We start from the raw sequence: 114237 nt of genomic DNA, 5'->3' as shown, positions 1-114237 counted from the left end.
GATTACCAAAGACTAAGGTATCTAAAATCATCCATGTCCCATAAAGGAACGCGAGTCCAGCCACAATCAGGCCGATGTAGGTCCACATTCTGAGCGGGAAAGTGGAAAAGCTGGTAATGCCTTCCAGGGCCAGATTCCATAACTTCCAGCCATTGAATTTTGTGCTCCCCGCTACACGCTCAGCACGGGCATATTCTACAACGTCTGTTTTGCCGCCAACCCAACTGAGCACGCCCTTCATAAACAGATTACGTTCCGGCATAAGCTTGATATTTTCTACCACCTCACGAGACATCAGCCGGAAATCGCCTACGTTTTCTTCAATCTTTGGGGTGCTAATTTTATTGTGCAGCTTATAGAACCATTCAGCCGTTTTGCGTTTAAGCCGACCGTCTGTTGATCTGTCGTGACGCTTTGCAAGGACCATGTCGGCACCCGCTTGCCATTTCTCAATCAGGCGAGGGATCACCTCAATTGGATCCTGCAGATCTACGTCGATCGGGATAATAGCTTCGCCTGTTGCATGATCAAGACCAGCGAATAGGGCTGGCTCTTTGCCGAAATTGCGAGTGAATGATAAAGGATTGACGAGAGGGTCTGAAACAGCAAGGGCATTGATTATTGATTCCGTTGCGTCTTTGCTGCCGTCGTTAATAAAGACGATCTCTACCTCATGCTGCTTTAATTCCTCGAACTCCCGCACCGTTTTATAAAAAATGGGTATCGCGTCTTCTTCATTGAAGACGGGAACAACCAGAGAAATTTTCATTTCGCATCCCTAAAGACAATGAACTTTGAATACAAAAATCCGCATACCAGGCTGATAGCGGAGAACAAAATGAGAGTGACAATGGGCGGCGTAGCGCATTTATCTGCAAACCAGCCCACCGTAGCGCTTAATACTCCCATAAAGCCAATATAAAGCATATAACGCATGGTTGTAGTCGATGCGTTAAAGGTGAACCTGGCGTTAGCGAAGAAACTGAAGCTCACCGCAACGACAAAACCAGCAAAGTTAGCCAGAGCCTGGTTCGTATGGAATACATAGAGACATAAGGCAAAAATCACCCAGTGAATGAGAGTATTGATTACACCTATCGATGTATACTTAGCGAATAGCTTTAACATTATAAAAATCAGTCAATTCTGAAAGGAGTGGAAGTTTAGCACTCATCAGCCACTTGATCGACAGCAATAAGTTATCGAGCTGTACAGGCATACAGCGTTTAATAAGCGGAAAGAGTGCTAAGAATGACCGATTCAACCTGCTCCGCCTGCAGGTCAATATCGACTAATCGTTCATCTTCCCCAGTAACGACGTAGTACACCTTTCCGGCGCTTCTATCGCGCGCTGCTTCTCCGCATCGCTAAGCTGCTCCCAGGCATGGATCACCGCTTTACCCAGTGACGGTGAAAACGCGTTCTTACGCAGGGCGTAGTCTGAATTGCCGCCCTCAATCATCTGCTCCATCTCGGTCAGGCCACCCGCAGACGAGCCATTTTTCACCGTGCAAAGCACGGAGGCGTAATAAGCTTTGTCCTCGTCGCTGTAGTGGGGGACCAGCCACCAGGCCAGCAGTGCGGCAAGAGCAATAAGCAGGATAACGGTGCGGGGTTTAACTTTTTTCATCTTAATAACGGTAGCCTTAAAAAATGTGCCGACAGTATAGCGCCTTTGCTTAAACAGAAGGACTACGGTAATGCCTGCTACACTCGCATAAGGTTATCTTGTGGAGGACACATGAAATTAGGCTTCGCTTGTAAGTTTCTGGATCCGGATTTAAAGCAGCGTTTTCCCCTTAAAGCCACCACCCGTACGCGATTTTTAAGTCTGGAGAGCGAAGAGAGAACAAAGCTGATCTATACGCTGTCAGCAACCAACCTGACTAATCTCTATTTGCTTTTTCAGGAGCTGGCGCAGTTGCCCCCAGCCCTGCGAATGATGCGCATCGGCAGCGATCTATTGCCGCTCTATACCGTGCCCGAGGCCACGGCGCTGTATAACGAGTTCTTGCCGGAGCTTTATCCGCTGTTTGCTAAATGCGGTGAGTTTGCCCGCGCGAATGACATCCGTCTCTCGTTTCACCCTGGGCAGTATTCGGTTCTCGCTTCAGACAACGTGCTGGTGGTAGAGCGCGCCCTGGAGGATGTGGAGTATCACACGCTTTGCGCAACGCTAATGGGCTATGGCAAAACCTTCCAGGATTTCAAAATCAATATCCATATGAATGGTAAAGCTGGCTTTGCCGGGTTCAAAAGTGCATTCGGCAGGCTCAGCCCGGAGGCCAGACGGATGCTGACCGTCGAGAACGACGAGATCTCTTGCTCGCTGGACGACGTTCTGCAGGCGAAAGATCTCTGCCCGATCGTGGTGGATATTCATCATCACTGGGTGAAGGAGGGCGAGTTTATCCAGCCCAACGATCCGCGTATCGCGCAGGTTAAGGCCTCATGGCGGGACGTCAGGCCGGTGATACACTACTCCATCTCGCAGGAGGGAATTATCCCCGAGCAGGGCTTTCCGGATCAGAGCAGTCTTGGCGTACCAAAAACCAAGCTCAGGGCGCACTCCGACTTCTTCTTTAACCCAACGCTAAATGATTGGGCGTTGTCGTTTGTAGATTTCGACATTATGTGTGAGGTGAAAATGAAGAACCTCGCCCGCGACCGGCTCTATGAGTATGCGATGTCAGAAGAGCATTAAACTGTTACGCTGCCGCATCGTCAGAATTAAATTCAATGTGTATGCGATCGTAGGGGAGAACAATTTTCTCCCCTTCTTTATCTAATACACCACCGTTCAAGAGTGACTGCACGTCGTTGTATACGCCACGAAAATCGCGTTTAACAATGCGCGACAGCTCACGTATAGACATTGACGGAGCACTCTCCATAGCCTTGATAATCTGCCAGCGATTAGGGGCTAGCATAGTTTTGGCAAGCTGTTCGACAGTAGGGAAAACCAGTTCTGCACCAATAAAGTCACCTTCTACTGCTCGCGTTGCATTGGCGGCGGCAGCCCGAAATGCATCATTAACGGTCATCACTCTGACGGTTAATACTCTCATGGTCAGCCCTCCTTAAACTATTAATATCGTTTTGAAAACTAACAATCAAATTCTCAATGTTGGTAAAGGTTATAGGGTATTCTTGCTCGACAATATGTTTATGGTCACCTTTACCTCTTTCGTTGTCGTAGCGCATGACACAAACGCCATCAACGACATAAGCAAGACTATATTTATACAGATGGCGGCTTCCTTTGATAGCCGGATCAACCTGTAGAATGCGGATAGTGGCAAAGGCGTTATTCGCAATCTGGATCCGCGTATTCATCAACTCTATAGCGGGCATGATTTCACTCTCCTTGTGATGATGTAAATTATAACATCAACATAGTGTTGATGAAAATATTTACATCAAGATGGCGCTATCATAACCCGCTTCACTCCCCCTCCATCCCTTCGCCGCGTTCGCCTTTCTCCCAGGCCACCCGGCGGTGGAACATTCTTTTCAGGGCGCGGCCAACGGTATTAAACCAGCCGGTGGGACGCGGGTCGGCGAGCATGCTCAGAGCGCGGGCGTAGTCCAGCACCAGCCCCGGCGTCCAGGCCATCGTCTCTGCGCGCTTGCGTAGCTGAAGCGCCACCCACAGCTCCGGAGTAGACATCAGCTTGCCCATCGCCATCCAGAAGCCACGCGCCTGCCACAGCCTGCCAACGGATCCCTCCAGCGCAGCCTCCAGCCCCCGGGCTACGGTGCTGGAGCAGTTGCGGTGCGTCAGGTTGTAGGATTCATCCCGGCGATAGCTCTCCCAAAACGCTGCCAGCCGTGTCTCGCTGTAGTTGCGGATACGCACCTTGCGGGTTGATGGACACCACTGCACGGACTCCGTGGCATAGTCCGGCTGAAACTGCCCCGGCACGTCGTTCTCCGGCGTAGCGCGCAGCGTACGGGCAAAAGCATCGGGAGAGCGGTCGATCTGCACGGCAGGGTAGAGGCTGATATAGATACCACCCGGGGACTCCAGCGCGGCGTGGCCGGTAGAGATAACCCCGTTGCGATCGACAGCAGCGATATAGCGGCTGATGACCGGACGCGGAACGGCCTCACTCGCCGCAGAGCCTACCGGGGTCCAGACGTGGACCGTCAGGGCTTTTTCATCGTCATCCGGTGGTCCATTCCACTCCACAACGGCGGGAGGAGGGATATCCATCTCCTCCATAAACTCTTCGCCCTTCAGACCAGGGTTAACCGCGGCCCGCTTGACGCGATTAGCGAGAATAAACAGATTCCAACCGGCGAAGGCCAGCACCAGGCCGAGGCAGTAGGGGACGGTGCCCGCATAGTTGGAGGGCCAGGGCTGGAAGAAAAACAGAGCCAGTACAATCTCCGCTATCCCACCCCATAGCGCAGGCCGCCAGCGTTGATAGCGGACAACCACCGCAGAGGCAATCTGCAATGCGCCATCAAACAGGAAAAGCAGGCCAAAGATTATCGACAGCAGGACGTTGCCGTCATGGTTACCAGCAAGGATCAAGACCGCTGCAAGAGAGAACGCCGCGCCCTTTACGTAGCGCAGAATACGCTGCCCCCCCATGCCGCTGTGGGCTACCATCAGCGTGGCGCAGCCTTCAAACAGCAGCAGCGAAGCGAATAGCTCAATAGGGAAGAACAGTGCACCGTCCAGCGCATCGATAAACAGCACCACGCCAGCGGTGAGCGTAAGCCAGCCAAAGCGACGCAGCCCGCGCCAGTGCGAGCGTAGAAAATCTATGCCAAGCAGGATCAGGGTGAGCCGCATCATAGGTGAGGATCCGCAATAATCTCTCCCTATTTATAACCTGGCCGCTGGCCGCATGCGCAATGAATTGTCTATTTTGTAATCATCTCTGAAGGCTGCATCACGCTCCCGCCACCCGCTGCGGAAAATGCTCCAGCAGCCAGTCGATAAAGACCCGCAGCCGATGCGTAACGTGACGGCTTTGCGGATAGACCACATGAAAAGGGTAGGAGGCGGGCCGCCACTCCTTAAGGATCTCTACCAGCGTGCCGTTGCGCAGCGCCTCAGCCGTGGAGTAGCTAAAGGTTTGGATAACCCCCAGCCCCGCCAGGCCAGCAGCCAGATGCGCGTTGCTCTCGTTGACCCCGATACGGTGTTCGACCTTAATTTCCATCTTCTCTCCGTTACGTTCGAAGCGAAAAGGAAAGGCCCTGCCATTTTGTGGGGAGAGATAGCTGACCAGCCGATGACCGTTCTTTAGCTCTTCTGGATAGGCGGGCGTGCCGAAGGACTTCAGGTATGCTGGCGTCGCGCAGGTGATGAGCGTTGCCGAGCCAATGTGGCGCGCAATGAGGGATGAGCTTTCCAGCGGGCCACCGCGAATGACGCAGTCCACGTTATCGCTAATCAGATCGACAGCGCGGTCGGCTACCCCTAAATCGATGCGGATATCCGGGTAGCGCGTCATAAATTCAGGAAGGCGAGGGATGAGCACGTCGCGAGCGGTAGAGCCACCAATATCGATCCGCAGGAGTCCATGCGGCTTGCCGCGGGCCGCACTGAATGAGGTGTCGATATCCTCCAGGTCACGCAGAATGCGGGCGCTCTTTTCATAGTAGTCGCGTCCCTCTGGAGTGACCGTGACGCGCCGGGTAGTGCGCTGGAGCAGGCGCACGCCAAGGTGCGCCTCCAGCTCCTGGATCAGTTTGCTGACCGTGGCATTGGGCATCTCCAGCGAGTCCGCCGCCCGGGTAAAGTTGCCTGCCTCTACTACCCGGGCAAAGACCCGTATCGCCACCAGCTGATCCATCTATAATCCCCGTCTGTAATATTACGGCAGATTATATACGGTCCGTCGCTTCATCCTCATCTGCAATCAACACAACTTTGCCAATATGCGTTCCCTCATCCAGCAGCCGGTGAGCATTAGCCGCCTCCGCTAATGGGAAGGTTTTGTAGATCTGTGGCTTAATCTCTCCGGCCTCAATCAGCGGCCAGACGTGATCGTTAAGCGCCTCAATCAGCTCCGCCTTCGCGGCAGGCGAGCGCGAGCGCAGAGTGGAGCCAATATGCATCAGCTGCTTAGTTAGCATCGGAAACAGGTTTAACTCTTTGGCAGGACCTGCGAGCACGCTAATCTGCACGATGCGTCCGTGCATCGCCGCCGCCTCGTAGTTACGTGCGACGTAGTCACCTGCGATGATGTCGAGGATAATATCTGCACCGTGGCCGTCGGTGACCTGTTTGGTGACCTCGACAAAATCTTCCTCTTTATAGAGTACAGCAACGTCTGCGCCAAGCTTCAGGCTGGCCTGACGGTGCTCGTCGGAACCCACGGTCGTGATAATCTTAGCTGCGCCAAAGGCCTTGGCCAGCATGGTCGCAGTGGTGCCGATACCTGACGCGCCGCCGTGGATCAAAATAATGTCGCCCGCTTTGAACTGGCCGCGCTGGAACATATTGAGCCAGACCGTCATAAAGGTTTCCGGCAGCGCAGCCGCTTCAATAAAGTTCAGTCCGGGCGGCAGCGGCAGGGTGTTACTCTCATGAGCGGTGCAATACTCGGCATAGCCGCCACCGGTAATCAGGGCCGCCACGCGATCTCCCGGCACAAAACTCTGCACCTCAGCGCCAACGGCAACCACTACGCCTGATACCTCCAGGCCCGGGATATCAGATGCGCCCGGCGGCGGTGCGTACTTCCCCTTGCGCTGCAACACGTCCGGGCCGTTAACCCCAGCGGCGACGATGCGGATCAGCACCTCGTCCTTTTTTGGTTGGGGAATCGGGCGCGTCGTTGTCTGCAACACCTCCGGCCCGCCGGGCTGGGTAATGTCGATAGCAGTCATGGTGTCAGGGATAGTATGGGTTTGGTCAGACATCGTTTTCTCCTGTGGTCTTTAACCTCATTATGGTTCAAGAACCACAGGTGAGTTTGTTATCGCTTGCTCTTAATCGTAATCCACCACGACTTTGACCTTGCTCTGGACTCTGCCAGCAAACACTTTATTACCATAGCGTGCATAGCGAAGTTGTATGTCAAGTGGATAAGTTGAGTTATTTTGTAACGTGCTCCCTCTGCTTGCAAGAGCAAATTTCTCGCTGATGGGGAAGTTAATGGGCTTGCCGTTTTTTATTAGTTGGAATCCTACCTCTCCTGCGCCTCCCTGCTGCGTTTCTAAATCGTTCTTCAAAATCGTGCTTTGAGCCATATTAATGGATTCAAAGTGATAATGAATATTGCTGGTCGCGACGCCGGTAATGCTGCTGCATCGTAACTGCGGCTGTTCACCTTTCGGAGCAGCAGAGCCGTTGCTGTCTATTTCGTGGTAGCTAATATCCTGCGCTGAAATATCCTGATCTTTAAACGTGCAGGTAGTAGGGGTGAACTTCACGGAAAAAGGGATTTCATAGATATATTTATGATCTTTATTCGGGTTTTTGTTATTACATAAATTATCAATGCAAGGTGTGGGTTTAATAATTAATTTATTTGCAAGCACTACAGGCTCGCCAACATCTATAGTCGCTAAGGTGCTACCGGTATGATTAACTCTGATGCTATATTTTAATTTGTAGCTCAGTTTGTCATTCAAAGCCGAAGCAGAGTAATTGTTAACGAGGGACCATGAACCCTCTGTAAGGCTGCCTGTTGTTGTTTTTACAGCTTCTAATGATATAGCGAGAACCAAATTATGTGCATTATTTTTGATGGAGTAATAATATTCATTTTTGCCTTCTGACGTTGATAGGTTAAATTCATTGGAGATAACGTAACACATGAAATCAGGCATTCCGCTAAGATCGAGAGGGTTTACAATATCTCGATCGGCTACATCAAGATTAATGACAATAGGGGCGATTTTTTTTGTTGGTGTTGTATTGCTACCTGAAATATAGCAATACGCCTGCGCCTGAAAAACCGCAAAAACCGTAATAAGTGCCAGTAAAATACGCATAGTCATCCCTTCTAGCGGCAAGTATAAACTTTGCTTTCGTCGATTGTTTTACCGAATGTGATGGTACAGAAAAGGTTCTGCTGCTTATCCGTCGCCACATGAACAGCTTGCGGCACGCTATCGGTACGAATAAATAGCTGGCTACCCTGAGCAACCACGCCTATGTTCTGGCCCGCCTCGTCTTCTACTTCATAGCCAAAGGTCAACGGTGAACCGTCTGGGCGTCTGGCTGTGAAAAGATGCGGCTTACGACTGTCGGTATCAAATTTAGCCAGCACGACCGCGCCACGATAGGGCACAACACCTTTACGGTTGCCGTTTAACGCGACGTCGCTTTCGGTGTTGGAGGTATCCAGCAGCAGCGTATTTTCACGGTAAGGGGTTAAGCTGCTATAGATCGCTTTACCCTGCTTACTGGTGGTGTTGTAGCTGTTTCCCTGCACGCTGGCCCCTGCCAGCCCTGGCGCATCAATAATGGCAAAGGTCTCGGTAAGGGAATGGGTAAAATTAACGCCGCCGCCCCAGGCAACTACGCCGCCCTGAATGCTGCCGCTGGCCTGGTTATAGCGGTTAGACTGACTATAACTGCCGTCCAGGGTGGCAAAGGGAGCATGCCAGGCGAGGTTCGCACCCGCCGCGGTTTCATGATCTTGTCGCTGGTGGCTCAGGTTCACGCCATAGTTAAATTGATCCCTGTCGCCCGCGATGCCGTTAATATTGGTGTTATTTGACTGGTAGCCATCATTATCAAAGGTGGTGCTGTTAGAGACGTACAGGTCACGCCGTGGCGTGGTGATATCATCACCCCACGAGAAAGGAATTGAGAAGTAGATGTTAAACCGTTTATCCTCCCGATCATCCTCATCGTAGGACTGGCTGGCGGAGAGGGTATAGGTAACTCGTGACCAGTTATTCGAGTAGCTTAGCTGGACGTCGTTACGGGTTCCTCCCCGCTGCCAGTAGTCGCGCCAAAGAGCGCTGCCGGAGAGCGACCCCCAACCCGCAGGCAGCGCCTGGTTAACCGCCAGCGAGAAGCTGTTTTTACGGCCAAAATCATTTTGGTAGTAGTCAGCAATGTCATAAACGTCGTCGTCGTCGCGATGGTAGCTATTTTTATTGTTTGCCCAGACGTGATCGTTAAAGGTGCGGTAGTTCTTTGAGGAGTAGCGCCATGCCGCCATCGATAGCTGTGTCCCGGTGGGCGTCAAATATTTACTCCAGGCAATCTGGTAGCTCTGACCGTCATAGGTTGCGCCATCATCCTGGCTGCTGTGGGAGCGGGTAACGTCCAGGGAGAAAGCACCAAGGCGGGTATTCCAGCCGCTACCGAGCAGAAAGGCATTGTAATCGTTCGACAGCATCGTGCCGGTGTAGAGCGTCATTAAATTATTGACGCCATACTGCCAGCTTCCCTGCATAAAGTCCGCCTGATCGCTGGCACCTTCAATATGGCTACGTCCGGCGGCAACGTCATATTTTACTACGCCGGGCTGCAGCATTTTGGGCACGCTGGAGAAGGGCACCAGATAGTGTGTCGTGCTACCATCCGCCTCTTTCACGGTCACGTCCAGGTCGGCTCCGCCGCCCGCCAGCTGTAAATCATCAATAGCAAACGGGCCGGGGGGAACTTCGCTCTGGTAGACCACAAAGCCGTTCTGCTCGACGGTCACCAGGGCGTTACTCTGGGCTATCCCCCTTACGACCGGCGTGAAATTCTGCTTTGAGTTGGGCAGCATCTGCATATCACGCCAGAGCCTGACGCCGTTGAAACGCACCGAGTCAAACAGCTCGCCGTCGGTATACATATCCCCGGCGCGGGCAGTGCTCAGAATTTCAGGAATGCCGCGCTCCAGATAGAGGGTATTGCTCTTCCACTTGCCCTGGTCGTCGTCGCCTTTGGTGTAGTTAGCGCTGGAGTGAAGCTGGAAACCCAACAGATTAAGACCACTGTTGAAATTCACATAGCTGTTCTTGCTCGTGCCGTTCTGTTTGTAATCGCTATAGTACTGGCTGGCATAGTAGGAGGTGTAGAAGGCGTTAATCCCCCGGTCCCAGGTTTCCGGCGGCATATAGCCACGCTCGTGTGTGGTTACCCAGGCCTGGGGGACGGTGAGCCTGAGCGCAAGCTGGCTCATGTCATAGTTAACGCTACCACCCTGGACAGCATCGTTTAGCGTCAGGCACTGTTCCATCGATGCATCTTTAAATGCGTCGGTTTTAATACCTATCTGCTGTAGCTGGGAAATAGGCAAGCAGGTTTTATCCGCATCGTTCGCCACCACTATGCTATAGCGTCCACGCCACTCATCATTAAGATAAATATCCAAATCGTACGCACCGGGCAGGGGAGCATCGCCATCTAGTTGTAGGTTAGATGCCCCGGTCCCTTTTAATCCACCGTGTAAAAAATGGGTGTCAAAAGTTTCAGCCCGGGCAGAAACAATGTGCAAAAGCAAAGAGGAGACTATCCCTAAAGTAATTAGGTTAAGTTTATACATAGTTGCTTCCTTGACTATTAATTACTTTTGATGCTTTCGCGCAGATAATTTCCGTAATCGTCGATAAGCGTGACGGCGTAAGTGTTGGCAGCGGGTGCGCCGGAAAGAGTCAGGTTTGTACGCGGTGCCAGTAGCAGTGTCTCTTTATTAATTTTTGTCCCGTTGTTGATCTCCGGGATTGTTAGCCAGTTAGGCGAGCTATTTTCAATAACAATGCCGGTGCTGGCTCTCTTAATATGCAGTTGATTAAAACTCTCTTTATTAACAGCATGCAGTCCAGTCGGGCGATAGATAAGCTTTATTCTGTTCTGCAGAGCAAACCTTATTTTATTGCTTTCAGTATTATTTGCACCGTTCGGCGGAATATCCAGAACGTTAAGGTAATAGATTGACTCTCGATCCTGAGGCAGGCTTGCCTTAGTCAATTTAATTTTCAACTGCTGACCAGTATTGCCTTTTACTTTAACAACCGGCGGTGTCACCAGAAAAGGCACCTGCAGTTTTTCCGGCGGTGTTTGGGTATCGCCATCGTCAATCCAGGCCTGCACCAGCGCACTGCGATCGCCCTGGTTCATGAGCTGAACGGTAACCTCTTTCTTCGCCGCCGGATAGATAACGCGTGTGCCGTAGATGTAAACGCCGCCCCAGGCAGGCAGCGCCGCAACGGCTAACAGGGCCGCAAAAATCCTTTTCATTATCTTCTCTCCGCAAGAGAAATCCGGCAGCGGACTGCCGGAAAATAACCTTAGTCTGCGATAACCATGATGGTAACGGTAGAATCTACGTCGCCTGCTTTTACAGCTTGATCCGACAGCCTGGCGTACTGTGCAGAGATATCAAACGTATATTTACCTTCTGCATTTGGACTACTGGCGATAGCGGTATTACCGTCAGTGTTGACACGATTGTTATTAATAAAAAGGGCATAGCCAACGCCCTCTGCATCACCTGAGGTATTATTGGTGACGCTATTCTCACCGTGAATACCAAACTGCTCGCTGACAAATTTGATCTTTGGAACTGTAGTCGTGTTATCGCAGACTACTTTAAAAGGCGTGCTTGTTTTATTGGTATAACCAGTATATGCGGTACCCGGGGATAAATCTTGTAGTGAGTTTGTACCAATCTGCTGCATATCAATATGAGCCGTTTGTCCGCCGGATTCAAAATGGCAGGTTGTGCCTTTTATTACGCCGTGGATTGTTAAGGTGCCTGCGTCAACCTCCGCAGCAAAAACAGCAGGCGAAGCAAAAGACACAGCTAAAACAGCAGCAGCGATAAGTGATTTTTTCATTTCATTCCCCTGGAAATTTAATATTAAATAAAAATGGATCTCTTTTGTTGATCTTACAATTGCACACGGACCGGCGTGCAGCAATAAAAACGACGTATTTTATTGATGCAAAGCAATTTATAGCACTTATTATATTTGATGTGATTATATTATCACTTAGTCATTCATTCATTTAATAAATAACAGAAATTAACTGATGAATATATTAAACGGGCTGGCTGGCTCCAGCCCGGCAGGAAAAGATGGCGGGCTAATGCAGGGTTAATCCCAGGCCGTGATGATCACTTTTCGGCTCTCATCGCCGGGCAGGGCCACAGTTTGGGTTGAAACACCATGCTGTATAACGCGCTGGCCGTCTGACGTAACGGTAAAGCCTGACTCGACAACTCGGCCAGAGATTGAGAGCGTAGCGGTATCCGCGGCTTGTGCGGTAAGTGCACAGGTCAAAAGTGCAGAGGCAACCAGAGTAAGAGCTATTTTCATAAATGTGGAACCACATCAAAAGGAAGGGAAATTTAAGATAGGGTGATTTTTGTGCAGCGTCAACAAATAGCCATAACAGGAACACATTTATTACGGCCAGGCACTGCCTGGCCGCAGTGAGCATTAAGATTCAGGCGGCAGCCGCCCCTCTTCAATAAACTCGTCGTCAAGTTCGTCGGCGTTGCCCTGGTGATCTTTTCCCGAGAGCAGGTTCCAGCAGGCAAGGAACAGGGCGGCGATCAGCGGCCCGATCACGAAGCCGTTAATGCCGTAAATTTCCAGACCGCCGAGGGTAGAGATAAGCACCAGATAGTCGGGCATTTTGGTATCTTTACCGACCAGCACCGGGCGCAGCAGGTTATCGACCAGGCCTACTACAATGACAAAGAAACCAACAATGAAAAAGCCCTGCCACATCTGGCTGGTGGCAAAAAGGAAGATCGCCGCAGGCACCCAGATGATGGCCGAACCCACCGCCGGGATCAGCGACAGGAAGGCCATCAATGCGCCCCACAGCACGCTGCCGTCAATGCCTACAATGTAGAAGCCAATCCCGCCTAGCAGTCCCTGCAATGCGCCAATCACCACCGTGCCTTTTACGGTTGCACGGGAAACGCCGGCAAACTTAGCGAACAGGTGATGCTTGACATAGCGTGACAGAGGCAGCGACTCCAGCGCCTGATTCACAATGTACGGCCCGTCTTTCAGCAGGAAAAAGAGCAGGTAGAGCATAACGCCAAAGCTAATGGTAAAGCTGAAGGTGCTCTTACTAATTAAAAACGCGCTACCGGCCAGATACTGTCCGCTCTTCAGTGCCACCTGCGACAGCTGCTGCTGGATCTGGGTGGCATTATTCAAATCATGATCGGCCAGAAACTGCTGCGCCCAGCCAGGCAGATGCGCTACTAGATCGGCAACCACCACCGGGAACTGGGTATTGTTGTCCTGGAGCTTGCTGTAAACCGTATTCGCTTCAAAGGCCAGAGACGAGAGAATGATCGCCAGCGGCGTAAAGACGATAAGGCAGATAATCAGTACCGTCAGCAGGGAAGCGATACCGTTGCGCCCGGCGATCCTGTCCCGTAAACGGTTTTTGAGCGGATGGAATATCACTGCCAGTATCGCTGCCCATAAAATAGCCGAGTAGTAGGGCGTTAAAATGTCAAAGAACGCCAGCGTAACGACCAGCAGTATCAGGATGAAAAAGCCTTTCGTTAATCCCTTAAATCTCATATTTACCTCTCCGGTATGTGATGCACTTCTCGAAATATAGAAGGTACTCACCAGATTACCATTTTCACTGCTGGAATGAGTCCGTTACGCCCGCTGCCAACAGCCAGCGCACCTTTCTGGCAGAGGAGAGGAGAAATGTCTACGCTAAAATGACTACCTCTTTTCTGGAAGAGAGACTATGACGAACGCCATCGATTCCACCTCTTTTATACAGCTTGCCGCCAACGACTGGGTACCGAATAACCCGCAACTGCCCGTTATTCTCTACCGTCAGGTGTTTACTCCTGATAAGAGTGCGGTCAGCACGGCACAGCAACTGTTTGAAAAAAACGGCTGGCCTGCGCAGTGGGTAAATGGCGTTTATCCTTATCATCACTATCACAGCAATGCCCATGAAGTGCTGGCCTTTGCGGGTGGGGAAGCGTTGCTTATGCTCGGTGGCCCGGATGGGCAACAGGTAATGGTGCGCGCGGGGGACGTAGTGTTACTGCCTGCGGGGACGGGCCACTGCAATATTCGCAGCAGTGAAGATTTTACCGTAGTGGGAGCTTATCCGCCTGAACAGCAGTTTGATCTCTGTCGCGGGGCACCTACACGTGAGATGCTGGAGGCAATTGCCAATGCGCCTTTTCCCCACAGCGATCCGGTATTTGGAGAGGATGGGCCGCTTATTGAACGCTGGGTAAACATTTAAGCACCGCTAACATAATAGTAAATGCATATTTTACGCTTTAAAAAATGTTCTTCCGTAAGGTTATAGTTTTAGTAAATAAGGCCGCGCTAGTTGTCCTTGAGATTAATAAATAGCGCTTTACAAGTGTAAATCTGTGTAATTATCACGCGGTTAAAGTCGATATAATCTGAAAATAATGTTCTTTGCCGTCGGATACGCTATAAAAGAAAGACATATAAGTTTTCATAACAAAGCATGATAGCCAGAGGCATGTATGCAGATAATTTATTTCAAAGTGGAATGCTTATTCCCTGAGCTTTTACCAACTTCAACAGTTACTCTTAAAGAGGTAGTCTTAACAAGAGAGAGTGAAGTTATATCAACTTTTTCTAACTTAAAAATTAATAAGTTACCCTTTTACAGCTTCCATTTAGTCCCGGTTGGGTTCAGAAAAATTGAACATCATATTAAGGGCGAGCCAGGTAAGCATTTACAGTTTTCCTCGGGCTATCTGCCATCCGGGGAGTTCCAGGTTGAAACGCCCGCTGGCGAGAAAGTGCTTGGCTATGATGCGCTTACCGCGCTGTGGCGGCTGGTTGAAGAGAGCGGTGATGAGCGCTACCTCACTACCAATGAGTTTATCTCACGCGATTTTTCGATTATTCGACCGCTAAAATTAGTTTATCGCAACCGCCGGGATATTATTTGCTGAGCGAAACGCACTCTATTTTTAAAATATAATATATTTTGCCTGCGGGGTTATCCCGCGCGCAGGCTTTCAATTAATGGCGAATCGGCGGTCAGGTTAAGTGACGGACGAAATAGTGACTCATGTAAAGCAACTTGATTACGGCCACGTTTTTTCGCTGTATACAGCGCGACGTCGGCCGCACTATATAGTGCTTCAAAATCGCTGTGTCGTACGCCAAGGCTAACGCCAAAGCTGGCCGTCACATACTGCTGGGGTAAACAGTCTAACGGCGAGGCATTAAGCGACGCATGAATATAGCGTGCAATTATTATTGCCTCTTCCAGTCGGGCGTTTGGCAACAGAATAGTAAACTCTTCGCCCCCCACGCGACCAATAGATGCCTGCGAAGGTAGGGCGTGGCGTATGCGTGAGACCAGAGAGCAGATGACTTTATCACCCATCGGGTGACCGTACTCATCGTTGATGCGTTTGAAGTGATCGATGTCCAGTAGGATCAGCGCCACGTTCCCCTGGGTCAGAGAGCGGTTAATATGATTAATGATCGCGCTGCGGTTATAAACGGCAGTGAGCGGATCGTGGGTCGCTTCGTACTCAAGGCGGGCCGCCAGCTTCTGTAGCTCATCATTCATGCGCGTTAATTCGCGTTCGGCGCGATCGCTGCGTGAGATCAGACGGTAAGACTGGCGAATGAGCCGCTGGTAATGTTTCGCCACCGTCCATAGCTTTTCCCGGCACTCTTCGGCAGGGAGCCGCGCATCGGCGGCGGCTACCCGGGCGTCTTCCAGGACAGCATACTCCTCCTGAAATAGCTCGTTAATATCTAGCATGCGTTAAGGTCCGGAGTTAAAAAGACGGCAAGGGCCGGAAAATCGAGGCTGACCTCCTGGCCAAACTCTTCTGAAATATCGTCATCTGCATCGTAATACCAGTGTAGCTCGCAGGCTTTGCCCCTTTTCGCGAAGCCGTTGAGTGACTCGAAAAACTCAAAAAGCAGCTTGGTGCTGGAGCTATTGAAATAGCTCAGCGCCACATGCAGCTGCAGCGGGGCTGCACCTGCAGGCATCTCCTGTAGCCAGCTCTCTGTGGCCTGCAGCAGCGGACGGAAGAAGGCAGCAGCGTTCTCCGGGTAGGCCTCACCTTTCAGCACCAGATGATGCGCCGCAAAATCAAAGTTCACTTCCGGTGTGGCAGAGGTCGCTGCGAGCACAATCGCGGTGGGCAGTGTGGTATCAGTCATGGCAGAAGGTGGCCTTAAGGTGGAATGCGGACAGCGAGCTGGCCGCCAGAGGATGAATGCGGTACTCCAGCGGTTCGCTGGTATCTCGCGCCATAGTCAACAGCCCGATGTTGGCCCCTTTACTGGTCGCGGGCGCTTCGCTACGTAAATTCTGTTTCCAGGCCTGCTTGATCTCGTCTTGAGTCATGGTGCGCAGCACGTCGAGGTTGTTACGCAATAATGAGGATGCTTCGCAGCCCACCAGGTTAGCGGTTTCAAGATAGTAGTTATCATGATCGGTATGCAGACAGAGCGAGCCGAAGCGCAGCTCCTCTTTGTCCGTGCCGATATAGCGCTCGTCGCTGGAGTAGCGCACTATGTTCTGGCCCATCTCAATAAAAACGGAGAAGAGCCGACGGCGCAGCGGTAGGGAAGATTCATGCTTATCGAGCCATGCCCGAACCACGTCACCCATCGCTACGATATGCTGCTGCGAAAAATAGCCAGTATAAAACAGCTCTACCGCGCTCTGTCTCTGTAGCGTAATCAATGGCAGCAGCACCGCCTCTTTGACCTGCAGGTCACTTAATTTCATGTTGTTTCTCACCAGCGAAAACCAAACCACGTCATGTCATCACGGGACGCTTCCTTACCCTGCCAGGCCTGAAGGCCCTCCAGCAGCGCGCCGGAGAGGGCGCTCATCGGCAGGGTACGGTTCTGTAATAACAGGGATTGAATACGTTTTTTACCAAACATAATGCCGCGCTCGCCGCCAATCTGATCCGTCACGCCGTCCGTAACAATCATCACCTGGTCACCAGAGCGCAACGGGCGCTGATGGCGATGCCACTGCTGATCCGCGGGCGTATCGGTATAGCCAAGGCCTTTTCTGTCGGACTCCAGCATGCTTACTTCGTTATCCTCCGCGCCCAGCATAAAAGCGTGCATCCGGGCGCTGGCCCAGATAAGCCGCTCGTTAGCTTTGTCGGCATACAGGGCGATGGCATCGCAACCATCATTAGACTGGTTAAGGTCGGCGCTGGGATGGAGCTGGCTCAGGGTCTGCTTAATGTGGCGATTAACAATGGCCAGCAGACGATCCGGCTCGTGCGCCGGGGCCTGGGAGAGCGCTTTCTCCAGCGCTGAGGCGAAGATAAAGGTCATAAACGCGCCGGGAACGCCGTGGCCGGTGCAGTCAGCGATCACCGCCAGCCAGCCATGATCATCGCGTTGAAAAGCGTAGATGTCACCGCCCACGCAGTCCCGTGGCTGCCAGTAGAGACACCACTCCTTCAGACTCTCCTCAATACCCTGCCGCGAACGGCTCAGCATCGACTCCTGGATCACCCGCGCATACTCAATACTCTGCATGATCTGAAAATGCTGCTTGGCCTGTAGGTCAGAGACTGTCTTAATCAGGTCGATGCCTAACCCAATTCCCAGGTACTGCCCCTCATCGGTCAGGATAAAACCTTCGGTCACTGCCTTGTCGCCGGTTTCGATTACCCGCTCGGCGAGATACTCCAGCCCGGCGCTGGCTTCGACGATCAACGGCGTCTTATCCATAAAGGCGATGCAGCTTTTTTGATCGTAAAGTTCGTGAAAAAAGGGGCGGCTCATTTGGGAGAGAAAAATGTGACGGTTAATCATGCCGAGCGGGCGGCTGTTTTCCAGCACCGGCAGGCCGATCAGCGTCTTGTGCTCACTAAAGAGGGCCATTACCTGCTGATTGTTGGAGTCGGGAGTCACATGCGGTACAGCGATGCGTAACATGCCTGCGTTTAACTGGCGCGAGGAGAGAGGTATTTCCATAAGAACCGGCGTTTTCTCAGCAAGTAAGATTTATCCTAGGATAGGTTCGTAATATGACGCTTTTATTTCAATCACTTGCCGGAAGTAACAACGCTATTTTATCGAGCCTAAAGGCAAACTGTAGCCATATCTAACGCCTGTTTGCAGGCAAAAAAAAGCCCGCGCAGGGCGGGCAGTAAATACTGGAAGCAATGTGAGCAATGTCGTACTGAATACCTGAGATATTTACTCAACTATTCAGTGATGAGAAAGATAATCTTTATCATCTTAACTTGCAACCCTATCTTATATGGGGTCGATTAAGGGCAATTTGACTGGCCATCCACGCCATCTGAGGCGCAATGTGATCGAAGAAAACGTAGTATCCCTGGCACAGATAATTTTGCCAATGATTGCCGTCGCGCAGCAGGCGGTGCTTCGGGCAACCTCCCTGGCAGGCAAAGCGATACTGACACCGTTGACAGGTGGCAGAGCGGGGAACCTTAGTTGAACTAAAGCTCCGCTGCCGTTTGCTCTCGGCCAGCCGGGAAGGGGCGTCGCGGAGAATATTCCCCAGCCGGTGCGCCGGGGTGACAAAATGGTCGCAGCTATAGACGTCACCGTTCTGCTCTACTACCAGCGATGCGCCGCAACTGGCGCGCATCACGCACAGGCCTGGCGTTTCACCTGCCCAGGCGGCAAGGGTGTTATCAAAAAGCTGAACAAATACCCGGCCGACATCGTGACGCAGCCACTCATTAAAGATAGCTATGTTAAATTCACCCCAGGCTCTGGCGCTGACCGACCAGTTAGTTACAACATGCTGATGCTCAAGAGCAATGGTCTCGCCAAAACGCTCCGCACTCTGATCATGCGGCGAAGCAGGCTCGACCACGGGAATAAACTGCAGAAACTTGCCGCCCAGCTCGCGGGTCAAAAAATGGTAGATTGCCAGCGGATGCTCCGCCGATCGGCTATTTACCGTTGCCAGCAGATTAAACTCCACGCCGTGGCGCTTCAGGGCCTCAAGGCCATCAATGACTTTCTGAAATACGCTGTGGCCACTGCGCGTCCTGCGCCCGGCATCAAAAACAGATTGCGGGCCATCCACCGACACGCCAACCAGGAAACGGTGCTCAGCCAGAAACCCAGCCCACGTATCGTTAAGCAGTATGCCGTTAGTTTGCAGAGAGTTGGTAATGCGCTTGCCCTGAGCAAACCGCTGCTGGAGAGCGACCGCGCGGCGAAAAAAGTCCAGTCCCGCCAGGGTTGGCTCGCCCCCTTGCCAGGTAAACGCGACTTCGTTGCCCGGCGTGTCGGCAATGTAACGCCGAACGTATTCGCTCAGAACGCGATCCGTCATCTGGAACGCGGGCTGCCGCTGGTGCAGAACACCGTCGCCTTTCTCCAGGTAGAAGCAGTATTCGCACGCCAGGTTGCAGTGAAAGCTGGCGGGCTTCGCCATCAGATTGAAGCCCTCTTTCATCATTCACGGTGCCGCTGGCGGGCAAAGCTGGCCGAGAGGCGATCCAGCAGGATAGCCATCAGCACGACGACCAGGCCGCTTTGTAGCCCCAGGCCAATTTCAAGCTGCTGAATGCTACTAAGTATGTCGTTACCGAGGCCGCCTGCGCCCACCATCGAAGCGATAATTACCATCGACATCGCCATCATAATGGTCTGGTTAACGCCAGCCATAATGGACGGCTGTGCCGCTGGCAGCTGCACTTTCCACAGCAGCTGCCACGGCGTACAGCCGAAGGCGATGCCAGCTTCAATACGCGCGCTGTTCACCTGGCGAATACCGAGATCGGTCAGGCGTACTACCGGCGGCATGGAGAAGAGGATAGTGGCGAAGATGCCCGGCGGGCGTCCCAGGCCAAACAGAATGGTGGCCGGGATCAGATAGACAAACGCCGGCATGGTCTGCATAAAGTCGAGCAGGGTACGCACCACGCTGCCAACCCGCGCCCGCCTTGCGCTCCAGATCCCAAGCGGGATACCGATCAGCAGGCTGAAAAAGGTAGAGGAGAGAGTAAGGGCCAGGGTTACGGCGGCGTGATCGCTGTAGCCGCTGTAGATAATATAGAGGGTAGCGAGCAGCGCAAACAGGGCGAAGCCTTTACCAATGCGCCACGCGCTCAGCCCCACGGCCAGGATCACCAGCCCCCACGGGTTCAACGCCCCGATTAGCTGCTCAAGGCCACCGGCAAAGGCATCTACCACCCGGGCAAACGCATCGAAAAATCCGCCCGCGTGGGCTAGCAAGGTGTGTACCGCGTCGTCGATCTGGCGGCTAAAGTCTAAGGGATAGCTCATGTAATTCCTTACTGCGTCCAGACATCGGCATAGGTTTCCGCCAGCTGCCAGCGCGAAACATCCACGCCGGAGAAGAAGTGACGTACGTAGGCGGTGGCCGGGGCGTTGATAAGCGCCTCCGGCTTGCCTACCTGTACCAGCTCGCCTTTCTCCATAATCGCAATGCGTGTGCCAAGGCGCAGCGCCTCCTCCATATCGTGAGTGACAAATACGATGGTGCGTCGGGACTCTGCCTGCAACGTTAGCAGCAGCGACTGCATCTCCCGGCGAATGATTGGATCCAGCGCAGAGAAGGCTTCATCCATTAGCAGCACGGTGGGGTTAACCACTAGCGCTCGGGCGAGGCCCACGCGCTGCTGCATCCCACCGGAGAGCTGATGAGGATAGCTGTCGGCAACATCACCCAGGCCAACCTTCTCTAACATGGCGCGCGCCTGTTGATGGCGAAGCGGACGGGCAACGCCTGCTACCTCCAGACCAAACGCCACGTTGTCCAGCACGCTGCGCTCTTCAAACAGGGCGAACGACTGGAAAACCATACCGATATGCTGGCGGCGCAGGGCGATCAGCTCTGCTGGCGGCAGGGCGGCCAGCGTTTGGCCCTGAAAAATCACCTCGCCGGAGCTGGCCGGAATAAGGTGATTCAGGGTACGCAGCAGAGTCGATTTGCCCGATCCGGAGAGACCGACAATGACAAAAATCTCACCGGCAAAAATCTCTAAATTAATATTGTTCAGCGCGTTAACGCTGGCCGTTTGCTGACGGCGGGAAAAAATGCGCTTGCCGCCGCCAGGATAATAGTTCTTATTAACCGCTTTGAGCTGGAATATAGGCTGTGACATAGTTTCATCTTAATATTTATAAGCTACTACACATTAACGTAATCGCCAGAGAGGCGAAAATCTATTTTGCTTTATTGGATATACATAATAAGCATTAGCTTAGATAATTTCTGGCAAAGCTTTTTCCGTCAAATGAAAACTCCATGCCTCATCTAATAACCAGGCTTTTACTTTTTCATGCTGGGCGGTGGTGGGTTTGCCGCTAGCAGAAATAAGATAATAGCCGCGCTCGGTACGCAGCTGCGGCCCGCACTGCACCAGCTGATTGGCCGCCAGGAACGGCGCGATAAGCGGTTGCCAGCCGAGGGCAATCCCCTGGCCCTCCAGTGCCGCCTGGATCACCAGCGAATAGGCATTAAAGGTACGCGAGGCAGCATGGCTCTGGCCGTAAACATGGTGCTGGCGGAACCACTCTTCCCACGTCATCCAGCGCTGAGGGCGGGTATCCGGCAGCTTAAGTAGCGGGAATGCCAGAAGGGATTCAGGCCGTTTATCCTGCTGAAGTTGCTGCATAATTTTCTGATTGCACACCGGAAAGACCGTTTCGGGAAAGAGCCGCTGGGTCTGGGTGCCCGCCCAGTTTCCGTGACCAAAATAGATGGCCAGATCGGCATTGCTGTCGCGAAAGCTGTAGTCATTTGGCGAAGTAGCGATCTGCACCTCTACGCCGGGAATAAGCTGCTGAAGCCGCTCCATGCGCGGCAGCAGCCAGTAGCTGGCGAAGCCCATATCGGTATCGATACGCAGCACGCTGCGCTGGTGGCGGGTGCGCTCCAGCTGCTCGCTGATCTCGTTCAGGCTATTACGCACAATCAGGTAGAGACTGTTGCCCGCCTCGGTGAGCTGTACGCCCCGGTGGCGGCGCTCAAAGAGGGACGCATTGACGACGTTTTCCAGCGCCTGAATACGCTGGCTCACTGCCGGCTGGGAAAGTCCCAGCTCGTGCCCGGCCGCGGTAAAATTACCCAAACGCGCCGCCGCTTCAAATACCACTAGCGCCTGGAGAGGCGGAAGCTGTAATTTCCCTGCCATTAGTCCACCTTATGTCACGATAATGAAATAACCCCTTCACAGGGATAAATAAGCGTGAGATAAACCTAACACGTTTTTCTTTTTTATTTTATTTTTGGACGCTTCACGCTTATGAATAAACCGAATATCGTTATTCTTATGGCCGATCAGTTAACGGCCAGCGCCCTCAGAACATATGGTAATAAGGTTAGTCTGACACCGAATATCGATAAATTAGCGCGCGAAGGGGTGGTTTTCGAATCCGCCTACTGTAATAGTCCGCTTTGCGCGCCGTCGCGTGCGTCGCTAATGACCGGACAGTTTATTTCACGTAATTCGGTTTTTGATAATGCTGCCGAATTTCATGCTGATTCGCCCACTTTTTGCCACTATCTGCGCGAGCAGGGCTACCGGACCTGGCTCTCCGGCAAGATGCACTTCTGTGGCCCGGATCAGCTTCACGGTTTCGATGAGCGTCTGACCACCGATATCTACCCGGCGGATTTTGGCTGGACGCCGGACTGGCACCATCCGGAGCGCCGCCTGGACTGGTTCCACAACATGAGTTCGGTGCTGGAGGCGGGAGAGTGCGTGCGCACTAACCAGCTCGACTTTGACGACGATGCGCTCTTCCAGGCGCGCCAGCGGCTCTATGATGCAGCGCGGCGGCCCGACGAGCAGCCGTTTATGCTGCTGCTCTCCCTGACCCATCCCCACGATCCCTTTGCCATTCCGAAGCGTTATCTTGACCGTTTTAACGAGGCGGATATCGACATGCCGAAGACCCGCAGGGGGGACGTAGAGGACGACGCTCACTCCGCCCGACTGCGGGCCATGTACCAGTTGGAAGAGGGGCTGATCACCGACGAGCATATTCGCCGCGCGCGTCACGCCTACTATGGCGCGATGGCCTACGTCGATGACTGCTTTGGTGAAGTGGTGCGCACTCTGGAGGAGACCGGGCTGGCGGAGAATACCGTGGTGATGGTCATCGCCGACCACGGGGAGATGCTCGGCGAGCGCGACCTCTGGTACAAGATGACCTTCTTTGAAAACGCCGTGCGCATTCCCTTTATTGTGCACAACCCTAAACGTTTCGCGCCGCGCCGGGTAAGCCAGAGCGTCTCGCTGGTCGACGTGCTGCCTACTCTGGTGGAGCTGGCCTCCGGTGAAGATCGTAAACCGCAGGCGATTTCTCCCCTCGACGGCAGCAGCGTAGTGCCACACCTGAAAGGCGAATCGGGGCCTGACGATGCGGTGAGTGAATACCTTGCCGAAGGAGCGCTTGGCCCGATGCTGATGATCCGCCGTGGCAGCTGGAAATACATTCACTCCTTTAGCGAAGCGCCGCAGCTATTTAACCTCGCTGAGGATCCCCATGAGCGCGTCAACCTGGCGAGCCATGCGCGTTACCGGGATCAGGCTTACTCTTTTGCCAGCGAGGTGCGCTCCCGCTGGGATCTGGAGGCGCTCCATAAGCAGGTGCTGGCCAGCCAGCAGAAGCGGCTTTTCCTCACCCGTATCGCCGGGCGCGACGCTATTCCGAAGTGGGACTACCAGCCGTTCCTGGCGGCATCGGAACGCTATATCCGTAATCACCAGACGCTGGATGAACAAGAGGCCTTTGCCCGCTATCCGCGTCCTTTTCAACAACCGGCAGGAAAATAAAATGAAAATGAAGACACTCACGCAATTCGTTCTGCTGGCTGCGGCTGGCTGGCTTCCGCTGAACAGCATTGCCGCAGAAGAGGCGCGCTGTGACACCATCACCCAGTCCGATCCGGGCTGGACGGACATCGCGGCCACCAACGCACTCTCCGGCGTGGTGCTGAACGCGCTGGGCTATCAGCAGAAGGTGCAGAACCTCTCGGTAGCGCTGGCCTATCAGGGGCTGAAAACCGGTCAGGTGGATGTTTTCTTAGGCAACTGGATGCCTGCCCAGGAGCCGGTTATAAGCAAGTTTACCGCCGACGGCTCGGTCAAGGTGCTGGGGGCTAACCTGCCCGCGGCCCGTTTTACTCTCGCGGTGCCGGACTACGTGGCCGCTGCGGGCGTGAAAGACTTTGCCGACCTGCAAAAGTACGCCGACAAGTTTAATCATAAAATTTACGGCATCGCCCCCGGCGCGCCGGCCAACCAGAACCTGAAGAAGATGCTCGACAAGCACGATTTTGCCCTGCAGGACTGGAATCTGGTGGAGTCGAGCGAGAGCGGGATGCTGGCGCAGGTGACGCGGGCGGTGGAGCGGAAGGAGTGGATCGTCTTCCTCGGCTGGGAGCCGCATGCCATGAACACCCGCTTTAAGCTGGCCTACCTGAGCGGGGGCGATGCTTACTTTGGCGCTAACTACGGCAGCGCGACGGTCAACACCGTCACACGTAAGGATTTCGCCACTCAGTGCCCGAACGCTAACCGCTTCTTCAGCCAGCTGAAGTTTGACGTCCCGCTGGAGAACGCCGTTATCACCCGCGTGCTGGACGATAAGCAGAGCGCCCAGGAGGCTGCCCGCGCCGAGCTGGCTAAACGCCCGGAACTGCTGGATAGCTGGCTCGCTGGCGTCACCACCCGCACCGGGGAACCGGCGAAGCCAGCGGTGTTAAAAGCCCTGGGGCTGTAAGCGATAACGGCAGCACTAAAATCCTGTTAAAAACCACGTAACTTCTATGAGGCGAAGCTGCGTGGTTTTTTCTCAACTTTTCAAGGTAATTATTCTTGATCGCATACTCATAATGAGTATAGTTCTCATTCTCTTTAGCGTTTGGTCAGGCCGTTTTTGGCCGGCGCGCTACCTTCCTGATGAATGACTTTGAACGGTTAAGGATGCTTCTGATGAAAATGAAAACCTCTGCCCTGGCTCTCTGCGTGGCAATGGTGCTGAGCGGCTGCAATACCACCCAGTCCGCCAGCGCAAAACCGGCCGCCGAGGCGCAAAAACCGCAGGCAGCGTCCGCGCAGCAGAGCAACGTCGTGAAGCGCGATCTGGCGGAGGGTGTTTATGAGCTGGCGTTAAGCCCGGCGGGCGATGCGCTGTACGTGGCCAGCGCTGAAGGGTTCAAAGACGTGCAGGGCGGGGTGGTCTACAAGCTCGATCCTAAAACCTTAAAAACGATCGGATCGACCCATACCGATCTAAAAAACTTCGGCATGGATATCGCCCCGGACGGTAAAACTGTTTACGTCACCAACTCGCTGGACGCGGGCATTAGCGCCATCAACACCGCCGACGGCAAGGTGCTGGCGCGGGCAATCTTCCCGGAACGTAATAAAGAGGGCTTCCCGTACGGCGCACGCCAGGTGCTGCTGCATAACGGCCTGCTCTACATCGGCGCGGTAGCCGATCCGGCGCTGATCTGGGTGGTGGATGCGAAAACCATGAAGCTGAAAACGCGCATCAAAAACACCGGTAAATGGATGACCGGCCTGCACTACTCCGAGCAGACCCAGCGCATCTATGCTGCCAACGGCGGCGGTGAAATTCTGGTCATCAATCCGCGCACCAACCGTGTGGAAAAGCGCTGGAAGCCGCTGGCTGAAAAAGAGGCCCTGCTGCTTAACTTCGCAGAGGACAGCGCCACCGGCCGCCTGTTCGTGACCGATAACTCAAAGGCAAAAACCACTCTGGTGCTGGATATCCATACCGGCAAGGTGATCAAGCAGCTCGACGTCGGTGACTCCCTGTCGGTGAAGTTCAACCCGAAACGCAACGAGATCTACATCAGCCAGCGTGAGTCCGGCAAGCTGCTGAGCCTCGACGGCACCACCTACGCGGTGAAGCAGGCGTGGGATCTGCCGCCAAACCCGAACAGCCTGCTGGTCTCTGCCGACGGCCAGACCCTCTATGTCACCGTCAAGCAGGCCTTCAATAAAGATCACTCGACCAACGGTCCGGACAGCGTTGTCCGCATCGCCCTGAATCAGTAATCCAACCGGCCCGGCAACGGGCCATTTTTTTAACCACGCTCTCGTATGAGTTAATGATGCGACCTATAAAAAATAACGCTCTCACTTTGCGCAAGTCCTTGCTTGCGCTGGCTATCGGCGCGGTAGCCCATTCAGCGCAGGCTGAAGCCGCTGACACCAGCAAGACCAATCAGGAAGATACCATTATGGTGCAGGCAGCACCGGTCAGCGAGTTTACGCCCGGCGGTGATGTGCCGGTTCCTGCTTATCTGGACGGTCAGGTAGCCCACGGCGGCCGTCTGGGGATGCTCGGCGAGCAGAAGGCGATGGACGTGCCCTTTAACGTCATCGGCTATACCGCCAAAGCGGTAGAGGATCTGCAGGCCAAAACCATTGCCGACGTGGTGCGCAACGACGCAGGCGTCCAGCCGGTGCAGGGCTACGGCAACTCCGCCGAAACCTACCGCATTCGTGGCTTTAAGCTCGACGGCGACGACATGACCATGAGCGGCCTGCCGGGCGTGGTGCCGCGTCAGGTCGTAGATACCCAGATGATCGAGCGTGTCGAGATCTTCAAAGGTGCCAACGGTCTGCTGAACGGCGCGGCGGGCAGCGGCGTAGGTGGGATGATCAACCTTGAGCCTAAGCATGCGGAAGATACCCCCACGACCCGCGTAGGCGTCGACTACACCAGTCAGGCGATGGTCGGCGGATCGCTGGATCTGGGGCGTCGCTTTGGCGATAACAACCAGTTCGGCACGCGCATTAACCTGCTGCATCGCGAGGGCGAAGCCCCGCTGGATCACGATCGCCGCCGTACCACGCTGGCCTCGATCGGCCTCGACTACCGGGGCGATCGCCTGCGCACCTCGCTGGATGCGGCCTACCAGAAGAAGACCTTCCACGGCAGCGGCATGGGGGTCAATATTACTGGCGTAGATTTCATTCCCGACGTGCCGGATCCCAGCAAGAACTTCAGCCAGACGTGGAGCTACAACGACATTGACAACCAGTTTGGTGTGGCCCGCGCCGAGTATGATCTGACCGACACCTGGACCGCCTATGCCGCTGCGGGTGCGCAGCAGGCCCATGAAATTGGAACCTACAGCTCGCCGAAGCTGCTCAACGCCAACGGTGATGCGACGGCAAGCCGTCTGGATACCAACCGCTATATCGATGCTAATAGCGGCATGCTGGGCCTGCGCGGTAATCTCGATACCGGCTTTGTCTCGCATAAAATCAACGTTGGCTATTCGGCGCTGATCAAACGCGACAGAACCGCATGGCGGATGTCCTCCGCTGCTGCCAACCCGACCATCAATATCTATCATCCGAGCGATGTGGCAATGCCGCCTGTGACGAGCTTTGGCGGTAACTATGGCGATCCGCGTACCACCAGCCGGAACCGGACTCAGGGCTGGCTGCTGAGCGATACCCTGGGCGTGCTGGATGACAGCCTGCTCTTCACCGTTGGCGCGCGTAACCAGAAGGTGGTGGTGCGCAACTACAACAACGCCACGGGAGCGGAACAGAGTGACTCCCGCTATGAAGAGAGCCGCTGGATGCCAACCTACGGCGTGGTCTATAAGCCGTGGGAAGAGCTGTCGCTCTACGCCAACCATACCGAAGCCTTGCAGCCGGGCGCCGTCGCCCCGAGAAGCGCCTCTAACTTCGGTCAGAGCACCGGCATTGCCCACTCGAAGCAGAATGAGGTCGGGGTGAAGATCGACTACGGTCGCATCGGCGGTACCCTGGCGCTATTTGAGATCAAAAAACCCTCTGCCATTCAGTACGGTACGGATGGTCCCTACAAGCTTGACGGCGAGCAGCGTAACCGCGGCCTGGAGCTGAACGTCTTTGGCGAGCCGGTGCTCGGCCTGCGCCTTAACGGCAGCGCCACCTGGGTCAACGCGGAGATGACCAAAACGCAGAACGGCACTAACGACGGCAAAGATGCTATCGGTGTGCCAGGCGTCTTTATGGTGTTTGGCGCAGAGTACGACATCAAGCCGGTAGAGGGCCTGACGGCAACGGCGCGCGTGAACCACTCCGGCTCGCAGTATGCCAACGCCGCCAACACCAAAAAGCTGGATGACTACACCACGCTGGATCTGGGCGTTCGCTACCGGACCCGCCTGAATCAGGATGCCAACGAGATGGTGTGGCGCGTGGGCGTGGATAACGTGACCAACGAGAAGTACTGGTCCGGCGTCGAAGATCTGGGCACCTACATCTTCCGGGGCGATCCGCGCACGCTGAAGATCTCCATGAGCTACGACTTCTAGGTAAGGAGTCTGCATAGGCGGCGCAAATATGAAGGAATTAAGGATATTCAGGTAAGAAATAAGAAGATTGCGCCGCTGTATACAAAATAATAATAGTTATCATTATCATGCTCATTCTCAAAATATGACAAAAAAATGGAGAAGAGTGGCATGGTTGTAAGTAACCTTTTCAAAAAGCGTCCGCTGGCGCTGGTGTTATCCTCCTGTCTGAGCGTTAGCGCCTGGGCGGTAGACGATGTAGCGGTGGACGACGGTGAAGAGATGGTGGTACATGCCACCGCAGAGCAGGAGCTTAAGCAGCAACCCGGCGTGTCGATCATCACCGCCGAGGATATTAAAAAAGAGCCGCCGGTGAACGACCTGTCGGCCATCATCCGTAAAATGCCGGGCGTTAACCTGACCGGCAACAGCGCCTCCGGCAGCCGGGGCAATAATCGCCAGATCGATATTCGCGGCATGGGTCCGGAGAATACTCTGATCCTGATCGACGGCGTGCCGGTGACCTCCCGCAACGCCGTGCGCTACAGCTGGCGCGGCGAGCGCGATACCCGTGGCGACAGCAACTGGGTGCCGGCAGAGCTGGTGGAGCGCATCGAGGTGATCCGTGGGCCGGCAGCGGCGCGCTACGGCTCCGGCGCAGCGGGCGGCGTGGTGAACATCATCACCAAACGACCCACCAACGACTGGCACGGCGCGCTCTCCCTCTACACTAACCAGCCCGAGAACGACAAAGAGGGGGCGACCAAACGCGCCAACTTCGATCTCAGCGGGCCGCTGGCAGGCGATGCGCTGACCATGCGCCTCTACGGCAACCTCAATAAAACCGACGCCGATGCCCAGGATATCAATACCGCCCAGAACGGCTCCTACGCCGCCGGACGAGAAGGGGTGCGTAACAAAGATATCAACGGTCAGCTGTCATGGAAAATCACCCCCACGCAGATCCTTGATTTCGACTATGGCTACAGCCGTCAGGGTAATATCTACGCCGGTGATACCCAGTACAGCAACGGTAACCTCAGCCCCAACGGGCTGGTTAATACGCTCTACGGCGATGAAACCAACCGCATGTACCGCCAGAACTACGGCCTGACCCATAACGGCATCTGGGAGTGGGGCCAGTCGAAGGTCGGCGTCTACTACGAAAAAACCAACAACACTCGCCTGCAAGAGGGATCTACTGGCCGCGTCGAAGGGATGATCAACAGCGACACCTATGACACCAGCCGTCTTGAGACCTGGCGCAGCACCGGCGAGGTAAACATTCCCGTCACGCTGTGGGTCGATCAGACCGTGACGCTGGGGGCAGAGTGGGAGCGCGAGGCGCTGAACGATCCGGCCTCGATGTCCGCCACCGACGCGACGGGGATCGCAATCGGCAATGTTGCAGGCAACCCGGCCGATCGCGACAGTAAAAATAGCGCCGAGACCACCGCCGTCTACTTCGAGGATAATATCGAAGCCGCGCCGGGCACCTTTATCATTCCGGGGATCCGTCTCGACTACCACAATAAGTTTGGCACTAACTGGAGTCCGTCGCTGAACGTCTCTCAGGATCTGGGGGAAGACTTCAAGCTGAAGGCGGGGATCGCCCGGGCCTATAAAGCGCCGAACCTCTACCAGTCCAGCGAGGGCTATCTGCTCTCGACGCGCGGCAATGGCTGTCCGAATAACATCGCCACCGGCAGCTGTTATCTGCTGGGCAACAACGATCTCGACCCGGAGACCAGCGTTAATAAAGAGATTGGCCTTGAGTTCAGCCGCAGCGGCTACGTAGCGGGTATCACGTACTTCCGTAACGACTATAAAAACAAGATCGTTGCCGGGACGGACGTACTGGGTTACGCCTCTAACGGTTACAACATCCTGCAGTGGGAGAACGGCGGCAAGGCGGTGGTGGAAGGTCTGGAGGGCAACCTGAGCATTCCGCTGGTTGAGGATACGCTGACCTGGCGCACTAACGGCACCTACATGATCCAGTCGGAAAACAAAGACACCGGCAACCCGCTCTCGGTGATCCCGGAGTACACCGTCAATACCATGCTTGACTGGAAGATGACGGACAAGCTCTCTACCAACGTTAACTGGACGATGTATGGTCGCCAGAAGCCGCGTGAGCATGCGGAGATCCGCACTGAGACCGGCACGCTGGCCACCAATGAGGTGGGCGCGTACTCCATCGTTGGCCTGAACGCCAACTACCAGCTGACGAAAAGCCTGCTGCTCAACGGCGGGATCAATAACCTGTTCGATAAGCGTCTCTATCGTGAAAACGAAGGCGCATCGACCTATAACGAGCCGGGCCGCGCCTACTACGCTGGCGTTACCCTGTCGTTCTGATAGCGAGGGCTGGCGGCAACGCCAGCCTTTTCGTCTGCTTGCTACCGGTAACGCTAAGTGTTAAAAGATGCCCCTTTATTAAAATAGACAGGGGTAGGACGTGAAAAACGCGTCAATCGCATCTGGCCAGCAACAGGCAGATGGCGCGTCGGGGAGTGGGCCGACGCTGCAACGGGGTTTGCAAAACCGTCATATTCAACTTATCGCGCTGGGCGGTGCTATCGGTACCGGGCTGTTTCTGGGCATCGGGCCTGCGATTCAGATGGCCGGGCCAGCGGTACTGCTGGGCTACGGCATTGCCGGGATTATCGCCTTCCTGATTATGCGTCAGCTGGGCGAGATGGTGGTCGAGGAGCCGGTCTCCGGTTCGTTCTCCCACTTTGCCTGGAAATACTGGGGTCCCTTCGCGGGCTTCCTCTCCGGCTGGAACTACTGGGTGATGTTTGTGCTGGTGGGCATGGCTGAGCTGACCGCAGCGGGCATCTATATGCAGTACTGGCTGCCGGACGTACCGACGTGGGTCTGGGCCGCCGCGTTCTTTATCATCATCAACGCTGCCAATCTTGTTAACGTCCGCCTCTATGGCGAGATGGAGTTCTGGTTTGCGCTGATCAAAGTGCTGGCGATTATCGCGATGATCGGCTTTGGCCTGTGGCTGCTCTTCTCCGGCCACGGCGGCGAGCGCGCTACCTTTGATAACCTCTGGCAGCACGGCGGCTTCCTTGCTACCGGCTGGCACGGGCTGATCATGTCCCTGGCGGTGATCATGTTCTCCTTTGGCGGTCTGGAGCTGATCGGCATTACCGCCGCCGAGGCCCGCGATCCGCAGACCACCATTCCGAAAGCGGTGAATCAGGTGGTCTACCGTATCCTGATCTTCTATATCGGCTCGCTGGTGGTGCTGCTGGCGCTCTATCCATGGGTAGATGTCAAAGCCGACAGCAGCCCGTTCGTGATGATTTTCCACGAGCTGGACAGTAACATCGTCGCCTCGGCGCTGAACTTTATTATCCTGGTGGCCTCGCTCTCGGTGTTTAACAGCGGCGTCTACTCTAACAGCCGCATGCTGTTTGGCCTCTCGGTGCAGGGCAACGCCCCGGCGTTTTTAACCCGCGTTAACGCCCGCGGCGTGCCGGTGAACTCGCTGTTCCTCTCCGCAGGGATTACTTCCCTGGTGATCCTGATTAACTACCTGCTGCCGAAAGAGGCCTTTGGCCTGCTGATGGCGCTGGTGGTGGCGACGCTGCTGCTGAACTGGATCATGATCTGCCTCGCGCACCTTAAGTTCCGGGCGGCGATGCGTCGTCAGGGCCGTGAGAGCCAGTTTAAAGCGCTGCTCTATCCGGCAAGCAACTATATCTGCATCGCCTTTTTAGTGCTGATTCTCGGGCTGATGTGCACCATCGACGGCATGCGGATGTCCGCTATCCTGCTGCCGGTGTGGATCGCTTTCCTCTTCATCGCCTTCAAACTGCTGCGCCGCAAGGCACGCTAATCTTCTGCCCGGCGGCATGCTGCTTGCCGGGCTTCATCCCTCCGTCATATTTATCGTGAGCCTTCTCCCAGATCTCAGCTAACCCACAGGCAAACTATTTTGTAATCGATTACTTTTCTATTGATCGCATTTTGTAATCGATTACTTTACACGGGTGAGGCGATAAAATGGTGTCAACAACCGAAAGTAGCGGCAAAGGGCAGGTGCAGCATCGACTGCTCGTGCCAAGACTGTCCCTGATGATGTTTCTCCAGTTCTTTATCTGGGGAAGCTGGTCCGTCACGCTGGGCCTTGTTATGACCCAGCACAACATGGCTCTGCTGATTGGCGACGCCTTTTCAGCCGGGCCGATCGCCTCGATTCTCTCGCCGTTTGTGCTGGGAATGCTGGTGGATCGCTTCTTTGCCTCGCAAAAGGTGATGGCGGTGATGCACCTCGCCGGGGCAGCCATTCTCTGGTTTGTCCCCCAGGCGCTGATTGCTCAGAACGGTGCGCTGCTGATTGGCCTGCTATTTGGCTATACGCTCTGCTATATGCCAACCCTGGCGCTAACCAACAACATCGCTTTCCATAGCCTGGCGAACGTCGATAAGACCTTCCCGGTGGTACGCGTGTTTGGCACCATCGGCTGGATCGTGGCGGGGATATTTATCGGCGTGACCGGCATCGCGGCGAGCGTCAACATCTTTATGGTGGCGGCTGCCTGCTCGGTGCTGCTGGCGCTCTATAGCCTGACGCTGCCCCATACCCCTGCGCCCGCTAAAGGGCTGCCGGTGGCGGTGCGCGATCTTTTTTGCGCCGATGCCTTTGCGCTGTTGAAAACGCGCCACTTCTTTGTCTTCTCGCTCTGCGCCATGCTCATCTCCGTGCCGCTCGGGACCTACTACGCCTACACCGCCTCGTATCTGGCGGACGCCGGGGTAGGGGATGTCAGCACCGCGATGTCCTTCGGCCAGATGTCTGAGATCGTCTTTATGCTGGTGATCCCGCTGCTGTTCCGTCGCCTCGGCGTGAAGTACATGCTGCTGATCGGTATGTGTGCCTGGTTCGTGCGCTACGCCTTTTTTGCCCTCGGGGTAAGTGAAGAGACGCGCTTCCTGCTCTATCTCGGTATTTTGCTGCACGGCATCTGCTACGACTTCTTCTTTGTCGTAGGCTTTATCTATACCGACCGCGTGGCAGGAGCAAAGGTCAAAGGCCAGGCGCAAAGCATGATCGTCATGTTCACCTACGGCATCGGGATGCTGCTTGGTTCGCAAATCTCCGGCGCGCTCTATAACCGGCTGGTCGCCGGGCAGGCTGTGCCCGAGGCGTGGGTTACCTTCTGGTGGATCCCCGCCGTCGCCGCTGCCGCTATCGCGCTGGTATTCCTGTTTACATTTAAATATGACGACAACGAGCGGGCTTAATGGTGGAGGATGGTATGAAAACAGTTCAGGGACCGGGGATTTTTCTGTCGCAGTTTATCGGAGAAAAGGCACCCTTTAACACCCTGGAGGGGTTGGCGGAGTGGGCGGCGCGGCTGGGCTACAAGGCGCTGCAAATTCCCTGCAATCATCCGCATATTTTTGATCTCGAGCTGGCCGCGCTGAGCCAGACCTACTGCGATGAGATCAATGGCACGCTGGCGACGTACGGGCTGGTGATTAGCGAGCTTTCAACGCATCTTGAGGGCCAACTGGTGGCCGTGCACCCGGCTTATGACGCCGCCTTCGACAACTTTGCCCCTGAGCATCTGCGGGGTAATCCCACGGCACGCCAGGCGTGGGCGGTAGAGAAGGTGACTCAGGCGGCGGTAGCCTCACAAAAGCTGGGCCTGCGCAGCCACGCCACCTTCTCCGGGGCGCTGGCGTGGCCTTACTTCTACCCGTGGCCGCCGCACAATGCCCTGCTGCTCGACGAAGCCTTTGCCGAGCTGGCTCGTCGCTGGCGGCCTATTCTGGATCGTTTCGATCGTTACGGGGTCGATCTCTGCTTTGAGATCCATCCGGGGGAGGATCTGCATGACGGGGTGACCTTCGAGCGCTTCCTGACCGCCGTGGATAACCATCCGCGCTGCAATATTCTTTACGATCCCAGCCATCTTCTGCTCCAGCAGATAGATTACCTGGCATTTATCGATATCTATCATTCGCGGATTAAAGCCTTCCACGTTAAGGATGCAGAGTTCCGCATCAACGGGCGCAGCGGCGTCTACGGCGGCTATCAACCGTGGGTGGATCGCGCCGGGCGCTTCCGCTCGCCGGGGGATGGGCAGATAGACTTCGGGGCGATCTTTAGCAAGCTGACGCAGTACGGCTACGACGGCTGGGCGGTGCTGGAGTGGGAGTGCTGCCTAAAGCAGGGTGACGCCGGGGCGCGGGAGGGCAGCGAGTTTATTCGCCGCCACATTATCCCGGTTGCGGATCGGGCGTTTGATGATTTTGCCGCAGGCGGCGGCGATCGGGCCAGCGTGCGGGCCATGCTGGGATTAGGAGATGCATCATGATCGGCGTAGGGATTATTGGCAGCGGGTTTATTGGCCCGGCGCACATTGAAGCCCTGCGCCGTCTGGGGGACGTGCAGGTGGTAGCGCTCTGCGATCGCTCCCTGGAATCAGCGCAGCAGAAGGCCGCTGCGCTCAACGTGCCCTTTGCCTTTGGCGATATCGACGCCATGCTGGCCCACCCCGGTATTGATGTGGTGCATAACTGCACTCCTAACCACCTTCATGCTGAGATAAACCGACGCATTTTACGCGCCGGTAAGCACGTTTTCTCGGAGAAGCCGCTCTGTATGACGCCGGAGGAGGCAACGGAGCTGGTGGTGCTGGCCGAGCAGGCGGGCGTGGTGCACGGGGTCAGCTTTGTCTATCGTCAGTTTGCCATGGTCCAGCAGGTGGCGAGCCTGCAACGCCACGGCAGGCTCGGGCGGCTCTTCTCGGTCTACGGCAGCTACCTTCAGGACTGGATGCTGCTGGAGACGGACTACAACTGGCGGGTGGACGCCGCGCTGGGCGGCGCGTCGCGAGCGGTGGCCGATATCGGCTCGCACTGGTGCGATACGTTACAGTTTGTTACCGGGCAACGGATCGTGGAGGTGATGGCCGATCTGGCAATTGTCTGGCCGACCCGCAAGGCGCGGCTGGACGGCGGGGCGACCTTCAGCGCTGGCGGAGTCGAGGCGCAGTATGAGGATCGCCCGGTTACCACCGAAGACGGCGGCTCGGTGCTGGTACGCTTTGCCGACGGCAGCAAAGGCTGCTTTAGCGTCTCGCAGGTCAGCGCGGGGCGGAAAAACCGTCTCAGCTTTGAGGTGAATGGCAGCTGCTGCTCGCTGGGCTGGGATCAGGAGATCCCTCAGCAGCTGTGGATTGGGCACCGTCAGCGTCCCAACGAGATCCTTACCGACGATCCGGGTCTGATGTCGCCCGACGTTGCCAGCAGCGCGCACTTTCCCGGTGGGCATATAGAGGGCTGGCCCGACGCTTTTAAGAATATGATGGCGAACTTCTACCAGGCGGTGCGCGCTGGAACCATGCCGGAGGCCAGCGCCAGTTCGTTTGCCTCTTTTTATGACGGCGCCGACGTGATGTTCATCATTGATGCCATTATAAAAAGCCATCAGCAGCAGCGCTGGATGCCGGTGACCCGCTAAGCCGCTGCCGGTTCGCCGGGCAGCGGTTTTATGGTAGCCTGCTATAAAAAGCGTTAACCGCAGGATGTGTTGTCGTTATGTCAATTCAAAAAATCGCTCGCCTGGCCGGAGTGTCGGTAGCGACGGTCTCCCGGGTCATCAACCACAGCGGGTCCGTGAAGCCGCAAAACCGCGAGCGCGTGCTGGCGGCGATTGAAGAGAGCAACTACCAGCCGAATCTGCTGGCCCGCCAGCTCCGCACCGCCCGGAGCTATATGATCCTCGTGCTGGTGTCGAACATCGCCAACCCCTTCTGCGCCGAAGTGGTAAAAGGTATTGAGGAGGAGGCGGAGAAGAATGGCTACCGTATCCTGCTGTGCAATACCGGCTCGGATATGGCACGCTCCCGATCGGCGCTGACCCTGCTGTCGGGGAAAATCGTTGATGGCATCATCACCATGGACGCCTTCTCTAAGCTGCCGGAGCTGACGACCATGATTGGCCAGGCGCCCTGGGTACAGTGCGCCGAGTATGCCGATGAGGGGAGCGTCTCCTGCGTCGGGATTAACGATATCGACGCCTCCCAGTACGTGATCCAGCACCTGATTAACCGGGGCCGCCAGCGCATTGCGCTGATCAACCACGACCTGAGCTATAAATATGCCCGCCTGCGCGAGCGGGGCTATAAGAACGTGCTGGAGCAAAACGACCGCAGCTGGACGGCAGTCGAGTACGCCAGCGAGCTGAGCTTTAATGCGGGCAGGGCGGCGATGGAGAGCCTACTGCGCGCCGATGAGCGCCCGGATGCGGTATTTGCGGTCTCCGATACCCTGGCGGCTGGCGCACTGCTGGCAATAGCGCAGGCAGGGCTGACGATGCCAGACGACATCGCCGTGGTGGGCTTTGACGGCACGCCGCTGGCGGAGATGGTCTCGCCCCAGCTCAGCACCGTGGCGCAACCTTCCCAAGAGATTGGCCGTAAAGCCGTGGCCCTGCTGCTGAACAAAATCGACAATCCCGAGACCCCGGCAGAAAGAGTGATGATGGACTGGCGCTTTATTGAACGCGCCAGCGCCTGAGTCACGACGTCGCGATTGCCGGGCTGCGGTTCAGATGGTGGCGCATGCCAATGGCCATCGCCGCCAGCAGCAGCATCATTACCGCCTCAACGCCAAGGAAACCGATCATCGCCTGCGTATAGCTGCCGTGATGGTGACGCATCAGCACTAACAGCAGCGAGCCAAACACCGCCGGGCCAAGGCCCAGCGTCGCCTGCTGCAACGTGCTGAGCAGGGCGCTGCCCGCCCCGGCATCGTTGGCGGTGATATCACGCATTCCCACCCGGTAGAAGCAGTTGACGATCAGCGCCTGACCGTAGCCAATCAGCGCGGTTGACGGCACCAGCGTCAGGGCCGTGGTGGCCTGACCGTAGTGGTGGAAGGTCTCCATCAACAGCAGCAGCCCGCCGATCTGTACCGCCAGGCCAGAAAGCAGGATCCGCCCCATGCTGTGGCGGGCAATCAGCTTCGGCGCGTACATTGCTGAGAGGAAGTAGGCCACGCCGAGGGCAATAAAGCTGTTGCCTGACTGCCACGGGGCCATTCCCAGGCCGCACTGCATGGTCAGCGCCATGCAGAACATAAACCCGGACCATGCGCTAAAGAACAGCAGGGCGATCACCATGCCGAAGCGAACGCTGGCGAGCTGCAACAGCCGCGGCGGCAGCAGCGGATGTTCGCCGCGCCGTTGCTTGCCCAGCGCGCTGGCCCGCATCCACACCAGCAGCGGAAGCGTGGCCAGCAGCATCAGCTGCATCGACCACGGCCAGTGCAGCTCCGGTCCCAGCGCCATCGGAAACAGCAGGCAGCAGAGGATCAGGGCAAGGATAAATGTTCCCTGCCAGTCGATGGGCGAATGCGTATCGCGCCGGGTCTCCGGCACGTAGCGATAGCTGAAGGCCAGCACCAGCAGGCCAATCGGCACGTTGATGAAAAAGGCGTTACGCCAGCCCAGCCCGGCGATATCTGCCGACACCAGCCAGCCGCCGCACATCTGTCCGACAATAAATGCGATACCACCAATGCCGCCGTAGAGGCTGATAGCCCGCGCGTGAGCCGTGCCTTTCAGGGTGACGTGCAGGGTCGCGAGGATCTGCGGGACGATCAGCGCCGCCCCCGCACCCTGCAGAGTGCGAGCCACCAGCAGGGCGGTAATCGAGTTAGCCATGCCGCACAGCAGCGAGGCGAAGCTGAACACCGCCACGCCCCACATAAACAGACGGCGGCGACCATAGTTATCCCCTAGCTTGCTACCCATCGCCAGGCAGACGGCAAAGGCCACGCCATACAGGGCGACGATAAGCTCCAGCTGGGTGGCGCTGGCGTGTAGCGATGCGGTAATTGAGTCGAGGGCGACGTTAGTGATCGAGGTGTCGATCAGGGGCAGCATCTGGCCGGTCAGCAGCAGGAATAGCCCCGCGCGGCCGGGTGAAACAGGTGACGTTTTCATGGTAGCTCCATTGCGTCATTCAGCGAATGGACGTAGCATCGCTGATTGAATAAACGGGTACCAGTTCCTGATTATACTGGTACTGACACTACCATGCTGAAGAGAGGCTGGAGAGACCATGAGCCTGATGAGCCACAGCGAGCTGGACGTCGCGCAGATACGCCAGGACGATCGCCGTAAACAGCTGGGCGCTTTTCTGCGGGCGCGGCGGGAGAGCCTGGATCCGCAGCGGCTGGGACTTCCGCGCAGCGGTCGGCGGCGCACGCCGGGCCTGCGCCGGGAGGAGGTCGCGATGCTGGCTGACGTCGGCGTGACCTGGTATACCTGGCTTGAGCAGGGCAGGGAGGTCAATCCTTCAGCGGTGGTGATGCAGGCGGTGGCCGATGCGCTCCAGTGCAGCCCGCTGGAGACGCGGCATCTGTTCCTGCTGGCGGGTCTGCCGCCGGTGGAGTCGGCAAACGTCACGCCGTGCGAGGGGATCAGCCCCGGCACGCGACGGATGCTGGACAGCCTGTTGCCGCAGCCGGCCAGCATTCAGAAACCCAATTTTGATATCGTGGCGTGGAACGACGCTTTCTGTCGGCTGATGGGCGTCGATTTTGCGGCGCTGCCGGAAGACGATCGCAACTGTATCTATCTCTATCTGACCCATCCGGGCTGGCGTAGCCGACTTGCAAACCGGGACGTGCTGCCGACCTTTGTCTCCTATTTCCGTGCGGCGATGGCGGAGCACCGCGGCGAAGCGGCGTGGGAGAACAAGCTGGCACGCTTTTTTGCCGCCTCGGAGGAGTTTGAGGCGCTCTGGCACCAGCGCTACGAGGTGCGTGGGGTAGAGAATCAGATTAAAAACTTCCATCACCCGGATTTTGGCGAGTTCCAGCTCCAGCAGATGTACTGGTACTCTGCGCCGCGTAACGGTTCGCGGCTGCTGGTCTATCTGCCGGTCGATGAGGCGGGCGAGCAGGTGCTGGCAAGGCTGTAACGAGGGATTCTCCCCGGCATCTGAACGCCGGGGAGCGGGCCGGTACTGAATTAGATCTCAGTGACCACCACCTCTTCTGGCAGGCGGGATTTTGGCAGGGCCTTGTTGAAATCTTCTACGCTGTGATGGCCGACCGGGACGACCACCAGGCTGGTGAAGCCTTGCTCTTTCAGGCCAAATTCGGCATCCAGCACGTCGGCATCAAAACCTTCGATCGGTACCGCGTCGAGGCCCATTGCGCCCACGCCCAGCAGGAAGTTACCGACGTTCAGGTAGACCTGACGCGCCATCCACTCATGGTCATCCTGGCGATCCTTACGGTGCAGGTCGGCAAAGAAGGTGCGGCCCTTGTGGTTAGCCGCTTTGGCTTCCGGCGTGGCAAAGCGGCCGTCGGCATCTTCCTGATCCACCACCTTCTCCAGCCAGCCGTCGTCCATGGCGGTTTTCGCGCAGAACACCACCACGTGGGAGGCATCCAGCATTTTGCGTTCGTTGAACACGTAGCCGCCCGCTGCAGATTTCGCTACCCGCGCTTTGCCCTCGTCGGTGCTGGCAACGATAAAGTGCCACGGCTGTGAGTTGGTGCTGGACGGGCTATAGCGCAGCAGCGTTTTAATCTTCTCCGCTTCGTCGGCGGTCAGTTTTTTACTGGCGTCAAAAGCCTTGGTTGAGTAGCGCTGCAAGGCAATGGAAACGATATCCATAAATACTCCTGATGATATTTTTGGGATGAGTTGTGCTGCGCTGTAGCGTACAGATTCAGCGAAGAAAAAATAAGTGAAAAACGTGCGCTTTAGCTACCGTTGCTGTCCGCCAGGGCGCGCCACATCGCCTCGAAGCCGTGAGCTTTAAAATCGGCTGCCTTCTCGGGTTCGCGGCTGGCGAACTCAATGGTGGTTTCGGCAAGGGAGAGGAACAGCGCATCGCCAAAGGCGTGGAAGGCCTCAGTAAGAAAAATTGGCAGCACCGAGCGACGGCATAGGGTGTGGAGATCCGGGAATAGCTCATCCACATTTTGCTGGGTGGCGCAGGTAATTTTACCCGATACCGCCAGCTGACGGATTGCCCGGTGACCGATGGGGTGCAGAATGCCCCAGTCGATATAGCTATTCCAGATGTAGCGGGTCAGCGCCTTGGCTTCGCTGACGGAGCGATCGAGACCGTCGAGCATGGCATGGCAGAGATCGGTTTTTAGCGCGAGATAAACCGCATTGAGCAGATCGTCTTTGGTGGCGAAGTAGCGAAAGAGGGTGCCTTCCGCCACGCCCGCGTTACGGGCTATCAGGGCGGTGGAGGCGGTGATCCCCGACTGGGCAAATGCTTCGGTTGCCGCTTCCAGTAACGCCTGTTTTTTATCTTCACTCTTCGGACGAGCCACTACCCTTTACCTCATACGCTGTTAAACCCTGATTGAAACATGACATCTGCCGCTCCGCAACGGGTGATGTCAAAGATCGAAAATCATCTTGACGACTTTTTGACTCTTTCTATAATGAGTGCTTACTCACTCATAATCAAGTTTTAGCGCTTAAAGAGCAGAGAGGAACGACGTATGACCATTTCCGCTCAGGTTATCGATACGATTGTCGAGTGGATCGACGACAATTTGCACCAGCCGCTGCGTATTGAGGAGATTGCCCGGCACGCAGGCTACTCCAAATGGCATCTTCAGCGGCTGTTTATGCAATACAAAGGCGAGAGCCTGGGACGCTACATCCGCGAACGTAAGCTGCGGCTGGCGGCTCAGGAGCTGCGTGATACCGATCAGAAGGTATTTGATATCTGCGTTAAGTACGGCTTTGATTCTCAGCAGACCTTTACGCGCATTTTTACCCGCACGTTTAATCAGCCGCCGGGGGCATACCGGAAGGAAAACCACGGCCAGGCGCGGCATTAGGTCTCTGTTAGCCCGGCAGACCTGCGCTGCCGGGCGGTATGACATCTTACCAGGCGTAGCTGACCGTGGCGGTGGCGGTACGCCCAATGCCCCAGAAGCAGGCGCTGTCGCTGGCGCATGACGCAACGTACTTGGTATCGGCCACGTTATTGACGTTAAGCTGCACCGTAGCGCCTTTCAGGCTGCTGCTCGCCTCTCCCAGATCGTAGCTCAGCATGGCATCGTAGAGATCCACCGCCGGAACCTTAAAGGTGTTGCGTGCGTCGCCGTAGCTGGTGCCGAGATAGCGCATGCCAACGCCTGCGGTGAGGCTTTTGAGCGGGCCGGACGGCAGCGTATAGCTGGCAAAGGCCGAGGCTATATGGGTAGGGATCCGCGCCGGGGTCTTGCCCTGGGTGCCTGCCACGGTGGTGCTGGCGGTCTCCGCGTCGGTATAGGTGTAGGAGCCAATCAGGTTCAGACTATCAAACAGGGTGGAGTGGATCTCCGTTTCAATCCCCTTCGAGCGCACTTCTCCGGCGTTTTCAAACCATCCCAGCGAGCTGTTGTAGGTCGGGACGTTGCTCTGCTTGAGATCGTAGACTGCCAGCGTCATCAGGGTGCTTTCCACCGGCTGATACTTCACGCCCACTTCGGTCTGCTTGCCGGTGGTGGGCTTGAACGGGGCCAGGCCCGGTGCGCGGTTGGTTTGCAGATTCGGCTCAAACGAGGTGCTGTAGCTGATATAGGGCGAGAGGCCGAAATCAAAGGCGTAGAGCAGGCCGGTACGCCAGGTGAACTTATTATCGTTCTGCTGCACGCTGCCGTCATCGGCGGTAAAGTCGCTGGTGCGTACCTCATCCCAGTCGTAGCGGCCGGAGAGCAGCAGCTCCCAGTTGTTCCAGCTCAGCTGATCCTGCAGATAGAGACCCATCTGATCCAGATCCTGCTGCTCGTCGCTGGCGGTGCTGAAGGTGCTCTCATCGACGTTGATACCATAGACCGGATTTAGCCAGTTCAGATTGTACTGCGCACCCATGCCGCGCTTCAGACTCTGAGCGTCCCGGCTGGATTTGTAATCCAGGCCGCCAAGCAGGGTATGGTTCACCTCTGCGGTGGTGAACTGCGCCTCCAGCTGATTATCGATGCCGAACTCGTCGGTCTGGCGCTCTTCGTGCTGGGCGCGACGGGTCAGCAGCGTGCTGTTCGGTGCGCTGGAGGCATAAACGAGATAGCGGTACTTCTGCTTGATGGTGGCGTAGCGCGCATTCTGGCGGAAGGTAAAGGCGTCATCGAACTGATGCTCAAACTCATAGCCGACCATCGTCTGCTCGCGCCAGGACTGGTTATAGTTCGGATCGCTGACGTTGAAGTCCAGCGGAATGTGCTGCCCGTCGGCGCTCCGCACCGTGCCGTAGGCGGGCAGGAAGTTGCGATAGCCTGCGTCCGGATCCTTCTGGTAGCTGGTGAGCAGGGTAAAGCGCGTCTGATCGTTAGGGTACCAGGTCAGGGCCGGAGCGATGGCCACGCGCTCCTCTTTATAGTCTTTGACCTGGCTGTGCTGGGTGCGGGCGATCCCGTTCAGGCGATAGAGCAGGCGGCCATCGTCGCTCAGCTGGCCACCGAAATCGAACGCTCCCTCTGCCAGCTCATCGTTACCGGTGCGGAACTGAACGCGGTGGATCGCTTCGCTGGTGGGGCGCTTGCTGGTCATGCCGATCAGGCCGCCTGGGTTGACCTGGCCGAAGAGCACTGAGGCGGGGCCGCGTACCAGCTCCACGCGCTCCAGCAGCCAGGGATCGACGGTGCCGGTCTGCGACGAGGCGGTTGCCCCGAAGCTCAGACCGTCGAGGAATTTCGGCACGTAGCTGAAGCCACGTACAAACACCTCATCGTTACGGTTCGAGGAGCCACGGTACTCGGTAAAGACCCCGGCGGAGTAGCGCAGCGCCTGCGAGACCGAGGTGACGTCCAGAGCCTGCATCTGATCGCGGGTAATCACCGATACCGACTGCGGGGTCTTCACCAGCTCGGCTGAGGTTTTGGTTGCCGACAGCGTTTTGGTCGCCACCATCCCTTTCAGCGGCGCGGTAGGATCCTCCGCCGCGCCCGTTGTCACTACCAGCGTCTCCTCATTGGCTAGCGCAGGCGTCGCCGCCCCGGCAGCCGCCAAACTCAGTAACCACGTCTGCATTATCTTGTTGTTTTTAAGCATTATTACCAATTCCCTTGCCTGTTTGAGATCCCTGCCAGCAGAGCAGGGGGCGCTATCATCAACGCTGCGAATGATATTGCAAATTATTACCATTTGCATTAGCGTTGTTGGCAAATTCTGGTAGGGAAACGTGAACAATGAAGATGGCGGTAGGCGGTTTATTGATGGGGCTAAGCGCATTACCTGCGATGGCGGCGACCTGTAATACGCCAGCGATGCAGGGCGAGCAGCAGGGGAAATTTGATGCCAGCGGCGAGGTCTGTTTTCAACTGCCGCGGCTGGCAGAGAACTATATTGCTGCCACGCTCTATGGCGTGACCGATGCCCGCCTGCTGGATGGAAACAACCGCCGCCTGCGCACGCTGCTGGAGGATGGTCCCCCGGACGGCGAGCAGTCGCTGCTCTTTGCCCTGCCGGTGCAGCAGCCTTCGTCGCTGGTGCTGCACGGGGAAGAGGGGATGCGCTGGCGGTTTAGCTGGCAGATGCATGAGACCACGCCGCTGCGCCGCGCACAGGTGCTGGATCCGGTCAGCCCGGCACTCCAGCGGCTGGCGGCCCAGCTTGCAGCCGGAGGCTCCAGCGAGAACTTCTGGCAGGCGCGCCAGCTGGCAGGGACGCCGCTGATCGAGCCGGTGGACGCCAGCCACAAGCGCGTGACTTTTTTGTGGCGCGGCGCGCGCAGCAACGTCTTTATCCTCGGTTCACCAGGAGGCGATCACGATCCGCTCTTCCGGCTGGGCAACTCCGACGTCTGGTTCCGTAGCTATGTCGTGCCTAATGACACTGTGATGCAGTATAAGCTGGCGCCGGACGTGCCTCAGCTTGCGGGCAGCGCCGTGCCGCAGCGGCGTGCTATTCTGGTGAGCGCCCAGGCCGATCCCCTCAACCCACAGACCCTCAGCGAGCCGCACAGCGATCGCTGGAAACGCGCATCCCTGCTCGATCTTACTCCTACCCGCTACTTCAGCAACGCGGCGATGGCCCAGCCGGTGCGCCACGGCACGCTAACCCGTCACCGGCTGCACAGCGAGTTGCTAAACAACAGCCGGGAGATAACCCTCTACCGACCGCGCTCGGCCCAGCCCGCACGCTGGACGCTGATCCTGTTTGATGGCAAAACCTGGCAGGGAGATTACCATACCGCCAGCGTGCTGGACGCCCTCATCGCCCGCCATGCGCTGCCGCCTGTTAACGTGGTGTTTGTTGACAGCCTTGACGCGGCGCGGCGCGGGAAGGAGCTACCGCCTAACCCGGTTTTTGCTGACTTTATGGCTCATGAACTGCTGCCTTGGCTGCGCCAGCGCGGCGTGGCGTTGACGCGAAGCAAGACGGTGGTCGGTGGGGCAAGCTATGGTGGGCTGGCCTCCTCCTGGGTGGCGCTGCGCTATCCGCGCCTGTTTGGCAACGTGCTGAGCCTATCCGGCTCCTACTGGTGGTCGCCGAAAGGGGAAGCTCCCGGCTGGCTGACGCGCCAGTATCAGCAGTCGCCGCGCTACCCGGTGCGCTTCTGGGTAGAGGCCGGACGTTTTGAGACGCAAGGTAAAGGGGGCGGGATCTACCGCGACAGCGCGGAGTTTGCCCGGGTACTGGACGACAAGGGGTACAGCGTCAGCTTCCACCCCTGGTCAAGCGGCCATGATTATGCCGCCTGGACCGAGGCGCTGGTCTATGGCCTGCGCGACTTAACGGGAGGAGTGGTTCAGTGAGAACCAGCGCCGCCAGATAAAGCGCAGCACGTAGTACTCTATGGTCCCGAGCAGCAGGAACCAGGCGCAAAACAGCAGGGTATAGAGCTGCCCGGCGTCCACCAGATGAAAGGTAGCGATAAGCTGCTGGGTCAGCGCGCCACCCGGCGAAGGGACGGGCAGCAGCAGACAGGAGAGGAAGGCCAGCAGTAAAATACCTGCGGCCGTCATCAGGGATTCAAGCGGGTGCGTCATGGTGATGTTAATCGTCAGTTAAAACGATATTGTCAGCCATTTGCCAGACCGGCGCAACCAGACCGGCGCTATTGCGCCGCCCAGATCTCCGCGTGCTTCTGCACCAGCCCAATCAGCGAGCCGCCGTCGGCAACGAAATCGCGCATCAGCTGATCCTCACTTTTACCACGCCGTACAAACTGCGCCAGCGCTTCCAGGGCGCTGCTGCCGTTCAGCTTATCGGCGTAGGGGGCAATTTTGTCCAGCAGGCGCTGAATATCTTCACCAATGGTAACCTGCTCGCCGGTATGCACGTCAGTTAGCACGCCTGCAAAGCCGTAGCGGCAGGCCTGGAAGCGATTGAACTTATAGAGCAGATAGTCACGCTCCTGCAACTTGAACGGCCGCTCGGCCAGCAGCCAGTGAGAAATCGCCTGGATAAAGCCAGCAATGTTCACCGCATGACCGAGGGTCAGCGGAGTATCCATCACCCGCACCTCAACCGTACCAAAGTGTGGGCTGGGGCGAATATCCCAGTGTAAATCCTTGATGCTATCGATCATGCTGGTGTAGCTCAGGCGGCGGAACAGCCCCTCAAATTCCGACCAGTTGCTGACCCAGGGGGCATGGCCGTTGTCCGGAAAAGCGGAGAAGATGTTAAGCCGCGACGAGGCGAAGCGGGTATCGGTGCCCTGGATATAGGGCGAGGCTGCGCCGAGCGCAATGAAGTGGGGTACGAAGCGCGACAGGCCGTGCATCAGATAGATGGCATCATCGCCGCTCGGACAGCCCACGTGGACATGCTGGCCAAACACCGTCGCCTGCTGCACCAGATAGCCAAACATCTCCAGCGTGCGTGCGTAGCGTTCGTCATCGCACACCTCCTGACGCTGCCACGTCTGGAACGGGTGCGTGCCGCCGCCGCAAATTTGCAGATGGTGTTCGCTGGCGGCGCGCAGGATAGCCTGCTGCATGGCGGAGAACTGTCCGGCAGCCTGGTGGATATCTCCGCAGACGCCGGTGGCAATCTCCAGCATACTTTCGGTGATGTCGTGCTTCACTTCGCCACCTTTGACTTCAGCCTTGACGGCGTCAATCAGCGTGGTGGAGTCCTGGCTAAGGTCGTATCCCGGCGGGTTAACCACCTGCAGCTCCAGTTCAATACCCAGGGTGAAGGCGTCAGATCGATGAAAATCGGGTAGAGGCATAGGTAAACTCGCTGTTGTCTGTTTTTAATCAGTATAGAGCGAGTTTGGCCCTAACCGAGGCGGCAGCCGGGCAACAGGCGATAAATCAGACAATTACAGCTGCTGTAGCTGCCTCTGTAGCACCTCGACGCCCGGCGCGATGGCGTCGGGGTTGATGGCGTGGAAGCCCATGCGAAAGAAGCTGTCAGGCGGGGCGGCATCAAGGAAATGGCGTGCGCCCGGCTCAATCAGCACCCCTGCGTGGGCCGCCCGCCAGGTTAGCTGCTGGGTATTCACCGACGGCGGCGTCCGCAGCCAGAAGGCGTTAGCGTGCTCGCTTCCTGCCATTAGCGTGCACTCTGGCAGAGAGGTGCGCAGCGCGGTGGCCAGCGTCTCCCAACGACGGGCGGAGTCTTCGTGGTAGCGGCGCAGATGGGTTTCGTAGTAGCCCTGGGCGAGAAAGTGCGCCATTTGATACTGAATGTTGGCCGGTGGATGACGGTAGATCAGACGCCTGAGGGCGCGCGCCTCGTCGATGAGATCCGGATCGGCCACCATAAAGCCCAGCCGCAGGCCAGGGGAGAGCGCCTTCGACAGGCTGCTGATATAGATCACCCGCCCGCTGCGATCGCTGGCCTTCAGTGCGGGCAGTGGGTTCTGCATAAAGTTACTCTCCGAGTCATAGTCGTCCTCAATAATCACCGCATCATGGCGGGTGGCGTGGGCCAGAAGCTGTGTACGCCGCGCTCTGCTCATCGTCACCCCCGTTGGCACCTGGTGACCAGGCGTAACGTAGTAGTAGTCGCAGGGCGCGTCGCTGAGCACCAGCCCCTCTTCATCCACCGGGTGCGGCACAATCGTGGTATCGCTGAGGAGAAAGGTATTGATCGCTTCGCGAAAGCCTGGGTTTTCTACTGCGACCCGCGTCTGTCGGGACATCAGCAGGCGGGTCAGCAGATAGAGGGCATTTTGCGATCCGAGGGTGATCAGGATCTCATCCGGGGCGGCAACGATGCCACGCTTGGGCAGCACGCGGGTGCGGATCTGCTCAATCAGCATCGGCACGTCCTGATCGATATGATCGACCACCCAGGCCGGATCGCGCACGCCGCCATGCAGCCAGTTTGCCGCCGCGCGCCATGTGGTAAGCGGAAAGCGCTGGGTATCCGGCTGGCCGTAGATAAAGGGGTAGCGATAGTGCATCCAGCCGGCAGGTTTAAGGATCGACTCCTGTTGACTGGGCTGCATCTTCAGCCTTTCGCCCCAGCGTGGTGCGTTTTTTACACATTCCGGTGCAGGCGGCTCCGGCTCCCGTACCGCCGCAACGGACTGTGCTGCGTGATAGTCTGGATGCAGATAGTAGCCGCTGCGCGGGCGGCTGATAAGATAGCCTTCATTGACTAAGCCCTCGAAAACCAGCGCCGTGGTATTGCGGGAGACATTAAGCTGGGCGGCCAGCGCCCGGCAGGAGGGCAGCGGCGTATCCGCTGGAAAAATGCCGCAGAGGATAGCGTCGATGAGCGACTCACGCACCTGCTCCTGCAAACCACGTTGGCGGTCGAAATTAATATGCAGTAAGTGTCGAATCATAGTGCGCTCCTTCAGGCTCTTTAGCGGAATGCAGCAAGTTTTATACCAGCTTATTTAGCGCTGACACGGACATACGCTAAAACTGGCTCTATTCAGAATGGACAAAGCCTCCCTATTGTAAAAACGCACCCCCGATAATCGGACGTAACGTTAATTCGGCACGGTTATTGCAGCGCCTGGAACGTCGCGGCGGCAACGGCCTGGCATATTAATTTAAGGTGGAACAATGAAAAAAGTTATCGGCAAATATTGTCTTGCAGCACTCGTGGTGATGGCATTTTCTCACCCTGCGACAGCCAGAGATTTACCTGAAATTGAAAAGTCCGGGACGTTTAAGGTTGCGACCGAGGATGACTATGCGCCGTTTAACTTTATGACCGACGGCAAGAGCGACGGTTTTAATAAAGATATGCTCGATGAACTTAAGAAATATGCCAAATTCAATATCGACCAGAGTATTTTACCCTGGACAGGCCTGCTGGCTGCCGTCTCCACCGGGCAATATGATATGGCACTCACCGGGGCAGTGATCACCGACGAACGTCTTAACGTATTTAATTTCACACCGCCATGGGCCTCCGCCCAACACTATTTTGTTAAGCGTGCGGGCGACGACAGCTTAAATTCCATTAAAGATCTCAGCGGCAAAAAAGTGGGCGTGCAGGCCGGTAGTGCGCTGCTTGCCCGTCTGCCCGAGCTGAAGGCGATGCTGGAGAAAGAGGGCGGCAAGCTCGGTCCGGTGGTGGAGTATCCCTCCTACCCGGAAGCCTACGCCGATCTGGCGAACAAGCGCCTCGACTACGTGATTAATGTAGTGATCTCGGTGAACGATCTGGTGAAGGCCAGACCAAAGGTCTTCGCCAAAGGCCTGGCGGTATCTGGCCCAGGCTATATGGCATGGCCAATCCCGAAAAACTCGCCGGAGCTGCTGGCCTATATGACTAAATTTATCAACCATCTGCGCGAAACCGGCAGGCTAAAAGAGCTGCAGATGAAGTGGTTTGGCGAAACCTATGACGATCTGCCCAACGAGCCGATTACCAGCGCCGGGCAGTTCCATAAGCTAGCCGGTTTATAAGCGCGTAATGAAAGCGAGGAGGGCAACATGGATTCAATGGCGTGGCAGTTACTGATTGAAGGCGCATGGACGACCCTCTGGATCTCAGGCCTGGCGATCGTTTTTGGCGTCGTGACGGGCCTGATCATCGCCTTTATCAGAATGATGAAGATCCCTGTCGTCGATCAGATTCTGGTGATCTATATCAGCCTGGCCCGCGCGACGCCGCTGGTCACGCTGGTACTGTTTCTGTTCCTGTCGCTGCCGACGCTGGGCATCAACATGGATAAAACCCTGGCAGCGATCGTCGCTCTGACCCTCAACACCTCGGCATTTAACGCTGAGATCTGGCGCAACGCCTTTCGCAACTTCCCTCGTGCCCAGCGCGAAGCTGCGGAGTCGGTGGGAATGCGGCGCTGGACCTACTTCCGCTACATCATGCTGCCGCAGATGTGGATTGAGAGCCTGCCCGCGTTAGTCAACGAGATGTCCTTCTTGATCAAGGGCAGCCCGGCGATTGCGGTGATCGGCGTAGTGGATTTGACTCGCGTCACCAACCGTATCTCCTCGGTGACCTACGAACCGCTCTCGCCGATCCTTGCCGCCGGTCTGCTCTACGTGGTGATTATCGGCCTGCTGTTGAAGTTGCAAAGCATGGCGGAACGCAAAGCTAAGCGCCTGGCGCGTTAACAGCAGGAGGAGCTATGAATCAGTGGAGTATCGTGTGGTCAGCGCGGGAGAGCTTTTTTAACGGCCTGCTGACGACCCTGGAGCTATTTATTATCGCCGCTGCTGTCGGTCTGGCGATAGGTATTGCGCTCTGCTACGTCATGGAGCATCAGAATCGTGTGGTCGATCGACTTATTATTGGCTTTGTCAGCCTGATGCGCGCTATCCCTTTCTTAATTCTTGCCTATCTGCTCTATTATGGCCTGCCGGAGCTTGGCGTCAGTATGGAGGCGTGGAGCGCGGGGCTGCTGGCGCTGGTTATTTATCACGGCGCCTACTTCTTTGAAATATTACGTAGCCAGCGGCGGATCTTCTCTGCTGGTTATATTGAGGCGGCGGTCTCTCAGGGCTTCTCCCGCTATAAAATATTCCGTCGTATTGTGCTGCCGAATATATTTTCATCGTCGCTGCCGCTGCTGGGCAATCAGCTCATTATCTGCCTGAAGGATACGGCATTCCTGAGTATTATTACCGTGCAGGAAATTACCGCTGCGGCTAACGGCGTGCAATCCACCTATTTTATTCCGTTTAATGCTTTTATTGTCGCGATTGGTCTCTACTGGGCCATCAGCATTCTGCTGGAGCTGCTGATCAAGCGACTGAGCAACTACGGTGCCAGAAGAGGAATGACCCATGCATGAGACAACGGCGGTGAGCGTAAAGAATCTCTCCAAGCAGTTTGATAACGTAGAGGTGCTGCGGGATATCAACCTGACGGTAGAGAAGGGCACGGTGGTGAGTATTCTTGGCTCCTCCGGCTCCGGCAAATCGACGCTGCTGCGCTGCATGAACTGGCTGGAGCAGCCGGATCGCGGTGAAGTACGCATCAGCGGCCAGCGCATCGGCGTAGATGAGCAGAGCGGTAGGGCGATGTCGCACCGGGAGCTATCGCGCATTCGCGAGCGTGTCGGCATGGTGTTCCAGGGCTTCAACCTCTGGCCGCACCTGACCGTACAGCAGAACGTGACCGAGGCGCTGCTGCATGTGAAGGGGATGAAGCGCGACGAGGCCAACGAGATTGCCCGCCAGCAGCTGGAGAAGGTAGGGATGGGGCATAAGGCAGATGTTTATCCGATCACCCTTTCTGGCGGCCAGAAGCAGCGCGTGGCCATTGCTCGCTCGCTGGCGATGTCGCCGGAGGTGATCCTCTTTGATGAGCCAACCTCGGCGCTCGATCCGGAACTGGTAAGCGAGGTGCTTGCGGTGATGAAATCCCTCGCCGCCGAGGGTTATACCATGGTAGTGGTGACTCACGAGATGGAGTTTGCCCGTCAGGTCTCTAACGAGGTGGTGTTTCTGGAGAAAGGTCTGCTGATCGAGAAGGCCCCGCCGGAGAAATTCTTTACCGACCCGGACTCCGAGCGGGTACGCAAGTTTTTGCAGACCAGCCGTTAAACATCGAAATGGGAACTAAAAAGCCCCTGACCAGGGGTTTTACTCATGCTGCTTTAGGCGTCAGATGATAATCGCCGGATCCGATCCAGCATTTGCGGTTACACTGACCGCTAAGCGCTTCCAGGGCATCAACGACAGCCTCTTCTGCCTCTTCTGGTAAATCATTATCGAGAGCATCATTAAGGATGTTGAAAGCAAGGGAGCCACCGGCACGCCCATAACCATCAACCATGTCGTTAATAAAGGCGAAAAGAGCCTGGCGGCTCGTACCCTGCACGATCATCTGGTTAATTGCTTTTTCGTAGTTAACTCTGATTTCTGTCATCATCTTGAACCTCCCAAAGAGGTCGGGTTTCTTGCAGGTACTTTTCGTAATCGCGGATATGCATGCCATATCTTGGGACAATCATAGCATGCGTTTTTGAATCCTCAATGAACATTAAATGTTCATTCTTTTCCAAAGTCTTGCTACAAATACCGTAGCAGGTAAGTCCTCTTTTGGACTTGAACAGGAACGCGGGAATATTCGACTTTGGCGGAATCGTAAGCGAAATTCCCTGCGCCAGGTGGACAAAAAGGCCGTCACTATCCAGAAATACATCAATGTTTCGCTCTACTTCAGCGATCTCATTAACTACAACGCTTGTACGAACGGCCAAACAGTCGCGCTCTCCCTGCATAATTAGCGGTAACTTATCGATATCAGCCTTCATCATACGCAGATATTTGATAACCAATTCATTGCATCCAGTTTGCCAGCGGAGTGGGTGAGCGCATTCTGCCGCAAGGATTTTCAAGCAACAAGAGAGGGGGCGAATATAGGATCGAGCAACTCTAATCCTGTAGCCCCGGTAAGCGCAGCGCTACCGGGGACCACATCACCTTAATCCCGGTCAATAGCAAACGGCTGCCAGGCCTGGCGCACCGGCATTACCTCGACGCGGTTAATATTCATATGGTCTGGCAGGGTCGCAATGTAAAACATCTGCTCGGCGATATCCTGCGCCGTAAGCGGCGTGGTGCCGCCGTAGAGCTTGTCCGAGGCGGCCTGATCGCCTTTGGTGCGTACCAGGGTAAATTCCGTTTCGGCTATGCCCGGCGCGAGATCGGTGACCCGCACGCCGGTGCCGAGCAGATCGCAGCGCAGGTTGTAGCTGAACTGCTTCACGAAGGCTTTGGTCGCGCCGTAGACGTGGCTGCCCGGATAGGGCCACTGCCCGGCAATGGAGCCGATATTAATAATGCTCGCCCCTGCGCCGTGGGCGATCAGCGTTGGCAGCAGGGCGTGAGTGACGTTAACCAGCCCGGTGACGTTGGTATCGATCATCGTCTGCCAATCCTGTAGCTCGACCGCCTGGGCAGGCTGCGGTGCCAGCGCCAGCCCGGCGTTGTTAATCAGTGCGGTGACATCCCGGAACGCCTCCGGCAGGCTCGCGACCGCCGCTTTCACCGCCGCGTTATCACGCACGTCCAGCTCAATAATATGCACCGGCACATGCGTGCCCAGCTCGGCTTTCAGCGCCTGCAGCCGGGCGATACGCCGTCCGCTCAACACCACGCCCCAACCTGCGCGGGCAAAGACATGCGCTGCCGCCGCGCCAAACCCTGACGTTGCCCCGGTAATAAACGCCACTTTCGTTGCTGTTGTCATCTCGTTCTCCTGTTGAGTTCAGGAGTCCACTATAGAAACAGCGGCTGGCGCGACACAGGGCCAGTTTTGCCTGCATTTTGTGACACCCTTGTCACAGCGCGATCGCAGGACTGGCTCTATCTGCCCGCTGCCCGCCCGCCGCATGATGAACCCAACAACAACGGTATGAAAGGAGCAGGGCATGAAACTGGCACTTCAGAGCGAGATGGCGATAACGAATGACGATGTACGTCAGCTGGACCGTTCGTATGTATTTCACTCATGGTCAACCCAGGGCAACCTTAACCCGCTGGTCATCGCCGGGGCGGAGGGATGCGAGCTGTGGGATTATGATGGCAATAGCTGGCTCGACTTCAGCAGCCAGCTAGTCAACGTCAATATCGGCTACCAGCATCCGCGCGTGCTGGCGGCAATGAAGGCTCAGCTGGAGTCGCTGGTGACCATCGCCCCGGCGACCGCCAACCTGATGCGTGGCGAGGCAGCACAGCGCATCGTGGCGCTGGCACCGGAGGGGTTTAGCAAGGTGTTCTTTACCAACGCCGGCGCGGACGCCAACGAGAATGCTATCCGCATGGCGCGTCTCTATACCGGGCGGGATAAGATCTTCTCTGCCTACCGTTCGTACCACGGTAATACCGGCAGCGCCATCGCGGCCACCGGCGACTGGCGGCGCGTGCCGAACGAGTACTCCCGCGGCCACGTTCACTTCTTCAACCCCTACCTCTACCGCAGCGAGTTTAATGCCACCACGGAAGAGGAGGAGTGCGAGCGCGCCCTGGCCCATCTGCGCCGGATGATTGAAGTGGAAGGTCCCACCTCGATTGCCGCCATTCTGCTGGAGTCGATCCCCGGCACGGCGGGCATTCTGGTGCCGCCGAAGGGCTATATGCAGGGGGTCCGCGCGTTGGCGGACGAGTTCGGCATTATTCTCATCGTTGATGAGGTAATGGCGGGCTTTGGCCGCACCGGACGCTGGTTTGGCTTTGAACATGACGGCATCGTGCCGGATCTCATTACCTTCGCCAAGGGGGTAAACTCAGGCTATGTCCCGGCTGGCGGGGTGCTGATCTCTGAGCCTATCAGCCGCTACTTTGACGACCACTTCTTTGCCGGCGGGTTAACCTACTCTGGACACCCGCTGGCGATGGCGGCGATCGTTGCCACTCTCGACGCGATGAAAGAGGAGGGGGTAGTGGAGAACGCGGCAGCGATGGGCGACGGCGTGCTACAACCGGGCCTGCTGACGCTGGCAGAGAAGCACACCTTGATTGGCGAGGTGCGCGGCCGGGGGCTGTTCCAGGCGATCGAGCTGGTAACCGATCGCCAGCGCAAAACGCCGGTAGCCGCCGCCGATATGGGTGCTATCAAGCAGGCGCTGATCGAGGGGGGGCTGCTGCCCTTTGTGGTAGAGAACCGTATTCACGTGGTGCCGCCGTGCACCATCAGCGCGGAGCAGATCCAGCAGGGGCTGGCGATTTTTGACCGCGTGCTGGGGCAGTTTAGCGGTCTGGCGAAGTAACACACAGGGCGTCGAGAGCTGACGCCCCGATCCCTTTTTCACCCCGCAAAAAAATTTTCCCGCCTGCTTAATTTTTTTCGATGTACGCCGCTTTAGTTCTGTACCTCAGCTGAGATCCACTTATTCAAGGAGCAGAACAATGTTATCCATCAATACCAACGCCGCCTCTATGGCAGCAGTCAACGCCATCAACAAAAGCAACGCCTCACTGAGCCAGTCCATGGAGCGCCTGGCAACCGGTAAGCGTATCAACTCCTCAGCGGACGACGCCGCAGGCAAGCAGATTGCGAACCGCATGCAGACCCAGTCTGACGGTATGGCGATGGCCCAGCGTAACATTGCTGATGCCACCGCCATGCTGCAAACCGCAGACGGCATGTTTGACGAGATGAACGATATTCTGGGGCGCATGGATGAACTCGCTACCCAGGCAGCGAACGGAACCTATAGCGATGATGACCGCGCGGCGATGCAGTCGGAGTTCGACGAGCTGGGGCAGGAGATGTCCGACATGCTGCAGAACACCACCAACGGCGGCACTAACCTGTTCAATGCCTCGGAAAACGGCCTCTTTACCAGCACCTCCGGCGTGACCTTCCAGGTAGGCTCCCAGACCAGCGATCAGATCACCATCAATATTGCTACTCAGGTCAGCACGCTGGCAACGGATCTGGGTACGCTGAGCGCGGCCTTTAGCGGTGATTACGGTACGGATGGTTCAGGCGGCACCGCAGCCAGCGGCAGCGAATTGTTAACGTTGGACTCGGCAAACGCCACCATCAGTTCCGTGCAGAACGTGATGAAGGAAGTCGGCAGCATTCAGTCTACCCTCGGTGCCACCATGAACCGCCTGAGCAGCACGGCCACCAACCTGCAAAGCATGCAGGACAACACCGAAGTGGCGATTGGCAACATCATGGATACCGACTACGCCACAGAGGCCTCAAACATGTCAAAACAGCAGGTGCTGATGCAGACCGGCATTACCATGCTGAAGCAGGCCAACAGCATGTCCGGGATGGTCTCCAGCCTGCTGCAATAATCGACCGGCTTCACACAGCCACACCGCTTTCGGGCGGTGTGGCTGTGTTGCCTGCGGTAGCGACAGCGGAAAGCTTTTTTCCCCTGTCTACGGAAGCTGCCTTTCCTCGCCAGTTTTTTAATTCAAAAAATTCAAACAGATGAAAGTTGGCACCGTTATTGCTGAGCCTGGTTGTAACCGAATGGAGCGACGATGATAAACCCGCAAACAATGGCGAAACAATTTGCCCTGATGGATATCTCCACCCGGGCGAGCCAGCTGCAACGCCAGCAGACCGATCTTGATACCGAAAGCTCAGCGCTATCGACGCTCGACAGCGCCCTGACGTCGTTCCAGTCGGCAGTCGATGGGCTGAACAGTGACACCAGCGGTCCGGTAGTGAATACGGTGTCAGCCAACAACGATTCGGCCACCGTCACGGCGAACTCTGAAGCGCAGGCCGGTACCTACACCTTTTATGTCCAGCAGCTGGCGACCGCGCAGCAGAGCACGTTCAATATTGCCGACGGCGATATTCCCAGTAGCGGCACGTTCACCATTACGATGGGCGACAGCGAGATGGATATCGATCTCGCCCAGGCAGACGGCAACGCTGACGGCAGCGTGTCGGTGAGCGAGCTGTGCGACGCCATTAACGGTTCAGAAGATAACCCCGGCGTCACCGCCACGCTGGTTAACACCGGTGATTCCACAACGCTGATGCTCACTGCCGATGAGACCGGCACCGCTTCGGCATTTACCGTCTCTACCAGCGGCGTCCATCCCAGCTCGGCTTTTGCTGCCGACCTCAGCGCGCAGAAAGATCTCTCTGTCGCCCAGGACTCCATTGTCTATCTTGGTAGCTCGCCGGAGGATGGCGTAGAGATTACCAGCGGCTCCAATACCTACACCGATCTTATTCCCGGCGTCTCAATCACCTTTGCCGAAACGTCAGAGGCGGATGGCCCCATTACTTTTACCGTGGAGAACGACGCGTCGGCATCCCAGGAAAAGGTGCAGGCCTTTGTCGATGCCTATAACACGCTGGTGGATACCCTCGATTCATTAACCACCTTTGGCAGCAACGGTCAGCCACCGGGGCCTTTTGCCGGCGATGCAGGCATCTCCTCGCTGGAGCGTCAGATCCAGAGCATCACCCATGCCACCTATAACGGTGTCTCAATGCTCGACTACGGTATCGCGCTGGATGCAGAAGGCCATCTGCAGATCGACTCGGAGCAGTTTAGCGCAGCGATGGCGGAGAACCCGGAGGGGTTGACCTCGCTGTTTGTTGGCGACGACAGCATGACCGCCCAGATCGATAGCGTGATGGAGACTTACCTGGATGACAACAGCGGCATTATCACTCAGCGCCAGGATGCCATTAATGAAGAGCAGGACAAGCTAACTCGCGAGGTTGACCAGGTAAAAGAGCTTTATAACGCCTCCTACGAGCGCTATCTGGAGGAGTACACCTCCACAATGGTTGAAATCTATTCAATGCAGGTGAGCATGGCGGCATTTGCCTGAGAGATACGGAAACAGAGGACTTAACGCTATGTATGCATCCGAAAACGGCTACAGCCAGTATAAAGAGATCGATCTGGCCTCCCGTACGGCCTCGGCGTCGCCGCTGGATCTCGTGCTGGTGCTCTACGCTGGCCTGCTGGAGGAGCTGGAGCGCGCTAAAAGCCACATCACGCATAAACGCTACGATCGGAAAGCCAAAAGCATTAACAAGTGCATCGACATTCTTAATGCACTGACCAGCTCGCTGGAGTTTGAAAACGGCGGAGAGCTGGTGCTGAACCTGGCACGGCTTTATGACCACTGTGTTTACCGCCTGTATGAAGCCAGCAGCGAACTCAATACGCAAAAAATAGACGAGGTTGTGCTGATTTTGAACAACCTGCACGAAGGCTGGCAGGGGCTGGCGAAAAAGCTGGGTTAACCGATGGAAACGCAAACCGTAAACAAACAGGTCGCTGAGCTGCTGGACGCGATGAACGAAGCGCTGGATAAACAGCGCTGGCGCAGGATGCCCGCACTTCATACCCGCCTGATGACGTTGTTCAACGCCTACTGCGCGAGCCAGCCGCCGGAGGCGGAGCTGGAGGTGCTCAAGGCACGGCTGCGTCAGGCCTACGGCGATATCATCGCCCGGCGAACCGAACGGGCAGCGCTGCTACAGGCGCGGATGGAAAAACATCGCCAACAGCGTGAAGGCGTGCTGGCCTATTCGCTGATGAATATCGTGTCGGAGCAGCCATGAATTTGCCGAGCTTAATCACCGGCGCGCTGGTACAGCGGCTTGCATCGACAACCGTGCAGGCGCAGGGAGAGGGCGGCCCGCAGGAGCATATCTTCATGCTGCCGGAAGCGGTAAACACCGCCCTGCGGGAGCACCTGCAAACGCTGACAGCGAGCATAGAAGAACATAAGCCTGGCGAAAAACAGGCTAAACCTGGCCAGCAGGATGAGTCGGTCCCTCCGGCGCTGGAAACCCTAATGACCCTGCTGCTGATGCCCGAACGATCCGTTGCGGCGGAGAAGCTGGCGGCGCTGCCGGTGCAGATGGCGCAACCTGTGGCATCGATGCAGTTAGCGCAAGGCGTACTGCCGGCGCAGGTCGCTGACGCTACCCCAAAGCAGCTGGCAGAGCAGGTACGTTTGGCCGCTGACAGTCTACCGGCGGTAGCCTCGTTAGGCGGCCAGGCTGAGACTCACCGACCAGAGCGGCCTGCTGTACTGCGCCATGCAGTAAATGAAAAGCTGAGTCATGACAGGCCAGAACCTGCCTCGCTGGCAGCGAATAGCGCCTTTATCGCCGACGATATGCGGCCGTTAGCGGGGAAATTGCCGCCGGAGCGGGTGGTCAGCGTTGATACCCGAGCCGCGCAGTGGGGCGATGCGTTGGTTCGCATGCTGAAAGAGAACATCCATTTTCAGCTTGGTCAGCAGCAGCAGACGTCAACCATCCGCCTCGATCCGCCGTCGCTGGGCAAGCTGGAGATCGCTATTCAGCTGGATGCAGGCAAGCTGACGGTGCATATCGGGGCGTCACAGGCGGATGTCTGTCGCACCTTACAGCAGTGCGGTGATGCGCTGCGTATCCAGCTCACCCAGCAGAACTTTGTGCAGGTAGAGGTTCAGGTCTCCCCCGATGGGCAGTCGCACTCCCACTCCCGCCGGCAGCGTGATAATCGGCAAACCTCTTCGCAGATCGTTTCCGCCGTTGAGCTGGATGCGGAAGAGGTTGGTTTGAAATCGAGAGACTCTGTATTAATTAAAGTGTGATAACAAAATGAAAAAAATAGTCTTTTTATGCCTTATTGGTACGGCGTTTATTATTCTTGCCGGCGGGGGTAGCGCATGGCTGTACGTCAACTATATCCAGACGCCTAAAGCTGCGGCTTTAAAAAATAGTCCGCCAGAAAAGAAAAAGCAGCATGCCAATGATATTTTTGTTCCATTAAAGGAGTCGGTAATTACTCTCAGCGATGCCGAGGGAACGGATCGCTATATGCTGCTAGCTCTGACTATGGTGGCGGAGAACGAGGAAGCAGCAAAAAAGATCCAGGCCGACGAACCGCTTTATCAAAGCATTATTTTGACCACGCTGGCGGATATGAAATATGAAAAAGTACGCGCCCTGACGGTGGGTGAAATAAAATCACTGCTTAGCGCGGCATTAAGCCGGGAGCTTAAAAGGAGGGCGACGCCGGGCGCCTATAGCGATCTGTTGATCGGTAAACTGGTTTTCCAATGATGCCGGAGCCAGCCGCCTACGAGATGCAGGCGTTTCAGACCCTCTCGCCGTTAACGCCTGCTCAGGAGAGCCACTACCTGCAGGCCTATCTTCCGCTGGTGCGTAAAGTCGTCAGACAGCTTGCACCGCAGTGCAGTTGCGTAATGGAGCGGGAAGATATGCAGCAGATTGCGCTTATTGGTCTGCTGGACGCGCTGCGCCGTTACGGCAAGCCTGACGCAGGTTTTGGCGGCTACGCGGGGCAGCGGATCCGGGGTGCGGTGCTGGATGCCCTGAGAAGCCTTGACTGGCGTCCGCGTCAGCTTCGGCAAAAGTTCTATCAGATCAAGGATCTGATACGCGAGCGGCGTAAAGCGCTGGGACGCGAGCCAGGGCCTGCTGAACTGGAGGCTGACGGCGTAAGCGCCGCAGAGTATCAACACTATCTTGCTCTGGAGGGGGCCGATACGCTCGAAAGCCTGGACGCGCTGCTTAACGATCGGCCCGGCGATCTGCCGCTACAGGGTCGCAGGCTGGAGGATCAGGTCGTCACCCAGCATATGCTGAGCCGGGCGCTACAATCCCTGTCAGCGAAAGAGCAGCAGATCCTTTATTTATATTATCAGCAGGATATGAATCTAAAAGAGATAGCTCAGGTGCTGGAGTTAACCGAGGCCAGAATTTGTCAGCTCAATAAAAAGATAGCAGAGAAGCTACGCGCCTATTTTGTCAGCCATTAATCATTGCGGGATATTCATGCAAAAAATATTAGGATTATTAATTATACTGGGCTGCGTTTTTGGTGGCTATTTTGTTGAGGGTGGCCAACTGGTGGCTATCTGGCAGCCCGCAGAAATTATGATTATTATCGGAGCGGGCATCGGCTCAATGATTATTGCCAACCCGCTACACGTGCTGCGTGAAATAGTCCACCAGATTAAGGGCGTGATCGGCAAGAAAAAGCTTGGCGCAGAGTTCCAGCGCCAGCTTTTAATGTGTCTGTATGAGCTGCTCGAAATGGTACAAACCGGCGGGCTGCGCATGCTGGACCCGCATATTGAGCAGCCGGAGGAGAGCACCCTATTTCAGAAATTCCCGCTGATATTAAAACAGAAGCGGCTGGTCATGTTTATTGCTGACAACTTTCGCCTGATGGCAATGGGAAAAATCGATGCCCACGAGCTGGAGGGGATCCTCGATCAGGAGCTGGAGACCATTGAGGAGGAGTTGCTTACCCCCTCGCGGTCGCTGCAGCGAACGGCAGAGGCGATGCCCGGGTTTGGGATCTGCGCGGCGGTGCTGGGGATCATCATTACCATGCAGTCCATTGACGGTTCGATTGCACTGATCGGCCTGAAGGTGGCGGCCGCGCTGGTAGGCACTTTTCTGGGCGTTTTCTTCTGCTACTGCTTTATGGATCCGCTGGCGAATGCGATGGAGCAGCAGGCGCGGGCCGAGCACTCTCTGCTGGAGTGCGTGCGCACCGTGCTGGTAGCCCAGGCCGGTGGCAAGCCGACGCTGCTGGCGGTGGATGCCGGGCGCAAGCTGCTGCATCTGGCCTCGAAGCCGACCTTTGCCAACCTTGATGCCTGGGTCAACGCCATGCTGGAGGAGGATCGGTAATGGCGCTTGCAAACCGACGCGATCGCGGGAAGAAAACCACCATCATTCGTCGGCAGATTAAAAAGAGCCATGCCGGACACCACGGCGGAGCCTGGAAAGTCGCTTTTGCAGACTTTACCCTGGCGATGATGGCGCTGTTTATGACCCTGTGGATTGTTAACAGCGTCAGCCAGTCCGACCGGGAGGAGATTGTGGCCGCCCTGCACGGGCAGTCTATCTTCTTTGGCGGAGGGATGATGGCCCCGCTGAGCCATCTTCCGCAGAAGGTGGTGGCCCCTACAGACAGCCGCAGCAACGAGCAGGCGAAAGCAGGCAACCCGGCGCAGCTGAAAAAGACCCTGGAGGCCAGCAGTGCGGCAATGCGCATGAAACAAAAATCGGCAAGGGAGCTGGGAGAGTTAGCTAACAGCATCAACGAGATTGCCCTGAAAGCCCATATGGAGAGCAATCTCGAGATGGAGATTGTGCCTCAGGGGCTGCGTATTTTAATCAAGGATAACCAGAAGCGCAGCATGTTTGAACGCGGTAGCGCCACGATTATGCCGTTCTTCCGGGCGCTGTTGACCGAGCTAACGCCCATTTTTAACTCGTTGGATAACAAGCTGATTATTACCGGCCATACCGACGCTATGCGCTACAAGGGGGCGGGCTATAACAACTGGAATCTTTCCGGGGATCGCGCCCTCTCTGCCCGACGGGTTATGGAGCAGGCGGGGATGCCGGGGGATAAGGTGATGCAGGTCAGCGCGATGGCCGACCGTGTGCTTCTGGATGCCAATAATCCAGCCGGGGCGAACAACCGACGCATTGAGATCATGGTTTTAACCCACTCGGCCGCCGACACACTCTATCAGTTCTTTGGCGCACAGGGGGAGAAGATCGTTAAGCCGCTGGCCAGCAGGCTGGAACAGCGCCCCGTGCAGCCGGCAACGCATGCGCCTCGCTAAGCTGCTGCTGGCCGGGCTACTGATGACCGCCGCGCTCGCAGCCTGGCTTCCGGCGGATGCGGTGGAAAAAACCACCGCCCGCCAGCGAATGCAAAACCGTCTGTTACTGGCGAAGGCGAGGATAAAACATCCTGCCCTGACGCCGGTGATCCGTGGTGACCGCGAGGCGAAGGCCGCGTTGCGGGCGCAGAACCGTGCCATCCTGCAGCGTCACCCTGAGTGGTTTAGCGCGCCATTTCCGGCAAACACCCTGCATCTTCAGCCCATAGTTGAAAAAGCGATACGCCGCCTGCAGGCACAGCTTGGTAAGCCCTACGTCTGGGGAGGTGAAACCCCGGAGGAGGGCTTTGATTGTAGTGGTCTCATCTTCTACGCCTTTAACCCGCTGCTGGCGGCCAGGCTGCCGCGCACCGCCAACGAGATGTATCACTACCGGCAGGCACGGGATGTCGCGGACAGCGAACTCAAACGCGGCGATCTGCTCTTTTTTGGCATTCACTCGCGTGAGAAAGCCGATCATGTGGGTGTCTATCTCGGCAACAACCGCTTTATCGAGTCGCCTCGCACCGGGGAACACATTCGCATTAGCGACCTGACGGACGCGTTCTGGCAGACGCACTACTTAGGCGGCAGGCGTATTCTGCTGAGCAGCACCGTTCGTTTCCCTGGCTAGCTGAGCGTACCGAGGATTTTTATCTCCAGCTCGTCGGGCACTTCGTTATAGGAGAGCACCTGCAAACCGCTGGCAAACAGGCGTGCATAGCGGGCCAGCAGCGGACGCAGCTGCGGGGCAACCAGCAGCACCGGCTCTCTCCCCGCCGCCTTCATCTGCTCATGCACCCGGGGCATATTTTGCTGGAATTGGCTTAACATATTGGGATCGAGCGGCACGCTGTCGAGCATCACCTTTCCGCTCTGCTGCGCCTGATTCACCACGCCAATCAGCAGATTTTCCAGCTCGTTATTGAGCGTATAGACCGCCAGCGCCTCGTTACGCACCAGCCCGTGGGTAATGCTGCGACGCAGAGCAAGGCGCACGTCCGAGACCAGCAGAATGGGATCCTTGGTTACGGCACTACTGGCGACCAGCACGGTGGCGATAGTCACAATATCGCGCAGCGAAACGCGCTCGGTAAGCAGCGCCCGATAGACCTTTAACGCCTGGCTGTAGTTCAGCGCGCTGGCTAAATCCTCCGCCAGCTTCGGGGCCAGCGAGGCGAGCCGGTTGTGCAGCTGCGTCACGTCGTCATAGTTAAACAGGTCAGGAATAAAGCGGGTGACTACCTTATTGAGATGGGTGGCGATAATACTCGCTGAGTCGATAACCTGATAGCCCAGATTGAGCGCTTTGGTTTTTTGCTCTACAGCGATCCAGATAACCGGCATGCCATAGGCCGGATCCGTTCCCGGCGCACCGTCAATTTCACCATAGGTTTCCGCCGAGGGCAGCGCCATCAGCCTGTCGGCGGGAATATCACCGCCGTCGGCTTTAATGCCGTTGATATAAATAGCGTACTGGGTTGGCTTGAGGCGAAAATTCTCACGGATGGATATCTCCGGCAGCAGCAGGCCGTTGCTCTCAGAGATCGCCTGGCGTAAGCCGCGCATACGCTGGGTTAACGGGCTGCCGTTGGCTTTATCCAGCAGTGAAACCAGACGGTAGCCGAGGCTCAGGCTGACCGGCTCAATCAGCGGGATCGTCTCCCAGCTCACCTGCTGCTCACTGTTTTCCGCCAGCGCCTTGCTCAGCGTGACAAGGCTCTTCTCGTCGGTTTGCGCCGCCTGCGGCCGTTTGCTCTGCCGCCAGCCGGTAAAGATCAGCAGGGCGGAGAAGAGCAGAAAGGGGAGGTGCGGCATCCCCGGCACGATGGCCAGCACAAACATCACGCCGCCTGCGGTATAGATCGTCGCCGGCGAAGCCAGCAGCTGTGCCTTAACGGCGCTGGAGATATCGCCGCTGTCGCTGACCCGAGTGACAATGATCGCCGCCGCCGTTGACAGCAGCAGGGAGGGGATCTGCGCGACCAGGCCGTCGCCGATGGTCATCAACACATACTGCTGGAAAGCGGCCTCGGCGTTAAGATTATATTTAAAAATGCCGATACAGACGCCGCCAATCAGGTTGATGGCCAGGATCAGCATTCCGGCGATGGCGTCGCCGCGCACGAACTTTGACGCTCCGTCCATTGCGCCATAAAAATCCGCCTCGCTGGTCACCTCTTTACGGCGGGCCTGCGCCTGGGCCTGGTTAATCAGCCCGGCGTTGAGATCGGCATCAATCGCCATCTGTTTACCCGGCATGGCGTCCAGCGTAAAGCGCGCCGATACCTCAGAGATACGCTCCGCCCCCTTGGTCACAACAATAAAGTTGATGATCATCAGGATGATAAACACCACGAACCCGACCACAAAGTTGCCGCCAATCACCACCTGGCCGAAGGATTCAATCACTTTGCCCGCCGCGCCTATTCCCTCGTGGCCATACAGCAGCACGACGCGGGTTGAGGCGACGTTAAGAGTCAGGCGCATCAGGGTAGTAATGAGCAGTACCGTTGGGAACAGGCTGAAATCCAACGGTCGTTTGGTGGAGACGCTGACCAGCAGCACCAGCACCGCCAGCACGATGTTAAAGGTGAAAAGCGTATCCAGCAGCATGGGCGGTAGCGGCAGGATCACCATCGCCAGAATAGCCAGTAAAAGTAGGGGGACGCCGGGCCGGCTACCGCGCAGCGTCATCAGGGCGTGTTTAATCTGTTTCTGCATCCTGCTTCAGAACCTCTTTCGGAATGGAAATATGGCGGTTAAGCGAGGGCCGCGCCTGCGTGCCGGCCCGCCAGGATTTAAGCTGCAGGACGTAGGTCAGGACGTGGGCGATCGCACGAAAAAGTTGGTAAGGGATCTGCTGATTAACCTGGGTGGTGTAGTAGACCGCGCGGGCCAGTTTCGGAAATTCCACGACCTCAACCTGGTGCTCACGGGCTACCTCGCGAATGTAGCGCGCCACCTCATCAGTGCCTTTCGCCACCACAAACGGCGCTGCCGCCCGTGCCTTGTCGTACTGCAACGCCACCGCAAAGTGGGTGGGGTTGGCGATCACCACGTCGGCTGCGGGTACCATGCGGCGGATCTGCCCCAGCGCCATCTGCCGCTGTAGTCGCCGTACTCGGGCTTTGATTTCTGGGCTGCCCTCCTGATTTTTGTACTCATCCTTAACCTCCTGCTTCGTCATGCGCAATCCTTTAGTAAACATATGCTTAGCCAAGGGTACATCGAGAATGGCAAACAGGATAAACAGCATGACGACGTTCAGCATAACGTCTTGATAGAGCGCCAGCCCCTCGCGAACCGCAGGCGCAAAGTAGCGGCTTTGCAGGTCGAGAAATGCCGTAAAGTGGTGGCGAATGCTGATGGCCAGCAGCAGCAGAACCAGCAGGCTTTTGAGCATCATCTTGCCAACGTCAATAACCTGCTCGCTGGAGAAGAGGCGGCCTATGCCCTTCAGCGGGCTGATTTTTGCCAGATCCGGGAGGATCTTTTTCAGTGAAAAGATCCAGCCGCCGGGTATCAACGAGGCGAAAAGCGCCGCCAGCGGCATGGGCGTCAGCGTAAGAATAAATTTGAGCAGTATCAGCAAATTGTGCTGGAGAAACTGGCCCAGAATCTCCGGATCGCCGATATGCTCCCCATACTGGTGTACGGTCAGAAAAGCTTCATGCACAAAGTCCCGATACCAGTGAAAGCTATTGCTGACGACGATAAAGGCTGCCAGCAGGCTGGCGGCCAGCCCCATATCCTTTGAGCGAGGAAGCTGCCCCTCTTTCCGCGCCTTACGCCGCTTCTGCGCCGAGGGCTTTTCGGTCTTCTCTTCACTCGCCGCGTCAGCCATGCGTCCTCCTGAGGGCATCAAATTCTGCCAGCACCCGGTTAACCAGCTGGAGATAGTGATCCGGCATGGCAGAGAGCAGGGCGGCAAAGCAGATCAGTCCGGCCAGCATGGCGACAGGAAAGCCCAGCGAAAAGAGGTTAAGCGCTGGGGAGATGCGGTTAAGCAGGCCAAATCCGCCCTGGACAATCAGCATAATGAAGGTTGCCGGCAGCGCCAGCAGCACTGCGGAGGCGAATACCCAGCCCAGCGCGAGAGCGACGCTGCGCAGCGTCTGCGGCTGAAGGGCGCTACCCGGCGGCCAGTAGATAAAGCCCTTATAAAGGATGCTCACCAGTAGCAGATGCCCATCGACGGCAAAGAAGAGGATCGCTGCGTAGATATAAATAAACTCTGCCAGTACGGTGGTTGAGGCTCCGCTATTGGGGTCGTTCATCACCGCCATGCTCATGCCCATATTGAAAGAGAGGATCTGCCCAGCAAGCTGAAGCGTAAGATAGATAAACTGCATCATTAGCCCAAACAGTAAGCCCCACAGGATCTGCTCGACGGTGAGGATAATCGTATGCAGGTTCAGCAGCCCCTGCGGTACAGGCGGGTGGACCAGCGGGGTCAGGATAACGGCCAGCGCCAGCGCGATAATGATACGGATACGCACGCTAAACGCTTTGCTGTCAAATATGGGACCGTACTGGAGAAAGGCTATGATCCGTACAAAGGGATACCATAGCCCCAGCGCCAGGTGGCTGAACTGGATGACGTCAAGCTGGCTCATCTTAGCCCACCATCAACGCGGCCTGGGTGAAGAGATGCGTGCAGAGATCGTTGAGCTGCACAATCATCCATTTCCCACAGACGCCGAGCACAACCAGCGTCACGATCAGCCGTGGCAGAAAGCTGAGGGTCTGCTCGTTAATCTGGGTTACGGCCTGGAAGATACTGACACACAGGCCTACCAGCAGGCTGGGGATCACCAGCACGCAGACCAGCATAATCACGACCTTAATGCCGCTGGCAACGAGATCGGCGGCAATATCGACGGTCAGCATGGCGTTACCTCGCACATTATCCCAGCCCCAGTCCGCGAATGCTGTCCGTCAGCGTGCCAACGGTCAGCGACCAGCCGTCAATCAGCACAAACACCATCAGCTTAAACGGCAGCGAGACGATCAGCGGCGAGAGCATCATCATGCCCATTGCCATCAGCACGCTGGCAACGATCAGGTCGATAACCAGGAACGGGATGTAAATCATAAAGCCGATCTGGAAGGCGGTTTTAAGCTCGCTGAGCATATAGGCGGGCACAATAATGAAGAGATCCTGCTGCTGCGCCTCACCTTTGGCGTTGGCAATGGTCATAATCTGCGCCATTGCCTTCTTGCTGGTTTGGGCGAGCATAAAACGTTTGAGCGGCACGCTGGCGGTCTCCAGCGCCTGGGGGAGCATTATCTCATCCTGCTCAAAGGGCACGACCGCGCGGTCGTAGATAGTCAGCCAGATGGGACGCATCACCAGCAGGGTTAATACCAGCGCAATGCCGATTAAAATTCGGTTCGGTGGCGTCTGCTGTAGACCCAGCGCCTGGCGCAGCAGCGAGAGCACAATGATAAACCGGGTAAAGCAGGTCATCATCAGCAGCAGGGTTGGCAGCAAACCCACCAGGGTCATCAGGATCAGGATCTGGATCTTGACGCTGTACTCCTGCGTATTGCCGTTGTTGACGACGTGCAGCAGCGAGATGTCGCCCCCCTGCGCCATAGCGGCAGGGGAGAGGATCAGCAGGGCGCTTACGGCCAGCAGCAGGCAGACAGGGCGTATCATGATGTCAGTTCATTAATATCGCGAGTATTGAACTCAATCACCCGCAGACCATATTTCTCATTAACCACCACGACTTCGGCCTTGCCCAGCAGGATATTATTGACCTTGATATCCAGCGGCTCTCCCGCCAGCTTATTCAGTTCGATGACCGTGTCATCATCAATATTCAGCAGGTCGGCAAGCATCACCTCTACGGAGGAGACCTCCAGCGTCAGCGTGACGGGAATACGCTTGAGCAGCGCCATAGAGTCGGTTAACGGTGGCGTGCGACGGACCGGCGTTGCGTCGGTGGGCGCGGCGCTCTCACCGGCGAGTTCAAAGCCCTGGTCAAGGGGATCGGCATGGTTATTCATAGGACTTCTCAGGAACAGTGGGCGTAATGTCAGACAGAAAGAGTCTGTCGTTCTCTTCAACAATCAGCGCGTGAAATAGCGGCGATTGCCCGATAAAAACCGGGAACGTATCGGGTAACGTTAGCGGGAAAATGTCTCCGGCTTTGATAGCGGTCAGCGAGGCAACGTCCATGCTTAATGCTGCAATTTTGACATCAAGGCTCAGGGGCAGGGTTTCGATCAGCTTGCTCACGACGGCCCGATTTCTGTTTTTCCGGTCAAGAGGGGTGGCATCGGTTTGAGGCCGCTCTTTTTGACGCAGCATATTCAGAAAGCAGTCGGTATGGGCGTTATCCAACAATATGTGAAAGCTGCTGTCCATATCGTCGCCAAGCGTGAAGGTGATTCGATAGGCCCACTGACTAATAAGAGTGCTGTTATCTGCCTTTACGTTTAGCGGCAGCCCCCATGTCTCCTGGTGGAAAAGAATATGGCAGAGGTCGAGGGCCAGCCGGGTGCGGAGGCGCGCCTCGGTTTTGGTCGGCAGCCGGGCAGTGGGGCTGCTTTCATCTTGCTGGCCATCAAGGCCGTAAAAATTATTGAGGATCGTGAGCAGCAGCGGCCTGGCTATATCAAAGGCCAGATAGCCAAGATCTGAGGCGAGCAGATCGGCATTTTTGTTTTTAATATCGATCGCACAGGCTATTTTTTTCAGCGTTAAACTTGTGCGGTGCTTTTTTAGAAAGTAATTACCGATGCGCGACTCCAGAATATCAAATTTGCTCATAAACAGGCTGGGCAAGCGATGGTAAGGGCGGCCAAGGCGATGGCTGTCGAGATTAACGATGTCAGCGGTTTGGCTGTACTTCAGCATGGTAATTATTCTCTGTCGTGAATACCGAATGACCGCCAGGCCACTGTGCTGTTTAAAGCATAAGTCAGGCAAAAAAGAGTCATTTCTATTTAAGCTATGCGTTAAAATTGTCGCTATCTTTTAATGAGAAGAGCGGTGCTTAGTCCTGCTATGAAAGCACGGTTATTTAAACAAAGATGCTTGAATCATACAACGGATGTTATGGCTGTAACTATTATTAAACGATAATTTTAAATTTATCCGCTATTTTATTATTTTTTGATATCTGTGAATTGCTTTTCTAATTTATTGATTTTAATGATTTAATTATTTTTAATTTATTTATCAAGAAATAAATTCAAGCCCGGTGTTACATTCGCATGAAGATGATATTCGTAAATGCGAGAAACCCATGCCGAACTTTATTGCCCAGGCGCCTGCCAGCATTAAAACCTTCGCTTTAGCCAGGCGCGTTGCCCGTTTTAATATTCCCGTGCTGCTTCTTGGCGAAACGGGTGCAGGAAAAGAGTGCGTCGCAAAATATATCCACGCGATGGCCTTTAACGGGGACCGTACCGCACCTTTCGTCGGTATCAACTGTGCTGCGATCCCGGAGTCGATGCTGGAATCTACCCTTTTTGGCTATGAAAAAGGGGCCTTTACCGGCGCGGTCAATGCCGTGGCAGGTAAATTCGAGATGGCAAACAACGGCACGCTGCTGCTGGATGAGATCGGCGACATGACGCTGGCATTACAGGCCAAGCTGCTTCGCGTGTTACAGGAGCGTCAGGTCGAACGCCTGGGCAGCCACCGAGCCATCAAACTCAACTTTCGCCTTATTGCCAGCACCAATAAACATCTTGAGTCCGAGGTAGCCGCAGGGCGTTTTCGCGAAGATCTCTTTTATCGCCTCTCCGTTGTTCCTGTTACCGTTCCGCCATTACGCGAGCGCCCTGAAGATATTTTGCCGCTGGCTGAAGCCTTTTTAAAAAAATATGCCCATACCATTGGCAAAAATATCGGCCTGTCAGAGGGCGCAAAAGCGGCGCTGCTGAAATATGCCTGGCCCGGCAACGTACGCCAGCTTGAAAACGCGATCCAGCGCGGCATGATTTTAAACCAGGAGGGCATTATCCACGCCAGCGCGTTAGGGATCACTGTTACCCAGCCTGTCGAGGCCATTAACGGCCCGGCGGCAGCCAGCCTGCTCCAGCCCATCAGCGCTGGCCGGGAAGATTTACAGCGGCACGGACGCGTCGCGCAGTATCACTATATCGCCGACCTGATGCGCAAATACCAGGGTAACCGCTCGCAAATTGCTGACTGTTTAGGTATTACGCCGCGCGCGCTGCGCTACCGGCTCGCCTCAATGCGCAAGCACGGCATCGAAATAACCCTCTGATCCTATAAGCCTCCCACTTTGAACATGAGTACGACATGAAAACCATTAATAGCGCCTCCCTGTCGCTGATGCAGCAGGAGATGAGCGGGATGAGACGCCTTGCTACGGCGTCACCTCTTTCAGCTCAAACCATCAGCAGTGCACCGGGCGATGGCTCGCTCTCCGGCGTGAGCTTTCATCAGGTGATGCGCGATACCCTTGCGCACGTTGACGGCCTGCAGCAGGCTGCCAGCGCCCGGCAGAATGCAGTCAGCAGCGGCGAGAGTGACGATCTGGTCGGGGCTATGCTGGCCAGCCAGCAGGCCTCCCTGTCGTTCTCGGCGCTTGTGCAGGTCAGAAATAAAGTGGCCAGCGGCGTTAACGACTTGATGAACATGTCCATATAAGCAATGAAAAAGAAACTGTTTACCTCGCTTACCACAGCATTTGCTTCGCTGTCGTCCCTGCTGCCGGGAAAGCGTAAGTGGCTTGCTCTGACCACCGGCGCGCTACTGCTCACCGCTGCCATCGTTGGCGGCCTGTGGCATAGCGATGGTGGCTATACCGCGCTGTTTGGCAGCCAGCAACATCTGCCGCTTTCCCAGATTATCACCGTGCTGGACGGTGAAAAGATTGCCTATCGCATTGACCCCAACAGCGGGCAGATCCTGGTTCCAGAGTCACAGCTCTCCCGCATCCGCATGACGCTGGCCGGAAAGGGCATCCAGGCCATCAGCCCCGCAGGCTATGAGCTTATGGATAAAGACGAGGTGCTCGGCAGCAGCCAGTTTGTGCAGAATATTCGCTACAAGCGCAGCCTTGAGGGCGAGATGGCGCAGAGCATCATGTCGTTGGACGCTGTCGAAACGGCTCGCGTGCATCTGGCGCTAGATGAAGAGAGCGCATTTGTTCTCAGCGATAAACCGCAAAACAGCGCCTCGGTGATGGTGCGCCTGCACTACGGCAGCCGCTTAAGCCGCGAACAGGTCAACGCCATTATCCATCTGGTGAGCGGCAGCGTACCGGGACTTGATCCTGCGCAGGTCAGCATTGTTGACCAGGCGGGAGATCTGCTTTCGGAAGGGGTCGCGGACGGCGCTCGCACCTCAACCAGTACCCGTAAAGAGCAGGAGCTGCTGAACGGCATCCAGGAGAAAACCCGCGCCAGCCTGGCCAACGTATTAACCACGCTGGTGGGCAAAAATAACTTTCGCATTAGCGTTATGCCCGAGCTGGATCTCAGCCTCGTCGAGGAGACCCGGGAGCGATTTGGTGACACGCCGAAGGTGAGCCGGGAGCAAAGCTCAGAGGATAAAAGCAGCGACAGGCTCGCGATCGGCATTCCCGGCTCGCTCAGCAACCGGCCACCGCAGCCAGCCCCGGCGCAGCCCGCTGACGCCACGACAGAGAAGACGCCCGCGACGCTGTCGGCGCATACCGAGAGCCAGCGGGACTATAGCTATGACCGTACCGTTGCCCATATCCAGCATCCGGGCTTTGAGCTGAAGCGTTTGAACGTTGCGGTTGTGCTCAATCAGGATGCCACCGCCGTTAAGACGTGGAAAGCAGAGCAGACGGCACAGGTGACCGCCATGCTGAGCAACGCCGCCGGCATTGACGAGCGCCGGGGTGACAGGCTGTCGCTTTCGCTGATGCAGTTCGTACCGGAAGCTAAGGCTGTGCCGCCCGCAGTGAAGTGGTGGCAAAACAGCGACATTCTGGCGTGGTGCCGTCTCGGCGGCACTGGCATGCTGCTGCTATTGGCTCTGCTGCTCGTCGTGCGTCCGCTGGTGAAACATCTTATCGCCACGCGCAAAGCGCAGCCAGAGCCGGTAGTGGCCACAGGGAGTCGTGAAGCAACGCTCTCAGCGACGCTGGACGACGACGAGCGCAGGGGCGTAGAGCTACCCTCATTCTCCGGCGACGATGCGCTGCCAGCCCAAAGCTCCGGACTCGAAACCAAGCTGGAGTTTCTTAAAAAGCTGGCGATCAGCGATACCGATCGCGTCGCCGAAGTGATCAGACAGTGGATTACCAGCAATGAGCGAATTGACAGTAAGTAAAAGCCCTGGCAGCGTCAGCTATCTTGAGCAGGCCGCTATCCTGCTGCTGTGCCTTGGCGAAGAGGCAGCGGCAACGGTGATGCAAAAGCTAAGCCGCGAAGAGGTTGTGCGGCTGAGTGAATATATGGCGCGCCTTTCCGGTGTGAAAACCAGCCAGGCGAGAAAGGTGATCAACAACTTCTTTGACGAATTTCGCGAGCAGAGCGGGATCAACGGCGCATCGCGCATGATGCTGCAGGGGATCCTTAATAAGGCGCTCGGTGGGGAGATTGCCAGCAGCGTGATTAATGGCATCTACGGAGACGAGATCCGTTCACGCATGGCGCGGCTACAGTGGGTCGATCCTCGCCAGCTGGCGGTACTGATCGCTGATGAACATCTCCAGCTGCAGGCCGTTTTTCTGGCCTTTTTAACCCCGGAGATCGCTGCCACGGTGCTGACCTTTATGAGCGATGCCGTACAAAACGAAATTCTCTACCGTATCGCGAGGCTCAGCGACGTGAATCGTGACGTTGTCGATGAGTTGGATCGTCTGATTGAGCGTGGCCTGTCGGTGCTCTCCGAGCATGGGTCAAAAGTGAGGGGCATCAAGCAGGCGGCGGATATCGTCAACCGCTTTCAGGGCAACCAGCAGCAGATCCTCGATCGGCTGCGTGAGCTGGATGCGTCCGTGCTGGAGCAGCTTCAGGATGAGATGTACGACTTCTTTATTCTCAGCCGCCAGAGCGAGGAGGTGCGTCGCCGCCTGCTTGATGAGGTACCGATGGAGGAGTGGGCGGTGGCGTTGAAGGGTACCGAGCCACCGCTGCGGCGGGCCATTTTTGCGGTGATGCCGAAACGTCAGGCGCAGCAGCTGGAGACCATCACTGCCCGCCTGGGGCCGGTTCCCATTAGCCGTATTGAGCAGATCCGCCGGGAAATCATGGCCGTCGCCAGAGAGCTGGAGGAGGCGGGTGAAATCCAGCTTCAGCTCTTCGCCGAGCAGACGGCAGAGTAGAAGGAAGCATCTATGCAGACATTACGGGGCCGTTATCGGGTCCACCGTTTTCCACCGCGGCACGCCGCCAAATCGGATACTCGCCCAGAGGGCACTGATTTTCAGCGCCAGCTTATGGATGGCTATCAGCAGGGGCTGCAGAAGGGTTTCGCAGAGGGCGTCAGCGAGGGGCAGGAGACCGGTTATCAGGAGGGGCACGCTAAAGGCCTGGCGGAGGGCCATCGTCAAGGCTATGCCGAAGGCAGCCTGGCCGGGCAGCAGGCTGGGCTGGCGCAGTTCACCCTGGCCGCGCAGCCGCTGGAGGCAATCGCCGGCACGCTCAACGACTATTTTGCCCATATTCAGCGCAAGCAGCGGGAGGATCTTTTGCAGCTGGTGGAGAAAGTGACCCGCCAGGTGATCCGCTGCGAGCTGGCACTGCAGCCCACCCAGCTGCTGGCGCTGGTGGAAGAGGCGATTGCCGCCATGTCCAGCGTGCCGGATCCGTTGAAGGTCTGTCTCAGCATGGAGGAGTTTACCCGCATCCAGAGCGTGGCCCCGGAAAAGGTGACCGCATGGGGGCTGGTGGCTTCGGCGGAGCTATCCAACGGCGAGTGCCGGATAGTAACCGAGGCATCCGAGCTGGATATCGGCTGTGAACATCGGCTGGAGCAGTGCATGGCGGTGCTCAAAGAGACGCTGGTCCCGGATGAGACTGATGAACAATCCCCATCCCTTTGACGATGCGCTGCGCTCTATAGAGTCAATCTCACTGGCCCGTGTGGCGGGCAGACTGGTGCGCATGAACGGTGTGCTGCTGGAGAGCGTGGGCTGTCAGCTGGCCACGGGACAGCTCTGCCGTATCGAAAGCGCGGAGTGCGGCTTTATTGATGCCCAGGCAGTTGGCTTCAACCGCGATGTGACCTACCTGATGCCGTTCCGGCAGCCAGGCGGGCTGATGGCAGGCGCGCGCGTTTTTCCCCAGGAGAAGGCGCGACATCTGCTGGTGGGCGAGAGCTGGCTTGGCCGGGTGGTAAACGGCCTGGGCGAACCGATTGATGGCAAAGGCAGGCTGGGCGGCACGCAGGCGCTACCTGCCGTTGCACCGTCAGTGAATCCATTAACCCGCCGCCCGGTGGCCGAGCCGTTGGACGTTGGCGTAAAGGCGATCAACGGCGTGCTGACTATCGGTAAAGGCCAGCGGGTGGGGTTGATGGCAGGCAGCGGCGTCGGTAAGAGCGTTCTGCTCGGCATGATCGCTCGCCAGACCAGCGCGCAGGTGGTGGTAGTTGGGCTGATTGGTGAACGAGGCCGTGAGGTAAAGGAGTTTATCGACCGCTCGTTAGGTCCAGGCGGTCTGGCTAAGTCCGTTGTCGTCGTCGCGCCCGCTGATGAGTCGCCGCTGATGCGCCTGAAGGCGACCGAGCTGTGCCATACGCTTGCCGCCTGGTTTCGCGATCGGGGCTTCGACGTGCTGCTGCTGGTGGATTCGTTAACCCGCTACGCCATGGCCCAGCGTGAAATAGCCCTCTCGTTAGGCGAGCCACCGGCTACCAAAGGCTATCCGCCCTCGGCGTTTGGCATGATCCCCCGGCTGGTGGAGAGCGCGGGCAACAGCGACAGCAGCGGGTCAATGACCGCCATCTACACCGTGCTGGCGGAGGGAGACGATCAGCAGGATCCCATCGTGGACTGTGCGCGGGCGGTGCTGGATGGGCATATTGTCCTGACCCGCAGGCTTGCCGAAGCCGGGCACTATCCGGCCATTGATATTGCGCAGTCAATCAGCCGCTGCATGACGCACATTACGCCGGACTGGCAGCAGCAGGCCGTTCGCCAGCTCAAGCGCTACTACGCCGCCTATATGGAGATCAAGCCTCTTATCCCGCTCGGCGGCTACGTTGAAGGGGCCGATCCGCAGATTGATAAGGCCGTAAAAAGCTTTCCGGCCATTGAGCGTTTTCTACGCCAGCAGGTGGAGGAGCCTGCCCAGATGGCGCAGGTACAGGCGCAGATAGCGGCGCTCTTTCCCGCTCAGCCGGTGGCAAAAGGTAAAACATGAAACAGATGATCCACACCCTTGCTCAGCTGCGGCATCTGCGCGGCAGCGTTGTAAAAACCACGACGGTGGCGCTGGCCCGGCAGCGGCAGGTCGCAACCCGGTACGAAAGCAATATCAACGCGCTGGGGCAGCTGGTGCAGAAGACCCGCACCGACGAGCTGCCTGATTTTTGCGCCCAGACGCTGAGCAATATCGCAGGTTATAAAGACAATCTGCTACGCGTCGTGAAGTGGCAGGAGCAGAAGAAAGCGCTGGCAGATATTAAAACGCAGCAGATACAGAGCGCGCTTATGCAGGCAGCCTGTCAGGAGAAGATTGTCGCGCTGACGCTGGATACCCAACAAGAGAAAATCGCTCGGGAGCAGGCCAGCCGGGAACAAAAAGGGGTAGACGATATCGCTATCCAGAGCTGGCTGCGTACTCATCGCTCGCAGAAGTAGCAAATACCACTGCCCTTATTGATACTATTGCCGGACAGCGCGTGCTGCCCGACCCTGTTTAAAACAGCTTGCTCTGCAAACTGTGCAGCAGCGTATTGGCCTGAGCATCAACCGGGGTAGTTAGCGCGCTTATAATCAGCTCCGCTGCCCGCTTACCGGCCATGCCATCCTGAAAGGCATCGCAGTAGTGGTGGCGAACCGCATTCATCTCCTCCTCTATACGCTGCCACTCATAGTCTGCCGCCAGGCAGTGGCGTAGCTGCGCCATATCGCGTACCACCGGGAGGGTAGAACGAATTTGCTGTTCCGGACTGAAGGGCGTACTGAACGTTGTGTTGTTCTCCAGCAGCCCCGCCATCCCTTCCCACTCAAGCAGGATCGTCCGCTTGCCGGCGTGAACGGCATCGAAGATAAAGCCGCTGTTATCTGTCAGGACATAGTCGGCCTGATGCAGCAGCGCCAGCGACATATCGTGGCGGGTAACGCACCTTTTGAAATGACGTCGGACCTCGGCCAGCATAGCGGCCTCTTCCAGACGATGCTGGGTACCATGATGCAGTTTGACGATCAGGTTGTACTCCCGATTCAGTCGCGACAGCGGGGCGGCCCAGCTGGGAATCGAACTCAAATCGCCAACGGTGGGGGCATAGAGCAGCGTGGGTTTTTTAGCATCCAGCTTTAGCGATGCCAGCGCCGAGAGATCCACCTCCTGGCGATGCCACCGATCAAAGCGAGGATTGCCTACTATCGTTGCGTTGCCGTTGATATTGAGCGCCTGCTGACTGTAGTGGCTATAGCAGAGAATGTGGTGGTAAAAGGCGTTCCACCAGGCGTGGTTCCACGACGCTTTTGCCAGCCCGTACATCGCACGGATCTGCACCCGGGCCAGACCGTTGAGGGCAGGGGTATAGTAAGGACTCACCAGGCAGCCATAGCGCTGCCGACGATTTTGAACCTCGCTAAGGCGCGAGCCGCTCAGCCTGGGGTCGTTAATCTCGGCCAGCAGCCGGCTCATCTCCCTCTTTAGCGCTTTCGGCAGCGCGTCGCTGATTAGCAGATCGCAACGGTAGCCCGCCTCCAGCAGCCAGTGGAGAATCGGCTGGTAGAGCTGATAGTGGAAGGTCGTCTCCAGATAAAACCCTATCGTATTAGCAAACTGGTTAGCGACCGGCTGCTGTGCCTGCCGCTGCTGCTCTTGCCGATGGCTAACGGTCATTTTGCTGAAATAGAAGCGAATGTGGTCGGTCTCCTGATGCTCAATATCGCTGAAGCCTGGCCGTTGATAGCTAATGCAGGGATAGAAGGCGAGCCATTTACCCTGCTTTTGCATCGTACGCCAGCGTGACTCCAGCAGACTGGCCGGATCGCTCTGCATCTGCTGGATCAGGGCCGGGTAGCTGGCAGCATTAACCAGGTAGGCACACGCTTTTTCACAATCGACGGCGTGGATCAGTCCCGGCAGGCTCTTTAGCGGCTGACCGTTATTCACCCTGGCCCCAAGCAGGACTACCTGCCAGGGGAGATGATCTAGCGCAGCGAGCAGCCGGTTGAAGGCGGTCACATGCTTCGCCTGGGTGAGCAGCAGGGCATCGTCCTCAAGTACCAGACAGTTACGCCAGCCTTGCTGCTGGGCCTTAGTCAACGCCCGCAGATGGGAGAGCGTGCGGCCCAGCGCGCCGTTCTCATGCTCGCAGCCGCTGATTCGAACGACTCTCTCTTCTGGCACCCCCAGCTGACGTAGCGTCTGCTGCATTTGCTGCCATCTGTCGGGGCGTCTGTCCAGATTGATAACCAGCACCTTTTCCACGTGCTGCCACTGAATAGGCTGCTGGCCGGTGCTGTTGTGCAGGCGCTGGTACCAGGCGAGCAGCCTGGGATCGCCAACGAACGTGGACAGAGAGGCTGCGATAGGCTCACAGCTGCCGAGCACGAAGTCCTTATCAAAGGTGTTATCGCTATGGGAGACGCACAGAATGGTGCGCTCGCCGGGCAGCTGCAACGGCCTGACGGTAAAGTTATGGGTAAAGGCCTGCTCCTCGCCGAGCTGACACTCATCGTCATAGCGGTGCTTTTTCAGGTAGTTACGGTGATAGCAGAAGGTACCGTTTAGGATATGCTGCTTGCCGAAACGGCGGGTTTTAAACACCCGATCGATATGGCTATACCAGACAGGGATCCGATCAGAGCCGGAGATCAGCGCCCCGTGACGCTGCATCATCGCAATAGTATATGAGAGCTTATCGGCGGGGTAGAAGTCGTCATCATCCATACAGACGATGTACTCACCGTTTGCCAGCGCGTTCAGCATGTTGCGCTTTTTGCCAAGCTTTAGCCGTTCGGGATGATGAATATAGCGGATGTTGTAGCGCTCCGGCTGGTTATCGGTCAGTGCATTAACCATCGGCAGGCTGCTGGCGGGGGAGTCATCCAGAATAATCAGCTCACGACGTTCTGCCGGATAATCCTGATAGCGAAACATATAGAGTAGATTCGGCAAAAAGGCGGCGCGCTGCCAGGTCGGCGTCACGACGCTAACAAACGGTTTTTCCAGACTGGAACGCTTCATCATGGCGCGTAGGTATCTCTTATCGGGCTGTCAGCGGAAACGTATTTTCCGCTGCGGAAAGGTGCAGATTAAGGGTGATAGATCAACTGGGTTTCGAGACCCAAAAACGTCTGTACAAACGCATGCTGTCGGGTCAGCAGCTCGCCGTTTTTCTCGTTGTAGCGCTTGCATGCCGCTATGCTTTCCTCCAGCTGCTGCCATGCCTGGCGAGCCGCCGTTTTCTGTACGGGGGGCAGCCAGCTAAAGACCTGCGCGATGCCAATGCTATCTGCCGTGACGCCTAACGACAGCAGCGTCTCCCGGCGGACACGGGCGCTCAGGCTCAGGGCTGGGTAGAGACCATCGATTTGCATGTTGACGGCGATTAGCGCATCGCTGGCGCGGCGGATCATGCATAAACGTTGCTCTTTCAGCAGGTTATGTAGTTGATGATAGTCGTCGTTATCGGTACGGATCCCGCGCAGCAGCAGCTTGACCTGTTCGAGTTTGCGGCTCACTGCCCCCTCCCGGTTTGAAAAAATTCAAGCATTGAGGAGGCCAGCGCATCGGCATCAATTGAAAACTGCGATGACGCCAGCAGGGCCTGCATCTGGCTAACTTTTTCTGCGTCGATATCAGGAGCAGCTTCATTCGCCAGACTACGCTGTGCGGCCTGCATGCCCTGCTGGGTCACCTCGTCGGCGCAGCGGAGGGCCTCGGTCGCCGTATCCGCTTTTGTCACCTCCGGCTGTGACGGTGAGCGCGCCGCCGCATCGCGGGAGGGCTGCTGACCGGGAAGTAGTGCAGAAGTCGTGATAGCCATAGGTTTCTCATCCGGGGGCGTTTTTAACGGTTACGTATGGAAAGCGGCAGCGGAAAGCGAAATCTTAAGCGGCAATAAAAAAATTATTGCGCGCCGACGCTCACCTGCCCCGGACCCGAGACGCTGGCGTTAACGATCCGCCCGCTGCTGCTGTTCTGCACTCTGATAATTTCATGCAGGCGACCCTCTTTTAACGCCACACCTGCAGTCTGGGCGCGGATATCCCCCGTCTGGGACGCGATGGTCACCGACTGGCCGCGCTTCACCATCAGCGGCTGCTCAAGCTGCGTGCGCAGGATCGGTTTCCACGGACGCAGGGTCCGTTTCGCTGTCAATCCAGTTGCCTCTTCACGGTTCAGGAGCGGCTCACCGCGCAGGTTGCCGATGTTGTATCTCTTCATTACCAGCGCATCAGGGGTAACTACCTCTCCACGCACAACCTCCCTGCTCACCATGACCACCGGCAGATAGATATCGGCCTTGACGGTGACAGCGCTCTGCCACGGCGTTCCGCTCCGGCATGCCACCCGATAATTTTGCCGGGCAAGCGTTTTCAGCTGCAATGGGGCAGCGCTAAAGCGCAGCGGCTGGCTACAGGCAGGGAGAGTGGCGACATTGCCAGGCATCAATACGTTAAGGGTGTAGCGGTAGTCGCGCCATCCTGCGCGCTGCGCCAGGTCCGCAATGGCCTTTTCGGCCTCCTCGATGACCTGAGCGTTAATCTGCTGGCGAGCGCCAGGCAGGGCCGGACGTGCCGCAGCGAGCAGGGGGGCGGCAAGCAGAACGCTGGCCAGCAGGCGGAAGCAGGTTTTCCGCATAGCAAAACAGGTGATCATAAGAGTTTACCTTTCAATAACTTAAAAAATGGCACGCTTGTTGCTTATCAGGCACGCGCGTCAGCTATTTGAAAGGAGTGCAACGCATAATGGGGATCAGCTTTCAGAAGGCACTGGGTGTACACCCTCAGGCAGTGAAGCTACGTCTTGCGAGGACCGAGCTGCTTACCGCCAATCTGGCAAACGTCGATACGCCAAATTTCAAGGCTAAAGATATTGATTTCGCCCGTGAGATGCAACGGGCAGCGCGTGGCGGTGGGCTGCCCGCCGCCCAGGTGATGTATCGCCTGCCGATGCAGCCGACGCAGGATGGCAACACGGTAGAGCTGAATAGCGAGCAGGCGCGATTTTCGCAAAACAGCCTCGACTACCAGAGCAGCCTCACCTTTTTAAATATGACCATCAACGGCCTGAGAACGGCCATCGAAGGGAAATAACCATGTCATTTGCTGACATCTATCAGATCTCCGGTTCGGCGATGACCGCCCAGACGGTGCGGCTCAATACCGTCGCCAGTAACCTGGCCAACGCGGATTCACCCGCCCAGAGCGAGGCGGCAACTTACAAGGCACGCAGCCCGGTGTTTGCCTCGATCTACCACAGCAGCCTGGTACAGGCGGGACATCACGATCTCACCGGAGCCAGCGTGCGCGTACAGGACGTGGTGGAGAGCGGCAGCGCCGTGCGCCGCTATGAGCCGCACCATCCGCTGGCCGACCGGGACGGCTACGTCTGGTATCCGGACGTCAACGTGGTCGAGCAGATGGCCGACATGATGTCGGCCTCGCAGAACTTTGCGACCAGCGTTGAGGTACTGAACAACGTGAAGAGCATGCAGCAGAGCCTGCTTAAGCTGGGAGAGGGCGTATGAGCACGTCCGTATCGCTGAACGCGACCTATGCCGGATCGGGGGCAGACAGCACGGTATCCACAACTACCGGTACCACAACCACCAGTACCTCGTCTTCGATGGCCGATACGTTTCTGACGCTGCTGGTGGCGGAGATCCAGAATCAGGATCCCACCAACCCCACCGATCCCACCGAGTATGTTACTCAGCTCTCCTCCATGGCGCAGGTGGCGATGGCCGAGCAGGTGGCGTCGGAGATGAACACCAACGCCATTCTGATGAGCAACATTCAGGTGATGGCGCTGGGCAAGATGGTGGGCGATCCGATCATGGTCCAGACCACCACCCTTGAGGTTAACGATAGTGCGATCCAGGGCCGCATCGATCTTGATGGCGTCTGTACCCGCGTTGACATTCATATCACCGACGAGGCTGGGAATGATTACGACATTCCGCTGACCGGAAGTTCATTTGGGCCGGGGGCGGTGACCTTCAGCATCGATCCTGCGGACTATGGCATTCCTCCCGGGGATTACTCCGTGTCGGTGGTCACCGACACTGGCGAAGAAGAGGTGCCGGTTGAGGTGGCAGGCATCGTGACCGACGTGCGTATTCCGCTGGATGGCGGCACGCCGTTGCTCAACGTCAGCGGCGTAGGGGAGGTGCCTTTTACCATGATAAGCCAGTTTGGCGTGCCGGACGATACGCCTGCTCAGGACGTAGTTTGACTATTTTAAGGGAACAGTAAGTATGAGTTACAGCATTGCAGCCAGCGGCCTGAACGCGGTTAACGAACAGCTAGATGGCATCAGTAATAATATCGCTAACGCCGGAACGGTGGGCTATAAGTCCATGACGACCGACTTCTCTGCCATGTATGCGGGCACCCAGGCGATGGGGGTGAGCGTGGCCGGAACCGCGCAAAGCATCTCGCGAGGCGGCTCGATGGTCTCGACCGGTAACGCCCTGGATCTGGCGATCAACGACGACGGCTTCTTTGTGCTTTGCGACAGCGCGGGCAACGTCACCTATACCCGGGCCGGGTCGTTCAACACCGACAGGGACGGCTATATCGTTAACGCCTCCGGAGACTATTTGCAGGGTTATCCAGTGGATGAGAGCGGGGCGCTGCAAACCGGCACGGTGACGGATCTGCAGATTAAAACCGGGTCGCTGCCGGCCCAGGCGACGAGTTCTATGACCTTTAGCGCTAACTTTAACGCCGCTGATGCGGCGATTGATACCAGCGCGGTGCCGTTCGATCCCACCAACGCCGCCTCGTACAACAGCACCTATACCACCACGGTCTATGACTCGCTGGGCAACGAGCATGCGGTCTGCCAGTACTTCACCAAAACGGCGGATAACAGCTGGGAAGTGCACTACACCTTCGACGGTGCAACGCAGCCTGGCGCGACGGCGTTAACCTTCGATGAGCAGGGCAAGCTGGTAAGCCCCGCTGCGGCAGTACCGATGACCTTTAGCGCACCGGGCGCGGTGCCCATCGCGATGACCTTTGACTACGCCGCCTGCACCCAGTATGGCTCCGCCTTCTCGGTCACCACCAACGTCGCCGACGGCTACGCCTCCGCGCAGCAGAACGGCGTTCAGGTAGACGGCGACGGCAAGGTGTACGCGACCTACAGCAACGGCGAGCGGATGCTGCAGGGCCAGGTGGTGCTGGCGACGTTTCCAGACGAAAACGGCCTGCAGGCCGTCAGCGGCACCGCGTGGGTAGAGACCGGCGAATCCGGCACGCCGCTGATAGGTGCGCCTGGCAGCGGCACCTTCGGTGCGCTCTCCACGGGAATGCTGGAAAGCTCCAACGTTGATATCACCAGCGAGCTGGTGGATCTGATGACCGCGCAGCGTAACTACCAGGCTAATACCAAGGTGATTTCCGCCAGTAGCGAACTGGATCAGGCGCTGTTCCAGGCGATGTAACAGAGGAGGGCGAACAGTGGATCGTTTACTTTTTACCGCGCTCAGCGGGGCCAGCCATACCTTGATGGCGCAGCAGATCGCAGCCAATAACCTGGCAAACGTCAACACCACCGGCTTTCGTGGCGATATGGCATTGTCGCAGGGGGATCCGGTGCCGGGAGAAGGGTTTGCCACCCGCTTTCTGGCCCAGCAGCGCACCAGCGGCGTTGACGCCAGCACCGCCGCTGCTGAAAAGACCGACCGGCCGCTGGACGTGGCGATCCAGGGGGAGGGCTATATCGCGGTACAGGGCAGCGACGGCAGCGAGGTCTATACCCGCAACGGCAATATGATACAGAACGAGGCGGGCCAGCTGACCATCAACGGCTATCCGGTGTTAGGGGATAACGGCCCTATTGTGCTGCCGCCAAACGCCATCGCCTCGTTTGGCCGCGACGGCACGCTGTCGATTACCCCGGACGACGGCGACGCCACTGCCACCATGGACATCGATCGCCTGAAGCTGGTCACTATTCCAGCGGAGAACCTGTCGAAAAACGCCCAGGGGATGATCGTCACGGCGGACGGCAGCCGCGCCCAGCCGGATGAGAACGTTAACGTCAGCGGCGGCTACCTGGAGGGCAGCAACGTTACGGCGGTCTCTGAGATGCTGGCTTCCATTTCGCTTAATCGCCAGTTCGAAGCCCAAATTAAAATGATGAAGGCGGCTCAGGATTTGAGCGAGGCGGGTAATCGCCTGCTCCGTGGCGCCTGATCGTCGAGACTAAGGATAATCATTCATGAACGCAGCACTATGGATCAGTAAGACCGGCCTCTCGGCAGAGGACGCCGAGATGAGCGCCATCGCCAACAACATCGCCAACGTTAATACCAACGGCTTCAAGCGTGACCGGGTGATGTTCCAGGATCTCTTCTATCAGAACCAGCGCGCGCCTGGGGCGATGCTGGATCAAAACAACATTGCCCCCACCGGCATTCAGTACGGCAGCGGCGTGCGTATTGTGGGAACGCAGAAAACCTTTACCGAAGGCAATATCGAGACCACCGATAATCCGCTCAACGTCGCCATTATGGGGCAAGGATTTTTCCAGGTGCTTAAGACCAACGGTGACATTGCCTACACCCGCGACGGCAATCTGCAGGTTAACGCCGACGGCGTGTTAACCAACGCCCAGGGGCTGCCGTTGCAGCCGGAAATTGATGTGCCTGCCAACGCCACCAATATCGCCATCGGTGAAGATGGCACGGTAATGGCGACTCTGCCGGGCGAGAGCGATGCCACCGAGCTTGGGCAGATTACGCTGGTCAATTTTACCAACCCGGCGGGCCTGCTGGCGGAGGGGGATAATCTCTATCTCGAGACGGCGGCCAGCGGTCAACCCACGGAGGGGACGCCAGGCGAGGATGCGTTAGGCACGCTGAAGGGTGGCGCGCTGGAAGGCTCCAACGTGGATATCGTCAACGAGATGGTCGCGATGATCACCGTCCAGCGCGCCTACGAGATGAACGCCAAAATGGTCTCTGCCGCCGATGAGATGCTGCAGTACGTTAATCAGAATCTGTAGTGAGAGCGTGCGTGAAACGATATCTGTGCTTAATGGTGCTGGCCTCCTGGCTGACGGGCTGTGAATCCCCGGCGCTGCTGGTCAAAAAGGACGATTTGGCCTACGCGCCGCCGAAGATGGAGGCGCAACCGACGCCAGAGGGGCGAGCAGGGGGCGTGTTTGAGACCGGTTACAGCTGGTCATTGACCGCCGATCGGCGTGCTTACCGGGTGGGGGACATTTTGACGGTGATCCTTGAAGAATCGACCCAGTCGAGCAAGCAGGCCAAAACTAACTTTGGTAAAGAGAGCAGTCTTGATGTCGGCGCGCCGACGGTGTTTGGCAAGACCAAAGACAAACTGGCCAGCTCCGCTGAGGCCTCGCGAGATTTTGACGGCAACGCCAGCTCCCAGCAGCAGAACAGCCTGCATGGATCGATTACCGTGTCCGTTCAGCAGGTGCTGCCCAACGGCGTGATGGAGATCCGCGGCGAGAAGTGGCTCACCCTTAACCAGGGGGATGAGTATCTGCGTCTCAGCGGGCTGGTGCGTGCCGACGACATCGGCAACGACAACACCGTCTCCTCCCAGCGCATCGGCAACGCCCGGATCTCCTACGCCGGGCGCGGCGCGCTCAGCGATGCCAATGCGGCGGGCTGGCTGACCCGGCTCTTTAACCATCCGCTGTTCCCGCTTTAACTCAGGAGTTGTTATGCGCTGTTTTTCAGGACGCGCCCGTATCGTTACGCTCTTTCTGCTGCTCGTCTCCTTGTCGGGGCTGGCGCAGCCGCTGGCATCGCTGGTGGATATTCAGGGCGTGCGCGGGAACCAGCTGATCGGCTACAGCCTGGTGGTCGGTCTCGACGGCACCGGCGATAAAAACCAGGTCAAATTTACTAACCAGACCATCACCAACATGCTGCGCCAGTTTGGCGTGCAGCTGCCGAGTAAGATCGATCCCAAGGTAAAAAACGTGGCCGCCGTAGCGGTTAGCGCCATGCTGCCGCCGATGTACGCCCGCGGGCAGACCATCGACGTTACGGTCTCCTCCATTGGCGATGCGAAGAGCCTGCGCGGCGGCACGCTGCTGCTGACCCAGCTGCACGGCGCGGATGGGGAGATCTACGCCCTGGCACAGGGCAGCGTAGTGGTGGGCGGGATGAGCGCCAGCGGGGCCAGCGGCTCCAGCGTGACGGTCAATACGCCCACCGCCGGGCTGATCCCCAACGGTGCTACCGTAGAACGGGCGATCTCCAGCGACTTTGAGATGGGTAAGACGGTGATGCTCAACCTGAAGCGTCCCGGCTTTAAGGACGCCAACAGCATCGCCAACGCGATTAACAGCGCCTTCGGCGGCGGACTGGCAACGGCAAAAAGCGCCACCAGCGTGGAGGTGACGGCACCCACCAGCCCTGGCGCACGGGTGGCCTTTATGTCGCAGCTGCAGGATGTGCAGATCACGCCGGAGCGGGTACGCGCCCGGGTCGTCTTTAACGCCCGCACCGGCACGGTGGTGATGGGGGAGGGGGTGAAAGTTCACGCCGCAGCGGTATCCCACGGCAGCCTGACGGTTTCGATTGCCGAGAGCAGCAGCGTCAGCCAGCCTAACGCGTTGGCCGGTGGCCGCACGGCGGTCACGCCGCAAAGCAGCGTCAACGTGAACACCCCACGCGCGCAAATGGTCACGCTGCCGGAGTCCACCAGCCTGAAGACGCTGGTGAACGTGCTGAACAATCTCGGCGCGTCACCGGATGACGTGATGTCGATCCTGCAGGCGCTGCATGAAGCAGGGGCGCTGGATGCCGACCTGGAGGTGATCTAATGGATACCCTTAACGCCTTAACGTCCGTTCAACGGAACGCCGACGACAGCGTGGCAGCCGCCACCGTGCGTGAGAACCACCTTCGACAGGCCGCCCAGCAGTTTGAGGCGATCTTTATGCGTCAGATGCTCAAAGAGATGCGTAAGGTCGATGCGCTCCTCGACTCTAAAGATAATCCTTTGCACAGCGATGCCGGGCAGATGATGCAGGGCTTATACGATGATGCCCTCTGCGATAGCCTGGCGAAGCAGCAGAGTATGGGTATTGCGGAGCTGATCGTTAAACAGCTCTCGGCGCATAAAGAGTAGCGACGGCAGCTTAAGAAAGCGGCCTACTGCGCCGCTTTATGGATCCAGACAACCCGACAGAGAGTAGTAAAGAATGGATATGATCAACATTGGCTACAGCGGCGCGTCGGCGGCTCAGGTGCAGCTTAACGTAACCGCGCAGAACACGGCCAATGCCATGACGCCAGGCTATACGCGCCAGGTCGCAAAAACCAGCACGCTGGGGACCAGTCCGGGGGCGCTGAACAGCGCGGGCAACGGCGTGCAGGTTGACAGCATCTGCCGGGTATCGAACCAGTACCTGGTTAACCAGGTGTGGTTTGCTGCCACCGACTATGGCTACTACACCACCCAGCAGCAGTATCTGATGCAGCTGGAGAGTGTGCTGAGCGACGACAGCAGCAGCCTCAGCGCCGGGTTTGATAACTTCTTTGCGGCGCTGAACGCAGCATCCACCATGCCGGACGATCCTGCCCTACGCGAGCAGGTATTGAGCGAAGCGAATGCCCTGGCGCTGCGCTTCAATAACACCAGCAGCTATATCGACTCCCAGAGCAGTGAAATTGCCAGCCAGGAGCAGGCCACCGTTTCACAGATCAACACCCTGACCGCCGGCATTGCAAACTACAACCAGCAGATCGCCGAAGCTGAAGCCAACGGTGACAACGCTTCGGCGCTGTACGACGCTCGTGACCAGATGGTCGAACAGCTTAGCGGCATGCTGGATATCCAGGTCAATATTGACGACAGGGGCAACTACAACATCACGCTGCAAAATGGCCAGCCGCTGGTGAGCGGGCAGGAGAGTTCGACCATTAAGCTGGAGAGTGGAGACAACGGTAGTCAAAGCCTGACGCTGACCTTTGCCGGGACAACCTACGGCATGACGATGGAGACCGGCGGCTCGCTGGGGGCGCTCTTTGACTACCAGCACAACGTGCTGGATCCGCTGACCGAAACCATCAACAGCATTGCGCAGCAGTTCACCGTCACCGTTAACGACCAGCTGGCGGCGGGGTACGATCTCAATGGCAACCCCGGCGCGCCGCTCTTTATTTACGATGCCGACAGCCCGAACGGCCCGCTGCGCGTCAACTCTGATATCACCGCAGACCAGCTGGCGTTCTCCAGCGATCCGGAGGCATCCGGTAACGGTGACAACCTTCAGGCGCTGATTAATATTGCCGGCGAGCCGCTGGCGATTGCTAACCTGGGCACGGTTACCGTCGGTAGCGCCTGTACCAGCATTATCAGCAATATGGGTATCTACAGCCGTCAGACCCAGACGGAGGCCGAGTCGGCAAGCAGCGTCTACAGCGAGGCGCAGAACCAACGGAGCAGCGTGAGCGGCGTGAGCATGGACGAGGAGGCGGTCAATCTGATCACCTATACCCAGATCTACCAGGCCAACTTAAAAGTGATCTCGACCGGTGCGGAGATTTTCGACTCCGTGCTGGAGATGTTTTAACCCAGCGGAAAATCATCTTCTATGCGCGTAAGCACTCAACAATCTTATATCTCAATGACCAGCGGCTTTACCGAGCTTTCCGGCAGGCTGGAGCAGGTTATTACCCAGATGGCCACTGGCCAGCGGGTGATCCTCCCCTCAGACGATCCTATTGCCGCTACCCGTATTAACCAGCTTAACAGCCAGCAGTCAGCTATCGAGCAGTATCAAAGCAACATCAATGCGGTTTCGGCAACCCTCAGCCAGCAGGAGAGCATTCTCGACGGCATCAACAACAGCATGCTGGCCATTCGCGACGATCTACTCCAGGCGGCGAACGGCACCACCACGCCAGAGTCGCTGGCCAACCTCGGTCAGGATATCGCCTCTCTCACGCAGTCGATGATGGTCTCCCTGAACTATCAGGACGGGCAGGGGCACTATCTTTTTGGCGGCACGAAAAACTCGGCTGCGCCCGTTAGCTACGACGATACCGACGGCAACGGCGAGCCGGATGAGTACATTTATCACGGGAACGCTGAGCACCGTACGGCCACCGTCGCCAGTGGTATTGAGATGGAGACCAACGTGACGGCCAGCGAGATGTTTGGTACGGATCTGACAGTGCTTAACACCCTGGACGATCTGGCGACAGCGCTTCAGGATCCCAGCCTTAATCCGGCGGATCCGCAGGTGCAGAGCAATATCACTCATGCCATCGATTCTCTCGATGCGGCCTCGGCATCGCTTAACAGCGCCATTGCCAGTCTGGGTGAGCGGCAGAACACCCTGACCCTGTTAACCGATGCTCAGACCAGCGTGGCCGATACCAACAGCGTACTGATCGGCCAGCTTGGCGATCTCGACTACGGCCCGGCCACGGTAACCTTTACTGGCCTGCAGGTGGCGATGGAGGCAACGATGAAAACCTACGCGAAGGTCAGCGAACTCTCGCTGTTTAACGCCATTTAATGCTGTCCGGTGGAGTTGCTATGCAGGTTGGTTTACAGACAACGACACGCCCTTCAGGTGGCGAGCTTGCTCAGACGCAAATAAGGGAGCGCGCGCGGGTACCATCGATTCCAAAGCGGGCTGAACGTGAAGATTACCCCGCTTCGCCACTGACCGCTTTGCGTCCGCAGCGCTACAGCGTTCAGCTTAACGATCAGCTTACGATCCTTCAGCAGGCGGATGGTTACCTTTCCCGGCTGGAGAAAGCACTGCTCAACCAGCGTTATGCCTCATCCAGCGGTGGGCCACGCCCAGGAGACAGCGCTGCACTTACGGATCTGCTGGCTAACCGGTCCCCGCTCTCAGCAGGCCGGGTTGACAGGCAGCTGCAGCCGGTACTGCAGGGCGAGGCGCAGGTCATCTTTCATGCCCCGGAGCTGGCGGCGTTGCTTGACGGTGACGGCGGGCCGGTCTCGCTTATGTTCAGCGTTGAGTCCGGGCGCGGTCGGCGGCTGGCGGCGGTATCGCTGGCTAATCCCGCCGACGCGCTTAATCCTGTGATGCAGATAAAAAATGCGCTGCTGAGAACGGGCGTTATGCCGCGCTACGGTGAGGGAAGGTGGACATTTACGACGAGTGAAGCTGACTGGCCGCAGCTACAACGCTCTTTCACCGTTGCCGATGCGAAGGGGGAGCATGCCCGACGGCTGGCTCTTCATGCCAATCCGGCTCCCGCCGAAGCACTCGCGGCTGCGCTGGCCACGGGGCAACATGATGGGCTGCAAGGCATGGTGCAGGGCGTGCTTAGCCAGGTAGGGGAGCAGCGTCAGCTGCTGGCATCGGCTCAGGAGAAGGCTCGCCAGCGAATGGACGTCATGGCACGCTTTCCAGAGGCACAAAGTGCAGAGCGCGCCTCAGCTGCGATAGGGCAGACCCTTGCCTGGGCCTGCCACCACTACGATACGCTGATGCAGGCCGTTAACGGCCAGGCTACTCTTCCGGCACTGACGGTGCAGAACCTGCTTGGCTAGCGCTGGCAGCCCGCCGTACCCAGCGTTATCATTGCCGGCTCCACGACCAGCACGTTGCGACTGTCTTTATCCAGCAGAAGAGATTGCGCATTCGCTAAGGGTTTCATGGCCACACGCAGATGGTTATTCTGGGTAAAGTTCAGAAACGGCGTGAGAGCCGGGTCCGCATGCTGGATTTCTCTCTTCTCTATCCACAGATAACCTACAGAATCGTCAGATGCCGGTGTGTTAAAGCAGGAGGCCATTTCCATTAATAGCGTGAACTTGTCGTCATTGCGACGCAGCGTAATATACGCGCCGCCTGACGTAGGGTGCATATTCACGCTGTAGCTGCGCTGGATTGCTGTTGCTAAGTCATAAAATACCAGTTCGGTATGTACGATCGCGGCCACCGCCGATAATGGTAAGCAAATTATTGATAGCATGAATATTGAAAAACAAAAAAGATTACAGACACGTTGGTATTTCATTAATATTTTTCTCAGCCGCTTGATAAACAAAAGAATTTAGTTCTTGTATATTATTCTGCCAGTTTTGGATGCCCATCATTAATTGATATTGGTGATGGCAATTATCCTGAATAAGTAAGCTAATGGACAATTTAGCCACTGAATCACTGTAATAAAAAATGGCATTCATCTGTTGCGACTTTAGCTTCAGGTTAAGCGCCCGAAGCATATCAGGCATATGCTCCTTAAGCTGAGCCGCATGGCCAGGATCGTTGCCCGAGTGCAGATGGAAAATCCTGATGCGTGAATAATCTTTAATGGTTTCATCTTTTAAAATTAACTCGCTTCCTCCGGCTGAGGGGGGCATGCTCTGGTTGCCCCGGGCATAGTGCGGATAATTTTTTATTAATAAATATATCAAAGAGATAATGACAATAGAGAGAATGAGACATTTTTTAAATTTGATGGCAGAGCGCAGGCCTGCCAACGGCGGAGCCTGAGCCAGGCACAGCGACGGTACCGCGTTGTCCGCTTCATTAGCCGTCTCTACGGGTAAAGTTTCTTGAGGGTAAGTAATAAAATCCTTATTAAAAACATAGCCTTTCTTCGGCACCGTTTTGATGATCTCCTGTAAGCGACCATCGTCGCCCAGCGCGGCCCGTAACGCATAAATAGCCGTTGGCAGACTGTTATTGCCCACCACCCGGTTTTTCCAAACCGCATTGATAAGAAAATTGCGTGATAATACCTCGCCAGCGTGATTTACCAGGGTTTCCAGCAGAATGTAATGAAATTCACCCAGGCGCTGAATTTCTCCTGTTTCCGAGTGAATCAGCGCGTTTAGCGATGGGTCAAGCCGCCACTTATTTATAAGCATATGCATAGTGTAGATGTAAGTGTATAGAGACAAAAAAATATTAGCAGCGCTTAAGACTTGCTGCGGTTAATACTGATTTTTACCTTTTGTATAACAAAATTTAACAAGCGTTCTCTGATTTAAGCTTGTCGATAATACCAGCGTTTTATCAATAATTATTTTTTAAAGGGGTAAAACGTGATCTGTATAAATACTATAAAAATGGGGAATGTAGCGAAAGTGGAATAGCAGAGCAATCTAAGAATTTTCTTAAATTGTAAATTATCGTTTCTTTTATACACTGCTGGGATAATAGAGAAGGGGCAAATGTTTCGCCTCCTCAGCCTGAGGAGGCGCGTAGTCGTGTACCGCTCGTTATCAGAAGTGCGTATTCACGCTCATATACCAGGTGCGGCCCGGCTCGTTATAGGTCGCTGCGCCTGCGCCGTACATGTAGGACTTCGTCGTGTCATTGCCGGTGGTCTGGGCGTTGCCCGCGCGCCACTGACGTTTGTCGAAGACGTTATCCACCCCCGCCGTCAGGCTGACGTTTTTGGTCGCATCCCACGTACCGCTTAGACCAACGATGCTGTAAGGGCTAACCTCATCGGTTTCGCTGCCCGTCGCGCGGTTGCCTTTATAGTTGTAGATCTTCGGCTGCTGTTTACCGTACCAGGTGAAAGTAGACTGCACGGAGAGGTCCTGGCGGATCTGCCAGCTCAGCGTCGAGTTGAGCGTATACTCCGGGATGATAGAGAGGCGATCGCCGGTGGTTTTGTTCTTGCTCTGCAGCATATAGGTCAGGTTATTGGTCCAGTTCACCGTATCCGTTACCGGCACGTTGAGCGTCCCTTCTAACCCCTCTACAACCGCTTTCGGCACGTTTTCCCACTGGTAAATATCCGTGGATGCCTTAGAGGCTTTGCCAATCGGCGCATAGCCCGCTTCAATCTTGTCGCGATAGTCGTTGCGGAACCAGGTTACGCCCGCCAGCCAGCCGTCACGCTTGAACTCCAGCCCCACCTCTTTGTTGATACTGGTTTCTGCTTTCAGATCGTCATTACCCATCAGATAACAGGCACCCGAGCTGGCGTAACAGCCCTGGCCGCGGCTGTAGAGAATGTAGTTCGGGTTGGTCTGATAGAGGCTTGGCGCTTTATAGGCGCGGGCGATGCCCATTTTCAGCGTAATATCATCCGTTAGCCCCTGGGAGAGGTTCAGAGACGGACTCCAGTTGTCGCCTACGATGGTGTGATGATCGAAGCGCAGGCCCGGCGTCAGCATGGTGCTGTCGGTCAGCTCCATGTTGTTTTCTGCAAACAGCGAGAAGATTTCTGCTTTGGAATAGGGGCTGCGGTTGGTGGGATCCACACCGGCAATGGTGCCGCCCTCGGTCAGCGACTGGGTGTTGGAGGCCAGATCCTTCATGCGCTGTTGATTCCACTCGCTGCCCAGCGTCAGGGTCTGGTTTACCAGCAGATCCAGCGGCAGGTTAACCTCGCTATGCAGCAGCACGTCGGCAAGATCGATATTTGAGAAGTTCTCGTCAGAGAAGATCCCTTCGGTGCCGCCTGCCAGACCTTCATTATTACGCGTGTTGCGGGTGTGCTCGTACTGCGCATAGGTGTTGGTCGTGACGCCGTTATCCCACCCGCCGTTCCAGGTCAAAGAGTAGTTCTGACGATAGAGACGGTTGGTCTCTTTACCGTAGTTCTTTTTCACCAGCGCGTTGGTATTGGTGTTCTGGGTATCGCCTGCGTAGAGGTTGCCCTGACGGCTGTAGCCCGCTTCCAGCGCCAGCGAGTTCATAGGGGCAAAATCCCAGCGCAGCTGGCCGTTGACGTCCTTGTTGGTTACACCTTCGCGTCCGGCTGGCATGGTGCCCGCGTAGCTGCCGGTACGTAAGGATTCATGACCTTTATTGATGTCCCAGGCGTCGGCCTGCGTTTTCTCCAGGTTGCCGTAGAGGCGGAAGCTGAAATCGCCCCCCAGCGGGCCGGTGAGGTTGAAGTTGGTGCGCTTGGTCGAGCCTTCAGATTTATGCTCCGGTGCGTTGAGGTAGGTGTCCCATGCGCCGTGCCACTCGCTGCTGGAGGATTTGGTGATGATATTCACCACGCCCCCCGCCGCGCCGTTACCGTAGCGCGCCGCCGCCGGGCCGCGGATCACTTCGATGCGCTCGATCATCTCTGGCGGGACCCAGCTGGTATCGCCTCGGGTATCCCGCTCGCCGCGCCAGCCCAGGCGCACCGAGTTACGGCTGGTGACCGGCTTGCCGTCGATCAGGATCAGCGTGTTTTCTGGTCCCATGCCGCGAATATCGATCTGGCGGCTGTTGCCGCGCTGGCCGCTGGTAGAGTTGCCGGTGAGGTTAACACCCGGCATGGTACGAATAATTTCAGAGACGTCACGGGCGGGCGGATTTTTACGGATTTCATCGGCGGTGATGGTGGAGACGCCGGGCGCCTGAAGGTTTTGCTGAGCGGCGGTGACGACGATGGTGTCATCGCCAGCAGGGACCTCCTCTGCCTGAAGCGGTAGTGCTACCCCATAAATACCCAAATTGACCAATAAGGCCAAGGACTTAATCTTGTTATTCATTGTATTACCTGTTTTTGTCGCCAGAAGACCGCTTAACCGTTCTGGTTCCCTGCACGTAGGCGGCTAATGACATGATTATGTGAAAGACGCGCTTCCCACAGCGCGCCAATACGCTATTGCAAATGCAAATAGTTATCAATAATATTATCGATAATTTTTCTTCCATTTGAAAAAATGCCGCAATCAGTACGGGGTTAATTAGGGTGACGACACAAGCAACGGGCAGCGCTGCCTGGTGGGAGTCAAAACACGGACCAGAGTGGTCCCGAGAAGGCGAAGACAGGTGCCGGGTTACCTTCTGGTGGCGCGATCCGGCGGGGTCTGAAACCACCTCTTCCGTACAGCGTGTGTGGATCTACATCACTGGCGTCACCGATCATCATCAACGATCCAGGCCACAGTCTCTGAGCCGTATTCCTGGCACCGACGTCTGGTTCTGGCAAACCACGCTCAACGCAAACTGGCGCGGCAGCTACTGTCTGATCCCCTCTGAAAACGAACATGACTTTGCCGAGTCGGCATTTACCGGCGAAGAGCCGGATCGCGTGGCCCTGCGCGAAGGCTGGCGCAAGCTGCTGGCCCATGCCGTTGCCGATCCGCTCAATCCGCTGTCGTGGCGAGGGGGGCGTGGCCATGCGGTATCGGCCCTTGAGATGCCCGATGCGCCAGAGCAGCCGGGCTGGCAAGCCCCTCAGGATACGCCCTTTACGCCACCGACCTGCATTCACTGGCGCAGCGCCCGGCTGGGTAATAAACGCCGGGTCTGGATTTACACCACTGGGGAAGAGCGTGCCGCCGAGCGTCCGCTGGCAGTGCTACTTGACGGTCAGTTCTGGGCGCAGAGCATGCCTGTCTGGCCTGTACTGGCCGCCCTTACCCAGCAAGGAAAACTACCCCCGGCGGTCTATGTGCTGGTTGATTCGACTGATAACGCCCAACGCAGCATCGAACTGCCCTGTAATTCAGCGTTCTGGCAAGCGTTACAGGAGGAGCTGCTGCCGCAAATCCAGGCGCTGGCTCCCTTTAGTGACGATCCCTCGCGCACCGTGGTGGCCGGACAGAGCTTTGGCGGTCTCGCTGCACTCTATGCCGGCCTGAACTGGCCAGCCCGTTTCGGCTGCGTGCTCAGTCAGTCAGGCTCCTTCTGGTGGCCGCATCGCGGCGCGCAGCAGGATGGCGTCGTAATCGACCAGATCAAAACAGGCAGCGTTCAGGCGCACAGCCTGCGCATTGTGCTGGAGGCGGGCGCGCGTGAGCCGCTCCTTTTTCGCGTTAACCAGTCGCTCTACTCTCTTTTGCAGCCGACGGCAGCGGCCGTTTTCTGGCGTCCCACCGACGGCGGACACGACGCGCTGTGCTGGCGCGGCGGGCTGACCGCAGGGCTGATGACGCTCTGGCAGCCGCTCATTGATGCTGGCCAATAGTGCCTTTTTCCACGACAGGAGTGTGGTATGGAGTTCAGTAATCCCTTCGACGATCCAGAGGGGCAGTTTTACATTCTGCAAAACGCGCAGCAGCGCTACAGCCTGTGGCCGCAGCAGTGCACCCTGCCGCAGGGCTGGCATGTCGTTGCTGAGCCGCAGCCGCAGGCTGAGTGCCACGCCTGGCTGGCGGGGCGGTGGCAAAACCTCACCCCTGCGTATCATGCGCGTTAAGGAGCACCTCATGTCGACACGTCTGCCGCTGGTCGCAGCCCAGACCGGGATCTGGATGGCGGAAACGCTTTCTACCCTGCCTAACGCCTGGAGCGTGGCGCACTATGTTGTCATCGACGAAAGCGAGCTTGATGAAGCCCTGCTCGGCGAGGCGATTGTAGCGGGTATGGGCCATGCTGATACCCTGCGCAGCCGCTTTGTCGAGGATAACGGCGAGGTGTTCCAGTGGATCGATGAGTCCATGCCGCTGACCCAGCCGGATGTCCACGACCTGCGCGCCAGTGCCGATCCCCATGCGGCTGCGCTGACCGTCATGCAGGGCGATCTGGCCCAGAATCTGCGCGTCGACGGCGGAAAACCGCTGTTTTACCATGCGCTGCTGCGCCTTGGGGAACGGCGCTGGTACTGGTATCAACGCTATCACCACCTGCTGGTGGATGGCTTCAGCTTCCCGGCCATTACCCGCCATATCGCCGCCATCTATAGCGCATGGCGACGCGGCGAACCGACGCCAGCTTCACCTTTTACCCCCTTTGCCGAGGTTGTAGAGGAGTACCAACGCTATCGCGACAGCGAGGCATATAGCCGGGACGCAGCATACTGGCGTGAGGTAAGCCAGAGCCTGCCGCCGCCGGTATCGCTCTCCACCAGCCCGCTGCCGGGACGCGCCTCTACCGCCGATATTCTGCGTCTGAAGCTGACCCTGGACGGCCAGGCTTTTTCCCGGCTTGCGGCACAAAATAGCGGCTGCCAGCCCCCGGATCTTGCCCTGGCGCTGGTTTCACTCTGGCTGGCCCGTCTGTGCGGACGCATGGACTATGCCGCCGGGTTTATCTTTATGCGGCGGATGGGATCCGCCGCCCTCTGCGCCACCGGCCCGGTGCTCAACGTCCTGCCGCTGGCGGTGAACGTTGACCCGGCGGAGTCGCTGGCCGGACTGGCGCAAAAGCTCGCGACTCGGCTGAAAAAGATGCGTCGCCACCAGCGTTATGATGCGGAGCAGATCGTACGTGACAGCGGGCAGGTGACGGGCGATCGCCCCCTGTTTGGCCCGGTGTTTAACGTAAAGATGTTTGACTACCAGCTGGATATTGACGGGACGGCGGGAACGACCCATACCCTGGCAACCGGGCCGGTTAACGACCTTGAGATTGCCCTTATCCCGGACGAGAAGGGTGGCCTGGCGGTAGAGATCCTGGCGAACCGCCAGCGCTATGATGACGCCTCACTGACCGCCCATGCCGCCAGGCTGGATGCGCTGCTGCGTCAGTTTGCCGATAACCCGCACCTGCCTTGTGGTGAGGCTGCGCTGATCCTACCAGCGGAGCAGGAGAGCATTGACCGGATTAACGATACCGCCGTCAGTCTGCCGGCCACCACCCTCAGCGCGCTTGTTGCCGCCCAGAGTGAAAAAACGCCTGACGCCCCGGCGCTGGCGGATGATCGCTGGCAGTTTAGCTACCGCGAGATGCGCGAGCAGGTTATTGCCCTGGCACAGGTATTACGTCAGAACGGCGTTCAGCCCGGGGACAGCGTCGCTGTGGCGCTGCCGCGTTCGGTCTTTCTCACCCTGGCCCTGCATGCGATAGTTGAGGTTGGCGCCGCCTGGCTGCCGCTGGATACCGGTTACCCGGATGACCGTCTGCGTATGATGCTGGAGGATGCCCAGCCACGGCTGCTGATCACCGTTGACGATCAGCTGGCCCGGTTTAGCGACATCCAGACCGCTCACCTCTGCTACAGCGCGCCGCTGCCGGTGACGGACGCACCCGCGCTGGCGCTCTCCACCCCGGACCACACCGCCTATATCATTTTTACCTCCGGCTCGACGGGCCGTCCAAAAGGGGTGATGGTGGGGCAGACGGCCATCGTCAACCGCCTGCTGTGGATGCAGGCGAGCTATCCGCTGGGGGCGCACGACGTGGTGGCGCAAAAGACGCCATGCAGCTTTGACGTCTCGGTATGGGAGTTCTTCTGGCCCTTTATCACCGGGGCGAAGCTGGTGATGGCGGAGCCGGAGGCGCACCGCGATCCGCAGGCGTTACAGCGCTTCTTTGCCCGCTATGGCGTGACCACCACTCACTTTGTTCCCTCAATGCTGGCGGCATTTATCGCCTCCCTAACCCCTGAAACGGCGCGGGAGAGCTGCCGTACGCTGCGTAACGTCTTTTGCAGCGGTGAAGCGCTGCCAGCGGATCTCTGCCGCGAGTGGGAAAGCGTGACCCGCGTGCCGCTGCATAACCTCTATGGCCCGACGGAAGCGGCGGTGGATGTTAGCTGGTATCCCGCTTATGGCGAGGCGCTGGCTGGCGTCACCGGACCCAGCGTGCCGATTGGCTATCCGGTGTGGAACACCGGCCTGCGCATTCTGGACAGCAGGATGCAGCCCCTGCCGCCGGGCGTGGCGGGGGATCTCTACCTGACCGGCATTCAGCTGGCACAGGGGTATCTGGGACGTCCCGACCTGACTGCCAGCCGCTTTATTGCCGATCCCTTTGCCCCTGGTGAACGGATGTACCGTACCGGCGACGTGGCGCGCTGGCTGGACAACGGTGCGGTGGAGTACCTGGGGCGCAGCGACGACCAGCTCAAAATTCGCGGCCAGCGCATCGAGCTGGGGGAGATTGACAGTGTTATGCAGACGCTGCCGGACGTTGCCCAGGCGGTGACCCACGCCTGCGTCTTTAACCAGGCAGCGGCGGGCAGCGGCGATGCACGCCAGCTGGTGGGCTATCTGGTGTCGGCCTCCGGCCAGCCGCTGGAGATGTCTGCCCTTAGCGAGCAGCTAAAGACCCGTCTTCCGCCACATATGCTGCCCGCCGCGCTGGTACAGCTTAGCGAACTGCCACTGAGCGCTAACGGCAAGCTGGACAGGAAGGCGCTACCGCTGCCGACGCTTGCGGCAACACCGGGTGGTCGGGCGCCGGAGACGGCAACGGAGATAGCGGTTGCGCAGCTGTTTACCGAGCTGCTGGCCTGTGAAGTGAATGACGTCAGCGCCGACTTCTTTGCTCTCGGCGGCCACTCGCTGCTGGCGATGCGGCTGGCGGCCAGGCTGAGTCAGGCGTTTGTGCGCCAGGTGACGCCGGGGCAGGTGATGGTCGCCTCAAGCGTGGAAAAACTTGCCGCGCTGCTGGAAGCCGATGCCCTGGACGGGCGCCTGCAAAATCTGGGTTACGAGACGATCCTGCCCCTGCGGGAAAGTCATGGCCCGACGCTGTTCTGTTTCCATCCGGCTTCCGGCTTCGCCTGGCAGTTTAGCGTGCTGGCGCGTTATCTTAGCCCTCGCTGGTCGATTGTCGGCATCCAGTCGCCGCGTCCTGCCGGGCCGATGGCTACCGCTGCTTCACTGGATGAGGTGTGTGAAGCGCATCTGCAAACGCTGCTCGCCCAGCAGCCGTACGGCCCTTACTACCTGTTTGGTTACTCTCTCGGCGGCACGCTGGCGCAGGGGATTGCAGCCCGGCTGCGGCTGCGCGGCGAAGCGGTAGCCTTCCTCGGCCTACTGGATACCTGGCCGCCGGAGACGCAGAACTGGGCAGAGAAAGAGTCCAACGGTCTTGATCCTGAGGTGCTGGCGGAGATTAACCGCGAGCGAGAGGCATTTCTCGCTGCCCAGCAGGGTCAGGCGTCAGGCGAGCTGTTTACTGCTATTGAGGGTAACTATGGTGATGCGGTTCGGCTGCTCACTACCGCCCATAGCCAACCATTTGATGGTAAAGCGACGCTGTTTGTCGCCGAGCGCACGCTGCCAGCCGGGATGGATCCCCGGCAGGTCTGGTCACCCTGGATAAAGGATCTGGAGGTATATCGTCAGGACTGCGCCCATGTAGACATTATTTCACCGGCGGTGTTTGCTTCTATCGGACCAATACTTGCGGGCCTGCTCAATTAATAAGCAGCCATACCCACTATATATGGTGGGTATGGTTAACAAAATTAAATGTTCATTCAGATTAATCTCATTAAGTATTACTATAGGGGGGCCGTTGTAAATAATGCTTTTGTAGCAAATCAGGATAGAGTTTACCTATGTCAACGTTAGATATTAAGCAGGATAACGAGGTGCAGCTACGCCACTATCCTGTCGGTCACCATCACAATAACGAAATCGATCTCATCACGCTTCTTAATGTTTTGTGGACAGCAAAAAAACACATTGTTGCCATAGCAGCGGTATTTGCCCTGATAGGCTTGCTTATCTCATTTGTTTTGCCGCAGAAGTGGACCAGCGAAGCAATTATCACTCCCGCCGAGCAGACGCAGTGGCGCTCGCTACAGCAAACGTTAATGGAGCTGCAGGTACTGGATATTGAGGTGCCGGTAACGCCAACGGACGTGTTTGGTCAATTTATTAAAGAGTTTAGCTCTCGGTCATTGCAGGAAGAGTACTTCCGCAGCTCACCTTATCTTAAATCGCAATATCCCGATCTTGACGCAGATTCGCTGGAGTTTCAGCGGGCGGTCGTCCGTCTGGCGGAAAAAGTAAATATTATTGATAACGCTTCGCCAAAGAGTCCCATTGAAGCGCCCTTTACGTCATGGACGCTTGGCTTCTCTGCATCAACGCCTGACGATGCCAGAGAGGTGCTTGAGGGCTATATCGATTATGTTGCGGCGAAAGTGGTAAACGAAACTACCGATAATATCCGAAGCACCCTGGCGTTAAAAACTCGCTTTGAGCAGGAGAAGCTGAATCTCGACCGCGTTCGCCTGACTAACCAGCGCGATATTAAGATCCAACGCCTTAATTACTCGCTTGAAGTCGCCAACGCTGCAGGAATTAAAAAACCGGTTTACAGCAATGGTCAGGTCGTTAATGACGATCCGGACTTCTCTATTACGCTGGGCGCGGACGGTATCCAGGAAAAGCTGCGCATTGAAAAATCGCTGAAGGATATTGCCGATCTCAACGCCGACCTGCGCAACCGTGAATATCACGTTGAGCAGCTGCAGAAGCTGAACGTGAAAGATATTGCCTTCTCACCGTTCAAATATCAGCTCTCCCCGTCGCTGCCGATGAAAAAAGATGGCCAGGGTAAAGGGATCATCACCGTTCTGATGGGATTAGTCGGTGGCATTATTGCCTGTGGCATTGTTCTGCTGCGCAATGCGATGCTGGCGCGTAATCTGCCGCCGGTACCTGCTGAAATGGTATTAGAGTCAGCATAAAGGCCCGGCGTTAAAAAAGGCGGCTATAAGCCGCCTTTTTTATCCCCCCGTGCGCCCCAGCGGCACCACCAGCGGCGTATGCGCCACCGGATCGTCAATAATCATGCAGCGCAACCCGTAGACGGCCTCAATCAGCTCTGCCGTCACAATCTCCTTCGGCGCACCCTGGGCGACAATTTTCCCGTCCCGCAGGGCAATCAGATGGGTGGCATAGCGGCAGGCCTGGTTCAGGTCGTGCAGCACTGCCGCCAGGGTGTAACCCCGTTCGCGGTTCAGCTCGCTAAGCAGCTCCAGGACATCAATCTGATAACTGATATCCAGCCAGGTGGTCGGCTCATCCAGCAGCATAATCGCCGTCTCCTGGGCCAGCACCATCGCTATCCACGCCCGTTGACGCTGGCCGCCGGAGAGGGTATCCACGCTCTGCAAGGCGAGATCCGCCACGCCAGTGGCTTCCATGGCCCGCTGCACGGCGCGATCGTCCTCCTGCCGCCAGCGGGTAAAGAGCGGCTGGTGGGGATAGCGGCCGCGGGAGACCAGCTCCTGCACCGTAATATCCCCCGGCGTGGTGGCGTTCTGCGCCAGCAGGCCGATGCGGCGCGCCACCTCTTTGCTGTTGAAACGCTGGATTTGCTCGCCGTCCAGGTAGACGTGCCCCTGCGTGGGCGTCATCAGACGGCTCAGAGTGCGCAGCAGGGTTGATTTGCCGCAGCCGTTAGGGCCGATGATGGCGGTAAAGTGGCCGTCGGGAATGGCAACGGAGAGATCGTTCGCCACCACCTTTTTACCGTAGCCGAGCGTTAACCGGTCCCCGCGCAGACGGGCTGTTAAATCGGTCATCTTTTGCGGGACTCCTTGATTAACAGGACGATAAGGTAGATACCGCCCAGGCTTACGGTAACCACGCCGACCGGAAGCTGATAGGGAATAAACAGCTGCTGGGCGCAGAGATCGGCGGCCAGCAGCAGCAGCGTGCCGCAGAGCGCCGCCTGGGTCAGGCCCCAGCGCGCCGTGCCGCTAATGCGTCGAGCGATGTGCGGTGCAACCAGCGCCACAAAGGAGATCGGTCCAGCCAGGGCGGTCGCCGCCGCCGTCAGCACTACGGCCACCAGCATCAGCATTAGCCGCGAGCGCTCCACGCTTACCCCCAGCGCACAGGCGCTGTCATCGCCCATCTCCAGCAGCCGCATCCGCCGCACCAGCAGCGCAGCGCAGACAAACATCAGCAGCAGGATCGGCGCGGAGGGCCAGGTTTTTGCCCAGGTCAGGCCGTTGAGCGAACCGGCGTTCCACAGCCCGGCGGTCAGGGCGGTCTCCAGCGAGGCTTTTATCAACAGCCAGGTATTGAAGGCGATCAGCATCGCCCGCACGCCAATGCCGATAATGATCAGGCGAAAGGTCTCAATGCCGTTGCGCCAGGCCAGCGCCCACACGATCAACGAGGTGAGGATCCCACCGGCCATCGCCGCAAAGGCGATAGCGGTCAGATCCTGACCGTACAGCACCATCGCCACCAGCACGCCGCTCCAGGCTCCGGTATTGAAGCCCATCACATCCGGGCTGCCCAGCGGGTTACGCATCAGCGACTGAAATATGGCCCCGCTGACCCCCAGCGCACCGCCGACAAGCATCGCCATCAGCACCCGGGGCAGACGCCACTCGTTGACCACCAGGGTAACGCCCCGCGGCGCATCGCCGGTAAAGGCGGCCAGCACCTGACCGGGAGAGAGCGGCACCGTGCCGCTGCACAGGCTCCACAGGGCCACCATCACGCTGGCACAGGTCAGCAGGAGGAGGCTAAAGAGTAAACGACGGGAGGGGGCGATCACATTGCACCTCCCCGACGGTGGCGACGCACCAGAAAGATCAATACCGGCGCGCCGATAAAGGCGCTCACCACCGACACCCGCAGCTCGCCCGGCACGATCAGCCTGCCAATGATATCGGCAAACAGCAGCAGGGCAGGGGTGGCGAGAAGGGTCACCGGCAGAGACCAGCGGTGATCGGCTCCCACCAGCCAGCGCGCCATATGCGGCATCATCAGGCCAATAAAGGCGATGGGACCCGAGACGGCGGTGGCGCTGGCGCACAGCACGGTGATGGCCAGCAGGCCCAGCAGTTGAGTGCGGGCTACCCTGCTGCCGAGGGCGGTGGCGGTATCGCTGCCGAGACTCAGGCTGTTAAGCGCCCGGCTAAGCAGCAGGGCAATTGCCCCGGCGACCAGCACCGGACCCAGTACGATACGCAGCGTTTGCAGGGTACGCACGTCGAGGGAGCCAGCCTGCCAGAAACGCAGCTGGTCGTAGACGTCTGGGTTAAGCAGGGAGATGCCGCTGGAGAGACCCTCCAGCACCGCCGCCAGCGCAACGCCTGCCAGGGTGAGGCGCACCGGACTCAGCTGCCCGCCGCCCGCGCTGCCGGTAAAGGCCACCACCAGCGAGGCCGCCAGCGCGCCGCAGAAGGCCAGCGCCAGCTGCTCGGTGGGAGAGGATATGCCCAGCAGCGCCGCGCCGATCACGATAGCAAAGCTTGCCCCGGCGTTAACGCCGAGCAGGCCAGGATCGGCGAGGGGGTTACGGGTTAGGGTCTGCATCAGCGCGCCCGCGAGGCCCAGCGCGCCGCCCACCAGCAGTCCGGCCAGCGTCCGCGGCAGACGGGCATCAAGCACAATCGTGCAGTCAGCGCTTTGGCAGGTGCCAGAGAAGGCATCCATTACAACGGAGAGGGGCAGCGGTTTGGCCCCGATCAGCAAGCTGAGCACGCCTGCAATCAGCAGCAGTAGCAATAATCCGCCCACGACCCACGGGCGCGCCGGATTAACGGAAAGCGACATAACAACGTCCCTGACTTGATAATGATATTAATTATCGTTATCGATCTTATGGCGATATGTTAGCATGTGCGGCCTGAAAACTGGTATCAAAAGTTCGTATTAAGGCTTTGTAATGAACCGACAATCCTGGCTGATTAACGTCAGCCTGCTGAGAACCCATCCCGCGTTTCGCGCTGTTTTTATTGCTCGTTTTATCTCGATCGTGTCGTTGGGACTGCTCGGCGTTGCCGTGCCGGTGCAGATCCAGACGATGACCCACTCTAGCTGGCTGGTGGGGCTGGCGGTGACCCTGACCGGCGGGGCAATGTTTGTCGGCCTGATGGTCGGCGGCGTGCTGGCGGACCGCTACGAGCGTAAGCGGCTGATCCTGCTGGCGCGCGGCACCTGCGGTATCGGCTTTATTGGTCTCTGCCTCAACGCTGCCCTGCCTGAACCGTCGCTGCTGGCGATCTATCTGCTTGGCCTGTGGGACGGCTTTTTCGGCGCGCTGGGGGTGACGGCGCTGCTGGCGGCGACCCCGGCGCTGGTTGGAAGGAAGAACCTGATGCAGGCCGGAGCCATCACCATGCTCACCGTGCGCCTCGGATCGGTTATCTCACCGATGCTTGGCGGCCTGCTCCTCGCCTCCGGCGGCGTGGTGTGGAACTATGCCCTGGCGGCAGCAGGAACCTTTATCACCACCCTGACCCTGCTGCGTCTGCCCCAGCTGCCGCCGCCGCCCCAGCCCCGGGAGCACCCGTTAAAATCGCTGCTGGCGGCGTTTCGCTTCCTGCTGCGTAGCCCGCTGATCGGCGGCATCGCTCTGTTGGGCGGTCTGCTGACGATGGCCAGCGCCGTGCGCGTGCTCTATCCGGCACTGGCAATCCACTGGCAGATGTCAGCCGCCGAGATTGGTATCCTCTACGCGGCCCTGCCGCTCGGAGCGGCGCTGGGAGCGCTCACCAGCGGCAACCTGGTCCAGCGCCCGCGCCCCGGCGCGATTATCCTCTTCTCCACCCTTGGGGCCTTTGTCGCCATCGCCCTGTTTAGCCTGATGCCGATCTGGCCGCTGGGGGTGCTGTTCCTCGCTCTGGCGGGCTGGCTGGGCGCCATCAGCTCGCTATTACAGTACACCCTGCTGCAAACCCAGACGCCAGAGGCGATGCTGGGCAGGATCAACGGCCTGTGGACGGCACAGAACGTCACCGGGGATGCAATTGGTGCGGCGCTGCTGGGCGGGATGAGCGTGGCAATGACGCCTGCGGCTTCGGCCAGCGTCGGCGGAGCGGTGCTGGCGGTGACGGGGGCGGTACTGATTCTGGTGCTGGGTGAGCTGCGGCGTTTTCACCACAGCCCACCCGTTGACGCTTAACTGAATAGAGTAGCGAAGCGCTTGAGTAGCAGCGTGGCGCTGTAGTAGTCGAGGCGGAAGGTCTCGGTGCCAAGGGCGTAGACACGTTTGTTCTGCACCGCGCTCAGATGGCTCAGCAGCGGGTTGGCATAAATGGCCTCAGCGTCTTTTTCATTGCCAGCAAAGAGGAACAGTGCCTCGCCGTTCAGCCCGGCAGCGAGGTTTTCGCCCCCCAGCTGGACAATATCGTGGCGCTTGCCCTGGCTCTGGCTGGCGTGCAGCCCGTCGGGCAGGGTGGCGAGGGTAAAGCCCAGCTGGGAGAGCAGCTGACCCTGGGCCGAGTCCGTGGTCCACAGGTTGGCGCTGTGCGCCGCCGGGTTATAGACCAGGGCGCTGACCGGCTGCGGGGTCAGGGTCATCTGCTGTTTCACCTTCGCCAGCTGCTGATTGAAATCGCTAATCCGGGCTTTGGCCTGCTGCTCCTGCCCGGTGATCTCTCCGAGCTGGGTGAGCAGCGTCTGCCAGCTCTTATCGTCATAGTTGATGATCAGGGTCGGGGCGATAGCAGAGAGCTGATCGTAAAGTGCCAGCGCGGAGTCGCCCCCAGTGGCGCTGATCAGGATCAGATCCGGCATCTGGGCGGCAACCGCCTCGGCGTTCGGCTCGCCAATATAGAGTCGGGTCAGCTTGCGCGCTTTGGCTATCTCGCCCCACTGACGCAAAAAGCCGTTCTCATCGGCAACGCGGTTGTTTGGCGCGGTTGCACCGCTGGCGACCACCGGGGCGTCGATGGCCAGCAGCGAGCCGGTGAGCGTGACGCTGGTCGAGACAATGCGCAGAGGTTTATGATCGAGCGTATGAACGCCACGGCTGTCGGTGATCTGGCGGGGCCAGTCGGCGGCCTGGGCTACAGAAAGTCCTAAAACAAAAAGGCCCAGCATCAGCAGGGACCTAAGCGAAAATGGGGAGAATCTCACGGCGTGCATCCTGTTATTGTGCGGCTAATGCTTCTCATTTTCATCATTGTGCCGCCGGATGCAAGTTTTTAGCAGCACAAAACTGCGCCCTCTGAGGTTGACATCGCTAAGGATAACTCTTAGCTTACCGACCAAAATATAAATGATAATAATTCTTACTACTTTTATCGTTTTCGGAGAAGGATATGGATTCGTCACTAGCGGAGGAGACTCAGCTTACCGTGAACACGCTGGCATCAGACCAATTTTTCTTTATGTCGCCGTATCGCAGCTTCAGCACATCGGGCTGCGTTATGCGCATCAGCGAGCCGGCTAACGGCGGGGACGATCTCAACGGCGCATTCCAGCAGAAGCTGGCCCAGGCGTTCAGCGAGGCCAAAAAACAGGGGATCGCTAAGCCGATTGTGGTGGGTGCCATTCCGTTTGATACTACCCAACCCTCCGCGCTGTTTATTCCCCGCCGCTGGGAGAGCTTCTCCCGACCGGCGAAGCAGCACTCCGCGCGCTACTTCCAGGGGGGGGATGCCCTCAACGTGGTCACCCGTAAGGCCATTCCCGAGCACCCGGTCTTTACCGATATGGTGGCCCGTGCTGCCGCGCTGACCGCCACCCCGCAGGTGGATAAAGTGGTACTCTCGCGTCTGATTGATATTACCACCGACAAGCGCATTGACGGCGGAGCGTTGCTGGAGCGGCTGATAGCCCAGAACCCGGCCAGCTTTAACTTCCACGTGCCGCTGCCGGACGGCGGCGTGCTGTTGGGAGCCAGCCCGGAGCTGCTGCTGCGCAAAGAGGCATCGCACTTTAGTTCCCTGCCGCTGGCCGGCTCCGCCCGCCGCCAGCCGGACGATATGCTGGATCGCGAGGCGGGCAACAAGCTGCTGGCCTCGGAGAAGGATCGTCACGAGCATGAGCTGGTGACCCAGGCGATGAAAGCCGTGCTCGCTTCCCGCAGCCGCGAACTGATCCTGCCGGACTCACCGCAGCTGGTGAATACCCCGACGCTCTGGCATCTGGCGACGCCTATCGAAGGGGTTGCTCAGGCAGAAGAGAATGCCCTGTCGCTGGCCTGTCTGCTGCATCCCACCCCGGCGCTAAGCGGCTTCCCGCACCAGGCGGCAAAAGAGCTGATTGCCGGGCTGGAGCCGTTTAATCGCGATCTGTTTGGCGGCATCGTCGGCTGGTGCGACGCCGACGGCAACGGCGAGTGGGTGGTCACTATCCGCTGCGCACGCCTGCGCGAAAACCAGGTCCGCCTGTTTGCCGGGGCGGGGATCGTCCCGGCCTCTTCACCGGAGGCCGAATGGCGCGAGACCGGGGTAAAACTCACCACTATGCTCAACGTTTTTGGTTTGCATTAAGGAGCAATCATGACAATTCCCTTTACCCGCTGGCCCGATGAATTTGCCCGGCGCTACCGTGAGAAAGGCTACTGGCAGGATCTGCCCCTGAGCGATATTCTGACCCGCCACGCCCAGAGCGATGCGCTGGCGGTGATCGACGGCGAGCGTGAGTTTAGCTACCGCCAGCTGAATCAGGCGGCGGATAACCTGGCCGCATCACTGCAGGCGGAAGGCCTTCGCGCAGGCGAAACCGCGCTGGTGCAACTTGGCAACGTGGCGGAGTTCTACATCACCCTCTTTGCGCTGCTGAAAATCGGCGTCGCGCCGGTGAACGCCCTGTTCAGCCATCAGCGCAGCGAGCTGAACGCCTATGCGGCACAGATTAAACCAGCGCTGCTGGTGGCTGACCGCGATCACCCCCTGTTTAATGACGACCAGTTTCTTAATGGCTTCGTAGAGGAGCATGGCTCGCTGCGGGTGGTTTTACTGCGTAACGGAGCAGACGAGTACGCTTTGGAAACGGCGATTGCCCGTCCGGCGGAGAGTGCCGTCAACGCGCCGACGCCTGCCGATGAGGTGGCTTTCTTCCAGCTCTCCGGCGGCAGCACCGGCACGCCGAAGCTGATCCCGCGCACGCATAACGACTACTACTACAGCATTCGCCGCAGCAACGAGATCTGCCATTTCGACAGAGAGACGCGCTACCTCTGCGCGTTACCGGCGGCGCATAACTATCCGATGAGCTCCCCCGGTGCGCTCGGTGTCTTTTTGGCCGAAGGCTGCGTGGTGTTGGCTGCCGATCCCAGCGCCACCCTCTGCTTCCCACTGATTGAGAAGCACTGCATCAACGTGACCGCGCTAGTGCCGCCTGCCGTTAGCCTCTGGCTCCAGGCGATCCACGAGTGGGGCAGCAACGCCCAGCTGGCCTCCCTCAAACTACTGCAGGTAGGTGGCGCACGGCTCTCCGCGACTCTCGCCGCACGCATTCCGGCAGAGATCGGCTGCCAGCTACAGCAGGTGTTCGGCATGGCCGAGGGGCTGGTGAACTACACCCGCCTCGATGACAGTATTGAGCGCATCAACAACACCCAGGGCTGCCCGATGTGTCCGGATGACGAAGTGTGGGTAGCGGACGCCGAGGGCAATCCGCTCCCGCGTGGCGAGGTGGGCCGCCTGATGACGCGCGGGCCTTATACCTTCCGCGGCTACTTCAATAGCCCGCAGCACAACGCCAGCGCCTTCGACGAGAACGGTTTTTACTGCTCCGGGGATCTGATCGCCATCGACGAGCAGGGTTACATCACCGTTCAGGGGCGCGAGAAGGATCAGATCAACCGTGGGGGCGAGAAGATTGCTGCCGAAGAGGTGGAGAATCTGCTTCTGCGCCACCCGTCTATTATCCATGCCGCGCTGGTGAGCATGGAGGACAGCCTGCTTGGCGAGAAGAGCTGTGCGTACCTGGTGGTCTCCCAGCCGGTGCGTGCCGTGGAGATCCGCCGCTTCCTGCGTGAGCAGGGCGTCGCAGAATTTAAACTGCCCGATCGCGTGGAGTGCGTGGACGCGCTGCCGCTGACGCCGGTCGGCAAGGTCGATAAGAAAGAGCTGCGCCTGCGGCTGGCCGAACGGTCACAGGCGTAACAAGGAGAGAAGTATGGCAATTCCAAAATTAACCGGCTACGCCCTGCCTGCGGCCACCGAGATCCCGCAGAACAAGGTCAGCTGGGCCTTTGAGCCTGAGCGCGCCGCGCTGTTAATTCATGATATGCAGGACTATTTCATCAACTTCTGGGGCGAAAACTGCCCGATGATGGCCCAGGTGGTAGCGAACATCGCCGCCCTGCGTAAATTCTGCAAGCAGCACAACATCCCGGTCTACTACACCGCCCAGCCGAAAGAGCAGAGCGATGAAGATCGCGCCCTGCTGAATGACATGTGGGGACCGGGCCTGACCCGCAAACCGGAGGAGCAGCAGGTGGTTGCCGCCCTGGCCCCGGACGAGAACGACACCGTGCTGGTGAAGTGGCGCTACAGCGCCTTCCACCGCTCGCCGCTGGAGCAGATGCTGAAAGAGAGCGGGCGCAACCAGCTTCTCATTACCGGCGTCTATGCCCACATTGGCTGCATGACCACCGCCACCGACGCCTTTATGCGCGATATCAAGCCGTTTATGGTGGCCGACGCATTGGCGGACTTCAGCCGTGACGAGCATTTGATGGCGCTAAACTATGTTGCCGGACGTTCTGGACGCGTGGTGATGACTGAGGATCTGCTTCCGGTGCCGGTCAGCAAAGCCGCGCTGCGTGCGGTGGTGCTGCCGCTGCTCGACGAGTCCGATGAGCCGATGGATGACGAGAACCTGATCGACTATGGCCTCGACTCGGTGCGGATGATGGCCCTGGCCGCGCGCTGGCGTAAGGTCCACAGCGATATCGATTTTGTCATGCTGGCGAAAAATCCCACCATCGACGCCTGGTGGGCGCTGCTCTCCCGCGAGGTGAAATAGTGGCCGGGCTGGATTTCAACGGCAAAACGGTGTGGATCACCGGCGCGGGGAAGGGTATTGGCTACGCCACGGCGCTGGCCTTTGTCGAGGCGGGAGCACAGGTTACCGGCTTCGATCGCGACTTCAGCCAGGTCGACTATCCTTTCGCCTGTGAGGAGCTGGATATCGCTAATGCCGACCAGGTCGCAGCGGTATGCCAGCGCCTGCTGGCCGCCACCCCGCGTCTTGACGTGCTGGTGAATGCGGCGGGGATCCTTCGTATGGGAGCAACGGACCAGCTCTCCAGGGACGACTGGCAGCAGACGCTGGCGGTTAATGTCGGCGGCGCGTTTAACCTCTTCCAGCAGACCATGGCTCAGTTCCGTACCCAGCGGGGCGGGGCCATTGTCACCGTCGCTTCCGACGCTGCCCATACGCCGCGCATCGGCATGAGCGCCTACGGGGCCTCGAAGGCGGCGCTGAAGAGCCTGGCCCTGACGGTAGGGCTGGAGCTGTCTACCAGCGGCGTGCGGTGCAACATCGTCTCGCCTGGTTCTACCGACACCGATATGCAGCGCACGCTGTGGACCACCGCGGACGCCGAGCAGCAGCGCATTCGCGGCTTTGGCGAACAGTTTAAGCTGGGTATTCCGCTGGGCAAGATCGCCCGCCCGCAGGAGATCGCCAATACCATTCTGTTCCTCGCCTCCGACCTCGCCAGCCACATCACGTTGCAGGATATCGTGGTGGACGGCGGCTCGACGCTGGGAGCCTGAATATGATCTGGAAACGTCATCTCACCCTTGATGAGCTTAACGCTACCAGCAGCAACACGCTGGTTGCCCATCTGGGGATTGTCTATACCCGGCTGGACGACGATCTGCTGGAGGCGGAGATGCCCGTCGATGCGCGTACCCACCAGCCGTTTGGCCTGCTACACGGCGGGGCATCGGCGGCGCTGGCAGAGACCCTTGGCTCGATGGCGGGCTACATGATGACCCGTGACGGCCAGTGCGTGGTCGGCACCGAGCTGAATGCCACCCATCACCGCCCGGTGTCGCAGGGAAAAGTGCGCGGCGTCTGCCAGCCGCTGCATCTCAGCCGTCAGAGCCAGAGCTGGGAGATCGTTGTTTTTGACGAGCAGGGGCGGCGCTGCTGCACCTGCCGCCTGAGCACCGCGGTCTTAGGCTAATCCAGGCCCGGCGGCACTGCGCTCGCCGGGCCTGGAACTTCCCCCGCGTTTCATTCCGCATAAGTGATCTCCATTACAGAGTGTTGTAAATAACCGGTTGCCCCTCTGCTTTCTGACGTAACAACGTTGTTAAAATCCGCCGCCTGATCTAGAAACAAAATGTAACATCTTCCTGCCTCAGCCAACGGATAACGACTATGCAAAACTCAGGGAAATACCTTATTTGGGCATTGCTCGCGTTAACAGGAGCTTTTGCCCTCGGCTATATCGCGCTTAACCGTGGTGAACAGATTAATGCCCTCTGGATTGTGGTGGCGGCGGTCTGTATCTACCTGATTGCCTATCGATTTTATGGTCAGTACATCGCCCGCAACGTGCTGGCGGTAGATCCGACCCGCATGACGCCTGCCGTACGCCATAACGACGGGCTGGACTACGTGCCAACGGATAAAAAGGTACTCTTCGGCCACCACTTCGCGGCGATCGCCGGGGCAGGGCCGCTGGTAGGGCCGGTGCTGGCGGCGCAGATGGGCTACCTGCCGGGGATGATCTGGATCCTCGCCGGGGTGGTACTCGCGGGCGCAGTGCAGGATTTCATGGTGCTCTTCGTCTCTACCCGTCGTGACGGCCGCTCGCTAGGCGAGCTGGTGAAAGAGGAGATGGGACCAACGGCGGGGGTGATCGCGCTGGTGGCCTGCTTTATGATCATGGTAATCATCCTGGCGGTGCTGGCGATGATCGTGGTCAAGGCCCTGACCCACAGCCCGTGGGGAACCTACACCGTGGCCTTTACCATCCCGCTGGCGATCTTTATGGGGATCTACATTCGCTACCTGCGTCCCGGCCGCATTGGTGAAGTCTCGGTGATCGGTCTCTTCTTCCTGATTTTCGCTATCATCTCCGGCGGCTGGGTGGCGGAAAGCCCGACCTGGGCACCGATGTTCGACTTTACCGGCGTGCAGCTGACCTGGATGCTGGTGGGCTACGGCTTTATCGCGGCGGTGCTGCCGGTCTGGCTGCTGCTGGCCCCGCGCGACTACCTCTCTACCTTCCTGAAAATCGGCACCATCATTGGCCTGGCGATCGGCATCCTGATCATGCGTCCGACGCTGACCATGCCCGCCCTGACCAAGTTTGTTGACGGCACCGGCCCGGTGTGGACCGGCAACCTGTTCCCGTTCCTGTTTATCACTATCGCCTGCGGCGCGGTGTCGGGCTTCCATGCCCTAATCTCCTCCGGTACCACACCGAAGATGCTGGCGAATGAGGGCCAGGCCTGCCTGATTGGCTACGGCGGGATGCTGATGGAGTCCTTCGTGGCGATCATGGCCCTGGTCTCGGCCTGCATTATCGATCCGGGCGTCTACTTCGCCATGAACAGCCCGATGGCGGTGCTGGCCCCTGCCGGTACGGCTGACGTGGTCGCTTCGGCGGCGCAGGTGGTGAGCGGCTGGGGCTTTAGTATCACCCCGGACACCCTTAATCAGATCGCTAACGAGGTGGGCGAGCAGACCATTATCTCCCGCGCGGGGGGCGCACCGACCCTGGCGGTGGGGATGGCCTATATCCTCCACGGCGCGCTGGGCGGCCTGATGGACGTCTCCTTCTGGTACCATTTCGCCATTCTGTTTGAGGCGCTGTTTATCCTGACGGCGGTGGACGCGGGCACCCGTGCGGCGCGCTTTATGCTGCAGGATCTGCTGGGGGTAATCAGCCCAGGGCTGAAGCGTACCGACTCGCTGCCCGCTAACCTGCTGGCGACCGCGCTCTGCGTGCTGGCGTGGGGCTACTTCCTTCATCAGGGGGTGGTGGATCCGCTCGGTGGGATCAATACCCTCTGGCCGCTGTTTGGTATCGCCAACCAGATGCTGGCAGGGATGGCGCTGATGCTTTGTGCAGTGGTACTGTTCAAGATGAAACGCCAGCGCTTCGCGTGGGTGGCTCTCGTGCCTACCGCATGGCTGCTGGTCTGTACCCTGACCGCCGGCTGGCAGAAAGCCTTTAGCCCGGACGTAAAAGTCGGCTTCCTGGCGATCGCTAACCGCTTCCAGGGGATGATCGACAGCGGCAGCATTCCGGCCCAGTACACCGAGTCGCAGCTACGCCAGCTGGTGTTCAACAACCGTCTGGACGCCGGGCTGACCATCTTCTTTATGGTGGTGGTCGTGGTGCTGGCGGTCTACTCGCTGAAAACCGCAATGGCAGCGTTGAAAGAGCGCCAGCCGACGGCGAAAGAGACCCCCTACGAGCCGATGCCCGCCGATGCTGAGCAGGTAGTGGCCCAGGCGAAACGGGCGCACTGAGTTTGATAACGCCCCTCTCCCGGTAGGGGGAGGGGCAGGGAGCATACGATGTTTGATACCCTTGCGAAGGCCGGTAAGTATTTAGGCCAGGCCGCTAAAATGATGGTCGGCGTCCCGGATTACGACAACTACGTTGCCCATATGCAGCTAAACCACCCGGACCAGACCCCGATGAGCTATGAGGACTTTTTCCGCGATCGCCAGGACGCGCGCTACGGCGGTAAAGGCGGGGCGCGCTGCTGCTGATCAGGCGTTCAGCCCGCCATCAACGTCGATACCCGTGCCGGTAATATGCTTTCCGGCCGGGCCAGCGAGAAACGTTACCGCGTCGGCAATATCTTCCGCCTCACCGTAATGCCCTAGCGCAATGCCCTGACGCTGCACGTCAGCCCCTTCTCCGTCCGCCGGGTTCATATCGCTGTCGGTCGGCCCGGGGTGCACCAGATTCACCGTGATCCCACGCGGCCCCAGATCGCGCGCCAGCCCGCGCGTCAGCGAGTTAAGCGCCGATTTGGTCATCGAGTAGACCGCAATGCCTGGCAGCGCCACGCGGTTAGCCAGACAGCTGCCGATGTTAATAATCCGCCCACCTTCGCCGAGATGGGGGATCGCCGCCTGGGTGGCAATGACTACGCCGCGAATATTGACGTTTATCAGAGCGTCAATATCTTCGATCGACATCTCCTCCAGCGGCCCGCCGCGCGCAATTCCGGCGTTATTGACCAGAATATCCAGCCCGCCCAGCTGCGCGACGGTTTGCGCCACCGCGGTCTGGATGGCGCTAACGTCCGCACTGTCGGCCTGAATCGCCACGCCGGTACGCCCAAGCGCGCGGATCTCGTCCGCTACCGCCTGGGCTTTATCGGCAGATTTTTCGTAGGTGATGGCGACGTCCGCGCCTGCTCGCGCCAGCGACAGCGCAATGGATCTCCCTAAACCCCGACTCGCGCCGGTAACCAGCGCACGTTTACCGTTAAGATCGTATTGCATGGTGACTCCTGATAGGTGGAGGGTACACAATCACGTTATACGCTCTTATCAGCGCCTGCCAATAAGGCCAAACGCTTACTGATTAAATACCCCTACCTTCTCGAAAGCTGCTGGTTGACCAGATTTAATGTAGAGTTAATCCTCTACAATCGCGGACTTTAACGCATCAAAGGCAACTTCATGGCCATCAATTTTTCTGCTGAAACATTACGCGGGATCACTAACTTCGTGGTTGCGGCGCACTCCCGTAGCTTTACAGAGGCTGCTGAAAGCCTCGGCATCACTAAATCTGCGGTAGGAAAAAGTATTGCGCGCTTAGAAGAGAGGCTCGGTACACGCCTGTTTCATCGCTCGACACGTAAACTGAGCCTGACGACTGACGGAGAGGCTTACCTTAAAAGCTGCCTGTCAGCGCTGGACATTCTCGATACAGCGGAGCACGTGCTCTGTAGACGGCAGGAAATCCCTTCCGGAAACGTGCGGATCGATATGCCCGCCTCATTCGGGAGAAATTTGATGATGCCTTTG

General features: G+C 57.5%; 114 protein-coding genes (2 of these 114 cut by a window edge). 63 read left to right on the top strand and 51 right to left on the bottom strand.

The features are described 5' to 3' along the window. The 3 genes from RTN40_RS04545 to RTN40_RS04535 form a co-directional block, all read right to left on the bottom strand. A protein-coding gene (locus RTN40_RS04545) for a glycosyltransferase family 2 protein (RefSeq protein ID WP_312227424.1) crosses the window boundary here: on the bottom strand, positions 1–769 show its 5' portion. It extends 164 nt beyond the left edge of the window; the window shows 769 of its 933 coding nt (coding positions 1–769); the start codon lies at positions 767–769; its stop codon lies off the left edge, out of view. Then, positions 766–1128, bottom strand: coding sequence for a GtrA family protein (locus tag RTN40_RS04540; RefSeq protein WP_312227423.1), 363 nt, complete (start codon positions 1126–1128; stop codon positions 766–768). Before RTN40_RS04540 ends, RTN40_RS04545 begins: the two co-directional genes overlap by 4 nt. 163 nt (positions 1129–1291) lie before the next feature. Next, entirely contained in the window at positions 1292–1630 is a 339-nt protein-coding gene (locus RTN40_RS04535) for a hypothetical protein (RefSeq protein ID WP_312227422.1), read from the bottom strand. A 111-nt stretch (positions 1631–1741) separates the two neighbouring features. Between RTN40_RS04535 and RTN40_RS04530 the strand changes: the two genes are divergently transcribed. Next, positions 1742–2704 carry a UV damage endonuclease UvsE gene (locus tag RTN40_RS04530; protein ID WP_312227421.1) on the top strand — a complete coding sequence of 321 codons (963 nt, stop codon included), beginning with the start codon at positions 1742–1744 and terminating at the stop codon, positions 2702–2704. Between the two features lie 4 nt (positions 2705–2708). Here RTN40_RS04530 and RTN40_RS04525 read toward each other — a convergent pair whose 3' ends face one another. The 11 genes from RTN40_RS04525 to RTN40_RS04475 form a co-directional block, all read right to left on the bottom strand. Further along, a complete protein-coding gene (locus RTN40_RS04525; RefSeq protein WP_312227420.1) occupies positions 2709–3068 on the bottom strand; it encodes a transcriptional regulator in 360 nt (119 codons plus the stop codon). Beyond that, positions 3034–3354 carry a DUF6516 family protein gene (locus RTN40_RS04520; protein WP_312227419.1) on the bottom strand — a complete coding sequence of 107 codons (321 nt, stop codon included), beginning with the start codon at positions 3352–3354 and terminating at the stop codon, positions 3034–3036. The genes RTN40_RS04525 and RTN40_RS04520 overlap by 35 nt, the downstream gene beginning before the upstream one ends. A 91-nt stretch (positions 3355–3445) precedes the next feature. Then, on the bottom strand, positions 3446–4807 hold the full coding sequence (locus RTN40_RS04515) for a DUF308 domain-containing protein (protein ID WP_312227418.1): 1362 nt from the start codon (positions 4805–4807) through the stop codon (positions 3446–3448). A gap of 97 nt (positions 4808–4904) precedes the next feature. After that, the gene (locus tag RTN40_RS04510; protein ID WP_312227417.1) at positions 4905–5813 is read right to left on the bottom strand and encodes a LysR family transcriptional regulator; all 909 of its coding nucleotides are present in this window, start codon (positions 5811–5813) and stop codon (positions 4905–4907) included. Positions 5814–5844: 31 nt separating this feature from the next. After that, on the bottom strand, positions 5845–6885 hold the full coding sequence (locus tag RTN40_RS04505; protein ID WP_312227416.1) for an NAD(P)H-quinone oxidoreductase: 1041 nt from the start codon (positions 6883–6885) through the stop codon (positions 5845–5847). Between the two features lie 69 nt (positions 6886–6954). Continuing rightward, positions 6955–7962 (bottom strand): fimbrial protein, encoded by a 1008-nt coding sequence (locus RTN40_RS04500; RefSeq protein WP_312227415.1) that lies wholly within the window; start codon positions 7960–7962, stop codon positions 6955–6957. A gap of 11 nt (positions 7963–7973) precedes the next feature. Then, complete coding sequence (locus RTN40_RS04495) at positions 7974–10460, bottom strand: fimbrial biogenesis outer membrane usher protein (RefSeq protein WP_312227414.1); 2487 nt, start codon at positions 10458–10460, stop codon at positions 7974–7976. Between the two features lie 17 nt (positions 10461–10477). After that, positions 10478–11155, bottom strand: coding sequence for a fimbria/pilus periplasmic chaperone (locus tag RTN40_RS04490; protein ID WP_312227413.1), 678 nt, complete (start codon positions 11153–11155; stop codon positions 10478–10480). 50 nt (positions 11156–11205) lie between these two features. Beyond that, on the bottom strand, positions 11206–11754 hold the full coding sequence (gene yehD, locus RTN40_RS04485; protein ID WP_312227412.1) for a fimbrial protein YehD: 549 nt from the start codon (positions 11752–11754) through the stop codon (positions 11206–11208). Between the two features lie 261 nt (positions 11755–12015). Then, complete coding sequence (locus tag RTN40_RS04480; protein WP_312227411.1) at positions 12016–12237, bottom strand: hypothetical protein; 222 nt, start codon at positions 12235–12237, stop codon at positions 12016–12018. 123 nt (positions 12238–12360) lie between these two features. After that, positions 12361–13470 carry an AI-2E family transporter gene (locus RTN40_RS04475; protein WP_312227410.1) on the bottom strand — a complete coding sequence of 370 codons (1110 nt, stop codon included), beginning with the start codon at positions 13468–13470 and terminating at the stop codon, positions 12361–12363. Positions 13471–13648: 178 nt separating this feature from the next. Between RTN40_RS04475 and RTN40_RS04470 the strand changes: the two genes are divergently transcribed. Together RTN40_RS04470 and RTN40_RS04465 are read left to right on the top strand one after the other, a co-directional pair. Further along, on the top strand, positions 13649–14164 hold the full coding sequence (locus tag RTN40_RS04470; RefSeq protein ID WP_312227409.1) for a cupin domain-containing protein: 516 nt from the start codon (positions 13649–13651) through the stop codon (positions 14162–14164). Positions 14165–14417: 253 nt separating this feature from the next. Continuing rightward, positions 14418–14855 carry a hypothetical protein gene (locus RTN40_RS04465; protein ID WP_312227408.1) on the top strand — a complete coding sequence of 146 codons (438 nt, stop codon included), beginning with the start codon at positions 14418–14420 and terminating at the stop codon, positions 14853–14855. 47 nt (positions 14856–14902) lie between these two features. Here RTN40_RS04465 and RTN40_RS04460 read toward each other — a convergent pair whose 3' ends face one another. The 8 genes from RTN40_RS04460 to RTN40_RS04425 form a co-directional block, all read right to left on the bottom strand. Then, positions 14903–15682, bottom strand: a complete 780-nt coding sequence (locus tag RTN40_RS04460; protein ID WP_312227407.1) for a GGDEF domain-containing protein — start codon at positions 15680–15682, stop codon at positions 14903–14905. Then, positions 15676–16092: a DUF1987 domain-containing protein gene (locus RTN40_RS04455; protein ID WP_312227406.1), complete on the bottom strand. Its 417-nt coding sequence runs from the start codon at positions 16090–16092 to the stop codon at positions 15676–15678. The genes RTN40_RS04460 and RTN40_RS04455 overlap by 7 nt, the downstream gene beginning before the upstream one ends. Then, positions 16085–16666 (bottom strand): SiaB family protein kinase, encoded by a 582-nt coding sequence (locus RTN40_RS04450; protein WP_312227405.1) that lies wholly within the window; start codon positions 16664–16666, stop codon positions 16085–16087. The genes RTN40_RS04455 and RTN40_RS04450 overlap by 8 nt, the downstream gene beginning before the upstream one ends. An 8-nt stretch (positions 16667–16674) precedes the next feature. Continuing rightward, positions 16675–17883, bottom strand: a complete 1209-nt coding sequence (locus RTN40_RS04445) for a SpoIIE family protein phosphatase (RefSeq protein WP_312227404.1) — start codon at positions 17881–17883, stop codon at positions 16675–16677. Between the two features lie 280 nt (positions 17884–18163). Further along, a complete protein-coding gene (locus tag RTN40_RS04440) occupies positions 18164–19348 on the bottom strand; it encodes an anaerobic sulfatase maturase (RefSeq protein ID WP_312227639.1) in 1185 nt (394 codons plus the stop codon). Then, positions 19348–20181, bottom strand: coding sequence for a proline/glycine betaine ABC transporter permease (locus tag RTN40_RS04435; protein ID WP_312227403.1), 834 nt, complete (start codon positions 20179–20181; stop codon positions 19348–19350). Before RTN40_RS04435 ends, RTN40_RS04440 begins: the two co-directional genes overlap by 1 nt. An 8-nt stretch (positions 20182–20189) precedes the next feature. After that, the gene (locus RTN40_RS04430) at positions 20190–21023 is read right to left on the bottom strand and encodes an ATP-binding cassette domain-containing protein (protein ID WP_312227402.1); all 834 of its coding nucleotides are present in this window, start codon (positions 21021–21023) and stop codon (positions 20190–20192) included. A gap of 99 nt (positions 21024–21122) precedes the next feature. Beyond that, entirely contained in the window at positions 21123–22055 is a 933-nt protein-coding gene (locus RTN40_RS04425) for a LysR substrate-binding domain-containing protein (protein WP_312227401.1), read from the bottom strand. 111 nt (positions 22056–22166) lie between these two features. Between RTN40_RS04425 and betC the strand changes: the two genes are divergently transcribed. The 10 genes from betC (at position 22167) to RTN40_RS04375 (ending at position 36748) form a co-directional block, all read left to right on the top strand. Next, positions 22167–23702 carry a choline-sulfatase gene (gene betC / locus RTN40_RS04420; protein WP_312227400.1) on the top strand — a complete coding sequence of 512 codons (1536 nt, stop codon included), beginning with the start codon at positions 22167–22169 and terminating at the stop codon, positions 23700–23702. Position 23703: 1 nt separating this feature from the next. Next, positions 23704–24651, top strand: a complete 948-nt coding sequence (gene choX, locus RTN40_RS04415; protein ID WP_312227399.1) for a choline ABC transporter substrate-binding protein — start codon at positions 23704–23706, stop codon at positions 24649–24651. Positions 24652–24863: 212 nt separating this feature from the next. Continuing rightward, a complete protein-coding gene (locus RTN40_RS04410) occupies positions 24864–25955 on the top strand; it encodes a YncE family protein (RefSeq protein ID WP_312227398.1) in 1092 nt (363 codons plus the stop codon). A 56-nt stretch (positions 25956–26011) separates the two neighbouring features. Further along, a complete protein-coding gene (locus tag RTN40_RS04405; protein WP_409418513.1) occupies positions 26012–28219 on the top strand; it encodes a TonB-dependent receptor in 2208 nt (735 codons plus the stop codon). Positions 28220–28369: 150 nt separating this feature from the next. Continuing rightward, on the top strand, positions 28370–30559 hold the full coding sequence (locus RTN40_RS04400) for a TonB-dependent siderophore receptor (protein WP_312227396.1): 2190 nt from the start codon (positions 28370–28372) through the stop codon (positions 30557–30559). Between the two features lie 100 nt (positions 30560–30659). Beyond that, positions 30660–32054, top strand: coding sequence for a phenylalanine transporter (pheP, locus tag RTN40_RS04395; protein WP_312227395.1), 1395 nt, complete (start codon positions 30660–30662; stop codon positions 32052–32054). Positions 32055–32221: 167 nt separating this feature from the next. Next, entirely contained in the window at positions 32222–33463 is a 1242-nt protein-coding gene (locus tag RTN40_RS04390; protein WP_312227394.1) for an MFS transporter, read from the top strand. Between the two features lie 14 nt (positions 33464–33477). Then, positions 33478–34542, top strand: a complete 1065-nt coding sequence (locus RTN40_RS04385) for a sugar phosphate isomerase/epimerase (protein ID WP_312227393.1) — start codon at positions 33478–33480, stop codon at positions 34540–34542. Then, a complete protein-coding gene (locus RTN40_RS04380) occupies positions 34539–35690 on the top strand; it encodes a Gfo/Idh/MocA family oxidoreductase (RefSeq protein ID WP_312227392.1) in 1152 nt (383 codons plus the stop codon). The genes RTN40_RS04385 and RTN40_RS04380 overlap by 4 nt, the downstream gene beginning before the upstream one ends. 77 nt (positions 35691–35767) lie before the next feature. Beyond that, entirely contained in the window at positions 35768–36748 is a 981-nt protein-coding gene (locus RTN40_RS04375; RefSeq protein ID WP_312227391.1) for a LacI family DNA-binding transcriptional regulator, read from the top strand. Between the two features lies 1 nt (position 36749). Here RTN40_RS04375 and RTN40_RS04370 read toward each other — a convergent pair whose 3' ends face one another. After that, positions 36750–38177 (bottom strand): MFS transporter, encoded by a 1428-nt coding sequence (locus RTN40_RS04370; RefSeq protein ID WP_312227390.1) that lies wholly within the window; start codon positions 38175–38177, stop codon positions 36750–36752. A 127-nt stretch (positions 38178–38304) separates the two neighbouring features. On the opposite strand from RTN40_RS04370, the gene RTN40_RS04365 reads away from it, so the two are divergent. Then, positions 38305–39159, top strand: a complete 855-nt coding sequence (locus RTN40_RS04365; protein ID WP_312227638.1) for a helix-turn-helix transcriptional regulator — start codon at positions 38305–38307, stop codon at positions 39157–39159. A gap of 50 nt (positions 39160–39209) precedes the next feature. Here RTN40_RS04365 and nfsB read toward each other — a convergent pair whose 3' ends face one another. Beyond that, a complete protein-coding gene (gene nfsB, locus RTN40_RS04360) occupies positions 39210–39863 on the bottom strand; it encodes an oxygen-insensitive NAD(P)H nitroreductase (RefSeq protein ID WP_312227389.1) in 654 nt (217 codons plus the stop codon). 89 nt (positions 39864–39952) lie between these two features. Continuing rightward, positions 39953–40537 carry a TetR/AcrR family transcriptional regulator gene (locus RTN40_RS04355; RefSeq protein WP_312227388.1) on the bottom strand — a complete coding sequence of 195 codons (585 nt, stop codon included), beginning with the start codon at positions 40535–40537 and terminating at the stop codon, positions 39953–39955. 174 nt (positions 40538–40711) lie between these two features. Here RTN40_RS04355 and RTN40_RS04350 point away from each other — a divergent pair, with 174 nt between their 5' ends. Then, positions 40712–41056: a RamA family antibiotic efflux transcriptional regulator gene (locus RTN40_RS04350; protein WP_312211355.1), complete on the top strand. Its 345-nt coding sequence runs from the start codon at positions 40712–40714 to the stop codon at positions 41054–41056. 46 nt (positions 41057–41102) lie between these two features. Here RTN40_RS04350 and RTN40_RS04345 read toward each other — a convergent pair whose 3' ends face one another. Further along, entirely contained in the window at positions 41103–43250 is a 2148-nt protein-coding gene (locus RTN40_RS04345) for a TonB-dependent siderophore receptor (protein WP_312227387.1), read from the bottom strand. A 137-nt stretch (positions 43251–43387) separates the two neighbouring features. On the opposite strand from RTN40_RS04345, the gene RTN40_RS04340 reads away from it, so the two are divergent. After that, a complete protein-coding gene (locus RTN40_RS04340) occupies positions 43388–44956 on the top strand; it encodes an alpha/beta hydrolase-fold protein (RefSeq protein WP_312227386.1) in 1569 nt (522 codons plus the stop codon). On the opposite strand, the gene RTN40_RS04335 is transcribed toward RTN40_RS04340, so the two are convergent. The 3 genes from RTN40_RS04335 to RTN40_RS04325 all read right to left on the bottom strand — a co-directional run bounded on the left by RTN40_RS04335 (position 44933) and on the right by RTN40_RS04325 (position 47946). Next, entirely contained in the window at positions 44933–45190 is a 258-nt protein-coding gene (locus RTN40_RS04335) for a DUF1158 domain-containing protein (protein WP_312211358.1), read from the bottom strand. The two genes, RTN40_RS04340 and RTN40_RS04335, sit on opposite strands and share 24 nt — an antisense overlap. Before the next feature lie 68 nt (positions 45191–45258). Then, complete coding sequence (locus tag RTN40_RS04330; protein ID WP_312227385.1) at positions 45259–46377, bottom strand: YbdK family carboxylate-amine ligase; 1119 nt, start codon at positions 46375–46377, stop codon at positions 45259–45261. Between the two features lie 93 nt (positions 46378–46470). Next, the gene (locus tag RTN40_RS04325; RefSeq protein WP_312227384.1) at positions 46471–47946 is read right to left on the bottom strand and encodes a PLP-dependent aminotransferase family protein; all 1476 of its coding nucleotides are present in this window, start codon (positions 47944–47946) and stop codon (positions 46471–46473) included. Between the two features lie 226 nt (positions 47947–48172). Here RTN40_RS04325 and RTN40_RS04320 point away from each other — a divergent pair, with 226 nt between their 5' ends. Genes RTN40_RS04320 through RTN40_RS04305 form a run of 4 tightly spaced genes read left to right on the top strand, consistent with a single transcriptional unit; the run spans position 48173 to position 51127 of the window. Next, the gene (locus RTN40_RS04320; protein WP_312227383.1) at positions 48173–49024 is read left to right on the top strand and encodes a transporter substrate-binding domain-containing protein; all 852 of its coding nucleotides are present in this window, start codon (positions 48173–48175) and stop codon (positions 49022–49024) included. Between the two features lie 27 nt (positions 49025–49051). After that, the gene (locus tag RTN40_RS04315) at positions 49052–49693 is read left to right on the top strand and encodes an amino acid ABC transporter permease (RefSeq protein WP_312227382.1); all 642 of its coding nucleotides are present in this window, start codon (positions 49052–49054) and stop codon (positions 49691–49693) included. Positions 49694–49707: 14 nt separating this feature from the next. Next, the gene (locus RTN40_RS04310) at positions 49708–50373 is read left to right on the top strand and encodes an ABC transporter permease subunit (protein ID WP_312227381.1); all 666 of its coding nucleotides are present in this window, start codon (positions 49708–49710) and stop codon (positions 50371–50373) included. After that, positions 50366–51127 carry an amino acid ABC transporter ATP-binding protein gene (locus RTN40_RS04305; RefSeq protein WP_312227380.1) on the top strand — a complete coding sequence of 254 codons (762 nt, stop codon included), beginning with the start codon at positions 50366–50368 and terminating at the stop codon, positions 51125–51127. Before RTN40_RS04310 ends, RTN40_RS04305 begins: the two co-directional genes overlap by 8 nt. 43 nt (positions 51128–51170) lie before the next feature. On the opposite strand, the gene RTN40_RS04300 is transcribed toward RTN40_RS04305, so the two are convergent. From RTN40_RS04300 to RTN40_RS04290, 3 genes are all read right to left on the bottom strand, one after another. After that, positions 51171–51455: a hypothetical protein gene (locus tag RTN40_RS04300; protein WP_312227379.1), complete on the bottom strand. Its 285-nt coding sequence runs from the start codon at positions 51453–51455 to the stop codon at positions 51171–51173. Then, on the bottom strand, positions 51433–51864 hold the full coding sequence (locus tag RTN40_RS04295) for a hypothetical protein (protein ID WP_312227378.1): 432 nt from the start codon (positions 51862–51864) through the stop codon (positions 51433–51435). Before RTN40_RS04295 ends, RTN40_RS04300 begins: the two co-directional genes overlap by 23 nt. A gap of 146 nt (positions 51865–52010) precedes the next feature. Continuing rightward, on the bottom strand, positions 52011–52778 hold the full coding sequence (locus RTN40_RS04290) for an SDR family NAD(P)-dependent oxidoreductase (RefSeq protein WP_312227377.1): 768 nt from the start codon (positions 52776–52778) through the stop codon (positions 52011–52013). Between the two features lie 181 nt (positions 52779–52959). On the opposite strand from RTN40_RS04290, the gene RTN40_RS04285 reads away from it, so the two are divergent. From RTN40_RS04285 to RTN40_RS04235, 11 genes are all read left to right on the top strand, one after another. Continuing rightward, on the top strand, positions 52960–54297 hold the full coding sequence (locus tag RTN40_RS04285) for an aspartate aminotransferase family protein (protein WP_312227376.1): 1338 nt from the start codon (positions 52960–52962) through the stop codon (positions 54295–54297). 139 nt (positions 54298–54436) lie between these two features. Then, on the top strand, positions 54437–55339 hold the full coding sequence (locus RTN40_RS04280; RefSeq protein WP_312227375.1) for a flagellin: 903 nt from the start codon (positions 54437–54439) through the stop codon (positions 55337–55339). A gap of 192 nt (positions 55340–55531) precedes the next feature. Next, a complete protein-coding gene (gene fliD / locus RTN40_RS04275; protein ID WP_312227374.1) occupies positions 55532–56848 on the top strand; it encodes a flagellar filament capping protein FliD in 1317 nt (438 codons plus the stop codon). Positions 56849–56876: 28 nt separating this feature from the next. Next, positions 56877–57269, top strand: a complete 393-nt coding sequence (gene fliS / locus RTN40_RS04270; RefSeq protein WP_312227373.1) for a flagellar export chaperone FliS — start codon at positions 56877–56879, stop codon at positions 57267–57269. Positions 57270–57272: 3 nt separating this feature from the next. Next, the gene (locus RTN40_RS04265) at positions 57273–57590 is read left to right on the top strand and encodes a flagellar protein FliT (RefSeq protein WP_312227372.1); all 318 of its coding nucleotides are present in this window, start codon (positions 57273–57275) and stop codon (positions 57588–57590) included. Beyond that, positions 57587–58615: a flagellar hook-length control protein FliK gene (locus RTN40_RS04260; protein ID WP_312227371.1), complete on the top strand. Its 1029-nt coding sequence runs from the start codon at positions 57587–57589 to the stop codon at positions 58613–58615. The genes RTN40_RS04265 and RTN40_RS04260 overlap by 4 nt, the downstream gene beginning before the upstream one ends. A gap of 7 nt (positions 58616–58622) precedes the next feature. Further along, positions 58623–59087, top strand: coding sequence for a flagellar basal body-associated FliL family protein (gene fliL, locus RTN40_RS04255; RefSeq protein WP_312227370.1), 465 nt, complete (start codon positions 58623–58625; stop codon positions 59085–59087). Further along, positions 59087–59806 carry a FliA/WhiG family RNA polymerase sigma factor gene (locus RTN40_RS04250; RefSeq protein WP_409418512.1) on the top strand — a complete coding sequence of 240 codons (720 nt, stop codon included), beginning with the start codon at positions 59087–59089 and terminating at the stop codon, positions 59804–59806. Before fliL ends, RTN40_RS04250 begins: the two co-directional genes overlap by 1 nt. A 16-nt stretch (positions 59807–59822) precedes the next feature. Beyond that, the gene (motA, locus tag RTN40_RS04245) at positions 59823–60689 is read left to right on the top strand and encodes a flagellar motor stator protein MotA (protein WP_312227368.1); all 867 of its coding nucleotides are present in this window, start codon (positions 59823–59825) and stop codon (positions 60687–60689) included. Further along, positions 60689–61636, top strand: coding sequence for a putative lateral flagellar export/assembly protein LafU (gene lafU / locus RTN40_RS04240; protein ID WP_312227367.1), 948 nt, complete (start codon positions 60689–60691; stop codon positions 61634–61636). Before motA ends, lafU begins: the two co-directional genes overlap by 1 nt. Then, positions 61623–62309 carry a C40 family peptidase gene (locus RTN40_RS04235; protein ID WP_409418509.1) on the top strand — a complete coding sequence of 229 codons (687 nt, stop codon included), beginning with the start codon at positions 61623–61625 and terminating at the stop codon, positions 62307–62309. The genes lafU and RTN40_RS04235 overlap by 14 nt, the downstream gene beginning before the upstream one ends. Here RTN40_RS04235 and RTN40_RS04230 read toward each other — a convergent pair. From RTN40_RS04230 to RTN40_RS04200, 7 genes are read right to left on the bottom strand one after another with little or no spacing between them, the layout of a single operon-like run. Continuing rightward, positions 62306–64399, bottom strand: coding sequence for a flagellar biosynthesis protein FlhA (locus RTN40_RS04230; protein ID WP_312227366.1), 2094 nt, complete (start codon positions 64397–64399; stop codon positions 62306–62308). The genes RTN40_RS04235 and RTN40_RS04230 overlap by 4 nt on opposite strands. Continuing rightward, positions 64383–65522 (bottom strand): flagellar type III secretion system protein FlhB, encoded by a 1140-nt coding sequence (locus RTN40_RS04225; protein WP_312227365.1) that lies wholly within the window; start codon positions 65520–65522, stop codon positions 64383–64385. The genes RTN40_RS04230 and RTN40_RS04225 overlap by 17 nt, the downstream gene beginning before the upstream one ends. Continuing rightward, positions 65515–66294: a flagellar biosynthetic protein FliR gene (gene fliR / locus RTN40_RS04220; RefSeq protein ID WP_312227364.1), complete on the bottom strand. Its 780-nt coding sequence runs from the start codon at positions 66292–66294 to the stop codon at positions 65515–65517. Before fliR ends, RTN40_RS04225 begins: the two co-directional genes overlap by 8 nt. 1 nt (position 66295) lies before the next feature. Beyond that, a complete protein-coding gene (locus RTN40_RS04215) occupies positions 66296–66568 on the bottom strand; it encodes a flagellar biosynthetic protein FliQ (RefSeq protein WP_312227363.1) in 273 nt (90 codons plus the stop codon). A 16-nt stretch (positions 66569–66584) separates the two neighbouring features. After that, positions 66585–67340 carry a flagellar type III secretion system pore protein FliP gene (gene fliP, locus RTN40_RS04210; protein ID WP_312227362.1) on the bottom strand — a complete coding sequence of 252 codons (756 nt, stop codon included), beginning with the start codon at positions 67338–67340 and terminating at the stop codon, positions 66585–66587. Further along, complete coding sequence (locus tag RTN40_RS04205) at positions 67337–67693, bottom strand: FliM/FliN family flagellar motor switch protein (RefSeq protein WP_312227361.1); 357 nt, start codon at positions 67691–67693, stop codon at positions 67337–67339. The genes fliP and RTN40_RS04205 overlap by 4 nt, the downstream gene beginning before the upstream one ends. Beyond that, complete coding sequence (locus RTN40_RS04200) at positions 67686–68546, bottom strand: FliM/FliN family flagellar motor switch protein (protein WP_312227360.1); 861 nt, start codon at positions 68544–68546, stop codon at positions 67686–67688. Before RTN40_RS04200 ends, RTN40_RS04205 begins: the two co-directional genes overlap by 8 nt. A gap of 391 nt (positions 68547–68937) precedes the next feature. On the opposite strand from RTN40_RS04200, the gene RTN40_RS04195 reads away from it, so the two are divergent. Genes RTN40_RS04195 through fliJ form a run of 7 tightly spaced genes read left to right on the top strand, consistent with a single transcriptional unit; the run spans position 68938 to position 75447 of the window. Beyond that, complete coding sequence (locus RTN40_RS04195; protein WP_312227359.1) at positions 68938–69927, top strand: sigma-54 dependent transcriptional regulator; 990 nt, start codon at positions 68938–68940, stop codon at positions 69925–69927. Positions 69928–69962: 35 nt separating this feature from the next. After that, the gene (locus tag RTN40_RS04190; RefSeq protein ID WP_312227358.1) at positions 69963–70313 is read left to right on the top strand and encodes a flagellar hook-basal body complex protein FliE; all 351 of its coding nucleotides are present in this window, start codon (positions 69963–69965) and stop codon (positions 70311–70313) included. 3 nt (positions 70314–70316) lie between these two features. Beyond that, positions 70317–71969, top strand: coding sequence for a flagellar basal-body MS-ring/collar protein FliF (fliF, locus tag RTN40_RS04185; protein WP_312227357.1), 1653 nt, complete (start codon positions 70317–70319; stop codon positions 71967–71969). Beyond that, positions 71947–72966, top strand: a complete 1020-nt coding sequence (locus RTN40_RS04180; protein WP_312227356.1) for a flagellar motor switch protein FliG — start codon at positions 71947–71949, stop codon at positions 72964–72966. The genes fliF and RTN40_RS04180 overlap by 23 nt, the downstream gene beginning before the upstream one ends. Before the next feature lie 12 nt (positions 72967–72978). Further along, positions 72979–73686, top strand: a complete 708-nt coding sequence (fliH, locus tag RTN40_RS04175) for a flagellar assembly protein FliH (RefSeq protein WP_312227355.1) — start codon at positions 72979–72981, stop codon at positions 73684–73686. Further along, positions 73664–75007: a flagellar protein export ATPase FliI gene (fliI, locus tag RTN40_RS04170; RefSeq protein WP_312227354.1), complete on the top strand. Its 1344-nt coding sequence runs from the start codon at positions 73664–73666 to the stop codon at positions 75005–75007. Before fliH ends, fliI begins: the two co-directional genes overlap by 23 nt. Further along, positions 75004–75447 carry a flagellar export protein FliJ gene (gene fliJ, locus RTN40_RS04165; protein ID WP_312227353.1) on the top strand — a complete coding sequence of 148 codons (444 nt, stop codon included), beginning with the start codon at positions 75004–75006 and terminating at the stop codon, positions 75445–75447. Before fliI ends, fliJ begins: the two co-directional genes overlap by 4 nt. 58 nt (positions 75448–75505) lie before the next feature. Here fliJ and RTN40_RS04160 read toward each other — a convergent pair whose 3' ends face one another. From RTN40_RS04160 to flgA, 4 genes are all read right to left on the bottom strand, one after another. Next, entirely contained in the window at positions 75506–78016 is a 2511-nt protein-coding gene (locus tag RTN40_RS04160) for a glycosyltransferase (protein WP_312227352.1), read from the bottom strand. Between the two features lie 65 nt (positions 78017–78081). Continuing rightward, positions 78082–78510 (bottom strand): flagellar protein FlgN, encoded by a 429-nt coding sequence (locus RTN40_RS04155; protein WP_312227351.1) that lies wholly within the window; start codon positions 78508–78510, stop codon positions 78082–78084. Then, positions 78507–78815: a flagellar biosynthesis anti-sigma factor FlgM gene (gene flgM / locus RTN40_RS04150; RefSeq protein WP_312227350.1), complete on the bottom strand. Its 309-nt coding sequence runs from the start codon at positions 78813–78815 to the stop codon at positions 78507–78509. The genes RTN40_RS04155 and flgM overlap by 4 nt, the downstream gene beginning before the upstream one ends. A gap of 83 nt (positions 78816–78898) precedes the next feature. After that, on the bottom strand, positions 78899–79651 hold the full coding sequence (gene flgA, locus RTN40_RS04145; protein WP_312227349.1) for a flagellar basal body P-ring formation chaperone FlgA: 753 nt from the start codon (positions 79649–79651) through the stop codon (positions 78899–78901). An 89-nt stretch (positions 79652–79740) separates the two neighbouring features. Here flgA and RTN40_RS04140 point away from each other — a divergent pair, with 89 nt between their 5' ends. The 12 genes from RTN40_RS04140 to RTN40_RS04085 all read left to right on the top strand — a co-directional run bounded on the left by RTN40_RS04140 (position 79741) and on the right by RTN40_RS04085 (position 89526). Beyond that, positions 79741–80088, top strand: coding sequence for a flagellar basal body protein (locus RTN40_RS04140; protein WP_312227348.1), 348 nt, complete (start codon positions 79741–79743; stop codon positions 80086–80088). Between the two features lie 2 nt (positions 80089–80090). Then, positions 80091–80522, top strand: coding sequence for a flagellar basal body rod protein FlgC (flgC, locus tag RTN40_RS04135; protein ID WP_312227347.1), 432 nt, complete (start codon positions 80091–80093; stop codon positions 80520–80522). Continuing rightward, positions 80519–81229, top strand: a complete 711-nt coding sequence (locus tag RTN40_RS04130) for a flagellar hook capping FlgD N-terminal domain-containing protein (protein WP_312227346.1) — start codon at positions 80519–80521, stop codon at positions 81227–81229. Before flgC ends, RTN40_RS04130 begins: the two co-directional genes overlap by 4 nt. A 22-nt stretch (positions 81230–81251) precedes the next feature. After that, positions 81252–82445, top strand: a complete 1194-nt coding sequence (gene flgE / locus RTN40_RS04125) for a flagellar hook protein FlgE (RefSeq protein WP_312227345.1) — start codon at positions 81252–81254, stop codon at positions 82443–82445. Between the two features lie 16 nt (positions 82446–82461). Continuing rightward, positions 82462–83199, top strand: coding sequence for a flagellar basal body rod protein FlgF (locus tag RTN40_RS04120; protein ID WP_312227344.1), 738 nt, complete (start codon positions 82462–82464; stop codon positions 83197–83199). Between the two features lie 25 nt (positions 83200–83224). Further along, positions 83225–84010 (top strand): flagellar basal-body rod protein FlgG, encoded by a 786-nt coding sequence (gene flgG / locus RTN40_RS04115; RefSeq protein ID WP_312227343.1) that lies wholly within the window; start codon positions 83225–83227, stop codon positions 84008–84010. 11 nt (positions 84011–84021) lie between these two features. Then, positions 84022–84687 (top strand): flagellar basal body L-ring protein FlgH, encoded by a 666-nt coding sequence (flgH, locus tag RTN40_RS04110; protein ID WP_312227342.1) that lies wholly within the window; start codon positions 84022–84024, stop codon positions 84685–84687. Further along, positions 84668–85810, top strand: coding sequence for a flagellar basal body P-ring protein FlgI (locus tag RTN40_RS04105; protein WP_409418511.1), 1143 nt, complete (start codon positions 84668–84670; stop codon positions 85808–85810). Before flgH ends, RTN40_RS04105 begins: the two co-directional genes overlap by 20 nt. Beyond that, positions 85810–86118 carry a rod-binding protein gene (locus RTN40_RS04100; protein WP_312227340.1) on the top strand — a complete coding sequence of 103 codons (309 nt, stop codon included), beginning with the start codon at positions 85810–85812 and terminating at the stop codon, positions 86116–86118. The genes RTN40_RS04105 and RTN40_RS04100 overlap by 1 nt, the downstream gene beginning before the upstream one ends. 73 nt (positions 86119–86191) lie before the next feature. After that, positions 86192–87565 carry a flagellar hook-associated protein FlgK gene (gene flgK / locus RTN40_RS04095; protein WP_312227339.1) on the top strand — a complete coding sequence of 458 codons (1374 nt, stop codon included), beginning with the start codon at positions 86192–86194 and terminating at the stop codon, positions 87563–87565. 21 nt (positions 87566–87586) lie between these two features. Further along, positions 87587–88516, top strand: a complete 930-nt coding sequence (gene flgL / locus RTN40_RS04090) for a flagellar hook-associated protein FlgL (protein ID WP_312227338.1) — start codon at positions 87587–87589, stop codon at positions 88514–88516. A 20-nt stretch (positions 88517–88536) separates the two neighbouring features. Next, complete coding sequence (locus RTN40_RS04085; protein ID WP_312227337.1) at positions 88537–89526, top strand: flagellar hook-associated protein; 990 nt, start codon at positions 88537–88539, stop codon at positions 89524–89526. Here the strand turns inward: RTN40_RS04085 and RTN40_RS04080 are convergent. The 3 genes from RTN40_RS04080 to RTN40_RS04070 form a co-directional block, all read right to left on the bottom strand. Then, on the bottom strand, positions 89523–89996 hold the full coding sequence (locus tag RTN40_RS04080; RefSeq protein WP_312227336.1) for a hypothetical protein: 474 nt from the start codon (positions 89994–89996) through the stop codon (positions 89523–89525). The two genes, RTN40_RS04085 and RTN40_RS04080, sit on opposite strands and share 4 nt — an antisense overlap. Then, positions 89974–90858, bottom strand: coding sequence for a transcriptional regulator (locus tag RTN40_RS04075; RefSeq protein WP_409418508.1), 885 nt, complete (start codon positions 90856–90858; stop codon positions 89974–89976). Before RTN40_RS04075 ends, RTN40_RS04080 begins: the two co-directional genes overlap by 23 nt. 351 nt (positions 90859–91209) lie before the next feature. Further along, on the bottom strand, positions 91210–93432 hold the full coding sequence (locus RTN40_RS04070) for a TonB-dependent siderophore receptor (protein ID WP_312227334.1): 2223 nt from the start codon (positions 93430–93432) through the stop codon (positions 91210–91212). A 203-nt stretch (positions 93433–93635) separates the two neighbouring features. On the opposite strand from RTN40_RS04070, the gene fes reads away from it, so the two are divergent. The 4 genes from fes (at position 93636) to wzz(fepE) (ending at position 100259) form a co-directional block, all read left to right on the top strand. Further along, on the top strand, positions 93636–94856 hold the full coding sequence (fes, locus tag RTN40_RS04065; protein ID WP_312227333.1) for an enterochelin esterase: 1221 nt from the start codon (positions 93636–93638) through the stop codon (positions 94854–94856). Between the two features lie 27 nt (positions 94857–94883). Next, entirely contained in the window at positions 94884–95087 is a 204-nt protein-coding gene (locus RTN40_RS04060; protein ID WP_312227332.1) for an MbtH family NRPS accessory protein, read from the top strand. 10 nt (positions 95088–95097) lie between these two features. Further along, positions 95098–98982: an enterobactin non-ribosomal peptide synthetase EntF gene (gene entF, locus RTN40_RS04055; RefSeq protein ID WP_312227331.1), complete on the top strand. Its 3885-nt coding sequence runs from the start codon at positions 95098–95100 to the stop codon at positions 98980–98982. A gap of 137 nt (positions 98983–99119) precedes the next feature. Continuing rightward, positions 99120–100259, top strand: a complete 1140-nt coding sequence (wzz(fepE), locus tag RTN40_RS04050; protein WP_312227330.1) for an LPS O-antigen length regulator Wzz(fepE) — start codon at positions 99120–99122, stop codon at positions 100257–100259. Between the two features lie 39 nt (positions 100260–100298). Here wzz(fepE) and fepC read toward each other — a convergent pair whose 3' ends face one another. From fepC to fepD, 3 genes are read right to left on the bottom strand one after another with little or no spacing between them, the layout of a single operon-like run. Then, positions 100299–101099 carry an iron-enterobactin ABC transporter ATP-binding protein gene (fepC, locus tag RTN40_RS04045; protein WP_312227329.1) on the bottom strand — a complete coding sequence of 267 codons (801 nt, stop codon included), beginning with the start codon at positions 101097–101099 and terminating at the stop codon, positions 100299–100301. Then, positions 101096–102088, bottom strand: a complete 993-nt coding sequence (fepG, locus tag RTN40_RS04040) for an iron-enterobactin ABC transporter permease (protein WP_312227328.1) — start codon at positions 102086–102088, stop codon at positions 101096–101098. Before fepG ends, fepC begins: the two co-directional genes overlap by 4 nt. Then, on the bottom strand, positions 102085–103092 hold the full coding sequence (fepD, locus tag RTN40_RS04035) for a Fe(3+)-siderophore ABC transporter permease (RefSeq protein ID WP_312227327.1): 1008 nt from the start codon (positions 103090–103092) through the stop codon (positions 102085–102087). Before fepD ends, fepG begins: the two co-directional genes overlap by 4 nt. Positions 103093–103204: 112 nt before the next feature. On the opposite strand from fepD, the gene entS reads away from it, so the two are divergent. Continuing rightward, positions 103205–104443 carry an enterobactin transporter EntS gene (gene entS / locus RTN40_RS04030; protein WP_312227326.1) on the top strand — a complete coding sequence of 413 codons (1239 nt, stop codon included), beginning with the start codon at positions 103205–103207 and terminating at the stop codon, positions 104441–104443. Here entS and fepB read toward each other — a convergent pair. Then, positions 104440–105363, bottom strand: a complete 924-nt coding sequence (gene fepB / locus RTN40_RS04025) for a Fe2+-enterobactin ABC transporter substrate-binding protein (protein WP_312227636.1) — start codon at positions 105361–105363, stop codon at positions 104440–104442. The two genes, entS and fepB, sit on opposite strands and share 4 nt — an antisense overlap. Positions 105364–105584: 221 nt before the next feature. Between fepB and entC the strand changes: the two genes are divergently transcribed. The 7 genes from entC to RTN40_RS03990 all read left to right on the top strand — a co-directional run bounded on the left by entC (position 105585) and on the right by RTN40_RS03990 (position 112965). Beyond that, positions 105585–106760 (top strand): isochorismate synthase EntC, encoded by a 1176-nt coding sequence (gene entC / locus RTN40_RS04020; protein ID WP_312227325.1) that lies wholly within the window; start codon positions 105585–105587, stop codon positions 106758–106760. A 9-nt stretch (positions 106761–106769) separates the two neighbouring features. Continuing rightward, on the top strand, positions 106770–108380 hold the full coding sequence (gene entE, locus RTN40_RS04015; RefSeq protein ID WP_312227324.1) for a (2,3-dihydroxybenzoyl)adenylate synthase EntE: 1611 nt from the start codon (positions 106770–106772) through the stop codon (positions 108378–108380). Positions 108381–108393: 13 nt separating this feature from the next. Beyond that, on the top strand, positions 108394–109245 hold the full coding sequence (locus tag RTN40_RS04010) for an isochorismatase (protein ID WP_312227323.1): 852 nt from the start codon (positions 108394–108396) through the stop codon (positions 109243–109245). Between the two features lie 8 nt (positions 109246–109253). Next, positions 109254–110000 (top strand): 2,3-dihydro-2,3-dihydroxybenzoate dehydrogenase EntA, encoded by a 747-nt coding sequence (entA, locus tag RTN40_RS04005; protein ID WP_312227635.1) that lies wholly within the window; start codon positions 109254–109256, stop codon positions 109998–110000. Positions 110001–110002: 2 nt separating this feature from the next. Then, on the top strand, positions 110003–110416 hold the full coding sequence (gene entH / locus RTN40_RS04000) for a proofreading thioesterase EntH (protein WP_312227322.1): 414 nt from the start codon (positions 110003–110005) through the stop codon (positions 110414–110416). Between the two features lie 197 nt (positions 110417–110613). Continuing rightward, positions 110614–112719, top strand: a complete 2106-nt coding sequence (gene cstA / locus RTN40_RS03995) for a pyruvate/proton symporter CstA (protein ID WP_312227321.1) — start codon at positions 110614–110616, stop codon at positions 112717–112719. Between the two features lie 48 nt (positions 112720–112767). Next, on the top strand, positions 112768–112965 hold the full coding sequence (locus tag RTN40_RS03990; RefSeq protein WP_103819902.1) for a YbdD/YjiX family protein: 198 nt from the start codon (positions 112768–112770) through the stop codon (positions 112963–112965). Here RTN40_RS03990 and RTN40_RS03985 read toward each other — a convergent pair whose 3' ends face one another. Continuing rightward, a complete protein-coding gene (locus tag RTN40_RS03985; protein WP_312227320.1) occupies positions 112966–113709 on the bottom strand; it encodes a 3-oxoacyl-ACP reductase family protein in 744 nt (247 codons plus the stop codon). 180 nt (positions 113710–113889) lie between these two features. Here RTN40_RS03985 and RTN40_RS03980 point away from each other — a divergent pair, with 180 nt between their 5' ends. After that, a protein-coding gene (locus RTN40_RS03980; RefSeq protein WP_312227319.1) for a LysR family transcriptional regulator crosses the window boundary here: on the top strand, positions 113890–114237 show its 5' end (the start). Its footprint extends 582 nt past the window's final position; 348 of the gene's 930 nt are visible here — the first part of the coding sequence; the start codon lies at positions 113890–113892; its stop codon lies beyond the right edge, outside the window.

The organism is Pseudescherichia sp. (assembly GCF_031987975.1).
Taxonomy (GTDB): domain Bacteria; phylum Pseudomonadota; class Gammaproteobacteria; order Enterobacterales; family Enterobacteriaceae; genus Pseudescherichia.
The sequence above is the reverse complement of the archived record's forward strand: the minus strand, read 5'-3'. Positions and strand labels throughout refer to the sequence as shown.

Coding starts and splice junctions, on each gene's coding strand:
- RTN40_RS04540 (WP_312227423.1), bottom strand. CDS start 1,128: ATGTTAAAGCTATTCGCTAAGTATACATCGATAGGTGTAATCAATACT.
- RTN40_RS04535 (WP_312227422.1), bottom strand. CDS start 1,630: ATGAAAAAAGTTAAACCCCGCACCGTTATCCTGCTTATTGCTCTTGCC.
- RTN40_RS04530 (WP_312227421.1), top strand. CDS start 1,742: ATGAAATTAGGCTTCGCTTGTAAGTTTCTGGATCCGGATTTAAAGCAG.
- RTN40_RS04525 (WP_312227420.1), bottom strand. CDS start 3,068: ATGAGAGTATTAACCGTCAGAGTGATGACCGTTAATGATGCATTTCGG.
- RTN40_RS04520 (WP_312227419.1), bottom strand. CDS start 3,354: ATGCCCGCTATAGAGTTGATGAATACGCGGATCCAGATTGCGAATAAC.
- RTN40_RS04515 (WP_312227418.1), bottom strand. CDS start 4,807: ATGATGCGGCTCACCCTGATCCTGCTTGGCATAGATTTTCTACGCTCG.
- RTN40_RS04510 (WP_312227417.1), bottom strand. CDS start 5,813: ATGGATCAGCTGGTGGCGATACGGGTCTTTGCCCGGGTAGTAGAGGCA.
- RTN40_RS04505 (WP_312227416.1), bottom strand. CDS start 6,885: ATGTCTGACCAAACCCATACTATCCCTGACACCATGACTGCTATCGAC.
- RTN40_RS04500 (WP_312227415.1), bottom strand. CDS start 7,962: ATGCGTATTTTACTGGCACTTATTACGGTTTTTGCGGTTTTTCAGGCG.
- RTN40_RS04495 (WP_312227414.1), bottom strand. CDS start 10,460: ATGTATAAACTTAACCTAATTACTTTAGGGATAGTCTCCTCTTTGCTT.
- RTN40_RS04490 (WP_312227413.1), bottom strand. CDS start 11,155: ATGAAAAGGATTTTTGCGGCCCTGTTAGCCGTTGCGGCGCTGCCTGCC.
- yehD (WP_312227412.1), bottom strand. CDS start 11,754: ATGAAAAAATCACTTATCGCTGCTGCTGTTTTAGCTGTGTCTTTTGCT.
- RTN40_RS04480 (WP_312227411.1), bottom strand. CDS start 12,237: ATGAAAATAGCTCTTACTCTGGTTGCCTCTGCACTTTTGACCTGTGCA.
- RTN40_RS04475 (WP_312227410.1), bottom strand. CDS start 13,470: ATGAGATTTAAGGGATTAACGAAAGGCTTTTTCATCCTGATACTGCTG.
- RTN40_RS04470 (WP_312227409.1), top strand. CDS start 13,649: ATGACGAACGCCATCGATTCCACCTCTTTTATACAGCTTGCCGCCAAC.
- RTN40_RS04465 (WP_312227408.1), top strand. CDS start 14,418: ATGCAGATAATTTATTTCAAAGTGGAATGCTTATTCCCTGAGCTTTTA.
- RTN40_RS04460 (WP_312227407.1), bottom strand. CDS start 15,682: ATGCTAGATATTAACGAGCTATTTCAGGAGGAGTATGCTGTCCTGGAA.
- RTN40_RS04455 (WP_312227406.1), bottom strand. CDS start 16,092: ATGACTGATACCACACTGCCCACCGCGATTGTGCTCGCAGCGACCTCT.
- RTN40_RS04450 (WP_312227405.1), bottom strand. CDS start 16,666: ATGAAATTAAGTGACCTGCAGGTCAAAGAGGCGGTGCTGCTGCCATTG.
- RTN40_RS04445 (WP_312227404.1), bottom strand. CDS start 17,883: ATGGAAATACCTCTCTCCTCGCGCCAGTTAAACGCAGGCATGTTACGC.
- RTN40_RS04440 (WP_312227639.1), bottom strand. CDS start 19,348: ATGAAAGAGGGCTTCAATCTGATGGCGAAGCCCGCCAGCTTTCACTGC.
- RTN40_RS04435 (WP_312227403.1), bottom strand. CDS start 20,181: ATGAGCTATCCCTTAGACTTTAGCCGCCAGATCGACGACGCGGTACAC.
- RTN40_RS04430 (WP_312227402.1), bottom strand. CDS start 21,023: ATGTCACAGCCTATATTCCAGCTCAAAGCGGTTAATAAGAACTATTAT.
- RTN40_RS04425 (WP_312227401.1), bottom strand. CDS start 22,055: ATGGCAGGGAAATTACAGCTTCCGCCTCTCCAGGCGCTAGTGGTATTT.
- betC (WP_312227400.1), top strand. CDS start 22,167: ATGAATAAACCGAATATCGTTATTCTTATGGCCGATCAGTTAACGGCC.
- choX (WP_312227399.1), top strand. CDS start 23,704: ATGAAAATGAAGACACTCACGCAATTCGTTCTGCTGGCTGCGGCTGGC.
- RTN40_RS04410 (WP_312227398.1), top strand. CDS start 24,864: ATGAAAATGAAAACCTCTGCCCTGGCTCTCTGCGTGGCAATGGTGCTG.
- RTN40_RS04405 (WP_409418513.1), top strand. CDS start 26,012: ATGCGACCTATAAAAAATAACGCTCTCACTTTGCGCAAGTCCTTGCTT.
- RTN40_RS04400 (WP_312227396.1), top strand. CDS start 28,370: ATGGTTGTAAGTAACCTTTTCAAAAAGCGTCCGCTGGCGCTGGTGTTA.
- RTN40_RS04390 (WP_312227394.1), top strand. CDS start 32,222: ATGGTGTCAACAACCGAAAGTAGCGGCAAAGGGCAGGTGCAGCATCGA.
- RTN40_RS04385 (WP_312227393.1), top strand. CDS start 33,478: ATGAAAACAGTTCAGGGACCGGGGATTTTTCTGTCGCAGTTTATCGGA.
- RTN40_RS04380 (WP_312227392.1), top strand. CDS start 34,539: ATGATCGGCGTAGGGATTATTGGCAGCGGGTTTATTGGCCCGGCGCAC.
- RTN40_RS04375 (WP_312227391.1), top strand. CDS start 35,768: ATGTCAATTCAAAAAATCGCTCGCCTGGCCGGAGTGTCGGTAGCGACG.
- RTN40_RS04370 (WP_312227390.1), bottom strand. CDS start 38,177: ATGAAAACGTCACCTGTTTCACCCGGCCGCGCGGGGCTATTCCTGCTG.
- RTN40_RS04365 (WP_312227638.1), top strand. CDS start 38,305: ATGAGCCACAGCGAGCTGGACGTCGCGCAGATACGCCAGGACGATCGC.
- nfsB (WP_312227389.1), bottom strand. CDS start 39,863: ATGGATATCGTTTCCATTGCCTTGCAGCGCTACTCAACCAAGGCTTTT.
- RTN40_RS04350 (WP_312211355.1), top strand. CDS start 40,712: ATGACCATTTCCGCTCAGGTTATCGATACGATTGTCGAGTGGATCGAC.
- RTN40_RS04345 (WP_312227387.1), bottom strand. CDS start 43,250: ATGCTTAAAAACAACAAGATAATGCAGACGTGGTTACTGAGTTTGGCG.
- RTN40_RS04340 (WP_312227386.1), top strand. CDS start 43,388: ATGAAGATGGCGGTAGGCGGTTTATTGATGGGGCTAAGCGCATTACCT.
- RTN40_RS04335 (WP_312211358.1), bottom strand. CDS start 45,190: ATGACGCACCCGCTTGAATCCCTGATGACGGCCGCAGGTATTTTACTG.
- RTN40_RS04330 (WP_312227385.1), bottom strand. CDS start 46,377: ATGCCTCTACCCGATTTTCATCGATCTGACGCCTTCACCCTGGGTATT.
- RTN40_RS04325 (WP_312227384.1), bottom strand. CDS start 47,946: ATGATTCGACACTTACTGCATATTAATTTCGACCGCCAACGTGGTTTG.
- RTN40_RS04320 (WP_312227383.1), top strand. CDS start 48,173: ATGAAAAAAGTTATCGGCAAATATTGTCTTGCAGCACTCGTGGTGATG.
- RTN40_RS04315 (WP_312227382.1), top strand. CDS start 49,052: ATGGATTCAATGGCGTGGCAGTTACTGATTGAAGGCGCATGGACGACC.
- RTN40_RS04310 (WP_312227381.1), top strand. CDS start 49,708: ATGAATCAGTGGAGTATCGTGTGGTCAGCGCGGGAGAGCTTTTTTAAC.
- RTN40_RS04305 (WP_312227380.1), top strand. CDS start 50,366: ATGCATGAGACAACGGCGGTGAGCGTAAAGAATCTCTCCAAGCAGTTT.
- RTN40_RS04300 (WP_312227379.1), bottom strand. CDS start 51,455: ATGATGACAGAAATCAGAGTTAACTACGAAAAAGCAATTAACCAGATG.
- RTN40_RS04290 (WP_312227377.1), bottom strand. CDS start 52,778: ATGACAACAGCAACGAAAGTGGCGTTTATTACCGGGGCAACGTCAGGG.
- RTN40_RS04285 (WP_312227376.1), top strand. CDS start 52,960: ATGAAACTGGCACTTCAGAGCGAGATGGCGATAACGAATGACGATGTA.
- RTN40_RS04280 (WP_312227375.1), top strand. CDS start 54,437: ATGTTATCCATCAATACCAACGCCGCCTCTATGGCAGCAGTCAACGCC.
- fliD (WP_312227374.1), top strand. CDS start 55,532: ATGATAAACCCGCAAACAATGGCGAAACAATTTGCCCTGATGGATATC.
- fliS (WP_312227373.1), top strand. CDS start 56,877: ATGTATGCATCCGAAAACGGCTACAGCCAGTATAAAGAGATCGATCTG.
- RTN40_RS04265 (WP_312227372.1), top strand. CDS start 57,273: ATGGAAACGCAAACCGTAAACAAACAGGTCGCTGAGCTGCTGGACGCG.
- RTN40_RS04260 (WP_312227371.1), top strand. CDS start 57,587: ATGAATTTGCCGAGCTTAATCACCGGCGCGCTGGTACAGCGGCTTGCA.
- fliL (WP_312227370.1), top strand. CDS start 58,623: ATGAAAAAAATAGTCTTTTTATGCCTTATTGGTACGGCGTTTATTATT.
- RTN40_RS04250 (WP_409418512.1), top strand. CDS start 59,087: ATGCCGGAGCCAGCCGCCTACGAGATGCAGGCGTTTCAGACCCTCTCG.
- motA (WP_312227368.1), top strand. CDS start 59,823: ATGCAAAAAATATTAGGATTATTAATTATACTGGGCTGCGTTTTTGGT.
- lafU (WP_312227367.1), top strand. CDS start 60,689: ATGGCGCTTGCAAACCGACGCGATCGCGGGAAGAAAACCACCATCATT.
- RTN40_RS04235 (WP_409418509.1), top strand. CDS start 61,623: ATGCGCCTCGCTAAGCTGCTGCTGGCCGGGCTACTGATGACCGCCGCG.
- RTN40_RS04230 (WP_312227366.1), bottom strand. CDS start 64,399: ATGCAGAAACAGATTAAACACGCCCTGATGACGCTGCGCGGTAGCCGG.
- RTN40_RS04225 (WP_312227365.1), bottom strand. CDS start 65,522: ATGGCTGACGCGGCGAGTGAAGAGAAGACCGAAAAGCCCTCGGCGCAG.
- fliR (WP_312227364.1), bottom strand. CDS start 66,294: ATGAGCCAGCTTGACGTCATCCAGTTCAGCCACCTGGCGCTGGGGCTA.
- RTN40_RS04215 (WP_312227363.1), bottom strand. CDS start 66,568: ATGCTGACCGTCGATATTGCCGCCGATCTCGTTGCCAGCGGCATTAAG.
- fliP (WP_312227362.1), bottom strand. CDS start 67,340: ATGATACGCCCTGTCTGCCTGCTGCTGGCCGTAAGCGCCCTGCTGATC.
- RTN40_RS04205 (WP_312227361.1), bottom strand. CDS start 67,693: ATGAATAACCATGCCGATCCCCTTGACCAGGGCTTTGAACTCGCCGGT.
- RTN40_RS04200 (WP_312227360.1), bottom strand. CDS start 68,546: ATGCTGAAGTACAGCCAAACCGCTGACATCGTTAATCTCGACAGCCAT.
- RTN40_RS04195 (WP_312227359.1), top strand. CDS start 68,938: ATGCCGAACTTTATTGCCCAGGCGCCTGCCAGCATTAAAACCTTCGCT.
- RTN40_RS04190 (WP_312227358.1), top strand. CDS start 69,963: ATGAAAACCATTAATAGCGCCTCCCTGTCGCTGATGCAGCAGGAGATG.
- fliF (WP_312227357.1), top strand. CDS start 70,317: ATGAAAAAGAAACTGTTTACCTCGCTTACCACAGCATTTGCTTCGCTG.
- RTN40_RS04180 (WP_312227356.1), top strand. CDS start 71,947: ATGAGCGAATTGACAGTAAGTAAAAGCCCTGGCAGCGTCAGCTATCTT.
- fliH (WP_312227355.1), top strand. CDS start 72,979: ATGCAGACATTACGGGGCCGTTATCGGGTCCACCGTTTTCCACCGCGG.
- fliI (WP_312227354.1), top strand. CDS start 73,664: ATGAACAATCCCCATCCCTTTGACGATGCGCTGCGCTCTATAGAGTCA.
- fliJ (WP_312227353.1), top strand. CDS start 75,004: ATGAAACAGATGATCCACACCCTTGCTCAGCTGCGGCATCTGCGCGGC.
- RTN40_RS04160 (WP_312227352.1), bottom strand. CDS start 78,016: ATGATGAAGCGTTCCAGTCTGGAAAAACCGTTTGTTAGCGTCGTGACG.
- flgM (WP_312227350.1), bottom strand. CDS start 78,815: ATGGCTATCACGACTTCTGCACTACTTCCCGGTCAGCAGCCCTCCCGC.
- flgA (WP_312227349.1), bottom strand. CDS start 79,651: ATGATCACCTGTTTTGCTATGCGGAAAACCTGCTTCCGCCTGCTGGCC.
- RTN40_RS04140 (WP_312227348.1), top strand. CDS start 79,741: ATGGGGATCAGCTTTCAGAAGGCACTGGGTGTACACCCTCAGGCAGTG.
- flgC (WP_312227347.1), top strand. CDS start 80,091: ATGTCATTTGCTGACATCTATCAGATCTCCGGTTCGGCGATGACCGCC.
- RTN40_RS04130 (WP_312227346.1), top strand. CDS start 80,519: ATGAGCACGTCCGTATCGCTGAACGCGACCTATGCCGGATCGGGGGCA.
- flgE (WP_312227345.1), top strand. CDS start 81,252: ATGAGTTACAGCATTGCAGCCAGCGGCCTGAACGCGGTTAACGAACAG.
- flgG (WP_312227343.1), top strand. CDS start 83,225: ATGAACGCAGCACTATGGATCAGTAAGACCGGCCTCTCGGCAGAGGAC.
- RTN40_RS04100 (WP_312227340.1), top strand. CDS start 85,810: ATGGATACCCTTAACGCCTTAACGTCCGTTCAACGGAACGCCGACGAC.
- flgK (WP_312227339.1), top strand. CDS start 86,192: ATGGATATGATCAACATTGGCTACAGCGGCGCGTCGGCGGCTCAGGTG.
- flgL (WP_312227338.1), top strand. CDS start 87,587: ATGCGCGTAAGCACTCAACAATCTTATATCTCAATGACCAGCGGCTTT.
- RTN40_RS04085 (WP_312227337.1), top strand. CDS start 88,537: ATGCAGGTTGGTTTACAGACAACGACACGCCCTTCAGGTGGCGAGCTT.
- RTN40_RS04080 (WP_312227336.1), bottom strand. CDS start 89,996: ATGAAATACCAACGTGTCTGTAATCTTTTTTGTTTTTCAATATTCATG.
- RTN40_RS04075 (WP_409418508.1), bottom strand. CDS start 90,858: ATGCATATGCTTATAAATAAGTGGCGGCTTGACCCATCGCTAAACGCG.
- RTN40_RS04070 (WP_312227334.1), bottom strand. CDS start 93,432: ATGAATAACAAGATTAAGTCCTTGGCCTTATTGGTCAATTTGGGTATT.
- RTN40_RS04060 (WP_312227332.1), top strand. CDS start 94,884: ATGGAGTTCAGTAATCCCTTCGACGATCCAGAGGGGCAGTTTTACATT.
- entF (WP_312227331.1), top strand. CDS start 95,098: ATGTCGACACGTCTGCCGCTGGTCGCAGCCCAGACCGGGATCTGGATG.
- fepC (WP_312227329.1), bottom strand. CDS start 101,099: ATGACCGATTTAACAGCCCGTCTGCGCGGGGACCGGTTAACGCTCGGC.
- fepD (WP_312227327.1), bottom strand. CDS start 103,092: ATGTCGCTTTCCGTTAATCCGGCGCGCCCGTGGGTCGTGGGCGGATTA.
- entS (WP_312227326.1), top strand. CDS start 103,205: ATGAACCGACAATCCTGGCTGATTAACGTCAGCCTGCTGAGAACCCAT.
- fepB (WP_312227636.1), bottom strand. CDS start 105,363: ATGCTGGGCCTTTTTGTTTTAGGACTTTCTGTAGCCCAGGCCGCCGAC.
- entC (WP_312227325.1), top strand. CDS start 105,585: ATGGATTCGTCACTAGCGGAGGAGACTCAGCTTACCGTGAACACGCTG.
- entE (WP_312227324.1), top strand. CDS start 106,770: ATGACAATTCCCTTTACCCGCTGGCCCGATGAATTTGCCCGGCGCTAC.
- RTN40_RS04010 (WP_312227323.1), top strand. CDS start 108,394: ATGGCAATTCCAAAATTAACCGGCTACGCCCTGCCTGCGGCCACCGAG.
- entH (WP_312227322.1), top strand. CDS start 110,003: ATGATCTGGAAACGTCATCTCACCCTTGATGAGCTTAACGCTACCAGC.
- cstA (WP_312227321.1), top strand. CDS start 110,614: ATGCAAAACTCAGGGAAATACCTTATTTGGGCATTGCTCGCGTTAACA.
- RTN40_RS03990 (WP_103819902.1), top strand. CDS start 112,768: ATGTTTGATACCCTTGCGAAGGCCGGTAAGTATTTAGGCCAGGCCGCT.
- RTN40_RS03985 (WP_312227320.1), bottom strand. CDS start 113,709: ATGCAATACGATCTTAACGGTAAACGTGCGCTGGTTACCGGCGCGAGT.